The sequence below is a fragment of the Winogradskyella thalassocola genome (assembly GCF_900099995.1).
GTDB lineage: Bacteria > Bacteroidota > Bacteroidia > Flavobacteriales > Flavobacteriaceae > Winogradskyella > Winogradskyella thalassocola.
This window is the reverse complement of record NZ_FNCZ01000004.1, coordinates 230,687-315,767: the sequence shown is the minus strand read 5'-3', so window position 1 is coordinate 315,767 and position 85,081 is coordinate 230,687. Positions and strand designations below refer to the sequence as shown.

Sequence of the window (85,081 nt, the reverse complement as noted above, 5' to 3'; positions counted from 1 at the left end):
AACGTTTATGTATATGAAATGTTGCGTGTTTGTGTGCGAAGATTTTCCGAAGGAAAATCAGAAGCTAACAAATAAGCAACAAACTTTGGTTTAGGTAAAACTAGCAATTTTTTATATACTTTGTTGTACACAGTTTTTTAATATTCATCTTCCATAGTTTTTTCAATCCAATCTATGAAATTTTTCCATTTATAATTCGGGTCAGATTCAATTCCGTTCGAGTTATGGTCAAAAATCACTACGGGAAATTCACTTTCAGAACTTCGATTGTCAAAACAATAAAAATCGCCATTATCTTGTCTAAAAGGTGTTAGATATTCAGGGAATCCTAATTCCGCGTAATCTTTTAGAACCTCCTCCAAATTCATATAAGGTTCAAGTTCTTTATTCGCAAAACCAAATCCGTCAAAAGCGAAATCTCCAAGTGGAATTTCTTTACAATATTTAAGCTGAAATTCAACAAATGATTTGGGGAATTTACAATTATATTTTTCAATTAATTCGTTCAAGTCCTTTTCATTCGGTTCAGGACAATTCGCTGGGAACGCTGGTTCTCGATCAGAATATTTTGCTTTTATATCTTCAAATGTCATTTTTGGTCAAATTGTGTACAACCGGTCTCGGCTATGAGTAGTTGCTTGGGTTAGCACCAAACTTTGCAAGTACACACCAAGCTGAAAATCCGCGAGGATTTTCAGAAGTAGGCGAGAACAAGCAATTACTTATAGCCATTGTTGGCACCAGTTTTTATTCACACAATTTATTAAGTTTTTCAAAATCCTCATCAGCTTCAAAATGCTCATTCATTTCAAGGTCTAATTTAAGAGCTTTTCTAAAATCTTTGCAAGCATTTTTTTCAACACCGAGTTCCAAATAAATACCTGCTCTGTTGAATAAACCGATGTCATAATTCTTTTTTACCTTGAGAGCTTCATTAATTTTTTCAAGAGCTTCTTTAGGCTTCTTAATTTCTCTGTAAAGACTTGCCCAATTATTATAAAGAATATGAAGATTTGGTTGATTTGGGAATTCGGTTACTATCTTTTGATAATCAGCTAACGCTTCCTCAAATAATTCTAATTTCTTTTTTATGTTAATCAGATTTGCCAATGATTTAAAATCTTTTGGTGTGATTTCCAATTGAGATTCTAAATCAGCTTTTGCATTCTCATATTTCTCCAATCTTATATTGGCATAAGCTCTGTCAAAGTAAATATTCGAGAAAGATGGTTTTTTCTCAATGATTTTTGAATAGTCAGAAATTGCCATTTCAAAGTTGTTATTGTCCATATAAGTGTTTGCTCTTGCATAAAGGACACTTAAGTTGTCAGGATTTAATTCTATAGATTTAGAATAGTCAGATATAGCTAATTCATATTCTTTTCTCATTCGGTACACATTTCCTCTATTCGAATATGGTCCTGGCGCATCCGGATAAAGTTTAATTGCCTTTTCAAAAATTGAGAATGCTTTATCTATTTTTCCTTTTTTCGCAAGTTCAATTCCTTTAGAATTCAGTTCCAGCGCAGTTTGAGAAATTAAATTTTGAGTCGTTAATAATAGAATTGCTATTGCTAAAATTTTACTCATTTCGTTTTTTTTTTTAAATTGGTGCCAACGGTTACGTATAAGAATAGTGCGGTTTTGTGTGCGAGGATTTTCCGAAGGAAAATCAGACGTAACAAAAATGCACTAACCTTTGATTAAGCACTTACCACCGCATTATTTTTATACAATGTTGTAAGTAGTCTTTTTTAATTTTATTTCCTCAAATCTCTCACTCGGAACATCCTCAACACTGTTGAAATAATCTTCCGCTGTTTTTAGAGATTCAATTGCTTTTTCCTCTTTTCCAGCCAAAATATAAAAGTCAAATATTTTTGAAATAAATCCAAAACGTTGTCTTTCCATTAAACTGTCTGCTGCACCTTCCCAATCAGAAACTTTATCCAATATGGGTAATCCAATTGTTAAAATGTTTTTTGTCAAATCGTTCATTAGTTTGATATTATCAAATTCGGTTAAGTCATAATGTCCTGCATTCCAAAAATCGGTATTCCAAGTCTTTATATGGTTATCATACCAAGATTCAACAAATTCATTCATTGGTTTAAATCCGTATTTTTTTTCGTGCCATTTTACATAGTAGTTTGATTTAACAGACAAAATTGTCCAAAAGCAAACAATAGTATTTCCAAAATTTCGCTGATTTTTAGCAAAGTAGATTTCTTGAGTAAAATCGCCTATTTTTCTTTTAAAAGTCAGTTCCGATTTGAGAAGTTTAAATCCAAGCGAAGTAAGTTCAGGTTGAACGAATTCTTCGACTAATTTTCGAATTCTGTCTCCTGGTTTTAATTCCGCATATTTCATTTTTTTTCTCGTGAACATTGAGTTTCTCAGATTACTTACAACGTGTTTGTGTATAAATTAGTAAGGGCTAGGTATAAGCTAGTTTTTACACAAGCACGTAAATTGGGAAAGCAATAACTATTATTAACTAACACTAAGCCCTTATTATTTATACACGGTGTTGCAAATCCGTTTTTATTTTGTCAAATTTTAAATCTGCCAAGCATATATTACTAGCAACACTAAAGATATTAAAAAAAGAATTAGACAAGATACAAAAGTCCATTTTGTCATTCTATAAGGCAGTTTTCCAGTCCGAGTGGGGTTTTCAGCTTCGTGGCTATCCTCGCGGTTTTCTTTTTTTGCCTTCTCCAAAATCTTGTTGCCCAGATTGTAAAAGTCAATTGAAATTATGGAAGTACAGAGCACTCCGAACGCAATGGATAGTAGAAGAGTACAAAGTAAAAGGCGGTAAAGGTAAATGTTGTCAGGTGTTGGATCGCCTAAAGTCGCAAGGAGAACTACCAAAGTTGATTCTATGAGAATCGTATTGTTTATGACGCTTGGAATAAGAACGGTGACAGAATTATTAATCAGTCCAATTCCTTTTTTACGCAATTTTTTTCTATTTACTTTCTTACTCAAATTTTAAAACGTTTATTATGTCAGGCACCCCTAAAGATATTACAATTAAATATAAAGACAAATACGATAGAGTAACACCAAATACAGTTTCTAACCCCGACGAAATTGTTTTAATGTCAAAACAAGATGTTGAAGATTTAAAAGAGTTTCGGTCTAGTTTAAATGCTGAAAATGTTATCGTTTATAACAGTGATTTAGACCCAATGGTTACTATTAAAACTGGTGAAAGAAGAATCCGTATTTCTTTTACATCTTTAATTGACTCTATAGACAATACTTTTACTAAAACATTATGCGTTGCTAAGGAAATACCCTCTTAAATAATTCAATAATTTTATCACCTATTTCTTTAGGTATATTTCTTTCTTCTCTTATTTTTATTCTTGGGATAAAGTTATGAGTATCTAAAATGTAACATTCACTAACGTCGTTTATTTTGTTTTCTTTGTTTTTAAAAAAATCAGAATGGTATTTATTAATAGAGTTTAATCCATTTTTGAATTGTTTGCTTTTTTCTACAGTTCCAAAAATCAATTCTTCTTGATTTTCTAAAAATCCTTTTTGAGTATTATCCATATATTTTTATTTATTATCTAAATAAGCAAGAGAGGTGAAACAATACTAGGTTCATCGAGGAACTATCAGCACTGCTCGATAATCCGACCAAAACTACCTGTTTGCACGGTCATTGGTCATCACTTAACATCATTTCGGCTAACTCTCTTGCTATTTTTATTTCCATTTCTCTTTGTTTCGCTTTCCGTTCCTGCACATTTTTAAAAGCTTGCAGTCTTAATCTTTCTGGCCTACTCATTTTATTACTACCTCTCACTTTTTAAATGGTTTGCAACGTTTATGTATATGGAAAGTTGCGTGTTTGTGTGCGAGGATTTTCCGAAGGAAAATCAGAAGCTAGCAAACAAAGCAACTAACATTGGTTAAGCACAAAACAGCAATTTTTTATATACTTTGTTGTGCATAGTTTTTTATTCAGTTTTATAATCCGTTCTCAATTCAGCGTAATAATCATCTTTAGTATCGAGTAGGCTTTCTTCAAACTTGTATTTCAAATATTCCATATCCAATTCATTCAAAGAAACTGTCTTTTTTCCGTTCATAAAGTTGTCAATTGCTTTTTTATGATATCCGCAAAAAATCCCCCAAACCATTAATTTGATAAAATCAGATTCCTTTTTCGTTTTCAATTCCGCTTCGTTCCACGATTCCGATAACTTTTTAAATTTTCCGCCAACTTTTACAACATTTTTTCCGTCCGAAATATTAATTTCAGATGGATAATATTTAATTGTTAGATTATAAACTTCCTTAAATGTCAATCTTTTTCGGGTTTTGGTAAATTATGCACAACAATTGGATATAGACTATAGTCTATATCCACATTATAACTCTAAGATAGTAAATCTTTTATTTCCATGAAAGATCTATTTGCCACATGTGTGTATATTTCTGTTGTTTTGGTAGAATTATGTCCTAATAAAAGCTGAATGTGTCTAATGTCAGTCCCATTTTCTAATAAATGGGTTGCAAAACTATGTCTTAGCATATGAGGAGTAACTTTTTTAATTATACCTGCTTTTTTTGCAGCCGTGGAAATAATTTTTAAAACGCTAGTCGCACTATATTTATTTCCTTTTTTGCCTTCAAACAAATATGTTTTAGGTCTATATTCCTTATAGTATAGTTGAAGATCTTTTAAAATACTTGGGCTTAATATAGAAATGCGATCCTTATTACCTTTTGCATGGTTAATTTTTACTACCATTCTTTTGCTGTCTATATCAGTAATGTTAAGGTTTAATAATTCTCCTCTTCGAAGTCCAGATGAATACAGTAGTCCTACAATGCACTTATGTTTAATGTTATTTGTTGCATTTATAATTTTTATTATGTCTTCTTTAGATAAAACTACAGGTAGCTTTTTTTCTTTTCGTGGTCGTTCAATTGAATAGAATCTATTTGGCATTCCGTGCACAACTTCATAAAAGAATTTTATACTATTTATAGTTAAATTCACATAAGAGTTTGATTTGCCATCTTGTATCAACTTTTGTAAATATTTTCTAACATCAATTTCATTTAGTGCAATTGGGTCTTCCTTATAATAATGATTAATGAAGGACTCAAAACTAGACACATAATTACGAACCGTATTATCAGAATACCTTTTAAGTTCAAGTTTCAATAGATAGGATTCAGGGCATGTCTTAAAACCATTTTTCGGTTTTCTAGACCTAAAGTGCTCCAAGTTGAGCTGTGGGTTATCTTCATTTATAATTTTATCAGAAAAAAAATAATTTCCATTCACCCAAGCAACCCCATAAAAAGTTTTAAATATTAAATCCAAATTACTCTTAGTATTAGGTAAATAATACAATAATAATTCTTGACTCCAAACTATGTTTGGAATTGTATTAATAAGAGCTTCTATGATTTTACTTGAATTAAATTGAAGTCCGATACATTTTTTTTGATCTATAAGAAGATGTTTTAGTGTTATACTGTTTTGTAGTTGCATAAGTTTTTAATTACAAAATACTGTGTATAAATGAATTAGTCGTATCTTATTCGGATAGGATTCGTATAAAATACGTTTAATTACAAAATGAGGAGGCTTTTTATAACATGCTTGTATTGCAAAAAGGAATTATTTGGAAGAACCGATAAGAAGTTTTGTGATCCTCAGTGTAAAAGTGCCTATCAATACAAGAAATCTAAGGAGCTACCAGAACGATTTTATAATAAAGTAGACAATCAATTAAAACTTAACCGGAAAATTTTGAAGAAATATAATAAAGGAGGTATGGTAACTGTAAGAGCTAGCATGCTTACACAAGAAGGATTTGATCCTAACTTTTTTACTCATTATTGGAAAAACACAAAAGGAGACGTTTATCTATTTGCATATGAATATGGATTTTTTAGAAAAAAAGAAAGAAATTTAGATAAATATGTTCTTATAAAGTGGCAAAATTATATGGGTTTTTGATTTTTTTATTACTTTTATAAATATAATCGAAGTGAACACGAAACTGAGTACGTTTTGGAACACGATTTACATATTATATAGCGGAAAAGGTGCGTTTTTCGATGTTTTTGAGTCTTTTTAAGAACTCATAACCCGAAGGTCACTGGTTCGAGTCCAGTTCCCGCTACTAAGCGAAAGCTTTTTAAAACAACGGTTTAGTTCACTCTAAACCGTTTTTTTTATGCAAAGTATTTATGATTGATTTCCTTAGACTGTCTTGTCCTGAAATATGACTACTGGTTAAAATTGAACAAAGCAGAGGGAAATCCATGATTATTTCCATTTAGGAAATATAGCAGTAATAAATCATATGTATTGTGGCACATAATTTTTATAATACATTATTCCTTTAGAATAGAGAAACCAGAGATCTTTAATAATTACACTTTTAATTTACAACCTTTAGGAAGCCATGACTTAATCTTTGCGACCTCTGCGTCCGAAATATTAGTGTTTTTAATATTGAGCATCTTTAGGTTTTTTAGGTTTTTAATTGATTCTGGCAGTTTACTTATCTTGGTTTTACTTAAATTTAATCGCTTTAAATTGATTAATTGTCCTATTTCTTCAGGAATACTCGAAACATTACTTGCTGTAAGGTTAATCTGCTGAAGATTGGTCATATTACCAATTTCTGCAGGAATATGTTCAAAGGAATACCCTCCTGTAAAGACTAGGCCTTTTATATCAAGCTGTGTAACTTCTAAAGGAAACTCATTAAGATCGCCATCATAAACTGTCATCATCACTAAAGTTGGACCATACTGCCCTGGACTAATATTACTTTTGTATATACTTCCGCTAGCAGCAACAGATGCTTCTTTTTCTTTGTCTTTAGCGTAAAAAGAATAACTCCCACTAAGTTCATTAACCATAGACTCTCCCAGATCATCTATTTCTATCTCGATATTTGTAGGCATAACTAGTTTATTTAAAGCATCATAATCATAAGTTTGATTGGTATTTGCTGCTATTCCCTTTCGTTGCTCAACAATCAGTTTTGAAAGCTGTATTACTCCCTGATCTGTGCCTCTCAAAACAGGGTTGTTATAGGCATCCTCATAAAGCTCTAAATATTTAGACGCCTCATCAAAATTGCGAGCCTGAAAATATGCTGTTGCCAAATTCATATATAAGCCTTGTGCCACCTTTCTGTTAATCTTGGCCTTTTTATCATCTAAATTAACTTCTTTGATAAATGTTAACCACCTATTAACCGGTATCATTAATTGGTCAATGGTTTGTGCATTTACCTTGCCATCTTTGTACATGTTATCGTAAACTGTAATGGCCTGTCTTTGTGCTTCATCTAAGTCACTATAATCGTATCCTTTGCCTCCCTTTCCTGTAAATACATTTACCGAGTAGTCAACGTAGCCTCCTTGCATTTTAAACTTAGCACTTCTTTGAGCTTTTTCTATAAATCGGGCTTTAATACTTTGATGTTGTTCGTTCTTCCAGGCAACTTTATCTTTATTCCAGCTCTCTTCCAGAACTTGTGGGTGCCAATAGCACTTGTCTTCTCCATAAATAAACTCAATAGTTTCATTAGCTAAGCTGCCTGTTCTTTGATAACTATTAAATTCTTCGGCATATAAAATATTACCAGAGGGATTTTCTATAATAAGGTAGGCATCATTAATTTCTGCTGACACACTGTATTGATATACAGTAATTTTTTTAGCATCTTTTAATGCATTTTTACTTCCGGCAGCAACACATACTTCTTCGGCTTCAATAGATTTTGGCGTGTCAAAGCTTGTATTACCCATGGCAAATGAGTATTTGAGTAGGGAAGGGCTTGTGGTTATATCATAAGCTGGAATTGAAAAGAAAACTGATTTGATCGATTCAGATTTTGCATTTTGCGCAAAAATTGATGGACTTGTTAGTAGAATGAATAAAACGAGGAGAGGAAGATCTTTAACTGACATGAATTAATTGGATTAGTTGATCTAAAAATAACCTTTTTTTTATGAAATCATTTACAATGGTCTGATATAAAAATAGTTGAGGGTTTACGTGTAAGGATTTTTTAAAGGGAAATCAATAGCTAGCAAACAAGGCAATAAACTTTTTTAAGCTTAAAACAGTAATTATTTATATACTTGTTAGGCCTCGTGTTTTTATTAAAATGTATATGGGTCAAAAATTTTTCCTTCAGGATATTTTGGTAAAGTTCCAATGTTTTGCAAGCTTTCAATAAAATGATTTTTACACAATACGTCCTTTAGAATTGCTTTTCGTTCACAATTATCTCTCCTACAAAAATTTTCAGATGCAACTAGTTTATGTCTTTCAAAATACAAATTCATTGAAGCAGCAAACATTGTCATATCTGCTGGTGATACAAATGGATTTTTATTCCATTCTTTAATTTCAGTTTTTGGAATTTTAAACAGATAATCTTTTTCTCCCCAATTCCAAGCACTACTTAATTGCCACAATTGATTACAAAATTTACATTGATATAAATGATGACCTTTATTAGATTTACTTTTAATCTCTAGATGTTTCTTGATTTTTTTGCTTTCTTTAATTCGTTTCGAAATGACATCACGAGATAATTCCAAATCAGAATAGTTTTCGCAAGTACAAGTTTTATGCAATTGTTTTGTCATTTTTAGATGTGCGTTGTTATATGTTACCCTGTGATACGCTATTCTGAGGTCTTTTCTTGGCGGTTTATGATATATTGTGTTATGTGCTTTGTTCTATGTATTTAATGACGTCTATTGTTTTGTGAATTTTGTCAAACCTATCATATATTTCTAAATTATTCTCGTTCCATTTTGATTTTCTATAAGAATATGAACAATCATAAATTGACGTGTTATTTTCTAAAATCCATTCATCTATAATATCATTGGATTTATTCAAAATTCGACATATAATATGTTCGAAATTTAAACTTACGACCCGAATGATTTCAATTTTTATTTTCCTCGATTTATGAGTTTTAGAAATATTCATCTTTTTCTCGAATCCTAGATATGATTCTTTTATATGTTCAATTGTTTCGAAGAATATTTCTGTGTCGACTTTATGCTCAATTGATATTTCTGAAATCGATTTTTTTAGGAGGTCATTTAGTAATCCGATTTGATTAGCCGGTTGTGTTTTTAAGAATTCTGTTACAGTATTTTCAGTCACCTGATGAAAATAATCTATACATTGTCCATATGGTTTAATTTTTATAGAGCTTAAATCCGTTTGTAGTTTGTTGCTGAAAAAACCGAAACCTCCTAAGTTTACTTTTTTTGGTAAGTAATGATGAAGTAATTCTTCATGATAAGATGTTATTCTATTGAATTCTATACAGTCTTGTTCACTGTGTTTTCTTTTGTCTATTGAAAATGTGATTCTATTTATAAACATAATTTAATTTTCATTGTTCCAAGTAGCATAACGTGTGTTTGGTTAAACAACTAATTTACTAAATACGTCACAGATAGAATATCTGGTAGAAACCGTTATTAGTAGTTCGTTGAATGTGTACTGTCTTAATCTGTTGTTATTTTTTTAATTCAGATTCTAAAATTGCAAGTGTGTCTTCAATGTAATTCTTAATTTTATATTAGTAATCGAGTCTTGAGCCTTCGAGGACCGATTTATTTATCAGTAGTCCTAGATTAGCTTTGTTGTTTAATTAGCTGAATCACAACGTTCTTGGGGGTGCTTTATGTTGTCTTTTCGCTACGCTCAGCAATGAATTAGAAACGGTGTTGTGTGCCTTTTTTTTATATTCCATTTCTGTTTTTCCAAGTATGCATTGTTGTCGGATGTTCATTGTCAATAGGATAATTCCGATTTACAAAGTCTAATTGTTTTGGAGTTAGCAAAACAAACATTCCGTCATTTCCACAATTTATAGGATAAAACAGCTCGTTCGAATTTTGTTTCCTTAATTCTGTGTTTAGCATTTCTATGAAATTGACATAGGCAATTCCCCAATCAAGGTCAGAAAATCGTCCGTCAAACGCGGTGTATTCAATTCCGTTCAATTCTATGGTATGTTTCCAAGTGTTTTGGTCTTGTTCGCTTTGTTCGTTTGCGAACTCTAATTTTAGACCGAGTTTTTCAAAAGTGGGCTTAACTTGAGCCAAATATTCTGTGAGTCCTCCGGTCTCAAATAGTTCTTCGCAATCTATCCAATGATAACGACTGTCCATAAAATTCAGTGTTTCTCCTCGCACTGGACCTTGAAAGAAAGTCAAATTCGTGTATGCTTTTTCAAAACCTGCTTTAACAGTATCCAATTCAGATTGGTCAGTTAAATTGAAATATCCCAGTTTTTCTAATGCTACTACGATGTCTTTTCCGCTTAACTTTTTATGGATGTCTTTGTTAAGATTCTCATTCCGAATTTTCGAACTCGCATCTTCTTTTTTAGAATTACAAGCTAAAAACATAAATAAAAATAGGATAAAGAAAATATGTTTCATCGATTTGTCAAATTACACACAAGGTTGATATGTATTGAGGTTGCATGTTAAAGCACCTAAATTAGCAAATAAAAACGGAATAGACCCGAGCTAGCGAACTGACGAAGCGATTTTATAAAGTAGGCCAGAACTCGCAATAAATTATATGCGTCGTTGAGTAACGTTTTAATTCAGTTTAAATATAAAAATTATCACGCCTCTTTATCACAGCTTGTTACAATTAGTCAATTGATTCGTTTAGTTGATAAGACAATCAATCAGACTCGTATATGAATCAACTTATTGTAAACACAAACAACCTCAATTTTTCTTATAATAAATCAGAACAAGATATTGAGAATTTAGAACTAAAAGTTCCTAAAGGCAGTATTTATGGGTTTTTAGGACCCAATGGTTCTGGGAAAAGTACCACAATTCGGTTGCTACTAGGACTTCTAAAGAAAACATCGGGAACAGTTGTTCTTTTTGGAGAAACATTTAATAATAAAACTAGACTTAAAATTTTAGACCAAGTAGGCGCCTTAATAGAGAATCCTTCTTTATATGAGCATTTAGACGCTGTTGATAATCTAAGAATCGCAGCAAATTATCGCCAGAACATATCATTTACTAGAATACATGAAGTCTTAGAAATTGTAAAACTAACACATGCCAAAAACAAGAAAATAAAAGAATATTCTCTAGGCATGAAGCAGCGCTTAGGATTGGCAATGTCGTTATTAAGTAATCCTGAACTCATCATTTTAGACGAGCCAACAAATGGTTTAGATCCCAAAGGAATTATTGAAATGCGGACCTTAATAAAAGACTTAAATGAAACGTATGGTACTACCATCTTTATCTCTAGTCATCTGTTGAGTGAAATAGAAAGAACCTGTACTCATGTTGGTATTATTAGAAATGGTAAGATGATCTATCAAGATACTGTGGCGAGTTTAAAAGTGTCGAAAGGCTCAAATATAAAACTAGATATAGAAGTCGATTTGCCAAATGAAGCGCTGTCAGTTTTAAAAGATTTGAATATGGGAAATGTCGCTTTACTTGATGATTTTTTACAAATTGAGGTTTGTAGTAAAGAAGATATTACAAAAGTGATAGATGTTTTAAGAGCATCAAAAATTAATATTTATCAAGTGACTATTAAAAACAATTTAGAGGAACTTTTCTTATCGCTAACTGAAAACTAAAAATTATGACAGCAATCTCATTCTATATATCAAGTATCAAAAATGAATTTATTAAATTAAAAAGAACATTTGCTTTTTGGCTTACTATTATTAGTGCCATTCTTTTTCCCATATTATTTTTTATAGCCTATTTTTTAAAGCATGAAACCAATACACCAGAAGCTGGAATAAATCCATGGGAAAAATTCATGACGATCCAGATTGAAAATTCTATTCCTTTTTTTATACCCATGTTTATTGTATTAATTACAAGTTTAATTATGCAGATAGAGCATAAATCATTAGGTCTAAAACATTTGTTTGCTTTGCCAGTTCCTAAATGGAGTATCTATTTTGGGAAATTAAGCATTGTGATTTTCGCCATAATTACGACATATGTCTATTATTATTTAGCCATTTTATTGTCAGGATTTTTATTAGGATTAATACATCCAGATCTGGCTTTTTTGAATTTTCAGCCAGAGCATCTAAAATATATTAATATGCTAACAATTTCTTTTGTGGCCTCTTTAGGAATTATAGGTATTCAGTTTTGGTTAAGTTTTAGATATAAAAACTTTATTGTCCCTTTAGGACTTGGGATGTTCTTAGCGATTATTGGGATAATTGTTTCTCAAGCTCCACAATCTATTTATTTCCCTTACTCGTTTAGTGTATTATCTGTTTCTTTAGGTGATAAAATGCCTTTAATTTTGGGTGTCTCGTCTGTTACAGTCTTTAGTGTAATATGTTTTTTAGTAACTAGTGTTTTAGGGTATATTCATATAAAAAAGCTGAATATAAAATAAGTGCTTATATCTAATTATTAGGTGTTTAAATAAATTGAATTTATTAATTAATCGATTTTTAAATCTGGATTGTCCAAATTATTACACACCGGTTTTGTATAAGATTAGTTGCGTGATTTAAATCCTAAAGTTATCAAATAAACCACATGTAAAATGGCACCAGGGCTTTTACAAATAGACTTTTACCAGCAACTAATTTTAAACGGTATTGTGTAATGTATTTTGTTTTTTATGCTGTCAATCCTTTTTGTGTTCTTGTTCAGTATGATTTTGATTTCCATTTATCATGTTATCTTCGTCATATATGGCATTCGACATTCCAAGCATAGCGGCAGTAATTATTAATATAATTTTTCTTTTTATCCATATAAGGATGTGTTTGGATTTCTCCAAATAAGTTTTATTCTTTTGTTTATACATTTTAGTAATGATAAATGATGAGACATTCGTTTTATCATGTTATGCCGTAAAGCATAGTCGCATAGAAAGTAAAATTTGTTCTAGGCTATGTATAAATTTGTATATTGATTACTGGACACGAATTTTTTATGTAAAAAAACGTGTTGAGCTATTATTGAACTTATGGCTTGATACCGTTCAATTTGAAAATTTAAGATTCTTGTAATTTTAGCACTGTAAAAATCTTTCAGGTTGAGAAATGTAAGTAGCGCAACAAATAGTTTTTCTGATGGAAGCTGTTTACCGTAAACATATAATTCCGAATACTTAGGGCTAAATTCTTTTCGGGTATTAATGTATGAGACTTGATGATAGTTAGAAGATTTAACTTGAGAATATAGGGAACACTCATTAACCGTCAGACCGAAAATCAGAAGGAAGGAAATCAGATGTTTTATATATGTCATCAATTTATTGAGTTGAAACTAGCGATTCTAATCTTTGCATGTTAGCAACTAATTTAGTGAATAAATTCTAGATAGACCCGAGCGCAGCGAACTGGTGAAGCAATATCCCGTAGGAATGTTCGTAAGTCGGCTGTGACCTTGCAATTAATCATACACGGTGTTATATAGTTACTTCACTCAATTACTCTAAATTTCACTAAAACCCTTTATTTACAGTACTTTACAATTTTTTACTAAAGTAAAGTAATGCAATAAAATGCGCTAAAATGCTTGTTTTGTTGTACCTATTGTTGTACCTTAGTACTCGGTTGCATCGCTTTGCACACCTTTAAAACCAGTACTTTATGTCTTCAATAAAACTAATTTTAAGAAATAACAAAGTAGATAAAGCAGGAGAAGCACCTCTTTATTTAAGAGTTATCAAAGACCGTAAAACTAAATTCATTTCGTTAAGCCTAAAATTAAAACCAAATGAATGGGATGAAGATAAGCAAAAAGTAAAGAAGAATCACAGTAATTCTACACGACTAAACGCTTACATATCTCAAAAGGTTGCAGATGCAAAAGGCGAGATTGCAGACCTTGAAAGAAGAAACCAATCTACAACCGCAAGAAAACTAAAAGAGGCCATTAAGGGTAAACCCTTAACGAACTTTTTTGACTACTCTGATAATCTTTGCGAAAAGCGAAAAGATACTTTAGCTTATTCAACCTATAAGAATTACAAAACCTATTTAAAGAAATTTGAAAAGTTTGTAGGACATAGAGAATTGATGTTTGAGGATATTACAGTTACAACCTTAAAGGATTTCGCATCTTATTGCAGTTCTACATTAGGCAACAATAATACAACTATAAATTTCTCTTTAAAGATTATGAAAATAATGTTTAAAGAAGCACAAAAAGAAGATTTAATACCTTTGGATTTATTTCCCTTTAACAAGTTCACAGTAAAAAAAGAAAAGAGTACAAAACGCTATCTAACTGCGGAACAGTTTCAGGACTTTATGGATTTAGAAGTTTCTAATAAAGACAAAGCACAGATTATAAAAGATATGTTTATTTTTTCAGTCTTTGCGGGTGGTTTAAGATTTGGGGATATGCTAGAGCTAAAATGGAAGAATTACGATAAGAAAAACGGAAGAATAACAAAGATAATCAGAAAAACAAACAGACAGCACAGCGTTAGAATAGGGCAAAAAGCGGTTGAGATATTAGAGAAGTATCAGCAAAAAGACCAAAAGCAAGAAGATATAATTTTCCCTTTTGCAAATATTGATAAAACCTATTTTACAGATAAAGAGCATAGAAATTTAATAACAGGTAGAGCAATAGCATTAAGTAATATGTATTTGAGAAAAATGGGTACACGTTTAGAACTACCTTTTAATTTATCGTTTCACATAAGCAGACATACATTTGCTACCAGGGCATTAAATAATGGTATGCGTATAGAACACGTTTCTAAATTGATGGACCATTCAGATATTGGTATTACACAAGTGTATGCAAAAATTATTAGTAGTGAGTTAGATAATGCAGTAGATAAATATATCAATTAATATGGGTGCGTTTTCAGATATAGAAATTAAAATACTAGACCGTTTAACAGAGGTTGTAGATGGAGAGTTAGAATCAATTGGTTATGAGAATAGTGAAAAAGATAGAATGCTTTATTCTACCTGTATTAATGATGATGAAAAAGACGAATTAACTAAAAAGGAAATCAAAAAACTTCAGAAGAAAATATCAAAGTGCAATCCAAATATAGCAGGCTATATTTCAGTATTTTTAAATAAGTATGAGCTAGAACAACACGAAGGAGATTTTTATAGTTACAGAGAGCGTATAAGTAGGAATTTTTTAAGTAATTATTATGAAGGTATTGAGCAACTTGCGGAGGAATATACAACAACTGAAAAAGTAGATGCAGAAGATGAAATGTATTTTGAAGCTGTATTAAATGACGAACTATATAATTTTGATAAAAATGAAATAGATGATTTTATTAAATATATGGCTTACGCACAAAGGCTATCAACTTTCAAAAGTATTTTAGAATCTATAGAAGAAGAAAAAGCAAAAAAAGAAATTAGTAAAGAACCAGATCAACCAACGATGACAACCAACCAATTTCAATACGACAACTTCAAAGATTTATTATTAGTAGAAGAATTAGAAAAGCGTGTAGCAATTGAAGCAGTAGAGTACAAAAAGAATTGCGATGACTATTGGGAAACTTATACTTTCGACCCAACCTATTTTGATACGTTTATTTCTGGGGAGTTGTACACTATATTTTTAAACGCCATATATGAAAGAATAAAGCCTTTAAATGACTTTGAAATTAATAAATACCTAACACTATCAGTAAATCAATTTAAGACGCACACACCAGAAAAACGAGCAGAAGCCTTTAAAAGAATTTATCACGACACCTATTGGCATCCAAACTATATGGAGTACAATCCAAATCAGTACGAGAATAAATATCCTGTTCACGTTTGGAAGCATTATACAAATCATTTTCACTTATTTAAAGAAGCATCAGAAAATATCTTACAGGACTTTAAAAAGGGCTTAATTGGAAATGGTAAAAAACAAGAAGTAATTGAGAAACCAAAGACTAAAACAAAATCGAAATATCAATCATTTACCTACATTAATAATCTTACAGGTCAAACACAGTTAACCGATTTAATGAATACTTTAAAGCGTAAAAACCTTATTGATAATTCAACCGATTTAAAAGACTTTAGAAAAGCGTTTAGCGGAGAAGAAATCGAAAAACCTATTGTTTGGACAGGTAATATTAGCGAGCTTTCATATTTCATTAAGCAATTGCATAATGAATTAAAACTTGTTACAGATTTAAAGCAACAACAATGGGCAGTAACTATAAACTGTTTTATTCAAGAAAACGGAGAGCAATATAACCGCACTAAATTAAGAACTCAAAAAGTTCCTACTACATCAAAAAACATTGATATGGCATTAAAAACACTATAATAACACTCTACACTTCAAGTGCAGTATTAAAAAACTTTCTTCAAATAATACAGTTAATCTCTTTTAGGTTAGCTGTTTTTTTTTGCCACTCTACACTCTGCACCTTACTCTAAACCCTTGTTTCTAAAGTGTTTTGAACCTCTATTTCTGACAATCTTTGTTTTCATAATCATTAAAATTTCACACAATGGAAGCAATTATTTTAAGTGCACAACAGTACAAAGAATTAGTAAATCGTTTAGATGTTCTAAACAAAAAACTAGAAGAAAAACAGAAGTCACCAAACGACACATTTCTCGACAATCAAGAATTTCTTCAACTAATGAATATTAGCAAAAGAACAGCGCAATCCTGGAGAGATGAAGGAAAAGTGTCATTTTCTCAAATAGGTTCAAAAATCTATTACAGAATGAGCGATGTACAGAAGCTTTTAGACAAGAACTATAAACAAGCTTTTTCAAGTAAAAAACGCAATTACTAATCCGTAAATCTTAAAGTTATGCAAGCTGTCGTATCTGTCTTTAAAGACTTCGTAAACAAGGTTGAGGATAAGCCTTTAGAAAAAATCCTAAACGATATTAAATTAGGTACTTATAAAACTGAAATAAGCGATATAAGAAACTTATTATCTAATGATAACAAACAGGAAGCAGACCAACTTAAAAAGCAATTAATTGGTTTTACAGTATCAGGTACTTTCAATAATGGTAGAAGTATTGATAAGATAAATGCGTACAGTAAATATGTAATTTTAGATATAGATAAATTAGAATATTCACATTTACAATTAATAAAAAACAACACACGTTTAGCACCTTATACGTATGCATCATTTATTAGTCCTAGTGGTAAAGGCTTGAAAATTATTGTAAAAGTAAATGCAAGTAAAGAGCGTCATAAAGAAGCCTACAAACAAGTTGTAGACTATTACGAACAAGCATTAAATATTGATATTGATACCTCTGGAAGCGATATTTGTCGTTTATGTTTTGTGTCTTATGATGAAGATTGTTTTATCAATGCTAATGCAGATACTTTTGAAGTAATCATAAAACCAAAAGAAATAGCACCACTAATAAAACAGAACAATCAAATAAATAATGATATTGAAGCTTACATATCCGAAATAGAAAAAAAAGGAACCGATATTACAGGAAATTATGAAACGTGGCGAAATTTAGGATTTGCATTATCAGAGGAATATGGAGAAACAGGAAGAGAATACTATCATAGAATTAGTAGGTTTTACATCAAATACAATTACCAACAATGCGATAAACAATTTACCAATTGTTTAAAAGCAAAAGGAACAGGCGTAAATATTTCTACATTTTACTATATGGCACATCAAAATAATATAAAGCCATTTAAAGAAACTATTGAAGAAGAACTATTAATACAAAAAGAAGAAACCAATCTAGAAGATTATTCAGATAGTCCAACGTTCTCAACTTCCTTAATTCCTCAACTTCCGCAGTTCCTTCAACACGTAGTTAAATATACTAAAACAGACCAAGAAAAAGATATAATGATATTAGGTGCAATAACAGCTATAAGTGCTTGTTTGCCTAAAATATACGGTATCTATGATGGCGATAAAGTGTATTCTAATTTATATTTATTTATAACAGCGGCAGCAGCTTCAGGTAAAGGCAAACTAAAATTTTGTAAACGATTAGTATATAAAATTCACAAAACAATGCGTGAAGAAGCAAAACTAATGGAAGCAGAATATGATGCAGAATTAGCACAATACAATAAGAATAAAGCGAAAGATGAAAACCTAAAGAAACCACCAAAACCACCAATTAGAATGTTATTTATTCCTGCAAATAACAGTTCAACTGGTATGTTTCAATTATTACACGATAGTAAAGGTAGAGGACTAATATTTGAAACCGAAGCAGATACACTAGCTAAAAACTTCAAAACAGATTATGGTGATTATTCTGATGGTTTTAGAAATGCGTTTCATCACGAAACAATAAAATATTTTCGTAGAACAGATAGAGAGTATGTAGAGATTGAAGAGCCTTGTTTGTCTTGTGCATTAACAGGCACACCAAAACAAGTTTTGGCGTTAATGCCAAATGCTGAAAATGGTTTATTCAGTCGCTTTATGTTTTATCAAATGCCAACAAGTACCAATTGGAAAAATGTATTTGCTATTGATACTAAAAAAGGCTTAAATGAGTATTTTGATAATTTAGGCAGTGAATTTTATGAGTTATACAGGCAACTAATTACAAATACAGAAATACAGTTTTCGTATACCGAAGAACAACAAGAAGTATTTAATCAATTTTTTTCAAAAATTAATTTATACTATTTAAATGTAAATCCATTAGAGTACAATTCATCAATTAAAAGAATGGGTATTATAGCGTTTAGAATTAGTATGATTTTAACGGTTTTGCGAATACTAGAAACTGGTGATGTTTCAAATCCTTTGTATTGTTCGGATGAAGATTTTCAAACAACACTAACAATGGTAAAAGCATTAATTAAACACAGTAGTAAAGTGTATTCTAGTTTGCCAGAAGATAAAACAGCGATTAATTACAAAAACAAAAGAGAGCAATTTATTGAAAGTTTGCCATTACGTTTTACTACACAAGACTATATTAGTTTTGCAAGTAAATTAAATATTACCCAAAAAACAGCTGAACGCTACATAACCAGTCTTTGTAAGTCTAAATTTTTAGCAAGAGAATCTCAAGGTAATTATTACAATCCATCAAAAGAAGAAAGCGAGGAAAATGAGGAAAGTAAGGGTAATGAGTAGTCAGTTTCCTCAATTCCCTCAATTCCCTCAATTATCATTTTAGGGGTTTATTATAAATATAACGCAATACGTTATATAAATACAAAGTAAATACTATATATTTATAGTTTCAAATCATAAATTTTTATGAACAGAATAAAAGAGGTTTTAGAGGCAAAAGGCATTAAACAAGTCTGGTTAGCAGAAAAGTTAGGTAAAAGCTTCAATACAATTAATGGGTATGTTCAAAACAGAAATCAACCCACACTTGAAGTTCTTTACGATATTGCCAAAATATTAAATGTAGACATAAAAGATTTAATTCTTTCTAATAAAGAAAACAACAACTAATGCCAACAGAAAAAGAACTATTAAAAGAAATAGAAACTCTTAAAAAGAAATTGGAAGTTTCTAATAATCGTATAAAGACTTCTAAATATGGCGTAACGTGGTTAGATGTTCCTGAAGCATTTGAAGAAGAAACAGAAAACCAATTACCTATTCTTAAAGAAGTTAAAGAAAAAGCAATTAAAAATAAGGATAATAATCCAACCCACTTATTAATAGAAGGAGATAATTATCATTCACTAACTTGTTTAAATTATACTCACAAAAATAAAATAGACCTTATTTATATAGATCCACCTTATAATACAGGTAAGGATGGTTTTACTTATAAAGACAAGCGCATTATAAATAAATTTCCTGATGGTACTTTAGTTCCTAAAGATTCACCATTACGTCATAGTTATTGGCTTTCTTTTATGTATAAACGTCTTGATTTAGCAAAAGAGTTATTAAAGGATACAGGTAAAATTGTAATTAGTATTGATGATAATGAGATGGCGAATCTTGTTTTGTTATGTTCAAAAGTCTTTGGTAGTAATAATCAAGTAGCAATACTTCCGACGATAATGAATCTAAAGGGTAATCAAGATGAATTTGGTTTTGCTGGAACACACGAATACACAGTAGTTTTTGCTAAAAACATTAGCAAATGTTCCTTTAATCAATTTGAATTAGATGATTCTGAATTAGAAAAATGGAGTGAAGACGAAATAGGTTTCTTTAAAAAAGGTGCACCTATGAGAGCGACAGGAGAGGAAGATAAGCGTGAAAACCGTGCTGAAATGTTTTATCCAATATTAATAAAAGAAGATGAAGCTTTTGCTATAACTAAAGATGAGCACTTTGCACTTTATGATAAGCCTTCTAAAACTTTTGATGATAAACATTTATCAAATGTAATTAGTAAATACGAAAATTTAGGTTATGAAATTGTACTTCCATATTCAGGCAAGGAGTATGGTAGGTGGCGTTGGGGTTTTTCGGAAAAAAATAGAAAAAGGCTAAAAAATGATGTTATAGTTACAAGAACAAAAAATGGTATCTCTTTATATAAGAAACAAAGACCAGACTTGAACGATTTACCTACTAAAAAACCCAAAACATTATTTTATAAACCTGAATATTCTAGCGGTAATGGTACTTCTCAATTAAAAAATATATTAGGTTACAAAGCATTTAAAAATCCTAAACCAGTTGACTTAATAATAGATTTAATCCAGTTATCAACTAATAAAAAGTCGATAGTTTTAGATTTCTTTGCTGGTTCTGCAACTACTTTACAGGCTTGTTTGGAGTTGAATAATCAAGGATATAACATCCAAAATATTATTTGCACAAATGATGAAGGGAATATTTGTACAGAAGTTACCTATCCTAGAAGCAAAAAAGTAATAAAAGGTTATGTTGATTTAAAAGGTAATGCAATTAGCGGTCTTGGTAATTCGTTAAAATATTATAAAACAGATTTTGTAGGTTCTAATAATATTTTGTCAGCTACAGATGAAGATAAATCTAATTTAGCACAAAAAGCAGGTTATTTACTCTCAATAGCAGAAAACACTCTTGAAGAAATAGAATTAAGTAATTGCTATCAATTATTTGAAAATGAAAAGAAAATAACTGCAATATATTTTAAAGAAGAGTTAACCGAAATGGAAGCTTTTTTAGCTAAAGTAGAAAAAATAAAAAAACCTATTGTGTTGTATTTATTTAGTTGGGGTAACAGAAGTGAGTTTGAAAGTTTATTCGACCATTTAGAACACATTACTATTAAAACAATACCACAACCAATTTTAGAGATTTACAAAAAGATTTACAATATAGTTACTCTATGAGCAAATTTAGTCCACTAAACTTTCAGAAGAAAGCAATAGATAAATTAACATCAACTTTTATAAGACTTTGGGAAAACACGCAAACTCAAAGACATTTAGTTTTTAAATCACCAACAGGTAGTGGTAAAACTTTTATGGTGTCAAATTTTGTACACGGTTTAAACGCATTACCAAATTGGGATTATGATAAAGCTTTTATCTGGATTACTTTTTCAGATGATTTAGCAATGCAAAGTAAAGTTAAGTTTCAAGAGTATTTTGATTCAAATCTCGAAAATGGTTTACTAACAGTTAATGACTTCAAACAAGGTAAATTTCATAAAAACGATATTCTATTTATTAATTGGCAAAAGTTGGTTTCTACAAGTGCCGATAATAGAGTATTGAGACGACCTGATGATGAAATCTTATTAAAAGAACAAGGCTTTTATTTTGAAGATTTAATTGAAAATACACACAAAGAGAATAGAGAAATTATCCTAATTGTAGATGAAAGTCACATAAGTAGTAGGACAACTTTAGCGCAAAATATAATTGATATTATTAATCCTAAAGTGATTTTAAATGTATCTGCAACGCCAAGTTATATACCTAATAGAGATGAGGAAGATGAGGGTCTTGCAGGTTATGTTAGAGTAAATAGAGATGATGTAGTTGCTGAAGGTTTAATCAAAGAAAAGATTGCAGTACAAACAGAGGAAGACTTAAAAAAATATCCGAATAAAGACCAAGATGAATTATTACTTGAATTAGGTATTGAAAGACAGTTAGTACTAAAAGATGAATTTAAAATATTAGGTAAAGACATTAATCCTTTAGTTTTAATTCAATTACCAAATGATGACAATAAGTCAAGTGATAGAAATGAAAAAACGAAAGAAACGGTTGTATTAGATTATTTAGCTAAAAAAGGTATTGACACAGAACGTAAAGTAGCTTTATGGTTTGATGGAAAGCAAAAAAATATGGACTTCATTACTCATAACGAAAGTGATGTGGATTTTATGTTATTTAAACAAGCAGCAGGTACAGGTTGGGATTGTCCTAGAGCGCATATTTTGGTAATGTTTAGAGAGATAAATTCAGCTTCTTTTTACACACAAACTATTGGTAGAATTTTAAGAATGCCAGAGCCAAATTCAAAAGACGATTATAAAAATAATCCAAATTTAAGAACAGGTTATTTATTTACCAATTACAAGCGTAATGATATAGAAATACCAGATCAAACCACAAACAACAAACCTTTCATATATACTTCAAAAAGAAAGGATGATATTGAAAATATTGAAGGATTATATTCAGATTTTGTGTCTAGAGTAGATTATGGTGATTTAGGTCACGCAGTTAAGTTTCAAATGAGTTTTTTAAGTTCATTTAATAACTTTTTTGATGTTGAAGAAAAAGACCATCCCATCACAATAAGAGAAAAAATTGTATCAAAAGGGGTAGATATTAATCCTACTATAACTAATAAATTAATAGTTGATGCAGTATTTACAGATTATGATAAAATCAATTTAGATTATACTACAAAAGGTCACGAAGAAGAATATGATATTTCAAGAAATGATGTAGAAAAACTATTTAATTTTTATTGTTATCAATTACTAACTGAACAAACAGAAACAGAAGCAAAAGTATCAAACGTTTCACGTTCTTGGTCGCCTTTAAAATCAGCATTTAGAGTATGGTTTAAGAGTATATTCGACCAAGATAGTAACTTGTATTACAGAATATTAATTAACGACTTAAATAAAGAGCAATCAAGTGTTTTCAGAGAAGCTTTAACAAAAACACTAAAAACTTATTATCCAATAAAAAAAGCGTTTTTAGAAAAACGTAAAACAGAAATAGAAGAAAGAGAAGCACCTTTGTTTGTAATTAGAGAAGAGTACACATTTACAGATGATTATGCAGAATTAACCAAAGATGAGGGTACATCTTCATTAAGTATAGTTCAACCTTTCTATTTAAAGAAACAATACAATGGTAGGGTAAATGAATTAAAATTCCTCAACTATTTAGAACAACAAAAAGATAAAATAGATTGGTGGTTTAAAAATGGTGATGCAGGTAAAGAATACTATTGTTTAAAATACTTTAATACAGGCAAAAAAGAAGAAGCATTATTTTACCCAGATTGGATAATTAAATTCAAAGATGGCAGAGTAGGTATATTTGATACTAAAAGTGGTAATACAGCACAAAATCCAGAAGGTAGAGCTGTAGGTTTAGCAAATAAATTGATAGCTTTAAATAAAGAAGGAGGTAAATATATTGGTGGTTTAGTAGTGTTAGAAAATAATCAATGGTATTACTTCAATAATGAAAAATACCTCAAAGAACATACAGTAGATAATAAAGTAAATTTTGATTACGATTATACACCAGGCAAATTAACCCAACATTGGAAATTATTTTCTGAAATATTTTAAATTATATGGGTAAAAAAGCAACTACCATTGATGTGCAAATAGCAAAACTTCGCTCAAGAGGTATGATATTAGATCTTGATATAGAGAAAATCAAAGAACATTTATTAGATATTGGTTATTATCGTTTAGGTTTTTATTGGTATCCTTTTGAAGTCGATGCGAAACATAATTTTGAAATTGGCACTAAATTTTCTACAGTAATAGATTTATATTATTTAGATGTTGATTTAAGATACATATTAATTAAATATATAAATCGTTTAGAGTTAAATTTTAGAACAAACTTGATTTATTGGGTTTCAACAAACTATGATAACAATCCAATTTGGTACACAGATAACACAATAATGTCATTTGCCTACTTAAAAGATATTAAATCGCACTACAACAATAATTTTAAAAAAAAGAATTTATTAATTAATAAACATCACGTTAACAATCCTCTCGATAAATATGCACCTTGTTGGAAAACTTTTGAATACTACACTTTTGGTTCTATAGTAAAAGTATACGAAAATATTATCGATGATGAAGTTCGAAAATTAGTTTCTACACAATACAATATAAAGAAACCAGTAAAACTTCAAAACATACTTGACACACTTGTTTTTGTCAGAAATAGTTGCGCACATAGTGGTGTGATTTATGATTTACATATTGATGAAGGTGTAGTTGAAATGCCATCGTATAAGTTTAATAATGATTATAGTCATAGTTTAGATGCTGCAATAAAAGCTTTATTATATGTTATGGAATATATATCATTAGATAGAAAAAAAGAATTAGAGATAAAATTGGACAAATTGTTTAATAAATTTAAAGCGAATCAGACTATAAAAACAATTATAGAAGATAAATTAGGCTATGTATATAGCTGTTAATTTGTTTTTTATTTGTATATTTGCAAAAGATTAGTGTCCTATACTTCATCAGCATTTATGGTGCACTTAAAAAAAATAAACAACCCTAGATACTATCTGGGGTTTTTTTATTATCGAAAATAATTCCCCACAACCCAAAACCCAGTTTTTTGCCGAAAAAGGCAAAAATCCTCTGTCTTTTGTGTTGTTCCGCGCGCCACCGCATAGTTGGTTTTATGTCATAATACTTGTAACCAACGCTATAATGGCACATTGCTTGTTTTATTTAAAAGTATCTATTGTAATAAATTGGTACAATAAAAAAGCAAAGAGCCATTGCCAACGCTCAAAACAACTATTACGCCAAAAAACCAACCCAAAGCTAAGTTACATAATAGAAGTTATAGTAGCAAAAACCTTTTCAAAGGTTGCCTACGGCGTGTTCTTATGTTTTGGTAGCTATAACTGCTATTATGTAAAATATCCGCTCATCCACCGCTCACATCCGTACTTTTAACCACATTTTGAACAAGCATTAAACAGTAGAACATTTAAAAGATTACGTTATTTGATAATAATATTCGTTATCTCATTCAACTGCACAAAACCATCGTTAAGTCCAAGTATTCCTTACCTCAAGTCTTTGTTTGTTTCATTTCGCTAACAAATATTAAAGTCCACTTTTCCCCACCACCCAAGTCAGCGGTTATAAAAAAATAGGTTTATAATATTTTGTAGTACGCCATAGCACATTACTTTTTATCGTGCCTCAAAAAAGCAATAAGCTATTGTCTAAAAGTCCTGTATAAGTAGCTTATTTAAATGCTGTTTTATCAAACAACTATTTAAAACGCTACCCATACAAACGCTTCATCCACCGCTCGATACCGTACAAAAACCTATTTTTTTAAGTGTTAATTCCCCAGAAAAGTTATATTTAGGGTATGAAAAAAATGATTGAAGATTTATTTGATTTATTCTTTCCTCACGATATAGATGATAACGGTAATAAAATCGAAAATCCTGAAGGCGATGATTCTTATTCTACAAAAGTCTTCACAATTGTTATGATTGTTATTATAGTAATATTAACAGGTTTAGTATTAAAATAAAAAAAGGTAGCAAATATATGTGGCTACCTCTGCCAGCCGCACAAGGCAGTAAAGGTCAAGCCCTACGGGTTTTGAATAAAACTTTTTTTACAATATTTCTGCTATTTCATTAAACATTTTAACTCAAAAAACTTTTATCCAAAAACCTTGACAGCCTTACCCACGCCACAATAACTATGGCTATCTTTTTTTCTTTTCAAAAAAAATAATGGTGCGAAGCGTAGCGAAGCAATTTTAAATTGGATAGCTATGTCAACTTTTGAACTAAAAACACACAAATCTGGTCGCACTTACTCGAACCCTCATTTTTTTATTCTAAACAAAGGTCTAAACAGCGGAAAACCGCTCTCAAATCCTTGTCCTAATTGTTTTGTATTGCAAACTTCAACCGAAGAAGCAAAAAACACATTATTTCACTTATCGATGATGTTGCAAATAGGCGGATTTTACGCCTACTATTTAAAAGGTAGTGTTATTCCGTTTATCTCAATAGATGATTGTAGAAGCACGCTTAAAAAAGGTTTAAAATCAAGTGATAATATCGCTAATCAGATGCAAAAACATATTAATGCGGTTTCTGTTATCTGTAAAAAGGAAAAAGAGCTTCAAAATGTCATTGATAAAATGGCAGTTTTAAAGGTGGCATATATCCGTAATTGTTTCAAAATAATGCAAAGCAAAGAAGCCTAACGCAAAGGCATCTAAAGAGCCTGAAACCGTAACAATATGGCACAATATTAGTTATATTAGTAACGAAAATAAGGTTTAAAAGCAATGTTAAGTCCGTACCAAATCCGAACGAGTATTAATTTTAAATTTAAATAGTAATGGGTAAAATTGCACAGGGTATTTTAGGAGGGTTATCAGGAAAAGTAGGTAACATTATTGGAGGTAGTTGGAAAGGTATTGACTACATCAGAATTAAGCCATCGAGCGTGGCAAATCCTCGAACAGAGGGACAAGTGAATCAGCGTAATAAATTTACTATTACATTGGAGTATTTGCAAGCGACTAAAGATTTTATCAAAATCGGTTATAAGTCATTTGCGACCAAGAAAACAGAATTTAATGCAGCAATGTCTTATGTATTAAATAATGCGGTAGGAGGTATCGCACCTAACTTTACGATTGATTATTCTTTAGCTTTATTAAGTAGAGGTCCTTTATCTGGCGTATTAAATGGCACAACCGATTTAGCAACCGCAGGACAAGTAAGTTTTGATTGGGATGATAACTCGGCAGAAGGCAACGCAAGTGTAACAGACAAAGCGATGGTATTGGTTTACAATCCAAGTAAAAAAGAATCAATTTCTATTTTGGATGGTGCTGATAGAACTGTAGGTTCGCAAGTGGTTACAATACCAAATACCTATGCAGGAGACACAGTAGAGCTATTTATGGCGTTTGTTTCTGCTGATGGTACACAAGTATCAAATAGTGTGTATTTAGGCTCTGGTACGGCAGCTTAATAACTTTAAGTTTAAATACATATTGAAAACCGTTTCTATTGGTTTAGGAACGGTTTTTTTAATTCTTGTTTATTGATAAACTAAACGATTTGCAATTTTATTTAACTATCTCAATCTCAATAATTTTATTTATGGGTTTGTTTTTTCTAACTTTGCACCGAATTATTCTAAAATGGTAACGAAAAATTTAAAATCACTAGTTAAGTTTATAATACTTTATTGTCAAAATAAGGGTATGTCCATTAGTCCTTTAAAACTACAAAAGCTTTTATATTACGTACAAGTTTGGAATATAATAAAATTTGACAAGTATACTTTATTTGATGAATTACCTGAAGCTTGGGTAAATGGTCCAGTATATAGATCTGTATATAATACCTTTAAAGATAAATTTTTCAGAAATGATAATTTCAAATATAATTTTGATGAAGTAAAATTATCCGAAGAAATTTCTCAAAAACTTAAAGAATTAAGTTTATCAGAAGATCAACAAAAGTTGTTGTTTGCTGTTTTAGACAGTTATGGGGTTATGTCTGATGAGAAGCTCGTCTTCCTTACTCACAAGGAAAGTCCTTGGAATGAAGCTAGAGAGGGTTTGTCACCAATAGAGCGTTCTACAAATACAATAACAGTTGATAGTATTTATAACTATTATACAGCTCGTTTAAAAAAGAAAAATGCTTAATATACTTGATGAAATACAATATTTTATTGAGGATGAGGAAAGAGATTTAAAGTATCAATTAGGTGATAATTTTTCGATTCCTCTGACAACAACACCATCCATAGCATATGACTATTTGAATATAGATGATGTTCCAGAGTATTCCTTTCATAACCCTGAATTTTTAAAAACGGAAAGTGAGGAATTTCCAAACAAGTCTGATTACAATATATATTTTAATAAGATTAAGGATTTATGTAAACGTAGTTTAGATGATTCTCTTTATAATTTACCGTATACAGAACACTTAAAAACAATAAGACCAAACAAGAATCTCTTAAGCGTTGTAAAGAAAATATTTAAAAAAGATTATATACCAGATGAACAATTACCTCAATTCGGTGAGTTTGGTTTGTATACTAATAAAAATAATGATAGAGCGCCAAGAGTATTCTTCTTTATTGGTAATGTAGGTATGATTTACATACTTTTTTACGACCCTTTTCATAAGATTTTCCCTGGTAAATAATTAGAAATATTATAAAAGGTTGTTGTTATACCTATGTTGTACCTATTTTAATATTATTTATTTAAAGTCAATAAATACAATACTTTCAAGAGGTTATTAATATAACACGGTGTTACCAAAAGTTTTTAACCCTTATAAGTTTCTATAATTATCCTATTATCAACTAATTCAATAAGTTTACTTATAATCTCTTTATCATGATTTTTAGTTTCCGCTCCAAAAATCACTTTTTTAATTTTAATTTTTATGTAATCTTGTTTTTCAGTAATTATTCGATACTCTTCTTCGTATTTCCATTCATTAAGTTTATTTAAAAATACTGATTTAAGTTCATCAACTTTTAGAGGAAGATTTTCAAAGGAACCTAATCCATTATATTCAACTTTATCAATTTTATATTCCGATTTATCTATTTCAAATCCTATGGCTATTCCTCTATGACCATTTGCATAATGCGACCACATTAAATGACTTTTGTAATTCTCAGAAAAAGAGCATATACTTATATGTTTTTCTTTATTAGGATTTAAACGGACTCTTTTTGATTCCCCAAAATTATTAGAAAAGAATTGTCCTTCGAAATTGTCATTCAAATTTATAAAACTTGATGAAAATAAGCGTTGATTTAAAAAAATGTCCAAAATATATTTATAATTTTTTAAATCTCTAAACTTATAGTACATATTGGATATTTTTGGTAACGTTTATGTATAAGAATAGTTGCGGGTTTGTATGCGAGGATTTTCCGAAGGAAAATCAGACGTTACAAACACGCAACGACCTTTGATTAAGCACTAAACCGCAATTATTTTTATACGGTGTTGTAGCCAGTTATTTTTTCAGAAGTTCAGAAATATCAAATTTTCCATTTTTCCAATATTTAATTATTCCTCTATGAATTTCAGAATTCTTTTTTAATCGTAAAAGAACAGAATTCAAATGTTTTTCAAATTCATTATTTGTTTTTTCCATATCGTTCAGACTATCAAGAATAATTTCCATTAGCGTTACTTTTTCCGCTTGTGAAGAATTCCGATTATCATATTCCGTTATGAATTCAGCAATTCGATTTGAGTCAGATATTTCCCATTCCCAATCTTGCATATTTTCGTCAAATTCCAAATTCAGTTTTTCGGCTAACTTTTTCCGAGTTTTTTGATTTGGAATAAAAATTTCATTTTCAGTACTCATTTCTTTAATTGGCTACAACAATTGAATATACACTATAGTCTATATCCACATTATAACTCTAATATAGTAAATCTTTTATTTTCATGGACAATCAACCAAGTAATACCAAAAAAGTTTTAAATATTAAATCCCAGTTACTCTTGTTGTGAGGTCCTTAAGACAATAATAATTCTTGTCTTCAAAGTATGTTTAGAATTGTAATAATAATAGTCACTATAATTTTCTTTGAATTAAATTGAAAGCAATTCATTTATAAGATGTTTCAGTGTCATAGCTTTATTATAAGGTGATATTTAAATCACCGATAGCATCAATAATTAATTGTATTGCATTAATCAAGAATAGAGAATACTCATAATTTTACAGTAAGAAAGTTAGAAATACTTAAATCATTTGTTTTCGACACTTTCTTTAAAATAAATGTTTAATCAATAAATTTAAAATTATGAAAATTAGAAATTTTATAGTAACGATGGCATTGATGTTTGTAACCGTATTTGCATTTGCTCAAAATAAAGATGATAAACGTGTTATGAAAGATGCCGAAAAAGCAATCTCAACAATGAAGAGTTATGATGTTGGATTAGAGAAATTCTTTACTAATTCCTCGGGTTATGTTGTATTTCCAAATGTTGGAGAGGGAGCATTAATTATAGGCGCAGCGTCGGGTAATGGTGTTGTTTACGAAGACGGAATGCCTGTAGGAATGGCTGATATGAAGAAACTAGATATTGGCTTACAAGCAGGTGGAGAAGCCTATATGCAAGTTATTTTCTTTGAAACTGAAGATGCTTTAAACGAGTTTAAGCAAGGAAACTTTGAGTTTTCTGCTGAAGCAAAAGCTGTTATAGTAGATAAAGGAGCTAGTAAAAATGCCAATTATAATGATGGTGTTGTCATTTTTGCAAAATCTAAAGCTGGTGCAATGGCCGATGTTTCAATTGGTGGTCAAAAATTTAATTATTCAGAATTTTAGTTGAGAAATTAAATTTTTATCACAAGGAAAAGCCGATTATTACAATCGGCTTTTTTGCATTTTTAAAAATTTCAATGTATTAGAATCTTTATTTATTCTTTATATTTAATAATTCATAAAAATAACATGATGTAACATGCGAATTTTAATATTAAATTTGAATAGTTATTAAATCGTTCCACCTAAAGAACAAAACTACGAGATGAAATTATTGCTAAAATTCGATTTTACTAAAGTTTGCAACACTGTTTTAAAGCAGAAATTAGAAGCGCATCAATTTAATTATCAGCAAACAGCATTTGGTGAAATAGAATTAACGGCTAAAGTATCAGAAGAACAGTTAAAAAGGTTTCATGAGGATATTAATAGTTTTGGTATCGAGGTTGTAGAAGACCCTAAAAAGATTGTGATTCAAAAAATTAAAGATGTCATTGTAGATATGGTCTTTAATGAAAAGGATGTCAATGTGAAGACTTCAGTTTATTTGGCTGAGCAACTCGAGGAGAATTACAACTATTTATCTAATCTGTTTTCGGAAGTGACGTATACGTCCATCGAAAATTTTATTATCTTACAGAAAATAGAATATACTAAGATATTATTGACAAATGAAGAACTTTCGCTCACCGAGATAGCCTTTAAACTCAACTATTCTAGTGTGGCACATTTAAGTAAACAATTTAAAAATACAACGGGTATTACACCGTCAGCTTTTCAGCGTATTATTGCAAAAAGAAAACAAATAAATTAACCTAACCGTAAGTTTGTAAATATGAATAGCGATTATATTAATATAGCATTGGCTGATGATGATGAGGACGATAGGTTGTTTTTTACAGAGGCTTTTGAAGAGTTGAAAATTAAGAGTAAAGTGTTACTTTTTAAGGATGGTATAGAATTAATGGAGTATTTAAATGATTCCAATAATAAACTACCAAACTTATTGTTTCTAGATTTAAATATGCCAAAGAAATCAGGAATGGAATGTTTAAAAGACATTAAAGCAACCAAACGATTAAGCGATATGGTAATTGCCATATATTCTACATCAGCGTCTGAAGAAGATATCGAAAACACCTTTGTGAAAGGTGCTAATGTATATATTAAGAAACCTAATGATTTTGAAAAACTTAAAAAAGTACTTTCAGAAGTCGTAACTACCAATTGGCAATATCAAACCAGTGGTTTAAATAAAGACAATTTTTTATTAAGATTATAATTTATGCCTACACCTTCCAGCAGATATCTTAGAACCGCTTTTATAGTTGGCCTTTTCGTTATTTTATGTATTGGTGGTTTTACGTATAAACATATTAGTGAGTTATCTCAAACATCAAAAGTTGTTAAAGATAATTACTCTTTAAGAAGTGAGTTAGAACTTATAATTTCTAATTTAAAAGATGCCGAAATAGGGCATAGAGGTTTTTTGCTCACTTATGATTCTTTATTTCTTACTCCGTATAAAGAGAGTCTACAAAAAGTAAACCATAACCTATCTAAGTTAGATACATTAATTGTTCCTAATGGTGAGCAGGTGGAAAAACTAAAGGAGCTAAAAAATGATATAAAGAAGCGATTCAATAATTTCGATAAGTCGTTTAGTCTCGCTAATGATGATATGGTACTAACGCAAGATTTATTATTCTTGCTGCACGAAGGTGAAATTAGGATGGATAGAATCCGTAAAGATATCACCGAAATGTTAGATCTAGAACAGCGGCTGTTAACACATAATCAAGAAATTAATGAAGAAAAAATAGGCCTAACCCCCTTGTTGTTTTATGGTTTATTAATTGTAACGTTGGTTATCCTTCTATTGGCTTATTTTAAAATGACTAAGGATTTAAAAGCTCTAAAAGAGAATAATATTGAATTAGAAATTTTTGAAAAATTAACCAAGCAATCTGAGATTGTGAGTAATACGAGTACTTGGGTTTGGTATATTGAAGAGAATGAATTTGAATTTTCGGACAATTTGTATCGTCTAGTAGGTGAAGAACCACAAAGTTTTGAACCAACTTTAGAAAATTTTTATAAATACGTACACGAAGAGGATATTAATCATTTGGGGCAGCAAATTAATCTGATGATGCGGGAAGAGGAATTACCTTTTACAACGTATCGCGTAGTACATAAAGATGGAACCATTAGACACTTAAGAGCTTATTCTAAACTTCTAGATGATACTGATGGTGATAAAAAAATGTTTGGTGTCACCATTGATGTTACAAATGAAGTTGAAAACTACCGAATCATCGAGCAGCGTAACCAAGAGTTAGAACGGACTAATAAAGAACTATCGGCCTTTAACTATGTTGCCAGTCATGATTTACAAGAGCCTTTAAGAAAAATCCAGACCTTTATGTCGCGATTAGAAACTAAAGAAAAGGATCATATTTCTGAAAGTGGGCAACTCTACATTCAAAGAATGAAGTCGGCATCTGCGAGAATGCGTATGCTTATTGAAGATTTATTACAATATTCCCGAACTAACACCTCAGAAAAGGAATATTTAAAAACGAATATGAATATGCTATTGGAGCACGCTAAAATGGAGCTTTTAGATAGTATTGAAGAGAAACAAGCTAAAATTATTTGTGATGATTTACCGACCATGGAGGTTATTTCATTTCAAATTCAGCAGTTGTTTATCAACTTAATAAGTAATTCTTTAAAGTATAGTAAGGAGGGTGTTCCTCCCATAATCGAAATTACACACCAAGAGGTTCTCTCAAAGGATGTAGAAGAGATAAAGGAGTCCTTGTATAAGTTTCACCATAAAATCACCTTTAAGGATAATGGTATTGGGTTTGAGCAAGCCTATGCCGAAAAGATATTCTTACTTTTTAATAGATTACACGGTAAATCTGAATACTCTGGTACAGGTATCGGTTTAGCGATCTGTAAAAAGATTGTAGAAAACCATAAAGGAGTTATTATGGCAGAGGGCAAACCCAATGTTGGCGCCACATTTATAATTTACTTGCCGTTTTTAAAATAATCTGTATTCACTGATTTCTTAGAATAATATAAACATTTTCTGAAATTGTATAACATGTTCTATTTGTAATTAGGCATATTTGTTGTGAGTTTTACTCCACATTTTTAGTATTGCGTAAACGATTTTTTTATACCGTTTTAAAGCAAATTTCTAAAAAGAGTTGAAGCCCCTAATAAAATCGCTTTTCTACAATGAAGACTTTTCTTTACGTTTTTTTAGTGCTATTAGTTATCCTTTGGGCTATCGGATTTTTTGTTTATGCATTATCTGCGATGGTTCACATATTATTAATAGTGGCTGTTATATTACTTATAGTTGTTAATAGAAATTCTTCTAAAGATTAACACTAAGCTTATTTAAGGTCATTTCAATTCAAACGTTTCTATTTAATTACATTTTTTAATTCTTAGTATCAACTGGCTACGCTACTCTATTGTTGTAGCCTTTGTTTTATAGAGCGTTGATGTTTCCGCATGTAGAGCTCTAATTAGCGCTTTTTTATGTTTTGTTTAACACTTAATAGGAATGATGTAACAAAAGGAAGGAATTGTATAACATGGTAAGCCTAAAGAGGTCGTTACTTTGTCATAAGAAAATTAACCTAATCAATTATATCATGAAAATATCATCTAAACATTTACAAAAACAGTTTGCAAGAGTTGGAAGAATTTTTCCAAAACGCAAAATTGAAGTTGCTTATTCAGAACTAGGGTATTCAAAACTAAATGCCGTAGTAAGCACCAAAGAGACCTTTTAAACCTACACAATTTACAATCCTTATTAGCAAGTCTAATAGGATTTATAAAAATTACTGTCTAACCAAAAACAAACACATATGAAAACTATAGAGATTAAAGCAAATAATTTACAATTTATGTTTCACGCTTTAAATAATGAAGTTGGTGGAACTTTTACAACAAACCGCAAAGAGGTTGAGTTAAAAATTGATAATGAGTTAGGAGTAGGCTTAATTAGAGGTATAGAGCTAGAAAGACATACCGTATTTATTGAGTTTGATGTGAAATTTAAGGAAGACGTTAAGTTCGTAGTTGAAAGTTCAAAACGATCAGTAGTCAACTTTTTATATTGTTCAGAAGGAAAATTAAAACATTCTTTTAATAACAATGGGTCGTCAAATACCGTGGAAACATTTCAAACAGGAATCTCTGCTAATATTGAAACTAGCGAAAACCATATCACCTTTTTTAAAGATGTCTATGTTAACTCTACAATTATTTCAGTTAACACATCTGATAAAAGCTCAGCAAAGCACCATATAAATAGTATGGTTTCAGAACTTTTCATTTCTGGGAATACAACAGATTATAGTTATGTTGGTTCTTATAATTTAAAAATTGCAGAAAATATTAAGCAATTAAAGGTTATAAAACAAGATGGTGTGGTAAGAACATTACTAATTCAAGGTTTAGTGAATTTTATATTAGCAATGGAAATAGAACAACATTCAATGGATATAAAAAGCGCTCAAAACCCTACAGGATCACTGACCGGATTTGAATTAAAACAAATAAAAGAGTTGTCGGATTACATTAATAATTTTCCTGAGACAAACCTAAGCGTTACAGAACTCGCAGCTAAGATTTCAATAAGTCCAGCTAAAGTTCAAGAAGGATTTAAATTAATGCACGGTAAGACACTTAATAGCTTTATAAGATCAGTAAGAGTTAAAAAATCTGAAGAGCTTATTAAAAATACAGATTTAAATATTTCTGAAATTGTATACTCTCTTGGTTTCTCAAGTAGAAGTTATTTTTCTAAAATCTTTAAAGCGCAATACAATTGCTCGCCAATAGAGTATAAGCAAAACATTAAGTTAGCTGCAACAGCATAATATATACCAATAAAAATTGATTACCTGAAAGAGAAAGAAAAAAGAAATGTCAGATTGAGCGCAGTCGAAAACTTATAGGGATTTAATTCTTCGACTGCACTCAAGTTGACATTAGTTCAAATATGTTGTCTTAATTGGATATTGAATATCAGAAAGATTAAGTTAGCTGTAACAGCATAATATATATCAGATGGAGGTTGTATAAATATTAATTGAAATATTTATACAACCTTTTTTTTTTGGTTTTCGAATTAAAAAATAATTCAAATTTCTATTTTTGATTCATGAATGATAATTTTATAAACGAATTCTTCGGAATTGGAATTCAAAATGGAAAAACACCAGAAAATCTTGGTGTACTGTGGAGATCTGCTCAAAATCTTGGAGCGAGTTTTATTTTTACCATTGGTAATCGCTATGCTAAACAGGCTTGTGATACGCATAATGCCGTTAAGTCAATGCCTTATTTTCATTATGATACTTTTGAAGACTTCTTTAATAACATTCCTAAAGGAGCAAGGCTTGTTGGTGTAGAACTAACGGAAGAAGCTGTGCCTTTAGAAACTTTTAAACATCCTAGACGTTGTGTTTATTTATTAGGAGCAGAAGATCATGGCTTATCTAACCAGGCGATTGAAAAAAGTCATTTTTTAGTAAAGTTTCAATCTCAGTTAAGTCTTAATGTTTCTGTTGCTGGTAGTATTGTGATGTATGATAGAGGTATTGCTAAACCTAGAGTTTAATTTTAATTAAAAACAAAGCATAAAAAAACCTTGAAAGATAAATTCAAGGTTTTTTTTAGTTTTATATATTTAGACTATTAGCCATTCATAGAAATCAAAAACTCTTCATTGTTTCTGGTTTGCTTGAAACGGTCATTAATGAATTCCATAGCTTCAACCGGATTCATATCTGCCAAATACTTACGCATTACCCACATTCTTTGAATTGTAGTTGCATCTAATAAAATATCATCACGTCTTGTACTAGATGATGTTAAATCGATAGCTGGGAAAATACGACGGTTAGAAATTTTACGATCTAATTGTAATTCCATATTACCAGTTCCTTTAAATTCTTCGAAGATAACTTCGTCCATTTTAGAACCTGTTTCTGTTAATGCCGTAGCAATAATAGTTAAAGAACCACCATTTTCAATGTTACGAGCAGCACCAAAGAAACGTTTTGGTTTGTGTAAGGCATTCGCATCAACACCACCAGAAAGAATCTTACCAGATGCAGGTTGTACCGAGTTATAAGCTCTGGCCAAACGTGTAATTGAATCTAAAAGAATCACTACATCGTGTCCGCATTCTACCAAACGTTTTGCTTTCTCTAAAACAATGTTTGCAATTTTTACATGTTCGTGTGCTTCTTTATCGAATGTCGAAGCAATAACTTCACCACGTACATTACGTTGCATATCTGTAACTTCTTCAGGACGTTCATCAATTAATAAAATCATTTGATAAACTTCAGGATGGTTGGCCGCAATAGCATTCGCAACATCCTTAAGTAACATGGTTTTACCCGTTTTTGGCTGTGATACAATCATACCACGTTGTCCTTTACCTATTGGTGCAAACAAATCCATAATACGCGTAGAAATTGTAGCTTGCTTTTCAGCAATATTAAATTTCTCTTGTGGAAATAATGGAGTTAAATGTTCAAAAGCAACTCTGTCTCTTACCACATTTGGAAGTTGACCGTTAATTTTACTCACCTTTATTAATGGGAAATATTTTTCACCTTCTTTTGGTGGACGTACATTTCCTAAAACAGTATCACCAACTTTTAATCCAAATAATCTAATTTGAGATTGAGATACATAAATATCATCAGGCGACGATAGGTAATTATAATCTGAGGATCTTAAAAATCCATAACCATCTTGCATAACGTCTAAAACACCTTCACTTTCAATGATGGCATCGAATTCAAAATCGGGCTCACGGTAGCGATTTCTGCTATCTCTATTACCATTGTTTTTTGAATTACCATGTGTATTCCCATCTTTAGAACGTGGTTGTCTATCGTTCTGTGGACGACGTTTATCGTCTTTACGAGGGTTAGGTTTCTTTTGTTCTTGTGGTTTAGGGTGCGTCTTCTCTTTTACAGGTTTTTCTGTATTAGATTTTTCGTCTTTATTTTTGGTATCCTGCGTTTTGTTTTCCTGTGGCTTACGCTCTTGAGGTTTGCGAGGATTTGGTTTTTTTGGTGCTTGAGGTTTCGCTTTTATGTCTTCTGGCTTGTCCGTAAACTCTAAAGATTTTTGCTCTTTACTCTCTGTAGGTTTTTGTGGAACTCTAGCGCGTTTTGGTGCAGGTTTAGTTTCCTTTGCTACAGGTTCAGTAGATGTTTCAGTAGCTACCTTTGCTTTTACAGCGCTAGGATTAGCTGCTTGGTAATCTAGAATTTGATAAACCAAGTCTAGTTTTTTTTGTGTACGGTATTTAGGTACGTTTAGTTGTTTCGCTATCTCCTGTAATTCAGGAAGTTTTTTAGCTTTTAACTGAGAAATTTCAAACATTATGTATGTAGTATATGTATTATAATTTTGATATTATTAATTCAATGTTTTCTAAATGAAATAAAAAGAAAAAAAGTGAGATTAATTTGGAAGATTAGAAGGATGCAACTCAGTACGTTACTTCTTTCTATTGCAATAATACAATTTTATTTTAAAATAATTTCTATCTTTTTAAAAAATAAACTCCTAATTTTGCATTGCTTTTAGAGTAAAAGATATGATTCAACGCATTCAAACCTTATATTTATTTTTAGCTGCTGTAATTTCAGCGGGCTTAATATTTGTGTTTCATTTGTGGACAGACAATGAAGGAGTAAAAATATACGCACTAAATGATTATTTGTATTTAGGTATGTTTTTAGGCTCGGCTTTGTTATCTTTGATATCAATATTTAGATTTAATAACAGGAAATCTCAATTTGTTTTGGGACGACTCAATATAATATTAAACTTTATTTTACTAGGAATCTTTGTGTATCAGTCTCTAAACTTATCTGGAGAAATTAACGTTTCTGAGAAAGGTATTGGGATTCTTCTTCCTATTTTTTCTATTGTGTGTTTGGTCTTGGCTAACAAGGCTATTAAAAAGGATGAAGATCTCGTAAAATCTGTAGATCGATTACGATAGACCTAAAATCTTAGTAGTATTAGTGTGAAAAACCCAGACGCTGCCGTCTGGGTTTTTTTATGCTTTAATTCTAAATAATTACTTAGAAAAACAAGACGTTTTAATTTATTTTAGAATTTTTATATATTTAGATTATCATTTCGAGTAACGTTATGAAAATGAGAAAACAAGTTTTAATTCATTCAATAGCTGCTGTAATGTTTAGTATTATACTGTATAAATTGGCGTCTTTTACTTTAGAAACGTCAATATTCATTGCGCTAGGAACCGCTATTTTGGGATTATCATATAGTACAAAAGGTTCTAAAAAGTAATTTATTATCGCGTTATCTTGATTCAAATTCTATAACTTCTAAGTCTTTTATAATTTTGCCATCAATCTTAAATCGTAACATTGTTCGTACTTTATGAAAGCCATGTTTACCAGCCGCTCCAGGATTCATATGTATTAAATTTAGCTTTTTATCTGGCATCACTTTAAGGATGTGTGAATGTCCTGTGATAAATAATTTTGGTGGATTGGCAATTAAAGTATCGCGAACAGTGTTATTGTATTTTGGTGGATAACCACCAATATGGGTGATCCATACATCAACACCTTCACACATAAATCTATTATGTAGGGGAAATTCTGTTCGTGCCTTAGCATCGTCTATATTACCATAGACAGCTAGTAAGGGTTTTAAATTTTTAATTTGATCAGTAACGTCTAAATCACCAATATCGCCTGCATGCCAAACTTCATCAGCTTGCTTTACGTGTTTGAGAATAGCGTCGTCTATGTAACTATGAGTATCTGATAAAAGGAGTATTTTTTTCATTTAAACGCCTGTGAAACCAGGTATCTTTTTTTATTCCTTTAAAAAAGGGAATCTTATTATTCGTTTTCTAAAGAAACTGAATTGTTTTTTTAGTTTAAAATGTTTTAGCCTTCGGGAAAATTCTAGCTTATTTTCAACCTTAAATTTCCGTTAACAAGATTCCTACGTTCGTAGGAATAGGGTATCTTTGCAATTCAACAAAAGTAAGATTTCTATTGCGATTTTTCATTGAACTTTCATATAATGGTAAGGCCTATCATGGTTGGCAAAACCAACCAAACGCTATTTCTGTACAAGAAGTATTAGAAAAAGCGCTTTCTACCATTTTGAAAACCGAAATATCTATAATGGGAGCGGGCAGAACGGATACAGGTGTGCATGCCTCGCAAATGTTTGCGCATTTTGATTATGACGGAGATTTTAAGTCTATAGATATTGTATATAAACTGAATTCTTTTTTACCGAAAGATATAGCTATTACTAGCGTTTTTGAAGTGAAGCCAGAAATACATGCCAGGTTTTACGCGGAAAGTAGAACCTATAATTATAAAATATCGACGTCTAAAAATGTTTTTAATTACGATTTTGCATACCAAATACAATCAGCTTTAGATGTAGAAGCGATGAATGAAGCTTGTAAAATCTTATTTCAGTATAAAGATTTTCAATGCTTTTCAAAAACAAATACAGATGTAAAAACGTATAATTGTGATATAAAAGAAGCATTTTGGACAAAAAACAATGAGCAACTTATTTTTACAATTACTGCAGATCGGTTTTTACGAAACATGGTTAGAGCCATTGTTGGCACCATGGTAAATATTGGCTTAGGAAAAATGAAAGCTGAAGAATTACATGCTATTATTGCTTCAAAAAATAGGAGTGAAGCTGGATTTTCAGTTCCGGCACATGGCTTGTATTTAGTAAGAATAGTGTATCCTGAAACGATAAGAATAGACAATTAAATTGAAGAGGTTCCCATTTTTAGGGAAATAAGTATGACAGAAAAAAAGAAAAAAATATTTGATGTATCGTTATTTACACGATTATTAAAATACATAAAACCGTATCGTACGGTTTTTGTTATTTCACTATTTTGTGTTGTTGGCTTAGCCGTATTCGGTGCTTTTAGACCTTATGTTTTAAAAGAAGCCATTGACGTTAAAATTGCAAATAAGGAGTATAATGGCTTTGTGATTTACATGGTTATAATGCTCGCCTTGTTAATTTTTGAAGTCATATCTCAGTTGCTATTCATTTATTATGCAAGTTGGTTAGGGCAATCAGTTGTTAGAGATATTAGGGTTAAGTTATTTAAGCATATGCTTAAATTTAAAATGACCTATTTTGATAAATCTTCGGTTGGTGTGTTAATAACAAGAGCTGTCACAGATATGGAGCGTATTGCTGATATTTTTGGTGAAGGCTTATTTATGATTTTCAGTGACGTTTTAAAAATGATTGTAGTCGCTGGATTTATGTCATTTATAAATTTAAAATTGAGTCTCATTGTTTTTATAACAATGCCAATAGTTTTATTTGCTACCAAAATCTTTCAAAAGTACATGAAGCGCGCTTTTGAAGACGTGCGTACTGAAGTTTCAAACTTAAATTCTTTTGTTCAAGAGCGTGTGACGGGAATGAAAATTTTACAATTATTTACACGTGAAGATACCGAGTTTAAAAAGTTTAAAGCCATTAACGAGCGTCATAAAAAGGGCTGGTTAAAAACAGTTTGGTATAATTCTATTTTCTTTCCTATTGCAGAATTTTTGGCTTCATTAACCTTAGCAATGGTTATTTTGGTCGGTGGTTTTAATGCTGTTTCAGAAAATGGTACAACAACTTTAGGTGAGCTCATTTCCTTTGCCATGTTTATTCCGATGTTATTTAGACCTTTAAATCAAATTGCGAATAAGTTTAATACACTTCAAATGGGAATGGTCGCTGCAGACCGTGTATTTAAAGTTTTAGATACAACCGCTAATATTGATGATTCTGGTACTATTGAAGCGAATCATTTTAAAGGGCATATTACATTTGAAGATGTGCGATTTTCTTATATAAAAGATGAAGAAGTTTTAAAGGGAATTTCTTTTAACGTTAATGAAGGAGAAACCGTTGCTATAGTTGGTGCTACTGGAGCAGGGAAATCTACCATTATTAATTTGTTAAATCGTTTTTATGATATTAATTCAGGAACCATAAAAGTTGATGATATCGATATAAAGGATATGACTCTAAGCTCACTTAGAAGTCAGATTGCTGTTGTGCTTCAGGATGTATTTTTATTTGCCGATACAATTCTTAATAATATTACATTAAATAATGAAAATATTACAGAAGCCGATGTTGTAAATGCAGCAAAGGCTATTGGAATCCACGAATTTATTTCTAGTCTTCCTAACGGTTATCATTACAATGTAAAAGAGCGTGGGGTAATGTTATCTTCTGGACAGCGCCAATTAATTTCGTTTTTAAGAGCGTATGTCACCAATCCAAGTATTTTAATATTAGATGAAGCTACCTCTTCGGTAGATTCACATTCCGAACAACTCATACAAGATGCGACCGACAAAATAACAAAGGGAAGAACCTCAATTGTTATAGCACATAGATTAGCAACGATACAGCAAGCGGATAAAATTATTGTAATGGATAGTGGTCAAATTGTTGAAATAGGAACACATCAGTCACTTTTGGAAAAAGAGAGTGGTTACTATAAAAATCTTTATGAAGTTCAGTTTTTAAAGGTTGAGGTAGCTTAATTTACCTTAGAAGCTTCTTCTCCCATTTTTTTGCCAGCTTCAAAGGCTGGTCCAAATATTTCTTGCAAATCACCTGTAAAATACATGGTAACTAACATGATTATTGTTATAAAAACCATTGTTATTCCTAACACAATAAAAAATAATAATGTTCTTACTATGATATCAGAAGCGCTAAGGTCTAATAGGCGTTTAAGAACATAAGCTGAGTAGATAATCATTAAAGGTATCATTAGAATCCCAACAATACTTGAGCTTATACCCAATAATCCTAAAGAAATTACCACTATTGCACTTGCAATTGATAGTTGTGCCTGTATATACATAAAAACCACAAGCAACTCGGTATAATTGTATTTTTTAATATTGAAAAATGTAACACGAGCCATTAAAGCATATAAAGGCACATAAAGCATCATTAATAAGGATTGATACTCTTCAATAAATGACATGTTCTTTTTCTGAAACTCTTCTTGGCCAGGATAAGCTAATTGAGAAAAATCCATTGTTTCAGGAAAATATTTTTTAACTATTATAAGATAAAAGCCAGAAATGGTTATGGCTAATGCAAAATAGCTGATAACATTGACGTATTTTTTCCGTGTACCATTTATATAACCACCTATGACCTCTTCAGGTTGTTTAAAAAGTTGAATAAAAGTTTGTAATAACTTATTATCATAATTGAAAAACGTTTCACTAATGTGTTCAAAAAGATTTCCGAAAGTCAAACGATTCCTAATCACTTTGCCGCCGCAACATTTACAGTAATCATCTTTTGTTGATAGCTCTGTGTGGCAGTTTTTACAATTCATAATTTAAATTTTAAAATAACCACTAAAAAGTAACACTATAAATACTATGACAATTATGATAAAATAGATAACGACATAAAAGGCCATCACAATTAAAAATTTAGCAATTGTATTCCAAAAATCTTCTTTAAAGACATGTTTTAATACGTATGCTAAATAGATAAAAGTAGGTAAGCCAAGAATAGTTGATACGATTAGATAATTCATACCAGTGACTAAGAATAATATGCTAAATACAGCTGTTATTATGATGATTTGAGCCGAATAATAAAGATTTAGGACGAGGTGTTCTGTAAAATTAAAGCGCTTATTCGCGAAAATATAATAGACTAGCCAAGTGGCTAATGAAGAAACAGGAACACCTAAAATATAAATTAAACCTTGATACTTTGTGAAGAAATCGGGATTTAAACCTGCCATAGGATTTATATTTTTCTCTGGAATGTTTTCTATTGCTTTTGCAAACTCTGGAGTAAAATCTAAGGCATCTCTAAAAAATGTATTGATTAAAAATACCTGGATACCAGCTAAAGTCAAAGAAATTGCAAAATATTGAAGGACATCGATATACTTTTTTCGAGTACCATTAATATAGCCCACGATTACAGTTTCTGGTTGTCTAAAAAGATCAATGAATGTGCGAAGAAATTTATTGTCAATAGAAATAAATTGTTCGTTAATTTGCTGAGCTATCACTTTTGGTTTTAAGCGATTTTGAATAATTTTCGCGCCACATTCATCACAAAACTTCTGTGATGCTTTAAGCGTGTTATTACAATTTTTACAGTTCACTAACCTAAATCGTGTTTAATTTTATCTCTAAGTTCGTCCGTATTTTTAAACATTTCAAATTCACCATTTTTAATGTAAGAAATCTGACCTGTTTCTTCACTCACGCAAAGTGCAATAGCATCTGTTTTTTCTGTAATCCCAATGGCTGCTCTATGACGTAAACCAAAACGTTCCGGAATATTCTTCTCGTTATTAACGGGAAGAATAACACGTGTGGCTTTTACTACGTTTTTATCGATAATAATGGCGCCATCATGTAATGGGCTATTTTTGAAAAAGATACTTTCTATAATGGGCTGAGACACTAAAATATTCATCTCATCTCCTGTATTGGTTAGAAAATCTAAGTTGTTATTACGCTCAATAACGATTAAAGCTCCCGTATTTGAAGCTCCCATTTTATTACAAGCATTAATAATAGCATCAACATCTGTTGACGTTTGATCGTCGTTTTTAAGAAACTTAAAGTTTTTAAATAGATTTCGCTTTCCACTAATATTGGTAGAACCCACCATTAAAAGAAACTTTCTAATTTCGGGCTGAAACACGACGATTAAAGCGATAATACCAACTTTCATAAAACCATCAAAAATGCTGTAAAGCATGTGCATATTGAGGTAGTCTGTTAATCGCCAAGCAAAGTAAATGATGAGAATACCAATAAAAATATTGATGGCAACCGTACCTTTTACAAGCTTGTAGATGTAATAGAGTAGGATAGCCACAAGGAAGACATCCACAAAGTCTATAAATCTAAAATCCCAAAGTTGTAAGTTTTCCAAAAGGCTGGTGTTTCTGCTAATTTAGTAATTTATGTTTAGTACGTAAGTAAAAATAATAATTGTTACCTCATTTACTTTTTCGATATTAGAATATTTACACCCCTAAAGTCCCCTCAAGGGGACAATTCAAGAAAGTTTAATTTGTCCGTTGTCCCCTTGAGGGGACTTTAGGGGTGTTTTTTCAAAACGTATAAAATCTTTTTTTTATTTAATATATGAATTCGTTCAAATCCACCGAAATTAAATCTGATGTTAAAGAATTAACTCTTCTTTTAATCGTTATGTAATCTTGAAATGATAAATTATTATTGAAGTAGAGCTGTAAATGAATTCCAATAAAATTAATTTCCGTTAACTTGTCGAGTTCATTTTTTAATTTATTTATGTTTGACTCTTGCTCTCCAATTTCGAAGTGATTACTATCTTTAAAGATTAATGGAATTGTTGAGCTGGCATGGAAACCTGCAATTCTTTTCAAGTTTTCTTCGGTAGGCATGTTGTATTTATGATAGACCGTATCAATTTTGATATTTTCTTTATATAAGACATCCGTAAACTCCAAAAATCCCAAATTCCCAATACGCGTATCGTTACAGGTAAAATAATTTTTAGCATCTTCATTTTTATGCATTTCAGCATTGCGTTTTTTGTCTTGCAGGAATTTAATATGAGGAATGGCTTGTTCCAAGGTTAGCCGTTTATCTATATTAACCAACCAATTGGTGGTAATTATTAAATTCTTTCGATTTAGTAGCGTTGAATCAGGTTGTGTTTCATCATAAAAAATATATGCAGGTGACACATCTAAGACTTCAGTGATTTCGGCGTTTTCAATTTCTGGTAAGTATAAAACGCGTTCGTTGTTGCAGCTAAAACAGCATAAAATAATAAGTAAATAAATGTAACGCATAGGTTAATTAGATTTCAATTGATTATAAAGTATAACACATTCCATCGCTTCTTTAACGTCGTGTGCACGTAAAATTTTCGCGCCTTTTTGTAACGCCACCATATGTAACGCAGTGGTGCCGTTGAGGGCATTTTTAGAGGTTGAATTTAGCGTTTTGTAAATCATCGATTTTCGAGATATACCAGCTAAAATAGGTTTGTCGGTAAGTTGAAGTAATTCGAGTTGATTCAGTAATTCAAAATTTTGGTCTACTGTTTTTGCGAAACCAAATCCAGGATCAATAATAATATCATTAATTTTTTCCTGGTGTGCCGCTGCAATACGTTCGGCAAAATAAGCAATCATCTCTTTAGTTAAATCGGTATATGATGTTTGCTGTTGCATGGTTTTAGGATTCCCTTTCATGTGCATCATTATATAAGGCACGCCTAATTTTCCAACGGTAGAAAGCATGTTTTCATCGAGTTTTCCTGCTGAAATGTCATTAACTAGTGCAGCTCCTGCTTCAATACTTTGTTTAGCAACCTCACTTCTAAAGGTGTCAATAGAAATTAAAGTATCAGTAAAATGTTTCAAGATTAATTTAATGATAGGAATGACACGGTTTAGTTCTTCTTCTTCACTAATAGCATCAGCATTTGGTCTAGAACTATAACCTCCAATATCAATAAAAGTAGCTCCATGATTTAGCATGGTTTCAACTTGATTTAAAATAGCAGTTTCATCTTTATATTTTCCACCATCAAAAAACGAATCTGGCGTAACATTCAATATACCCATCACTTTTGGTGTGGATAAATTGATTAACTTCCCTTTGCAATTTATATTCATGTTTACTCTAAAAAAGGCGTTAAGAAAACTTTAAACCCCAAACTTTGAACTTCTAATTTATTTATGCGAAATTTACGGAAATTATAACGTAATAGATGCAAGATACTTCAAAACAATACGATGCTGTTATCGCTAAATGTAGAGCGCTTTTTGTAAATAAAATGAGTGATTATGGGAGTGCATGGCGCATTTTGAGATTACCATCTTTAACCGATCAAATTTTTATAAAAGCACAGCGCATTAGAGGATTGCAACAAAATGCGGTTAGAAAAGTAGATGAAGGTGAGGTAAGTGAATTTATCGGTATTATTAATTATTGTTTAATGGCTTTAATTCAGTTAGAAAAAGGTGTTGTTGAACAACCCGATTTAAACACTGAAGAAGCGGCTAAACTTTACGATGAAAAAATTGCACTCACCAAACAATTAATGCTCGATAAAAATCACGATTATGGTGAGGCTTGGAGAGATATGCGTGTAAGTTCGTTGACAGATTTAATCTTACAGAAATTATTACGTGTAAAGCAGATTGAAGACAACGCAGGAAAAACACTAGTAAGTGAAGGTATTGATGCTAATTATCAAGACATGATTAATTATGCGATTTTTGCTTTAATTCACTTAAAGGAAGCTGATTAATTATCATAAATAAATGGCTCGCTGAGCGCAGTAGAAGTAATAACCTAATAGAACAACTAACTAAAAATAGATTCTTGCTTTCGCAGGAATGACAAAAGCATATGAAGTATATAGTTCATCTTAGCAGAATTTTTACAGGAATATTATTTATTATTTCAGGATTTATAAAATTGAATGATCCGCTTGGTTTTTCGTATAAATTAGAAGAATACTTTAGTTCAGATGTTTTAAATATGGAATTCCTAATTCCGTATGCACTTGGTATTTCAGTTATTGTTGTGGTCTTTGAAGTCGTTTTAGGAGTCTTCTTATTAATTGGCTATAAACCTAAATTCACGGTTTGGAGTTTGTTATTAATGATTGTCTTTTTTACGTTCCTAACGTTTTATTCGGCATATTTCGATAAAGTAAAAGACTGTGGTTGCTTTGGTGATGCCTTAAAATTAACGCCATGGGAAAGCTTTACCAAAGATGTGGTGCTATTAGTGCTTACTTTAATTTTGTTTTTCGGCGTAAAACACATCAAGCCTTTGTTTTCAAAATTGCCAACAACAGTGATTGCGCTATTGAGTTTTATAGTGTCGCTTTGGTTTGGCTATCATGTATTAATGCATTTGCCATCTATAGATTTTAGAGCCTATGCGATTGATAAAAACTTATCTGAAGAAATGGCTATTCCAGAAGATGCTCAAAAACCAATTTTAGAGTACACATGGACGTTTAATGTTAATGGGGAAGAGCAAGAGTTTGTGACTAACGGAAGTTATCCTACTGTAGATGGTGAGTATGTTGGCGTAGAAACTAAGACTGTAGATGAAGGATATATTCCTGCAATTCAGGATTTCTCTATTGAATCTGATGAGGAAGATTTAACGGGTTATTTCTTAGAACAACAAAAACTAGTAATGATAACCATGTATAATGTCACCAAAGGCGAAGCTGAAGGTATGGCGAAGTTGAAATCATTTACAGATGAGGCTATTAAAAAAGGCTATACTGTAATTGGTTTATCGTCATCTGGTGCGGCGGATAAAGCGCAGGCAAAAGCAGAATATAATTTTAATTTCGATATTTATCTCTGTGACGAAAAAGTAGTTAAAACTATTGTGCGTGCAAATCCTGGAATTATCATATTAAATAAAGGAACAGTCGTAAACAAAGCACATTGGAATGATATTGAAGATATTGAGTTATAGTTTATAACGTAATATTTTAGTGTCAGTTTTTAATTAAACGATGTTTGAACGGAGTTTTATAACAACCCATTTTTTTGATAAGATATTTAATCAATAAAATCTTCTATGCCTTTATCACCTTACTAGGTGTGATAACCGTCATTTTCTTTTTATTTAATAAACTTGGTGACCCTGCAAAAATGATGCTCGGACAAAACCAATCAGAAGAACAAGTGGCTGCGGTAAATAAAAAATACGGATTTGATAAGCCTATAGGAACACAGTTTTTATATTACCTGAATGATTTGTCACCCATTTCGTTTCACTCTAAAACGGAAAATGATTATACCTATTTAGGACCAAATAAGTATACAGCAACCGAACTATTCAGCGTTGGGAATACCACTACGGTTATTAAAGCGCCGTATTTACGAGAGTCCTTTGCCAAACAAGGAAAGAAAGTAAGTCATATTATTGGTGAAACCATTCCAAATACGTTTGTTTTAGCAATTTCTGCTATTATTATCGCCATTGCCTTAGGTATTGTTTTCGGCATTATTTCAGCCTTATATAAGGACACTTGGATAGATAAAACGATTCAGATTTTAAGTACGTTTGGTATGAGTGTACCGTCCTTTTTTAGTGCCATTTTATTTGCGTGGTTATTTGGTTTTGTATTACATAAATACACCAATTTAGAAATGACAGGTAGTTTATACGAACTCGATGACTTTGGCGAAAAGATGCGTATCCAATGGAAAAACTTAATTCTACCAGCAATCGTTTTAGGAATTAGACCTTTGGCGGTTGTGATTCAACTTATGCGAAATTCGCTATTAGAAGTTTTAAACCAAGATTATATAAGAACGGCAAGAGCCAAAGGACTGAGCGAGTTTCAGGTGATTAAAAATCATGCGGTTAAAAATGCTTTAAATCCTGTCGTTACTGCCATTTCAGGTTGGTTTGCATCTATGTTAGCAGGAGCTGTTTTTGTAGAATATATTTTTGGTTGGAATGGCTTAGGGAAAGAAATTGTAAATGCACTTAATACTTTAGATTTACCAGTAATAATGGGAGCCGTTTTAGTAATCGCTATAATCTTTATTACGATTAATATTTTTGTAGATATCGTTTATGCTTGGTTAGATCCTAGAGTGAAGTTATCGTAATGAAATACTGATAATTGTCAATTTACTATTATCTTTATTGTATTATTTTTGTGTACTAAAATTAAAAATTCAATATACTTATATTATGAGAAAACATATCGTAGCCGGAAACTGGAAAATGAATAACGATTTACCTCAGACGGAACTTTTATTAACCGAATTATTAAAGCAAAATCAAACATCAGACGCTGAGGTTATGATTGCTCCAACATTTACAAATTTATGGCAAGCATTTGAATCTTTAAGACAAGAATCCATAGAGGTTATTGCTCAGAACATGCACTTTGCAGAAAATGGAGCATATACTGGTGAAATTAGCGCTAGTATGTTAAAAAGTATCGGAATTAAAACGGTTATTTTAGGACATAGTGAGCGTCGTGCGTATTATAATGAAACGGACGAATCTCTAGCTAAAAAAGTCGATGCCGCTTTAGCAAATGATATGAGAACAATTTTTTGCTTTGGAGAAGAATTACAAGATAGAAAATCTGAAAACCATGAAGCTGTTGTAGAAAGTCAGATTAAAAATGCATTATTTCATTTAGAAGCTGATGCTTTTAAAAATATTGTTTTAGCATACGAACCAGTTTGGGCCATCGGAACAGGTGAAACAGCTAGCCCTGAGCAAGCACAAGATATGCATGCCTTTATTAGAAAAACACTAGCGGATAAATATGGTAATGATGTCGCTGATTCTGTTTCTATTTTATACGGAGGAAGTGTAAAACCAGGAAATGCTAAAGAGATATTTGGAAAACCAGATGTAGACGGTGGATTAATTGGAGGAGCGTCACTTAACGCAGAAGATTTCTATGCGATTGTAAATGCATTCTAAAAAATCTTAACTTAGAAACTAAGTTTATAATAAATTAAAAAGTCCTTAAACTTTTGGAGATATCCAATAGGTTTAAGGACTTTTTTTTGCTTGAAGTCTAGATTGTTTTCTAGAGCTTAAAAAGTGTGAATTAGACTATATACCTATTTCAACCTGAAATCTTAAATACCAATTACTAGTACTGCTAGAATCTAAATAGTTTAATTCTGTATTTGTAACTTCGGCTTGTAATTTTAAAGCATGTTCCCAAATATATTTGGTAACACCAAGACTGTATTGATTGGTTTGTGGTGTTAATACTTCAATATCTTTATGAGGTTCTTGGTAAGAATAACGACCAATAACTTCATAGTTGTTTTTAAAAATATAACTCAATTGGGTATCAAATCCATTTCCTGTAAAAACGTATTGAGAATCTAAAGCATCATCCGGATTAAACGTTATAGGATCATCAGCAGTTCTTTGCATATAAGCTGTTTGAAATGCCCAACCATTATATTTTACAATAGCATCTAAGAATAAGGATTGAATGTCGCGTTGCGCAAACAACTCATCACCAATAGTACCACGTGTTCTTCGTGCATTATTATTGTAATGGTAAACACCAGAGAGCATTAATTTGGGGCTTTCTTCACGTTTTATATCTCCTTCAAACAATGTTCCGTTGCTTTTAAAAGCCCCAAAAGGAAAGAGTTCTAAACGCCCTGTAAACGCTAATCCGTTATCGGGTTCTTTAGTCCAATTTCGACCTTCACCAGTACTAATCGCTGTTTTTACATTATAAGAAAACTTGTCTTGTAATTCATTGAGATAATAAACTTGTAAACCAAAATCTCTGTCAATATTAAAACGCGCATTGTTTATAGAGCGATCTGTAAGTTGTAAAGCACCAGAGGAATTAATACGTTGTCTATTTCCAGGAAGTTTGGTTTGTCCGAAACCAATATTCCAATGCTCATCGGGTCTGTAAAATACAATCGCATCTCTAATAATGTTAAGATTGTCACCGTCCTCAATAGCACCAACATCATTTGGTGAAAACGATAATTGAATAACATAAATAATACTTGGGTCACCAACATAACCATCAAAACGTAAGCGCAAACGTCTAATCATGGCTTCATATCCATCTTCCTCATCTTCATTATATAGAGACGTAAATCGATTTTGCATTCTAAAACGAATGTTGAGTTTAAAAATACTATCAGGTGATGTAATTCCTAGACCTTTACCATAGCTATAATACGGTAATGCAGATAGTTTAATGTCGTTGTCATCTTGAGCAATGGTTACTTGAGATAGAACCAAAAATAGAATACCTACAATATATTTATTCATATCATTTTAATTTGAAGCAAAAATACTAGTAACTAAATTAATGATTAGTAAATTTGCAAAAAAAAAGATTAATGTCCGAAATATATATAGGTTACACGTTTAAAGTAAGTCCTTTACAGCCAGCAGTTGAGATTTTAATTGCAGAATTAGGTTATGCTGGTTTTGAAAGCTTTGTAGAAAATGAAGAAGGCGTCATAGCGTATATTCAAAAAGAGGAATGGAATGATAACATTCTCGATGGTATTTATATTTTGAGTTCAGATGAATTTAAGATTGATTATACATTTGAAGACATAGAACAGACCAACTGGAATGAAGAGTGGGAGAAAAACTTTAACCCTATCGTAGTAGATGATGTAGTATCTGTACGTGCGCCATTTCATGAGAAACGAGATGATGTAAAATATGATTTAATTATTGAGCCAAAAATGAGTTTTGGTACAGGGCATCATGAAACCACACATATGATGATTCAACATATATTACAAAACGATTTTAAAGATAAATCGGTTTTAGATATGGGTTGTGGAACTGGAGTTTTGGCCATATTAGCAGAAAAAGTAGGGGCTACAAAATTAGATGCTATTGATATAGATAACTGGTGTTATTTAAATAGTTTAGAAAACGTAGAACGAAACGATTGTAAAAATATTTCGGTTTATGAAGGTGATGTAATGTTATTAAATGGTAAAAAATACGACAGTATTATTGCGAACATCAATAGGAATATATTATTGGCTGATATATCAGAATATGCCAATTGTTTAAATGAAAACGGATCTTTATTTTTGAGTGGTTTTTACGAGCAAGATATTCCAATTATTGAAGCAGAGTGTAATAAGCAGATGTTAAAGTTGACTAAAACTCTGCAAAAAGGGCAATGGGTGTCGTTAAAATTTATAAATTAGTAGTAATTAAAAATAGAGTCTGTCACACTAAGCACTGTAGATGATGTGCTTAAAAAGATATCCACTATGACAAAAGAAAAATATTCAGAAGAACTACTTCTAGAAGAAGAAGTATTAAAACAAAACGAAATCGTATTATTTAATGACGAAGTCAATACGTTTGACCATGTTATTGATACGCTTATTTATGCTTGCGACCATATGCCAGAACAAGCAGAGCAATGTGCACTGTTAGTTCATTATAAAGGTAAGTGCACAGTGAAAACAGGTTCTTATGACGATTTAGAACCACGCTGTTCCAAGCTTTTGCAAGCAGGACTTAGCGCTGAAATAGTTTAAATAAAAAATCCCACATCATGTGGGATTTTTTTTGTTTATAGCTTTTTTTGGTAATGAATTTGCATCTCCAGCGATAGGATAACCTAATTGAGAAAGTTTCCTTTTACGTTTTCAAGCTCATTCTCAGCAATAGTGCTAAAACTCACTTCGTCAGTATCATTATTAATAATGACTTTAGAAACCTCTACTAATTTAGATAATTGTGTTGCTATAATGTTAGCACAATCATCGCATTTTAAATTTTTAAAGTGTTTCTCGTTAGTATGTATTTTAGAGACCTGTCAGGTTTTAAAAACCTGACAGGTTTAATCATTTCATTATAAAGTTGAAGGACAAACAAAATCAGTCGTCTTTAAATCGGTTTCTTTAATTGCGGCAAATCCACCATCAACGTCTATGAGTTTATCAAATCCCCTTGCTTTTAAGATTGATGCAGCAATTACAGAGCGATAACCACCTGCACAATGCACATAATACGTTTTATCTTTGCTGACTTCATTCATCTTTTCATTGATAAAGTCTAATGATAAATGTTGAGCATCTACAATATGAGAGGATTGGTATTCACCATCCTTGCGGACATCTAATATATTAAGTGAATCTGCTTTTGCTCTTTTTGCAAATTCTTCAACCGTAACAGAATCTAATGTTTCAACATCTTTTCCTGCTTTTTTCCATGCCTCTAATCCTCCTTCAAGATAACCCAAGGTATTATCATAACCAACTCGAGATAATCTTGTAACCGCTTCTTCAGATTTGCCTTCAGGAACGACTAAAACAATAGGTTGTTTTATATCCTTAATTAAGGCTCCAACCCAAGGTGCAAAGCCTCCATTCAGCCCAATAAAAATTGAATTTGGAATATGTCCTTTTATAAAATCAGATTGCGTTCTAACATCTAAAACTAATGCTGACTCATGATTGGCTAAAGCTTCAAATTCAACAGGGTTTAGAGCTACATTTCCAGTTTTTAAAACGGTTTCGAAAGTATCATAACCCATTTTGTTCATCATTGCATTCTTTGCAAAGTATTGTGGTGGTGGCGCAATGCCATCCAAAACTTCTTTTACAAATTCAGCTTTGGTCATATTTGCACGTAAAGCATAGTTTGTTTTTTTCTGTTCGCCTAAAACACCAACCGTTTCTTTGCTTAAGTTTTTTCCGCAAGCAGAACCTGCACCATGGGCAGGATAAACAATAACGTCATCAGCTAGTGTCATAATTTTATTTCGAAGAGAATCGAATAACATCGCTGCTAAATCTTCTTTTGTTAAATCAGATTTAATGGCTAAATCTGGTCTTCCAACATCACCTAAAAATAACGTGTCTCCAGAAAAAATGGCGTGATCTTTTCCGTTTTCATCTATTAATAAATAAGTCGCAGATTCTAAGGTGTGTCCTGGTGTATGTAACACTTTAATAGTCACTTTTCCAAGTTTTAGTTCTTCTCCATCTGTAGCAGAATGAATATCGTATTTCGTAGTCGCTCCAGGGCCAAATACGATAGTTGCTCCTGTTTCTTTTGCTAAATCGACATGACCAGAAACGAAATCGGCATGAAAATGCGTTTCTAAAATATATTTAATTTTAGCATTATTAGCGTTTGCTTTATCAACATATTGCTGTATTTCTCTAAGCGGATCAATTATTGCAACTTCACCTTCAGATTCAATATAATAAGCACCTTGTGCTAAACAGCCAGTATATAGTTGTTCTATTTTCATTCTTAATTTATTTGTATTGCAAATTTACGAAACTTCATTTTTTGAAATGTGATAATTATCACAAAGTGTGTTAAAACAGCTCTTTAAAAATGATATATATTGCCATGACTATAGTAAAATAACCAAATCCTTTTTTTAATTTTTTAGGACTAATTTTTTTTGATAAAGCTAATCCTATGAAAATCCCAACAATAGAGATAATAGTAAATGTGATTAGAAACTGCCAATCTATAGTTGTCGTTTTGTTTAAATCACCTAAAAATCCTATTAACGATTGTATAGAAATAATAAATAGCGATGTGCTAATGGCTTTTTTTATAGGAAGTTTTACCAATAAAACTAATGCAGGTACTATAAGGAATCCTCCTCCAGCACCGACTAAGCCGGCTAAAGCACCAATACCTATGGCTTGCGTACCAATGGCAAAGTAGTGGGTATTATCAAAGTTATTAATGACCTTATCGCTATTGATGACTTTAGATTTAACCATGGACCATCCGGCTAAAAGCATAATAATGGCAAATAGCAACATGATGAAAAGTGAGTTCGTAAGTGAAAAATCACCTATAGAAAATAGTACTTCTGGTAAATTAGGGATAACTATACGTCTTACCATAAATACAGTAAGTATTGAAGGAAGTGCAAATATGATAGCTGTTTTAAAATCTATCGTATTTTTTTTAATGTTACGTAAAGTACCCACTAAAGCGGTGCTACCTACGATAAAAAGGGAATACCCAGTAGCAACTATTGGACTAAAACCTAAAAAATATACTAAAATAGGAACCGTTAAAATAGAACCACCTCCTCCTATTAAACCTAGAACAAGTCCAACAATTAAAGCTCCTATATAACCTAAAATTTCAATGAGTTCCATTTTAATGTGGTAATTTATCTTTTAATAGTCCGTAAACAAAAGTACCTAATAAGGCTGCAGCAATGACGATTATGATTGAAAAAGCTCCTGTTCCAATTAAAATATACATAGGCCCAGGACAAGCACCAGATAGTGCCCAGCCTAAACCAAAGATTGTTCCTCCTAGTATGTAACGCGTAAAACCACGATCTTTTAGCGGAACTCTTAATGTTGTGCCTTCTGTTGTTTGGATCTTTTTCTGCTTTGAGATTAATAATAGAATTACACCCGTACCAACTGCGGTACCGATAATACCGTACATATGAAAGGATTGAAATTTAAACATTTCAAAAATGCGATACCAAGATACAGCTTCAGATTTTACTAAAACAATTCCGAAGAAAATACCGACGACAAAAAACTTTATATACTTACCCATAATTAAAAGAGTATTGGAAAAATAAGATGAATCATTATAAGGCCTCCTAAAAAGAAACCAATAACAGCAATTAATGATGGTAGTTGCAAACTACTTAGTCCTGTTATGGCATGTCCAGAAGTACAACCGCCAGCGTAACGTGTGCCAAAACCAACAAGGAATCCGCCAATTATTAAAATAGACAAACCTTTGATGCTAAGTACAGCGTCCCAACTAAATAACTCTGGTGGTAATAAACTTTGACCTGCATCTTTAAATCCGAGTGCAGTTAAGTCTTTAATAGTAGCTTCGCTAAGATCCATAGGAGTAGAATCAGATAAAACAAAATGCGCAATAAAGCCACCAACGATAGCACCTAGTACAACTATGAGGTTCCATTTATGGCTTTTCCAGTCATAATTGAAAAATGCAACACGTTTTCCGGCTCCTCCCATGGCACACATGGTTCTAAGGTTAGATGACATTCCGAAAGTTCTTCCAAAATAGAGTAGTAGAAACATGACGATTGCAATACATGGTCCGGAGACATACCAAGGCCACGGTTGTAAAATATATTCCATAATTTTTATTTGATGCAAAAATAGAGTTCTGTAATTAAGACTATATGTTAAAAATTACTAAAATTCTAAAACAAGAATCTTGTTTCTTCCCAATTCAATTTTTTTCTCTCGTTCTAATTGTTTCAATAAACGAGAAATAACAACGCGCGATGTGTTTAAATCTTCTGCGATTTCTTGGTGAGTGACCTCTAAACTTGTAGAAGCAGTAAGTTTTACATGATCTGTTAAGTACTTAAATAAACGCTCATCCATTTTCATAAAAGCAAGCGTGTCAATGGTTTCTAACATTTCGTCGAAACGAATTTGATAACTTTGTAGTATAAAACTTCTCCAACTTTCGTTAGAGTTAAACCAAAGTTTCATGTTTTCTATAGGAATCATTATTACGGTGGCGTCCTCATCAGCAATAGCACGAATTTTACTTACAGATTTCACCATACAGCAAGTTAAAGACATAGCGCAAGTGTCGCCAGACTCTAAAACATATAATAAAAGTTCGTCTCCATCATTGTCTTCTCTTAAAACTTTGATATTACCTTTAATTAAAAGTGGAATGAAATTTAAGTCTTGACCTATATCTATAATAATATCAGACTTTTGAAAGGTTTTTAGAAACGCAACATTGGCGATATTATCGATTATTTCGGAATCGAATAAATAGTGAAAAGGCTCGAGTAGTTCTTTAGAAATCATACTTCAAAAATAACAATTTAAAAATTTGAAATAAATAGTTTGGCTATCTTTTAATAAATGTATTATATTTGCACCCACTTAAAAAGGCCTCGTGGCGCAACTGAATAGCGCACTTGATTACGGCTCAAGAGGTTACTGGTTTGAATCCAGTCGAGGTCACTACTAAAACCAATACTTTCAAGCGATTTGAAAGTGTTGGTTTTTTTGATTTATAGAATATTTGCCTAAAAAAAGAAGAAAACCACATAAATCATAAAGACATATGTGGTTTAAATATTACTAATTAATAAAATATTTAAAGTCTTAAAACTTACTCGTCAATTAATAAATTTAAAGTAACTGTAATATTATCTCGTGTGGCTTTACTAAATGGACAAGCCTCATGTGCTTTTTCTACCAAGTCTTCTCCTGTTTTTAAATCCACACCAGGAATGTAACAATCTAGTGTTGCTTCTAAGAAAAAACCGTCTTCATCTTTACAAAATCCAATTATAGCAGTAACGCTTAATGCTTCTTCATCTATTTCAATGCCTTCGTTTTTAGCCACAGATTGCAATGCACCTCCAAAACATGCAGCGTATGCAGCTCCAAAAAGTTGTTCCGGATTTGTGCCATTTCCGCCATTGCCACCCATGGATTTAGGGACCGATAAATTATGCTCTAATGGACCGTCGTCTTCAGATTTGATGCTTCCAGTTCTTCCGCCTTCAGCTTTTGTGGTTGCTTCATATAATGTTTTCATCGTCTTTTATGGTTACAAGTTAATGTACTAAATATACTATGATACACTAGTATGATGAAATCTACAGTCTTAAATTTCTCATAAATTTAAGAATCTTTATACTATACTAGCGTAGTTCTAGTTAATTTTTTTGACAGAAGGATGTCTTGAAATGAATATAAAATAAGTGATTCGTAAAAGTTAGATAGGAATTAACCTGATGTTTTATTTTTCAGAATTAAAACAGTTATGTGCTATAAAGTCACATTACCCAAGCGCATTCTTAGTAACATAAACACGCCAGCCTATTATAGCAAGTTGTAGTTTAGAAGCTTTGCTAAGATCTAACTGTTTTTTAGTGTAAGATGGAAGTATGGCTTTGTTAAGTTTAGCCAGAAGTTTAAAGATTTTGTTTTTCATTTTATATTGAATAATAAATCTTTAACAAAAATAGTAAAACTTATTCTAGAACTAAGTTCTACATTTTTGGGTTGGTGGTTTGGTTGTAATTTAAATTATTGCTAAAATAAGTTCAATAATTAATTTTGCTAATGTCATCATGGTTTCTTGGTTTTTGAGGTTAATAAATTACGTCGTTTGTTTGATTGAGTTTTCAATATATAATCTATTCAATGTTCCTCCAAGTGATTTCCTTAAAATTGATGAATTTGAATTCTAATTTACAACTAAAAAGATGGTTTGTATTTTAGTATTTTGTGACTTGTCTATATTTAAGTTTCATTTTGTTATAATAATGTCTATTTATGGTTTTGTTTTGATACTTTTTAAGGGGTTTTTTGGAGTAGTATTCAAAATCGTAGGGGACTTTTGTCATAAAAAGTACTAAATTTTAATGTTTCATTCTTGTTAGAGTTTTTTTTCATGATAAATTTCATGTTTTATTAGGAGTGTTTTTCGTATTTAATTTTACCGTAACAGATAGACATAATAATAAAACTATCTTTGTGAAAAAATAACAAGATGAAGAAAATTACTATTGTAGTATTACTATTAATTTCAGGATTTAGTTGGTCTCAAGTTTTAGTGATTAATGAGTTAGAACCTGATAGTCCTAGTATAGATACCGATGAGTTTATTGAATTAAAATCAGCAACCCCTAATTTCTCAACAGATGGTTACATATTAGTATTCTTTAATGGATCGAGTAGTGGAGGTGACCGAAGCTATTTTACGTATGATTTAAATGGTTTGACAACAGATATTAATGGTTTGTTGGTAGTAGGTAGCGCCAATGTAACTCCTTTTCCACAATCTTTAATGTCCGAAAATGTAATTCAGAATGGGCCAGATGCTGTGGGTATTTACCAAGCTTCGGCAGAAGACTTTCCAGAAGAAACTTTAGCAACTCAAGTCAATTTAATTGATGCCATGGTGTACGGAACTAATGATTCTGATGCCACTGGTTTATTAGATAAGCTAGGTGAAACACTTCAGCATAATGATAGTGGTACTAATGCTAATCCAAAATCGATTCAACGTTTTGTTGATGGTATGGGAAATGAAACGTTTTCGTCTGCGACTCCAACACCAAGAAGAGAGAATGATGGCTCTGGTATTGCTATTACTGCTATAGCAATTTCAGTAACAGAAACACAAATCGGTGAAGGTGATGCTGTTGATATTCTGTTTACGTCAGATACAGAGGTCACTTCAGATTTAAACTTCAACATAAGTTTAGATAATTACGGGTTTAATACCTCGGATTATACTGGGAATACAAGTATTACGATTTTATCTGGTGAGACTACCGCAAGTGCAACAATTACGATAGTTGATGATGCGGATGATGAAGGTGATGAGGTTTTAAAAATTAGATTTTTAGATTTAATTGAACCTGTTATCGCTAATAATGGTGATATAGAAATACGAGTTGTAGATAATGACTTTACCGTTGCAGCTTGGGGAACACCTTTAGAGCCAACATATGGCATTGTAGAAAGTACACAGTCTGATGGTTACTATAATAGTTTAGATGGTTTAGCTGATGTAGAATTGAGACAAGCGTTACAAGATATTATAGCAGATCCAAATGTTGTAAGAGCGCAGACGTATGCTGATGTTATTGATATTTTAAAAGAGGCAGATCAAAACCCAGAACATAGTAATGAGGTTTGGTTGGTGTATTTAGAAGAAGGACGTGCTAAATTAGATATACAAACAAATTCTTTAAGTACAGGGAAGTGGAATAGAGAACATACGTTTCCTAGATCTCGTGGTGGCTTTGATAGTATAGAGGAAGATGAAATCGCAGATGGTATTGATGTGTATTGGACAACTAAAGCAGACTCGTTGCGTCATGGTAATTCTGATGCACATGCATTAAGAGCAGTAGACGGACCAGAAAATAGTAGTAGAAATAACCAGTTTTATGGTCAGTATAATGGTCCAAGTGGAACAGCCGGTAAATTTAAAGGAGATGTGGCAAGAGGAGTATTCTATATGGCTGTACGTTATAATGGATTGGAAATTGTAAATGGATTTCCTGAAGGGATCGCAGGTCAGTTTGGAGATTTAGCAACCTTATTGGAATGGCATAGAAATGATCCGCCAGACGATTTTGAAATGAATAGAAATAACGTCGTTTATAATTGGCAAAAGAATAGAAACCCGTTTATAGATCAGCCAGATATGATAGAATATATTTGGGGAAATAGAATTGGTGAAGATTGGGATCAAGTATTAAATATTACTGATAATACAAAACTTGAAGTAACTATATTTCCTAATCCTACAACAGGACGTGTTTATATTTCAGGATTAAATGCTATTATAGATGTTGAAGTTTATTCAATAGATGGGAAGCTTTTAAAGCAATCGCAATCTGTAGAGGAGTATATCGATTTAGATGTCGCTTCTGGCTTGTATCTATTAAAGTTGACAAGCGAGAATCGTTCTGTGATTAAGAAGGTTATTGTCGATTAACGTATAATATTACTTCAATAAAAAAGCCAAACTGAATTTAAACAGTTTGGCTTTTTTAGTATTTGAGATGATGTAAATTTTATTCTTGAGTTCTTGCAATTAAAGTGCCTTCTGATTTTCCGAATTCTATATTTGGAATACCATCAGTGACTTTCCAGGTGGCACTACTTTTAGATCCTTTTCCATCTTCAAGGCTGATTTTTATACTTGTAATTTCACCAGCTTTGTTGCGTTTTAATTTAGAATACTTAACCGTGATTCCTATTCTTTTAAGTTCATTTACGTGAGAATCTAAAATTTGATCTGGTGAAGATTTTGAAATATAAGCAATGGATCCATTTTTTGAAGTATCTTCATCGTCAATATAAGTCAAGCTAGTAATCTTTGGTTTGTCAACGACTTTCCATGGGTTGTCTTTTTTAATGGTTTTACTCTGGGTAAAATTGTTGCTGTTTTTAGAAATCACTTCAACAACTCCGTTGGTACCTTTGTCACCATATTTTTCTATGGCTTCTTTTCCCTTTAAAACTGCGATACTCGAAACTGTTTCTTTAGAGTACACTTTTACTAAATCTGGTTTAGATATTTCTTTACCGTCAAGAATATATAATATGTTGTCCTCATTAGGAAGTTCGATGTCTGTTTCAACGTTTTTATAACTTCCTTTTATAGTTTTATATGGTTTTGTTGTTAGAGTAATAACACCATTCTGTCCTTTTTTACCGTAAGCATCAAGTGCGTCTTCGCCTTTTAAAACAGTCATGCTTTCAATATCATTAGCATTGATAGTTTTTAAATATTCTGACGTGGCAGGTTTGCCATTTACAATTATTAATGGTTTTGGATTCTGAGAATCAAAACGTGAGTTGTAAATTGCCTTATTGGATGGGTTATGAATTATGACTTCATGACTGATAATTTTAGGTTTAGATCCGACTTCATAATAAAAATCAGATTCTTTGTTGATTTGACTCTTAATCTCTAAAGAATCCCTAGAGAAATAAATAGTGTCTTTTGAAGTTTCACTAGTAGTTACTTTTCTCATGTACATTTTATCTTTTGGTGTCCGAGTATTAATATAGATACTGTCTTCAACTATAACGTCTAAGCTGTCACGTAATTCTTCAATTATAAAGGTCGTCTTTTTATGATCATTAGGTTGAACGACCTCAACTCCAAAGCTGCCGTCATCATCCATTTTAAATTCGAAAGGAGCAATACCATCTTTGTCTTTAACATGGTAATTTGTAGTGCCATTTTCTGTTTTAAAATCAATATTTAGATTCGAAATTTCGTTGTTGCTGTTTCGCTTTATATGTTTTATGGTCATGGTGACATTCTTAGACTTTAACCATGTTTTCATTTTATCTAAACTTTCATCGCTCATGTTTTTTGTGAACTTAACCTTGATGCTTTCAGTTGAGAAGGAAATTTTAGTTGATATGATATCATCAATAAATTCAGTTGTATTAGTGTTTTTAAAGGTGTTATTTTGGGTTTCAATATAAACTGTTTCTGTATTCATGCTCATTAATAAGCCAGCTAAAAGTGGAAGAATTAGCAGGTACTTAAATTGATTTTTTTTGTTTGATCTCGATTTGTTTAACATAAGTATTCGTTTTTTGATTGATGAATTATAAAAATTATTGGATAATATAGTAGCGTGATTGGCAACGCTGGTTTTTAATAATAAATGTTGGTATTCTTTAGTGGTGTTGGTAAGGGATTGTGTTTTAGAATCTGCGATATATTCTAAGTTTTGGCGCACTTCTTTTTTGTACAACCAAATTAATGGATTAAACCAGAATAGAATACAAGCCAATTGTGTACAGATAATATCTATAGAATGCAATTGGTTAACATGAACTTTCTCGTGTGTTAGAATAAGTTGAAGTTCTTCTGTCTCATAAGATTTAGGATTATAAACAATCCATTTAAAAAATGAAAAAGGGGAAATTTTAGTATCTACAATAACATAAGTGAAACGCTGTTCTTTATGCTTTGGATTTTTTAGAAGGAGTAAAACTAACGAGCCAAACTGAAAAATAAACTGAATGGTAAATGCAATTAATCCGATACTATATGTAATAGGAATAAGTTTATACCAATCAAATGCGACTTCAGATGGAGTAGCGACAAAACTTAACGGTGTAGATGATATAAAGGTGGTTGCTTCGTTTACTATAGGGTCAATAGGAATATAAACGGGAATTATGATGAATGGGAAAATTAACGCAAGTACTAATCCAGTTAATAGAAACCATCGGTTATGCTCAAAAAACGTTTCCTTCTTCAGAAAAATGTAAAAACATAGATATATTATGGCAATTACAGCTGACGCTTTTAATAGATATTCCATAATTATTTTTTGTTTTCTATTAATTCAATAATTTCCTTTAACTCATCGACGCTAATTTTTTCTTCTTTGGCAAAAAATGAAACAACATTTTTGTACGAGCTATTAAAGTAATTTTCAATAGCCGTATTCATAAACTTGGTTTTATAGTCTTCTTTGGTTACAATAGGGAAGTACTGATGGGTTTTGCCATAGGCGTTATAACTAACATAGCCTTTTTCTTCAAGATTTCTTATAATGGTAGAAAGCGTATTATAATGTGGTTTGTCTACAGACATCTCAGCTAATACATTTTTTACAAAAGCCTTTTCTAACTTCCACAAAATGTGCATTATTTCTTCTTCTTTATTTGTGAGCTTTTGCATAGGAATAGAATCTAGTGTTAATCTTGAATTCAAATGTATAACTATTAATATAGTTATACAACTATAAAAACAGTTTTGTAACGTAAAATATAGTTTTAGTAGGTGTGAAAATGAAATATTATCTTTGCGCTTTTAATGTAAATAAGTAATTAAAACTTTAGATAGAGGATGAGTGTATTATTGGTGATTGCTGGATTGGCGTTGTTAGTTGTCGGTGGGGATTTTTTAGTAAGAGCAGCTGTTGGTTTGTCTTTTAAACTTAAGCTATCTAAGTTGGTTATAGGGATGACGGTTGTGTCTTTTGCAACTTCGGCTCCAGAATTATTAGTGAGTTTACAAGCAGCTTTAGATGGGGTTTCTGATATTGCTTTAGGTAATGTTATAGGGTCTAATATTGCAAACATAGGTTTGGTTTTAGGCATCACAGCTATTATTACTCCATTGGCGGTAGATAAAGATTTCTATAAGTTGAATTGGCCAATGATGATGATGATATCTTTTGTGTTGTATTATTTCTTGTTGAATGACAATATATTGACAGCCCTAGAAGGCGCTATTATGTTCATAGCATTAATTGTTTTTCTAGTTGTTTTAATTAAAAGTTCTCGGAAATCGACAAAAGCCAATATGGAGGAAGTCGATGATGCTTTAGCTGTAGTGTCTAACTTTAAAATCGGAATGTGGTTATTGATTGGTGCAGCCGGATTGTATTTTGGATCAGAATGGTTAGTTCAAGGTGCTAAAAAAATGGCGGAATCCGTAGGAATAAGCGATTATGCAATTTCGGTGACTGTAATTGCAATTGGGACGAGTGTTCCTGAGCTTGCAGCTTCAGTTATTGCCGCATTAAAAAAGGAAAAAGCAATGTCGTTAGGAAACCTTATAGGGTCTAATATTTTTAATATAGCGTCTGTTTTAGGTTTAACAGCGATTATAAAACCAATTGTGGTGAATCCAGATACTCCACAGATATTATCGACTAATATCTTTTGGATGATTGGTTTTGCAGCGATTTTAATTCCTTTCATCATCATACCTAAACGCTTTGAAATAGGTCGTGTTAAAGGGATGTTGTTATTTGGATCTTACATCTATTTTATATATTTAACACTTAAATAAAAGCATAAAAAAAAGCTTGTAGATAACTACAAGCTTTTTTATTTATAATGTCGCTAATTAAGAAATGTCAGCACTTTTTACAGTTTTAATAATTCTACCTGCAATTTTGTATGGATCACCATTAGAAGCTGGTCTTCTGTCTTCTAACCAACCTTTCCAACCTTTCTCAACTACAATAATAGGTATACGGATTGAAGCTCCTCTATCTGAAACTCCCCAAGAGAAATCATTAATAGATGCCGTTTCGTGTAGACCTGTTAAACGTTGGTCGTTAAACTCACCATAAACAGCAATATGTTCTTTTACTACAGGGCGGAAAGCTTCACAAATTTTTGCGTAAGTTTCTTTATTTCCACAAGTTCTTAATACCTCGTTAGAGAAGTTGGCGTGCATACCAGAACCATTCCAGTCCATATCTCTACCTAATGGTTTTGGATGATATTCAATATAGTAACCATATTTTTCAGTTAAACGGTCTAGTAAATATCGAGCAATCCAAATTTCGTCTCCAGCCTTTTTAGCACCTTTTGCAAACAATTGGAATTCCCATTGTCCAGAAGCAACTTCTTGGTTAATACCCTCAAAATTTAAACCTGCATCAATACATAAATTAGCATGCTCTTCTACTAAACCTCTTCCGTGAGTATGTAACCCACCTACAGAACAGTAATACATACCTTGTGGTGCAGGATATCCACCTATTGGAAATCCTAATGGCAATTGAGTTTTAGTATCCATAATGAAATACTCTTGTTCAAAACCAAACCAAAAATCATTATCATCATCATCAATGGTAGCTCTACCGTTAGAAACGTGAGGTGTTCCGTCAGCATTTAAAACTTCTGTCATTACTAAATATCCGTTGATTCTATCTGGATCTGGATAAATAGCGACTGGTTTTAATAAACAATCAGAAGATCCACCTTCAGCTTGTCTAGTAGATGATCCGTCAAAAGACCACATACCTAACTCTTCTAAAGTACCTTTAAAGTTTTCGTGCTCTTCTACTTTGGTTTTACTTCTCATATTTTGAGTTGGGAAGTAGCCATCTAACCAAATGTATTCTAATTTAATTTTTGCCATAATGATTGTTTTGTTTATCAGATAATAATGATACAAATATTGTTATTTTTTTTTACCCGTCAAAAAAAATGGGGTTATTTAGGTATAAAGTGTTTGATTATTGTAGACTACCCTAATTTTGTATAGGTAATTGTCTATTTTTTAAATATTTTGTATTTTTGACCTCAAAAACTAACAATATGTCAACACTTAGATTTCATGCCGTAAAAGCATCTTTAAAAAGAAAGCCGTTAAAGATTAAGGAAAAGAAACGTAGATCCGAAATATTTGGTTCAAATGTGTTTAACGAGGTAGCGATGCGTCAATATCTAACAAAGACCGCTTTAAATAGTGTTTTGGAAGCTATTGAAAAAGGAACTAAAATAAATCGTCTTGTAGCTGACCATATTTCTACAGGAATGAAAGAATGGGCTATCAGTAAAGGAGCAACACATTATACACATTGGTTTCAACCATTAACTGGAGCAACGGCAGAGAAACATGATGCGTTTTTTGAAACAATTGGAGATGGACTCGCTATTGAAAAATTTGGAGGCAACCAATTAGTACAGCAAGAACCAGATGCTTCTAGTTTTCCAAATGGGGGTATTAGAAACACGTTTGAAGCTAGAGGTTATACAGCATGGGATCCTACATCACCTGCTTTTATATATGATAAAACATTATGTATTCCAACTGTTTTTGTATCCTACACAGGTGAAGCATTAGATTTTAAAACTCCGCTTTTACGAGCTTTGCAAGTGGTAGATAACGCGGCAGTTGCGGTATGTAAATATTTTGATAAAAACGTAAAAAGCGTCAGAACCTCTTTAGGTTGGGAACAAGAATATTTTTTAATAGATACGGCCTTGGCATTATCTAGACCAGATATTTTATTGACCGGAAGAACGCTATTGGGGCATTCTCCTGCAAAAGGTCAACAACTAGATGATCATTATTTTGGAACTATTCCAGCAAGAGCAATGTCATATATGCGCGATTTAGAACACCAATGCATGCTATTAGGTATTCCTGTTAAAACAAGACATAATGAGGTGGCTCCAAACCAATTTGAATTGGCACCCATTTTCGAAGAAGCTAATTTAGCAGTGGACCATAATTCATTGTTAATGGATATTATGCAGAAAATTGCTAAACGACATAGTTTTACAGTACTTATGCATGAAAAACCATTTGCAGGTGTTAACGGTTCAGGTAAGCATAATAACTGGAGTTTATCAACAAATACAGGTGTCAACTTATTATCTCCAGGAAAAACACCGATGAGTAATCTTCAGTTCTTAACCTTCTTTATTAATACGATTAAAGCAGTACAGACGCACGAAGAATTATTAAGAGCAGCGATTGCTTCTGCTAGTAACGATCATCGTTTAGGGGCTAATGAAGCGCCTCCTGCGATTATTTCAATTTTTATTGGTGATCAGTTAACGAGAGTGCTAGGCGAACTTGAAACGGTGCCTAAAGGAAAGTTATCTCCAAAGGAAATTACGGACCTAAAACTTAATGTAGTTGGTAAAATACCAGAAGTGATATTAGATAATACAGACAGAAATAGGACGTCCTCATTTGCCTTTACTGGTAATAAGTTTGAATTTAGAGCAGTGGGTTCTACAGCTAATTGTGCTAACCCAATGACAGTTTTAAGTACTATAGTTGCAAAACAACTAATGGATTTTAAAATTGAAGTCGATGAATTAATCGATAAAAAATCAATGAAAAAGGATGATGCTATTTTTAATGTATTGAGAGAATACATTAAAACATCTAAAGCCATTCTTTTTGAAGGCAATGGTTATAGTGAAGCGTGGGAGAAAGAAGCTAAAAAACGAGGGTTGAGTAATAACAAAACCACACCTGAAGCTTTAAAGATTAAAAAAGCGAAGGCAACCATAGAGCTTTTTGACAGCTTAAAAGTTATGAATAAGGTTGAATCTGAAGCGCGCTACGAAATTGAAATGGAAGATTATATTCATCATGTTCAAATTGAAAGTAGAGTTATTGGAGATATTGCCAGAAATCATGTAGTGCCAACGGCTGTGAGATATCAAAATATTCTGATAGAAAATGTAACAGGTCTTAAATCTATCTATGGTGATCGATTTAAAGATTTTGCAAAAGCACAATTGGTTCTTATTGAAGAAATCTCTGAACATATTGAAACGATTAACTCCTCTGTAACGAAAATGACAGAGGCACGAAAGGTATGTAATAAAGAGACTAGTTTAGAAAAGAAAGCAGATGGATATTGTAATAAGGTGAAGCCATTGTTTCAAGATATTAGATATCACTGCGATAAGCTAGAGTTAATGATTGATGATGAGTTGTGGCCATTAACCAAATATAGAGAACTATTATTTACCAAATAGTATGTGTAACATAGCGTGAGTGCAGTTCGTCGGTAATTCCGTTCGATGAAATACGTATATATACGTACAGTGAATAGTGATAAATTTGCGTTTTGTGTAGTTTGTCGATGACATTAAACTAGTTGTCGAAAAGGTGGTGTAATCATGTTAAATATTTGAGGATAGTCAATTTAACAATACGTTTATTTCGTATTTTTGTAGGGCTATTAATCAATATTTGTAAAAATGAAAAAGTTACTACTTAGTGTAGCAATACTTGTTGGAGCGACGCTTATTTTATCTCAAGACAATTCAAATGAATTGAAAAATGTGAACAATGATGATGTTGCGATTGTACAAGTAAAGCTGCCAACAGATCTTAAAAATTAAGACGAAATTATTTAGGTAATATTCACCTATTAACATAAAAGATAAAATCGATGACTCGGTTTTGTCTTTTTTTTTGCTTTTTTGTTATTGGAAATCACTTTTAAAAATGAATATTTCTTTATATTGTGCACCTTCTAAATCTACAAATTAAAGGAATATGTTTTCCAAATTCAATTGTATTTTATTGAGTATTGTAATGACTGCTGTCAGTGTTAATTCCGCATTTTCTCAGGAAACCAATGATAAGAAAGACAAAGCCATTTCGAAGAGGTTTTCATTTTTTGAAAAGAGAGGATCGCATGCCATAGATTTAGCGGCAGGTTCTGCAATTGTAGATGGTGATTATTCAGATTCTGAGTTTGAGCTTTATTTTAGAGCAGGGTATAAGCATCATATAACAAGCCATTTAAATATAAATTTCACATACAATAAATATAATTTAGCTGTAAAGGATATTTATAATGAGGGTTTTATGTCCTTTGATTTGAATTTAGAATATCTACTTAGTCCTTTTAGAAATGTCTCTCCTTTTATATATGTAGGAGGTGGCTACAATGCCTCTAACTATTTTGAAACTACAGAAACAAAAGCACAAGGTGGTTTAGGTGTAGAATTTCTTATAATGGAAGGTATTGGTATAAAACTATTTGGCGAATACAATTATATGTTCGCCGATGATCATCTCGATGGTCTTGTTTTAGGTGAAACAGATGATATCTTAATAAGAGGTGGATTAGGTCTTAATATATACTTCGGAGGCAATAAGAAAAAAGAAGCTTTAAGAAAAAAAATGAAAACTGTCATTAATTCCAACTTAATCATTCCTTATAATTAAACGCAATCCTTACTTTTGCAACACCAATACTAATAAATTGTACAATGAGTAATTCGGTGAGTAAAAGATATGCGCAAAGAGGTGTTTCAGCGTCAAAAGAAGACGTCCATAATGCTATAAAGAATATAGATAAAGGTTTATTTCCTAAAGCGTTCTGCAAAATAGTTCCAGATTATTTAACTAATGATAGCGATTATTGTTTAATAATGCATGCCGATGGCGCAGGTACGAAATCGTCTTTAGCATACATGTATTGGAAAGAAACTGGAGATATTTCAGTTTGGAAAGGTATTGCTCAAGATGCGTTAATTATGAATATTGACGACTTACTATGTGTTGGTGCTACAGATAATATCATGTTGTCTTCTACAATTGGAAGAAATAAGAATCTAATTCCAGGTGAAGTTATTTCAGCAATTATCAACGGAACAGAAGACTTAATTGAAGATTTAAAGTCTTTTGGTGTGACGATTCATTCAACTGGTGGTGAAACTGCAGATGTTGGAGATTTGGTGCGAACTATTATTGTAGATTCTACAGTTACAGCGCGTATAAAGCGCTCAGACGTTATTGATAATGCGAATATTGTTGCAGGTGATGTTATTGTTGGCTTAGAGTCTTTTGGGCAAGCATCTTACGAAACCGAATATAATGGCGGTATGGGAAGTAATGGCTTAACTTCTGCAAGACATGATGTGTTTTCAAAATATTTAGCCGAAAAATATCCAGAAAGCTTCGATGCCGCTGTGCCCGAAGATTTAGTGTATTCCGGACAAACTAAATTAACAGATGCTGTTGAGGGTTCACCAATAGATGCTGGGAAGTTAGTGTTGTCTCCAACACGTACGTATGCTCCAATTATAAAAGCAATTCTTAAAGATTTTAATAGTGATGCCGTTCATGGTATGGTACACTGTAGTGGAGGTGCGCAAACAAAAATTCTACATTTTTTAGATGAACTTCATATTGTAAAAGATAATATGTTCGAAGTTCCGCCGTTATTTAAACTAATTCAAGAGCAATCTAAAACGGATTGGAAAGAAATGTATCAAGTGTTTAATTGTGGCCATCGTATGGAATTGTATGTAAAACCAGAGGTTGCAAACGCTATTATTGAGATTTCGAAATCTTTTAATGTAGAAGCCAAAATTATTGGTCGCGTAGAAGCTTCCGATAAAAAACAACTTACCATTAATAGCGAGTACGGCACATTTACATATTAATTTTTTTTAAGCATGAAAAACTATTCTTGGTTTATATTTAGTGTATTTGTTTTATGTTCTAGTGTGCTTTTTGCTCAACCAGATTCTTTGTACTTTCAAAAGAAAAAGAATGAACCAATTCAATTGGGGTGGAGAACTAAAAAGGAAGTTGGTTTAAATCTTAATCAAGTCTCTTTTACCAACTGGAATTCTGGGGGTACCAATTCAATTTCTGGTATAGTAACAGGAAAAGCGGAAGCAAAATATAAACAAGAAAAATGGTACTGGAATTCTAATTTTAATATTCGTTATGGTTTAAACAAACAGGAAGAATTAAATATTAGAAAAACAGAAGATGTTATAGAGGTGATTTCTAATGTTGGATTAGAAAAAGATCCGAAAAGTAATTGGTTTTATTCTGCAAAATTCAGCTTTAATTCACAGTTAGCTAACGGGTATAATTATCCCGACAGAGATGAACCTATTTCGCAATTCTTAGCTCCTGGTTATATGTTTTTTGGTGTTGGTATGGAATATGGACGATTCATTGAGCGGTTATCATTTTATGCGTCACCATTTACCTTAAAAACAACCTTTGTTTTAGATAGTGATTTGGCAAATAGAGGTGCTTTTGGTGTGGATCCGGCAATTTATGATTTGGAAGGTAATATTCTAAGGGATGGAAAAAAAGTAAGACAAGAATTGGGGATTTTATTAACCAACCAATATGAAGAAGAAGTATTCGAGAATATTAAAATCACGAGTCTTTTACGTTTGTATACCGATTACATCAATAGCTTTGGAAACATAGATATAGAATGGGAACTTAACTTAGATATGAAAGTTAATAAATTTGTTAAAGCAACTTTAGGGTCGCACATTAGATATGATGACGATATTAAGGTTGAAGTTGAAACTAACGACTTAACCAACGAAGAAAATGTTATTGTGGGTCCAAAGTTACAATGGAAACAAATTTTAGGGGTTGGTGTGGTTGTAGATTTAGATAATATTATAAAAGGTAATTCCTAAACTTAATTCTTTTATAAAGTACCTTCACTTAAATATTTATAATCCTCAAGTTCTGTAAGGTTATCAATCTTCTTTGTAGTGCCATTGTTTAATAAATAAATGTGATCTGACGCCTCGATAATGTGTTGATACATGTGATCTGATATAATAATAACCTTCTCTTTTTTTTTCGTCTTCAATGAGTTGTTTTACAGTGTCGATATGTAAAGGTGATAAATGTGAAAACGGCTCGTCTAAAAATACGATTTGGCTTTTGGTTTTTAGAATAATATAGGTTTCAATAATACGTCTTTCCCCACCTGATAAGGCATTAAATCTAGAATGTTTATAGATAGAAAACGCTTCAAAACTTTCAATAAAAATAGGCCAATCAATAGCATACAATTTAAATACAAAAGACAAGGTCATTTCACCAGGGATAAAATTATACTGTGGCAGATATATAGCAATTCCTGTAGAATATAAGGGTTTTAAAAGCGGTTTTCCATCTAGCCTAACCAGCATGTATTTCGGTTTCAGATTCCCAAAAGCAATATTGAGCAAGCAACTTTTTCCACAGCCATTTCTACCTAAGATAGCTGTAACTTCTCCCGTTTCAGCTTTAAGGTAAATACCGTTTAAAATGCGTTTGTTTTTAAAGTAAAGTTCTACATTATCTAATTCAAATATCATTTTGTTATCAAGTGAATTCCTTAAGTATTGTAATAAAAATAATGGTTAAAATGCAGTCTAAAATAAATATAACGGAAAAAAGCTTTAAAGTAGAAATGCCTAAATTTTTATAAAAGGTTAATTTCCGTCTATTATTAGTTTCACTCACATAATACCATGCAAAAACCGTAAGAAATAATTTGGTAACTAAGGCTGGTACTATTAGTGGATTGAAAAATCCGATAATAGCATTTGCCGTAAAAGACCAAACCACAAACGGTCTGTAAAATGTAAGTATAGCTAGGAATCGATACATACTATATAGGTAACGTTTGTTTTGTGTGTTTTATTTTTTAAATAAGTTTTCGCCTATAACTTTTTTGATTTATATGCTTATCGGTTTTAATAATGTTTACTAAAAGAGCGAATTTCCATCATTTAAAACTTACAAGTCTTTGTTCTTTATTCTAAAAGTGAAGCGGTTTTATATCTTAAAAAAATTGTATTTTTGAACTTCAATTTTTGAAGAGAGATGTTAGAGAAAATACAGATTATAAAACAACGTTTTGATGAGGTAAACGACCTTATCATTCAACCAGATATTATATCAGATCAGCAACGCTACACCAAGCTGATGAAAGAATACAAGGATCTTAAGCTAATCGTAGATAAAGGTGAGATTTATAAAGAAGCTTTAGATAATGTTTCTGAAGCCGAAGAAATTATAGCAGATGGTTCGGATGCCGAAATGGTAGATATGGCTAAAATGCAACTCGAAGAAGCTAACGACACCATCGAAAAGCTCGAAGAAGAGATTCGTTTTATGTTGATTCCTAAAGATCCAGACGATGCTAAGAATGTTGTCGTTGAGGTAAGAGCAGGTACAGGTGGAGATGAAGCGAGTATATTTGCTGGTGATTTATACAGAATGTATTCAAAATATTGTAGTGATAAAGGCTGGAGAGTCGACGTTGTAAGTCAGAGTGACGGAACATCTGGTGGTTTTAAAGAAATTATTTTTGAAGTATCAGGTGAAGATGTTTATGGGACTTTAAAGTTTGAAGCGGGTGTACACCGTGTACAACGTGTGCCACAGACAGAAACTCAAGGTCGTGTGCATACAAGTGCAGCAACGGTTATGGTATTGCCAGAAGCGGAAGAGTTTGATTACGAATTAGACATGACAGAAGTTCGTATAGAGCGTACCACATCAACTGGTCCTGGGGGTCAGTCGGTAAACACAACGTATTCTGCTATTAAGTTACATCACGAACCAACAGGAATGATTGTAAGTTGTCAAGATCAGAAATCATCTCATAAAAACTTAGAAAAAGCCTTAAAGGTATTACGTTCGCGTTTATACGATTTAGAATTAGCGAAGCAACAAGCAGCCGATTCTGAAAAACGTAAAAGTATGGTAAGTTCTGGTGATAGATCGGCTAAGATTAGAACCTACAATTATCCACAAGGACGCGTAACAGATCATAGAGTGCCAGGTTTAACACTTTACGATTTGCAAAATATCATTAATGGTGATATTCAAAAAATAATAGACGAATTGATGTTAGCGGAAAACACGGAGTTGTTGAAGGCTAGTGATGATGTAATTTAATAAATTCCTGCTAAAATTACTGAACTTACTTCAGGTAAGGTAGGCAAGATTCATATTTTCCTTACTAAATAAATATTAGGCCTCTTTTTGAGGCTTTTTTTTATGTTTAACATTAAGCAACAATTAATACCAAATCTTATGAAAAAATTAATTTTACTAATACTTATTTTATCATTATTAAGTACAACAAGTTGCAATAACGATGATGATAATGGCTCAAATGACCCAATAGACCAATTGCCTGATGCGACTCAAACTGGTGAAAATACGTTTGGTTGTTTGGTTAATGGTGAGTCTTTTGTGGTCACAAATTCAAATGACCAAGTGGCAATATATCAGCAAGGTCAACTTCAGTTTGGAGGTGGAGGTATTTCAATGATTATAAATGAACCTTTTTCAACAAATGTTGAAGCCGTTATAGTTGGTAGGGCAAGGTATATTGTTGACCCAAATCCTCAGGTAGGTTGTCATTATGAATTTGAAGACAGTTATGAAGGTTTCGTTATTTTCACTAAAATTGACCAAATAAATTATATAGTTTCAGGAACTTTTGAATTTTCTACTATCAATGATGATTGTGAAAACATCAACATAACAAACGGTCGTTTTGACTTACAATACATACCATAACAATATTTAATAGTGTAGCACTTTTACTTTGTTTATTTTTGTAATGGTAAATTATAGATGACTTCCTAAAAAATGACAATACAACAACTAACAGCCCAGATCCATAAAAAGAAATCCTTCCTTTGCATAGGATTAGACGTCGATTTAAATAAAATTCCAAAGCATTTATTAAAAGAAGAAGATCCCATCTTCGCTTTTAATAAGGCTATTATTGATGCGACACATCATCTTTGTGTTGCCTATAAACCCAACACAGCATTTTACGAAGCTTACGGTATAAAAGGCTGGCAAGCTTTAGAAAAAACAATCAACTATCTCAACGACAATCATCCTGAAATTTATACGATTGCAGATGCGAAACGTGGAGATATTGGGAATACAAGTACGATGTACGCTAAAGCATTTTTTGAAGATTTAGGTTTTGATAGTGTTACTGTTGCACCTTATATGGGAAAAGATTCAGTAGAGCCTTTTTTAGCTTTTAAGGACAAGCACACCATACTTTTAGCTTTAACTTCAAACGAAGGAGCTTTTGATTTTCAAACAAGGTCGGTTGATGGAGTAGAGTTGTATAAGCAGGTTTTAGAAACGTCTAAATCTTGGACCAATTCTGAAAACTTAATGTATGTCGTTGGTGCTACTAAAGCTGAGTTTTTAGCTGATATTAGAAAAATTATCCCAGATAGCTTTTTGTTAGTACCTGGTGTTGGTGCGCAAGGCGGAAATCTTCAAGAGGTTTGTAAATATGGTATGAATAGTTCTGTTGGCTTATTAATTAATTCATCTCGAGGCATAATTTATGCATCTCAAGATGAGGATTTTGCAGAAGCTGCAGCTCAAAAAGCTAAAGAATTACAACTACAGATGGCTGATGAATTGTGAACTGTCATTCTGAGGACGTAGGACGTGGGAATCTCTTGAAACAGAATTATAATTAAACAGATTGCTGTACTCAGCTTTTACTGAGCAAAGCCAAAGTATTCATAATGACATATATCGACCAACTTAAACGAGAAATTCAACTCAAAAAAACACCCAAACGCATCATATCTTTGGTGCCTTCTCAAACCGAATTATTGGTAGATTTAGGTTTAGAATCTTCAATTGTTGGTGTCACTAAGTTTTGTGTACATCCGAAGCATCTTAGAATGTCTAAAGCTGTTGTTGGTGGTACAAAACAAATCAATATTGAAAAAATAAAAGCGCTTCGTCCTGATATTATTCTTTGTAATAAAGAAGAAAATACTAAAGAGATTATTGAAAGTTTAGAAGCTATTGCTCCAATTCATGTAAGTGATATTTATAATCTCGATGATTGTTTTGAGCTCATTAACATGTATGGGGAGATTTTTAATGTTCAAAGGACAACGTCAACTTTAGTAGCCAATCTTCAATTAGACCGCGAAGCATTTCAACTTCAATTTCAAAATACAGATAAGTTAGAAGTGGCTTATTTCATATGGAAAAAACCTTGGATGGTTGCGGCATCAGAGAATTTTATAGATGCTATGATTACAGAAGCTGGTTTTGTAAATGTATTTAAAGATGATAAACGTTATCCGGAAGTCGACTTAAGTAATCCAAAATTAAAAGAAGCGGACCTCATTTTTCTCTCTAGCGAACCTTTTCCGTTTAAAGAAGAACATGTTTTAGAATTGAAAGCTCAATTTCCAGAGAAGACTATAAAAATAGTTGATGGTGAATTGTTTTCTTGGTATGGTAGTCGCTTACAGAAGTCTTATAGCTATTTTCAAACACTTCATAATTAAACACAAAAAAGTCGATACCTAACTACAATATCGACTTCTAACTAATTTAAGATCTAACTAACTCAATCTTTTGCTCTGCAAAGATGGTGAGTTTATTTAGTTTAGAAGTTAAGAGAACGTTAGGGTATAATTAAGTGTAATTAAATAAGTTAGGATTTAATTGGCTTGAGCTTCTGAGTTATGCACAACAAACCCTAACTTATTAATTTTATAAAGTACTTTAGTAGCTTTATATTCAGAGAAGTCACTTAATGCGTGATCTGTCTGTCTTAAATTATAGGCATCTTCTATAAGTTGCGTATACTTTTTCCTAAGCTTTGTTCTTTTCTTTAATATTTTTTCTGAATTACTCACTGCTAAATTTTAATAAATACCTTAGTAAATTACTAAAATTTAGCTAGAATAAATGTTTTTTTTATTAAAAAATAACAAAACCTTTAGAGTAATGTTGATTTAGTCTTGTAAAGCAAAGACCTTTTTTAATAAATCACTACCACGAGAAGATACTTTTGTTCTTATCTCTTTTTCTTCAACAGCAATCATAGTGTAAACACCTTTTAAAGCTTCTTGTGTTACGTAGTCCGTTAAATCAGGGTTCACATTATTGGTCAAAGGAATATTGTTGTATTTAGTGATAAGGTTAGACCAGATTTGATCAGCACCCACTTTGCTAAACGAATTATTAATAACAGGCTTAAACTTGCTATATAATTCCGTTTGCGTTTTTGATGTTAAATATGATGTTGCAGCGTCATCTTCTCCTAAAAGAATGTTCTTGGCATCATCAAAAGTGATGTCTTTTACTGCATTTACAAAAATTGGAGTCGCTTCAGCTACAGCATCTTCAGCAGCTCTGTTAAGTACTTTTAAACCTTCATCAGCTAAACTGCTTAATCCTATTTTACGAAGTGCGCTATCTACTTTCTGTAATTCTTCTGGTAAAACGATTTTTACCAATTCATTTTTAAAGAAACCATCTTCTGCGGTCAATTTAGTTACTTGTTTTTCAATACCTGTGTCTAAGGCTTCTCGTAATCCGGCTGCAATATCAGCATTACCTAAAACACCACCAGTTCCTTGTGGTAAAGAATCGACAACTTGCTGTAATTCAGCACAAGCTGTTAAATTGAAAATAATTAGTAGGGCAAAAAGTCTTTTAATCATCATTTAAGTTTTTAGTGTTGGCAAAGATAATTTATATAGGTAAAAAAACTTCAAGTTTTAGCCCTAAAATAGATATCTCAACTTATTATATAGACACCATTACGTGGTAATAGTCACTTAATAGTTGTTTTTAAGTTGAATTCGTATTTGTAAATTAGTATTTAAGAGAAGATGATGGTCTTATTATTATAGACCATAACCTTTCTATTGGCGTGAAGTTTAATAGCATTAGATAAAACGATTTTTTCTAAATCGCGTCCTTTTGCTATTAAATCTTTAATCGAAAAGGTATGAGACACATGTGCCACATCTTGTTCTATAATTGGTCCGGCATCTAATTCTTCAGTGATATAATGGCTTGTAGAGCCAATAATTTTTACACCGCGTTTGTATGCTGAATGATAAGGTTTTGCTCCGACAAAAGCAGGTAGAAACGAATGATGAATATTGATAATCCTATTAGGGTATTTATCAATTAATGTTTCAGAAACAATTTGCATATAGCGCGCTAATACTATAAAATCTATATTATGAGATTCTAGGAGTTCTAATTGTTTTTGTTCCGCTTCATGCTTTGTCGCTTTTGTAACAGGCACATGATAAAACGGAATATTGAAACTATCGGCAATTGGTTTTAAATCGAGATGATTACTCAGAATGAATGGGATTTCAAGAAATAATTCACCCGAATTATAGCGGCCTAAAATATCATACAAACAATGATCGTATTTAGAGACAAATAGTGCCATTTTTGGTTTCCTTTCAGCAGAATATATTTTCCACTTCAATTGAAATTTCTCGGCTAATTCAGAATTGAATAGGTGTTTGAATTTTTCAAGTGAAAACAAGCTTGATGCAAATTCACATTCCAATCGCATAAAAAAGATATTTTGCTCTCTGTCGACATGCTGATCGATATAAACAATGTTTCCATCGTTTGAAGCCATAAAAGTAGTCACCGAAGCAATAATATTCGGTTGATCTGCGCAATGAATAAGTAATGTGATTTTATGCATAAAACTAATCTTGAATGAGTTGATAAAAGTAATTAAAATTGTGTGCCATTGCCACTTTCTCTGCGTTTTAGATAATTGATGATTATTGCCTTAGATTTTTGAATATTCCTTAAATTTGCGACTCAAATAAGCAAGATTTTTAAGAATGGAACAAGTTGCACCTTATAAACCAAAATATAAAGTACGTATAGTCACAGCCGCATCACTTTTTGATGGACACGATGCTGCTATAAATATAATGCGTCGTATCATTCAATCGACTGGAGTTGAAGTTATTCACTTAGGTCATGATAGAAGTGTAGAAGAAGTTGTGAATACCGCGATCCAAGAAGATGCTAATGCCATTGCATTAACCTCTTACCAAGGGGGGCACAATGAGTATTTTAAATACATGTATGATTTGCTGAAAGAAAAAGGAGCTGGTCATATTAAAATCTTCGGTGGTGGAGGTGGAGTTATTCTTCCCGAAGAAATCAAAGAATTAATGGATTATGGGATTACCAGAATCTATTCTCCAGACGATGGAAGAGCACTTGGCTTACAAGGCATGATTAACGATTTGGTTCAACAATCAGATTATGCTATTGGAGATTCATTAAGTAACGAAGTAGATATACTTCCTACTAAAAATCCAAAAGCAATTGCTAGAGTGATATCTTCTGCAGAAAACTTTCCAGAAGTTGCAAAAGCGACATTAGACAAAATTCATATAAAAAATAAAACATCTAAAACACCAGTTTTAGGAATAACAGGAACAGGAGGAGCTGGTAAATCGAGTTTAGTCGATGAACTGGTTCGTCGTTTTTTAATTGATTTCCCGGAAAAAACTATTGGTTTAATATCTGTGGATCCTTCTAAGCGTAAAACAGGAGGTGCACTTTTAGGAGATCGTATTCGTATGAATGCGATTAACAATTCACGAGTGTATATGCGTAGTTTGGCAACACGTCAGTCTAACTTAGCCTTATCAAAATATGTAAACGAAGCTATTGAAGTTTTAAAAGCAGCAGAATACGATATAATCATCTTAGAAACTTCTGGTATCGGTCAATCGGATACTGAGATTATGGAACATTCGGACGTGGCCTTATACGTTATGACTCCAGAATTTGGTGCAGCAACACAATTAGAAAAAATCGACATGCTAGATTTCGCCGATTTAGTAGCGATTAACAAATTTGATAAACGTGGTTCTTTAGATGCGTTACGCGATGTGAAAAAGCAATACATGCGTAACAATAATCTTTGGGATGTGCATCAAGACGATTTACCGGTTTACGGAACGATAGCGTCTCAATTCAACGATCCAGGAATGAATACGCTTTATAAAGCGATTATGGATAAATTGGTTGAAAAAGCAAATTCAGAATTAAAATCGACTTTCGAAATTTCTAAAGAAATGAGCGAGAAGATTTTTGTGATTCCACCATCAAGAACACGCTATTTATCTGAAATTGCTGAGAATAATCGTGCTTATGATAAAACCGCAGATGCGCAAGTTGAAGTGGCTCAGCGATTATACGGCATTTATAAAACATTAGAATCTGTTTTAGAGGCAACTCCAGAATTAGATAAAGCAGGAATAGCTTCAGAATCCATAGCGCCTAATGAAGAGAATAAAGATTTTGTAAAACTATTAGTTAGTGAATTCGACCGTGTAAAATTAAACTTAGATCCTTACAATTGGGAAGTCATTACTGGTTGGGATGAGAAAGTTAATAAATACAAAAATCCAATTTATAGCTTTAAAGTAAGAGATAAAGAGATTAAAATCGAAACACATTCGGAGTCGTTATCGCATTTACAAATTCCAAGAATAGCGTTGCCAAAGTATCAAGCTTGGGGAGATTTATTACGTTGGACGTTACAAGAAAACGTCCCAGGAGAATTTCCATACACCTCAGGCTTATATCCTTTTAAACGTACAGGCGAAGATCCTGCACGTATGTTTGCAGGAGAAGGTGGGCCAGAACGTACTAACAGACGTTTTCACTATGTAAGTGCAGGTTTACCAGCAAAACGTTTATCTACTGCTTTCGATAGTGTAACACTTTACGGAAACGATCCAGATTTAAGACCAGATATTTATGGTAAAATTGGTAATGCAGGGGTTAGTATTTGTTGTTTAGACGATGCTAAAAAACTGTATTCTGGTTTTGATTTAGCCAATGTAATGACCTCGGTAAGTATGACTATTAATGGTCCTGCGCCAATGTTATTAGGGTTCTTTATGAATGCGGCCATTGACCAACAATGTGAGTTTTACATTAAAGAAAACGGACTAGAAAAAGAAGTAGAAGCTAAAATTGCTAAAATTTATAAAGGCAAAGAGCGTCCGTCTTATAATGGAGAGCTACCAGAAGGAAATAATGGTTTAGGGTTGATGTTATTAGGTGTTACAGGAGATAAAGTATTACCAGCAGATGTGTATGCCCAAATAAAAACCAATACCATTGCTCAAGTTAGAGGAACGGTTCAAGCAGATATTTTAAAAGAAGATCAAGCGCAAAACACCTGTATTTTCTCTACAGAATTTGCATTGCGTTTAATGGGAGATGTTCAAGAGTATTTTATTGAGAATAATGTCCGTAACTTCTATTCAGTATCAATTTCTGGATATCATATTGCTGAAGCAGGAGCCAATCCAGTTACGCAATTAGCGTTGACTTTATCCAATGGTTTCACATACGTGGAATATTATTTAAGTCGTGGTATGGACATCAATAAATTTGGTCCAAACCTATCGTTCTTTTTCTCAAACGGAATCGATCCGGAATATGCTGTAATTGGTCGTGTAGCACGTAAAATTTGGGCAAAAGCCATGAAGCACAAATATGGCGCCAATGCAAGAGCACAAATGTTGAAGTATCATATTCAAACCTCTGGGCGTAGTTTACATGCGCAAGAAATTGACTTTAATGATATTCGTACAACGCTTCAAGCTTTATACGCAATTTATGATAACTGTAACTCACTACATACTAATGCGTATGATGAGGCTATTACAACTCCAACTGAAGAATCAGTTAGACGTGCCATGGCAATTCAGTTGATTATTAATAAAGAATTAGGATTAAATAAAAACGAAAACCCAATACAAGGGTCTTTTATTATTGAAGAGTTAACAGATTTAGTAGAAGAAGCTGTACTTTTAGAATTCGACAGAATTACAGAAAGAGGTGGTGTTTTAGGTGCTATGGAAACGATGTACCAGCGTAGTAAAATACAAGAAGAAAGCTTGTATTATGAAACCTTAAAACACAACGGGAAATTCCCAATTATTGGAGTAAATACGTTCCTAAGTAGTAAGGGGTCTCCAACAGTTGTGCCGGCGGAAGTGATTAGAGCAACAGAAGAAGAGAAGCAATTCCAGATTAAAACCTTAGCGAATCTTCATGAAGCAAATGATACAACAGCATTGTTGAAAGATTTACAACAACGTGCCATAAACAACGAAAACATTTTTGAAGCTTTAATGGAAGTGTGTAAAGTATGTAGTTTAGGTGAAATTACGTCATCTTTATTTGAAGTAGGGGGACAGTATAGACGAAACATGTAAGCAGAGAGCCACTTTTTACTTTTCGTAAAAAGTGTGCGAATCGCTTATCCCAAACTGGTTTTTGAGTCTCAATAAATAATAATAAGATAAATAAGCGTTTCAGCCTGAAACGCTTTTTTATATTCAATAAAAACAATATGTCTATCAAACACACTTTTAAAGCCACTGTAAATTGGAACATAAATGAAGGTCAAAGCACGCTAAACCCTAGAACCTTCAGTCGGAATCATGAGGTGTTAATAGATAGCAAAGCAACACCATTACAAGTGTCAGCAGCGAAACCCTTTAGAGGTGACGATGCCTTATACAATCCGGAAGATTTATTGTTATCCGCTTTAACATCGTGTCATATGATGTCTTACTTATACGTTTGTGCTCAAAATAATATTGAAGTCTTAAGCTATACAGATCATGCAGAAGGTGATTTAGAAGTTAATGCTTCTGGAAGCGGAAGTTTTAAAACGGTGAGATTAAAACCTGTTGTGACTATAAAGGATGTTAATCAAAGAGAATTAGCGCTAAGGTTACATATAGAAGCAAACAGCTTATGCTTTATAGCCAATTCTTGCAACTTTCCAATTGCTCACAAAGCACTGATATTGGTTAAATAGTTCAACTTCAATAAATATTCTCATCTTTTTTGCATCTTTTTTGAAACTTTCTCTTCTATTATATGAACATAAAAAATAGATATCATGAAAAATAAAGAATGCATATGTGACTGTGATGGTTGCGCAAAAGGAAATTGTTTTGACTGTACTTGTAATAGCTGTACATGTACAAATTGCAATTGTTAAATTAGTGTTAGTTCGGATTCAAAGTTTTGTGTCCGAACTAATTTTAATTAATTTAGAGTATGACTACAAAAGATGTTTGGGGACTATATGCAGAAGACATAAGACGCTTTATTCTGAGTAAAGTAAAGAATCCTGTAGTTACAGAAGACATTCTTCAGGAAACCTTTATGAAAGTTCATACAAAGCTTCACACGCTAAAAGATGAAGACAAACTGAAATCATGGTTGTTTTCAATCGCTAGATATACAGTTTTAGATTACTTTAGAGAAAATAAAAAAGAGTTTCCTGTGGACGATTTAGAAATAGAATCAGAGCCAGAACCTAGTGAACATTCTGAGCAAGATTGTCTTAGAGGTATTATAAAAAGCTTACCTAAAAAATATAGAGACCCTTTGTTTCTATCTGATATTAAAGGCTTAAAACAACAAGAGGTCGCTAATCAATTACACCTTTCATTACCAACGGTAAAATCTCAAATTCAGCGTGCAAGAAAACAGATTGCACAAGGATTTATGGATTGCTGTGGCTTTAAAATGAATGAAGAAGGTCATTTAGTTGGAGAAATACAAGACAAAGCAGACTGTAAAGTCTGTCATTAATGGTATCTTTGCAGCCATTAGTAAATTTTTAATTTACTATTAAAAAATGCACACATGTCTTTCAAAAAATTACATCCTTTATTAAAAGAGTCTTTAGAAAATGCCGGTTATGAAACTTCAAATCCGTTTCAGAAAAAAGTACTTCCAGTATTAAAAGGTGGTTCTGATGCTTATGTAATTGCTCCTAAAGGAAGTGGTAAAACTACAGCACTAATAATTGCAACCATTCATAAATTAAAAGCAGAGGCGTTTGAAGATTCACCAAGAGCTATCATCACAGTAAAAGACAAAGCTGATGCTTTAGCCTTAAAGGATGAATTTGAGCGTTTTACTAAAAACACAGATTTAAGAGTTTATGCGCTTTATGATGAATATGATATTGAAAAGCAAAAAACAGAAGTATATTACGGACAAGATATAGTGATTGCTACTCCTGCTAGATTGAGTAAATTGTATTTCTTAAATGGCATTCATTTAGGGGAAACTCAATTATTTGTTATTGAAGATGCCGATTATTTAGGTAGAAACAATATCTATAATCTTCTTTTACGCTTATCAGAAAGTGTTGGTAAATGCCAATTTGTAATTATTGCAGATGCCATGAGTTCTAAAATTAAGAATTATCAAAACTCCTTTATGAGTAATGCGCAACTGGTTGAGAAAAAATAAGGACTTAAAGCGTCAACATCCAAGTACGTTGTAATTTTCTAAACTTTTTTAATTCACCACGAAGAATAGGTAAATAATCTCTGCCATTACTGTTCGATTTTTCTAACCTTCTACAATTGCTGTATAGACGTGTGGTTAGGCGATCTAAACTTTCTAAATGCTTGCTTTTTTTGTCTGAACAGCTTTCGCGTTCTACGCTAATAATTTGAGGAGCAAGATTTGTAGATTGTTGAACAATATCTCCTGAAAAATAAATGTGATTATCTTCAGTACCATCAGCATTTAAATACGCCAAATCTTGGTTAAGATAAGTCGATATACTTCGAGATAGTACAATTATATCCATCGCCTTTTGGTAAATAGGCAAATCAGATAAATGAGATGGTAGGTGATAACTCATAATTTCAATAGCAATTAAGACGAAATTAAGCACTAAAATTCAAAGTCAACTTTAATAATTAAAGCAATTTCGTATATTTACTTTAGATTTTATGTTTTTTTAGTTAATTTTCTTTAGATGAGTATTGATAATTTAAATTGGAAGATTTTAAAGTGCTTGCAGCAAAATGCACGCATGTCTAATGCAGAAATAGGGAGACGTGTTGGTATAACTTCTCCTGCCGTTTCCGAACGTATAAAAAAAATGGAGGATGCCGAAATTATTCAAGGTTATACAACATTTGTGTCTCCGTTTGAAGCGGGTTATCAACTCAAGGCTTTAATTACGCTTAGAGCGTTTATGGGCATGTTAAAACCTTTTTTAGAGAAGGTTAAAACATATGATGAGGTGGTAAATTGCTATCGTATTACAGGTAACGAAAATATAGTCATGGAAGTGGTGCTCAAAAATCAGAAGCATTTAGAGGTCTTTATAGATCAATTAATAAGCTATGGTGAAACTAAGACCCAAATTGTACTATCTCATGTAATAAAATACAGTGAAGTTAAACCTGTAAAGTGATGATATCTTAGTTAGCCTAGATTTATCAATGTGCTTTTATAGAGTTTGCTCTATGTGGTTCCCAATTATTTTAGCATGTACTCTAGAGTTTTCAATAAACCATTTGTGCGTTTCCTTTCCTCCACAAATGACTCCAGCCAAATAAAGACCTTTAACGTTAGATTCCATCGTTTCTGAATTGTAATTAGGAATGGATTTGCCGTCAGCTGAAAATTGAACACCAGCTTTTTCTAAAAACTTAAAATTTGGTCTGTAGCCTGTTAATGCTATAACATAATCATTAGCTAACGTTTTTTCACCATTCGGTGTGTTTATAATTATTTCAGAGGGTCTAATTT

89 protein-coding genes and 1 tRNA gene (1 of these 90 only partly in view) are annotated in these 85,081 nt (G+C 31.8%); 52 read left to right on the top strand and 38 right to left on the bottom strand.

Annotated elements, in window-relative coordinates; genetic code table 11:
* Positions 1-137: 137 nt before the first annotated feature.
* The 4 genes from BLT80_RS12545 to BLT80_RS19895 all read right to left on the bottom strand — a co-directional run bounded on the left by BLT80_RS12545 (position 138) and on the right by BLT80_RS19895 (position 2,994).
* Entirely contained in the window at positions 138-593 is a 456-nt protein-coding gene (locus tag BLT80_RS12545; RefSeq protein WP_092468490.1) for an SMI1/KNR4 family protein, read from the bottom strand.
* Positions 594-747: 154 nt separating this feature from the next.
* On the bottom strand, positions 748-1,590 hold the full coding sequence (locus BLT80_RS12540; RefSeq protein WP_092468488.1) for a tetratricopeptide repeat protein: 843 nt from the start codon (positions 1,588-1,590) through the stop codon (positions 748-750).
* Between the two features lie 138 nt (positions 1,591-1,728).
* Complete coding sequence (locus tag BLT80_RS12535; RefSeq protein ID WP_139181065.1) at positions 1,729-2,370, bottom strand: hypothetical protein; 642 nt, start codon at positions 2,368-2,370, stop codon at positions 1,729-1,731.
* Positions 2,371-2,559: 189 nt separating this feature from the next.
* The gene (locus BLT80_RS19895; RefSeq protein WP_139181064.1) at positions 2,560-2,994 is read right to left on the bottom strand and encodes a hypothetical protein; all 435 of its coding nucleotides are present in this window, start codon (positions 2,992-2,994) and stop codon (positions 2,560-2,562) included.
* Between the two features lie 17 nt (positions 2,995-3,011).
* On the opposite strand from BLT80_RS19895, the gene BLT80_RS12525 reads away from it, so the two are divergent.
* Complete coding sequence (locus BLT80_RS12525; protein WP_092468482.1) at positions 3,012-3,314, top strand: hypothetical protein; 303 nt, start codon at positions 3,012-3,014, stop codon at positions 3,312-3,314.
* On the opposite strand, the gene BLT80_RS12520 is transcribed toward BLT80_RS12525, so the two are convergent.
* The 4 genes from BLT80_RS12520 to xerA form a co-directional block, all read right to left on the bottom strand.
* Positions 3,295-3,570 (bottom strand): hypothetical protein, encoded by a 276-nt coding sequence (locus BLT80_RS12520; protein ID WP_092468480.1) that lies wholly within the window; start codon positions 3,568-3,570, stop codon positions 3,295-3,297. The two genes, BLT80_RS12525 and BLT80_RS12520, sit on opposite strands and share 20 nt — an antisense overlap.
* 109 nt (positions 3,571-3,679) lie before the next feature.
* Positions 3,680-3,808: a hypothetical protein gene (locus BLT80_RS20410; protein ID WP_262508035.1), complete on the bottom strand. Its 129-nt coding sequence runs from the start codon at positions 3,806-3,808 to the stop codon at positions 3,680-3,682.
* Positions 3,809-3,980: 172 nt separating this feature from the next.
* Positions 3,981-4,331 (bottom strand): hypothetical protein, encoded by a 351-nt coding sequence (locus BLT80_RS12515; RefSeq protein WP_092468478.1) that lies wholly within the window; start codon positions 4,329-4,331, stop codon positions 3,981-3,983.
* A gap of 71 nt (positions 4,332-4,402) precedes the next feature.
* A complete protein-coding gene (xerA, locus tag BLT80_RS12510) occupies positions 4,403-5,530 on the bottom strand; it encodes a site-specific tyrosine recombinase/integron integrase (RefSeq protein ID WP_092468474.1) in 1,128 nt (375 codons plus the stop codon).
* An 87-nt stretch (positions 5,531-5,617) separates the two neighbouring features.
* On the opposite strand from xerA, the gene BLT80_RS12505 reads away from it, so the two are divergent.
* Entirely contained in the window at positions 5,618-6,001 is a 384-nt protein-coding gene (locus tag BLT80_RS12505; RefSeq protein WP_092468471.1) for a hypothetical protein, read from the top strand.
* 419 nt (positions 6,002-6,420) lie between these two features.
* Here the strand turns inward: BLT80_RS12505 and BLT80_RS12500 are convergent, their stop codons facing one another.
* The 4 genes from BLT80_RS12500 to BLT80_RS12485 all read right to left on the bottom strand — a co-directional run bounded on the left by BLT80_RS12500 (position 6,421) and on the right by BLT80_RS12485 (position 10,485).
* Positions 6,421-7,974, bottom strand: coding sequence for a leucine-rich repeat domain-containing protein (locus BLT80_RS12500; RefSeq protein WP_092468468.1), 1,554 nt, complete (start codon positions 7,972-7,974; stop codon positions 6,421-6,423).
* A 195-nt stretch (positions 7,975-8,169) separates the two neighbouring features.
* Complete coding sequence (locus tag BLT80_RS12495) at positions 8,170-8,661, bottom strand: hypothetical protein (protein WP_139181063.1); 492 nt, start codon at positions 8,659-8,661, stop codon at positions 8,170-8,172.
* A 79-nt stretch (positions 8,662-8,740) separates the two neighbouring features.
* On the bottom strand, positions 8,741-9,418 hold the full coding sequence (locus tag BLT80_RS12490) for a hypothetical protein (RefSeq protein ID WP_092468464.1): 678 nt from the start codon (positions 9,416-9,418) through the stop codon (positions 8,741-8,743).
* Between the two features lie 362 nt (positions 9,419-9,780).
* Positions 9,781-10,485 carry a hypothetical protein gene (locus BLT80_RS12485; RefSeq protein ID WP_092468462.1) on the bottom strand — a complete coding sequence of 235 codons (705 nt, stop codon included), beginning with the start codon at positions 10,483-10,485 and terminating at the stop codon, positions 9,781-9,783.
* A 269-nt stretch (positions 10,486-10,754) separates the two neighbouring features.
* Between BLT80_RS12485 and BLT80_RS12480 the strand changes: the two genes are divergently transcribed.
* The 15 genes from BLT80_RS12480 (at position 10,755) to BLT80_RS12410 (ending at position 28,354) form a co-directional block, all read left to right on the top strand.
* Positions 10,755-11,672: an ABC transporter ATP-binding protein gene (locus BLT80_RS12480; RefSeq protein ID WP_092468459.1), complete on the top strand. Its 918-nt coding sequence runs from the start codon at positions 10,755-10,757 to the stop codon at positions 11,670-11,672.
* 5 nt (positions 11,673-11,677) lie between these two features.
* Positions 11,678-12,460: an ABC transporter permease gene (locus BLT80_RS12475; RefSeq protein ID WP_092468457.1), complete on the top strand. Its 783-nt coding sequence runs from the start codon at positions 11,678-11,680 to the stop codon at positions 12,458-12,460.
* Positions 12,461-13,670: 1,210 nt separating this feature from the next.
* The gene (locus BLT80_RS12465; RefSeq protein ID WP_092468453.1) at positions 13,671-14,888 is read left to right on the top strand and encodes a site-specific integrase; all 1,218 of its coding nucleotides are present in this window, start codon (positions 13,671-13,673) and stop codon (positions 14,886-14,888) included.
* Between the two features lies 1 nt (position 14,889).
* Positions 14,890-16,335: a hypothetical protein gene (locus BLT80_RS12460; protein ID WP_092468451.1), complete on the top strand. Its 1,446-nt coding sequence runs from the start codon at positions 14,890-14,892 to the stop codon at positions 16,333-16,335.
* Positions 16,336-16,522: 187 nt separating this feature from the next.
* Positions 16,523-16,816, top strand: a complete 294-nt coding sequence (locus BLT80_RS12455) for a helix-turn-helix domain-containing protein (RefSeq protein WP_092468449.1) — start codon at positions 16,523-16,525, stop codon at positions 16,814-16,816.
* Positions 16,817-16,834: 18 nt separating this feature from the next.
* Positions 16,835-19,120, top strand: a complete 2,286-nt coding sequence (locus BLT80_RS12450) for a DUF3987 domain-containing protein (RefSeq protein ID WP_092468447.1) — start codon at positions 16,835-16,837, stop codon at positions 19,118-19,120.
* A gap of 126 nt (positions 19,121-19,246) precedes the next feature.
* Positions 19,247-19,450: a helix-turn-helix domain-containing protein gene (locus BLT80_RS12445; protein ID WP_092468446.1), complete on the top strand. Its 204-nt coding sequence runs from the start codon at positions 19,247-19,249 to the stop codon at positions 19,448-19,450.
* Positions 19,450-21,282 carry a site-specific DNA-methyltransferase gene (locus tag BLT80_RS12440; protein WP_092468445.1) on the top strand — a complete coding sequence of 611 codons (1,833 nt, stop codon included), beginning with the start codon at positions 19,450-19,452 and terminating at the stop codon, positions 21,280-21,282. Before BLT80_RS12445 ends, BLT80_RS12440 begins: the two co-directional genes overlap by 1 nt.
* The gene (locus tag BLT80_RS12435; protein WP_092468444.1) at positions 21,279-23,720 is read left to right on the top strand and encodes a DEAD/DEAH box helicase; all 2,442 of its coding nucleotides are present in this window, start codon (positions 21,279-21,281) and stop codon (positions 23,718-23,720) included. The genes BLT80_RS12440 and BLT80_RS12435 overlap by 4 nt, the downstream gene beginning before the upstream one ends.
* A 5-nt stretch (positions 23,721-23,725) precedes the next feature.
* Positions 23,726-24,601 (top strand): Abi family protein, encoded by an 876-nt coding sequence (locus BLT80_RS12430; protein WP_092468443.1) that lies wholly within the window; start codon positions 23,726-23,728, stop codon positions 24,599-24,601.
* Positions 24,602-25,524: 923 nt separating this feature from the next.
* On the top strand, positions 25,525-25,692 hold the full coding sequence (locus tag BLT80_RS20125; RefSeq protein WP_175455606.1) for a hypothetical protein: 168 nt from the start codon (positions 25,525-25,527) through the stop codon (positions 25,690-25,692).
* 249 nt (positions 25,693-25,941) lie between these two features.
* The gene (locus tag BLT80_RS12425; protein WP_092468441.1) at positions 25,942-26,382 is read left to right on the top strand and encodes a DUF6943 family protein; all 441 of its coding nucleotides are present in this window, start codon (positions 25,942-25,944) and stop codon (positions 26,380-26,382) included.
* A 137-nt stretch (positions 26,383-26,519) separates the two neighbouring features.
* Entirely contained in the window at positions 26,520-27,161 is a 642-nt protein-coding gene (locus tag BLT80_RS12420; protein WP_092468439.1) for a DUF6266 family protein, read from the top strand.
* Positions 27,162-27,396: 235 nt separating this feature from the next.
* Positions 27,397-27,846, top strand: coding sequence for a Panacea domain-containing protein (locus BLT80_RS12415; protein WP_175455605.1), 450 nt, complete (start codon positions 27,397-27,399; stop codon positions 27,844-27,846).
* Complete coding sequence (locus BLT80_RS12410) at positions 27,839-28,354, top strand: hypothetical protein (RefSeq protein WP_087490843.1); 516 nt, start codon at positions 27,839-27,841, stop codon at positions 28,352-28,354. The genes BLT80_RS12415 and BLT80_RS12410 overlap by 8 nt, the downstream gene beginning before the upstream one ends.
* Positions 28,355-28,479: 125 nt before the next feature.
* Here the strand turns inward: BLT80_RS12410 and BLT80_RS12405 are convergent, their stop codons facing one another.
* Both BLT80_RS12405 and BLT80_RS12400 read right to left on the bottom strand, forming a co-directional pair.
* A complete protein-coding gene (locus tag BLT80_RS12405) occupies positions 28,480-29,037 on the bottom strand; it encodes a DUF2971 domain-containing protein (RefSeq protein ID WP_092468435.1) in 558 nt (185 codons plus the stop codon).
* Positions 29,038-29,185: 148 nt separating this feature from the next.
* Positions 29,186-29,545, bottom strand: a complete 360-nt coding sequence (locus BLT80_RS12400; RefSeq protein ID WP_092468433.1) for a hypothetical protein — start codon at positions 29,543-29,545, stop codon at positions 29,186-29,188.
* A gap of 445 nt (positions 29,546-29,990) precedes the next feature.
* Here BLT80_RS12400 and BLT80_RS12395 point away from each other — a divergent pair, with 445 nt between their 5' ends.
* From BLT80_RS12395 to BLT80_RS12370, 8 genes are all read left to right on the top strand, one after another.
* Positions 29,991-30,521: a lipid-binding SYLF domain-containing protein gene (locus tag BLT80_RS12395; RefSeq protein WP_092468431.1), complete on the top strand. Its 531-nt coding sequence runs from the start codon at positions 29,991-29,993 to the stop codon at positions 30,519-30,521.
* Positions 30,522-30,723: 202 nt separating this feature from the next.
* The gene (locus BLT80_RS12390; RefSeq protein ID WP_092468429.1) at positions 30,724-31,272 is read left to right on the top strand and encodes a helix-turn-helix domain-containing protein; all 549 of its coding nucleotides are present in this window, start codon (positions 30,724-30,726) and stop codon (positions 31,270-31,272) included.
* 21 nt (positions 31,273-31,293) lie between these two features.
* Positions 31,294-31,740, top strand: a complete 447-nt coding sequence (locus BLT80_RS12385; RefSeq protein WP_092468427.1) for a response regulator — start codon at positions 31,294-31,296, stop codon at positions 31,738-31,740.
* Between the two features lie 3 nt (positions 31,741-31,743).
* Positions 31,744-33,522: a CHASE3 domain-containing protein gene (locus BLT80_RS12380; protein WP_092468425.1), complete on the top strand. Its 1,779-nt coding sequence runs from the start codon at positions 31,744-31,746 to the stop codon at positions 33,520-33,522.
* A gap of 191 nt (positions 33,523-33,713) precedes the next feature.
* Positions 33,714-33,866, top strand: coding sequence for a lmo0937 family membrane protein (locus tag BLT80_RS19890; protein WP_139181062.1), 153 nt, complete (start codon positions 33,714-33,716; stop codon positions 33,864-33,866).
* 272 nt (positions 33,867-34,138) lie between these two features.
* The gene (locus tag BLT80_RS20120; RefSeq protein ID WP_175455604.1) at positions 34,139-34,279 is read left to right on the top strand and encodes a hypothetical protein; all 141 of its coding nucleotides are present in this window, start codon (positions 34,139-34,141) and stop codon (positions 34,277-34,279) included.
* Positions 34,280-34,357: 78 nt separating this feature from the next.
* Positions 34,358-35,374 carry a helix-turn-helix domain-containing protein gene (locus BLT80_RS12375; RefSeq protein ID WP_092468423.1) on the top strand — a complete coding sequence of 339 codons (1,017 nt, stop codon included), beginning with the start codon at positions 34,358-34,360 and terminating at the stop codon, positions 35,372-35,374.
* Between the two features lie 284 nt (positions 35,375-35,658).
* Entirely contained in the window at positions 35,659-36,117 is a 459-nt protein-coding gene (locus BLT80_RS12370; RefSeq protein WP_092468421.1) for an RNA methyltransferase, read from the top strand.
* A 77-nt stretch (positions 36,118-36,194) separates the two neighbouring features.
* Here BLT80_RS12370 and rho read toward each other — a convergent pair whose 3' ends face one another.
* Positions 36,195-37,904, bottom strand: a complete 1,710-nt coding sequence (gene rho / locus BLT80_RS12365) for a transcription termination factor Rho (RefSeq protein WP_092468419.1) — start codon at positions 37,902-37,904, stop codon at positions 36,195-36,197.
* A 217-nt stretch (positions 37,905-38,121) separates the two neighbouring features.
* Here rho and BLT80_RS12360 point away from each other — a divergent pair, with 217 nt between their 5' ends.
* Together BLT80_RS12360 and BLT80_RS20115 are read left to right on the top strand one after the other, a co-directional pair.
* Positions 38,122-38,532 carry a DUF4293 domain-containing protein gene (locus tag BLT80_RS12360; protein WP_092468417.1) on the top strand — a complete coding sequence of 137 codons (411 nt, stop codon included), beginning with the start codon at positions 38,122-38,124 and terminating at the stop codon, positions 38,530-38,532.
* Positions 38,533-38,690: 158 nt separating this feature from the next.
* Positions 38,691-38,846 carry a hypothetical protein gene (locus BLT80_RS20115; RefSeq protein ID WP_175455603.1) on the top strand — a complete coding sequence of 52 codons (156 nt, stop codon included), beginning with the start codon at positions 38,691-38,693 and terminating at the stop codon, positions 38,844-38,846.
* Positions 38,847-38,858: 12 nt separating this feature from the next.
* On the opposite strand, the gene BLT80_RS12355 is transcribed toward BLT80_RS20115, so the two are convergent.
* Positions 38,859-39,353 (bottom strand): metallophosphoesterase family protein, encoded by a 495-nt coding sequence (locus BLT80_RS12355; RefSeq protein ID WP_092468415.1) that lies wholly within the window; start codon positions 39,351-39,353, stop codon positions 38,859-38,861.
* A 215-nt stretch (positions 39,354-39,568) separates the two neighbouring features.
* On the opposite strand from BLT80_RS12355, the gene truA reads away from it, so the two are divergent.
* Together truA and BLT80_RS12345 are read left to right on the top strand one after the other, a co-directional pair.
* Positions 39,569-40,318, top strand: a complete 750-nt coding sequence (truA, locus tag BLT80_RS12350) for a tRNA pseudouridine(38-40) synthase TruA (RefSeq protein ID WP_092468413.1) — start codon at positions 39,569-39,571, stop codon at positions 40,316-40,318.
* Positions 40,319-40,351: 33 nt separating this feature from the next.
* Positions 40,352-42,121: an ABC transporter ATP-binding protein gene (locus tag BLT80_RS12345; RefSeq protein ID WP_092468411.1), complete on the top strand. Its 1,770-nt coding sequence runs from the start codon at positions 40,352-40,354 to the stop codon at positions 42,119-42,121.
* Here the strand turns inward: BLT80_RS12345 and BLT80_RS12340 are convergent.
* The 5 genes from BLT80_RS12340 to folP form a co-directional block, all read right to left on the bottom strand.
* Positions 42,118-42,936 (bottom strand): DUF3667 domain-containing protein, encoded by an 819-nt coding sequence (locus BLT80_RS12340; RefSeq protein ID WP_092468409.1) that lies wholly within the window; start codon positions 42,934-42,936, stop codon positions 42,118-42,120. The two genes, BLT80_RS12345 and BLT80_RS12340, sit on opposite strands and share 4 nt — an antisense overlap.
* 3 nt (positions 42,937-42,939) lie before the next feature.
* Positions 42,940-43,728, bottom strand: a complete 789-nt coding sequence (locus tag BLT80_RS12335; RefSeq protein WP_092468407.1) for a DUF3667 domain-containing protein — start codon at positions 43,726-43,728, stop codon at positions 42,940-42,942.
* Positions 43,728-44,510: a diadenylate cyclase CdaA gene (gene cdaA, locus BLT80_RS12330; protein ID WP_092468405.1), complete on the bottom strand. Its 783-nt coding sequence runs from the start codon at positions 44,508-44,510 to the stop codon at positions 43,728-43,730. The genes BLT80_RS12335 and cdaA overlap by 1 nt, the downstream gene beginning before the upstream one ends.
* Positions 44,511-44,718: 208 nt before the next feature.
* Positions 44,719-45,420 (bottom strand): hypothetical protein, encoded by a 702-nt coding sequence (locus BLT80_RS12325; RefSeq protein ID WP_092468403.1) that lies wholly within the window; start codon positions 45,418-45,420, stop codon positions 44,719-44,721.
* Between the two features lie 3 nt (positions 45,421-45,423).
* Positions 45,424-46,251 (bottom strand): dihydropteroate synthase, encoded by an 828-nt coding sequence (folP, locus tag BLT80_RS12320; RefSeq protein ID WP_092468401.1) that lies wholly within the window; start codon positions 46,249-46,251, stop codon positions 45,424-45,426.
* A 95-nt stretch (positions 46,252-46,346) separates the two neighbouring features.
* Between folP and BLT80_RS12315 the strand changes: the two genes are divergently transcribed.
* The 4 genes from BLT80_RS12315 (at position 46,347) to tpiA (ending at position 50,068) form a co-directional block, all read left to right on the top strand.
* Positions 46,347-46,889: a DUF1599 domain-containing protein gene (locus BLT80_RS12315; protein ID WP_092468399.1), complete on the top strand. Its 543-nt coding sequence runs from the start codon at positions 46,347-46,349 to the stop codon at positions 46,887-46,889.
* 101 nt (positions 46,890-46,990) lie between these two features.
* Complete coding sequence (locus tag BLT80_RS12310) at positions 46,991-48,085, top strand: BT_3928 family protein (protein WP_092468397.1); 1,095 nt, start codon at positions 46,991-46,993, stop codon at positions 48,083-48,085.
* A gap of 74 nt (positions 48,086-48,159) precedes the next feature.
* Complete coding sequence (locus tag BLT80_RS12305) at positions 48,160-49,233, top strand: ABC transporter permease (protein ID WP_092468395.1); 1,074 nt, start codon at positions 48,160-48,162, stop codon at positions 49,231-49,233.
* An 85-nt stretch (positions 49,234-49,318) separates the two neighbouring features.
* Positions 49,319-50,068, top strand: a complete 750-nt coding sequence (gene tpiA, locus BLT80_RS12300) for a triose-phosphate isomerase (protein WP_092468393.1) — start codon at positions 49,319-49,321, stop codon at positions 50,066-50,068.
* 135 nt (positions 50,069-50,203) lie between these two features.
* On the opposite strand, the gene BLT80_RS12295 is transcribed toward tpiA, so the two are convergent.
* Entirely contained in the window at positions 50,204-51,406 is a 1,203-nt protein-coding gene (locus tag BLT80_RS12295; protein WP_092468391.1) for a porin, read from the bottom strand.
* A 71-nt stretch (positions 51,407-51,477) separates the two neighbouring features.
* Here BLT80_RS12295 and prmA point away from each other — a divergent pair, with 71 nt between their 5' ends.
* Together prmA and BLT80_RS12285 are read left to right on the top strand one after the other, a co-directional pair.
* Complete coding sequence (prmA, locus tag BLT80_RS12290) at positions 51,478-52,314, top strand: 50S ribosomal protein L11 methyltransferase (RefSeq protein ID WP_092468389.1); 837 nt, start codon at positions 51,478-51,480, stop codon at positions 52,312-52,314.
* 66 nt (positions 52,315-52,380) lie between these two features.
* Positions 52,381-52,653: an ATP-dependent Clp protease adaptor ClpS gene (locus tag BLT80_RS12285; protein ID WP_092468387.1), complete on the top strand. Its 273-nt coding sequence runs from the start codon at positions 52,381-52,383 to the stop codon at positions 52,651-52,653.
* A gap of 317 nt (positions 52,654-52,970) precedes the next feature.
* On the opposite strand, the gene BLT80_RS12280 is transcribed toward BLT80_RS12285, so the two are convergent.
* From BLT80_RS12280 to BLT80_RS12260, 5 genes are all read right to left on the bottom strand, one after another.
* Positions 52,971-54,377: an MBL fold metallo-hydrolase gene (locus BLT80_RS12280; RefSeq protein ID WP_092468385.1), complete on the bottom strand. Its 1,407-nt coding sequence runs from the start codon at positions 54,375-54,377 to the stop codon at positions 52,971-52,973.
* Between the two features lie 70 nt (positions 54,378-54,447).
* Complete coding sequence (locus BLT80_RS12275; RefSeq protein ID WP_092468383.1) at positions 54,448-55,254, bottom strand: sulfite exporter TauE/SafE family protein; 807 nt, start codon at positions 55,252-55,254, stop codon at positions 54,448-54,450.
* Position 55,255: 1 nt separating this feature from the next.
* On the bottom strand, positions 55,256-55,672 hold the full coding sequence (locus tag BLT80_RS12270) for a DUF6691 family protein (protein WP_092468381.1): 417 nt from the start codon (positions 55,670-55,672) through the stop codon (positions 55,256-55,258).
* Between the two features lie 2 nt (positions 55,673-55,674).
* Positions 55,675-56,232, bottom strand: coding sequence for a YeeE/YedE family protein (locus tag BLT80_RS12265; RefSeq protein ID WP_092468379.1), 558 nt, complete (start codon positions 56,230-56,232; stop codon positions 55,675-55,677).
* A 57-nt stretch (positions 56,233-56,289) separates the two neighbouring features.
* Positions 56,290-56,925 carry a Crp/Fnr family transcriptional regulator gene (locus BLT80_RS12260; RefSeq protein ID WP_092468377.1) on the bottom strand — a complete coding sequence of 212 codons (636 nt, stop codon included), beginning with the start codon at positions 56,923-56,925 and terminating at the stop codon, positions 56,290-56,292.
* Positions 56,926-57,010: 85 nt separating this feature from the next.
* Here BLT80_RS12260 and BLT80_RS12255 point away from each other — a divergent pair.
* Positions 57,011-57,084, top strand: a tRNA-Arg gene (locus BLT80_RS12255).
* 151 nt (positions 57,085-57,235) lie between these two features.
* Here the strand turns inward: BLT80_RS12255 and BLT80_RS12250 are convergent.
* Together BLT80_RS12250 and BLT80_RS12245 are read right to left on the bottom strand one after the other, a co-directional pair.
* The gene (locus tag BLT80_RS12250) at positions 57,236-57,667 is read right to left on the bottom strand and encodes an Ohr family peroxiredoxin (protein ID WP_092468375.1); all 432 of its coding nucleotides are present in this window, start codon (positions 57,665-57,667) and stop codon (positions 57,236-57,238) included.
* Between the two features lie 246 nt (positions 57,668-57,913).
* Positions 57,914-58,066, bottom strand: coding sequence for an SsrA-binding protein (locus tag BLT80_RS12245; protein WP_092468373.1), 153 nt, complete (start codon positions 58,064-58,066; stop codon positions 57,914-57,916).
* A 561-nt stretch (positions 58,067-58,627) separates the two neighbouring features.
* On the opposite strand from BLT80_RS12245, the gene BLT80_RS12240 reads away from it, so the two are divergent.
* Entirely contained in the window at positions 58,628-60,589 is a 1,962-nt protein-coding gene (locus BLT80_RS12240) for an endonuclease (RefSeq protein WP_092468371.1), read from the top strand.
* Between the two features lie 79 nt (positions 60,590-60,668).
* Here the strand turns inward: BLT80_RS12240 and BLT80_RS12235 are convergent, their stop codons facing one another.
* Both BLT80_RS12235 and BLT80_RS12230 read right to left on the bottom strand, forming a co-directional pair.
* Complete coding sequence (locus tag BLT80_RS12235; RefSeq protein ID WP_092468369.1) at positions 60,669-62,948, bottom strand: M56 family metallopeptidase; 2,280 nt, start codon at positions 62,946-62,948, stop codon at positions 60,669-60,671.
* A 2-nt stretch (positions 62,949-62,950) separates the two neighbouring features.
* Positions 62,951-63,310, bottom strand: a complete 360-nt coding sequence (locus tag BLT80_RS12230) for a BlaI/MecI/CopY family transcriptional regulator (protein ID WP_092468367.1) — start codon at positions 63,308-63,310, stop codon at positions 62,951-62,953.
* A gap of 168 nt (positions 63,311-63,478) precedes the next feature.
* Between BLT80_RS12230 and BLT80_RS12225 the strand changes: the two genes are divergently transcribed.
* Positions 63,479-64,429, top strand: a complete 951-nt coding sequence (locus tag BLT80_RS12225; RefSeq protein ID WP_092468365.1) for a calcium/sodium antiporter — start codon at positions 63,479-63,481, stop codon at positions 64,427-64,429.
* 57 nt (positions 64,430-64,486) lie between these two features.
* Here BLT80_RS12225 and BLT80_RS12220 read toward each other — a convergent pair whose 3' ends face one another.
* Positions 64,487-65,512, bottom strand: coding sequence for a glutamine synthetase beta-grasp domain-containing protein (locus BLT80_RS12220; protein WP_092468363.1), 1,026 nt, complete (start codon positions 65,510-65,512; stop codon positions 64,487-64,489).
* 179 nt (positions 65,513-65,691) lie between these two features.
* Between BLT80_RS12220 and BLT80_RS12215 the strand changes: the two genes are divergently transcribed.
* The 5 genes from BLT80_RS12215 (at position 65,692) to BLT80_RS12200 (ending at position 71,316) form a co-directional block, all read left to right on the top strand.
* On the top strand, positions 65,692-67,878 hold the full coding sequence (locus BLT80_RS12215; RefSeq protein ID WP_092468361.1) for a glutamine synthetase III family protein: 2,187 nt from the start codon (positions 65,692-65,694) through the stop codon (positions 67,876-67,878).
* 225 nt (positions 67,879-68,103) lie between these two features.
* Positions 68,104-68,247, top strand: coding sequence for a hypothetical protein (locus BLT80_RS20110; RefSeq protein WP_175455602.1), 144 nt, complete (start codon positions 68,104-68,106; stop codon positions 68,245-68,247).
* A gap of 157 nt (positions 68,248-68,404) precedes the next feature.
* The gene (locus tag BLT80_RS12210; RefSeq protein ID WP_245710247.1) at positions 68,405-69,082 is read left to right on the top strand and encodes a porin family protein; all 678 of its coding nucleotides are present in this window, start codon (positions 68,405-68,407) and stop codon (positions 69,080-69,082) included.
* Positions 69,083-69,126: 44 nt separating this feature from the next.
* On the top strand, positions 69,127-70,305 hold the full coding sequence (locus BLT80_RS12205; protein ID WP_092468357.1) for an AIR synthase related protein: 1,179 nt from the start codon (positions 69,127-69,129) through the stop codon (positions 70,303-70,305).
* Positions 70,306-70,317: 12 nt separating this feature from the next.
* Complete coding sequence (locus BLT80_RS12200; RefSeq protein WP_092468356.1) at positions 70,318-71,316, top strand: DUF3078 domain-containing protein; 999 nt, start codon at positions 70,318-70,320, stop codon at positions 71,314-71,316.
* Positions 71,317-71,379: 63 nt separating this feature from the next.
* On the opposite strand, the gene BLT80_RS12195 is transcribed toward BLT80_RS12200, so the two are convergent.
* A complete protein-coding gene (locus BLT80_RS12195; RefSeq protein WP_245710245.1) occupies positions 71,380-71,988 on the bottom strand; it encodes an ATP-binding cassette domain-containing protein in 609 nt (202 codons plus the stop codon).
* 511 nt (positions 71,989-72,499) lie between these two features.
* Here BLT80_RS12195 and prfA point away from each other — a divergent pair.
* The 4 genes from prfA (at position 72,500) to BLT80_RS12170 (ending at position 75,978) form a co-directional block, all read left to right on the top strand.
* On the top strand, positions 72,500-73,579 hold the full coding sequence (prfA, locus tag BLT80_RS12185) for a peptide chain release factor 1 (protein ID WP_092468354.1): 1,080 nt from the start codon (positions 72,500-72,502) through the stop codon (positions 73,577-73,579).
* 138 nt (positions 73,580-73,717) lie between these two features.
* A complete protein-coding gene (locus BLT80_RS12180) occupies positions 73,718-74,209 on the top strand; it encodes a Riean_0653 family protein (protein ID WP_139181061.1) in 492 nt (163 codons plus the stop codon).
* A 72-nt stretch (positions 74,210-74,281) separates the two neighbouring features.
* Entirely contained in the window at positions 74,282-75,091 is an 810-nt protein-coding gene (gene pyrF / locus BLT80_RS12175; RefSeq protein WP_092468350.1) for an orotidine-5'-phosphate decarboxylase, read from the top strand.
* 104 nt (positions 75,092-75,195) lie between these two features.
* Positions 75,196-75,978, top strand: coding sequence for an ABC transporter substrate-binding protein (locus tag BLT80_RS12170; protein WP_092468348.1), 783 nt, complete (start codon positions 75,196-75,198; stop codon positions 75,976-75,978).
* Positions 75,979-76,134: 156 nt separating this feature from the next.
* On the opposite strand, the gene BLT80_RS12165 is transcribed toward BLT80_RS12170, so the two are convergent.
* The 3 genes from BLT80_RS12165 to purU form a co-directional block, all read right to left on the bottom strand.
* Positions 76,135-76,332 (bottom strand): Lacal_2735 family protein, encoded by a 198-nt coding sequence (locus tag BLT80_RS12165; RefSeq protein ID WP_092468346.1) that lies wholly within the window; start codon positions 76,330-76,332, stop codon positions 76,135-76,137.
* Between the two features lie 99 nt (positions 76,333-76,431).
* The gene (locus BLT80_RS12160) at positions 76,432-77,142 is read right to left on the bottom strand and encodes a DUF4197 domain-containing protein (protein ID WP_092468344.1); all 711 of its coding nucleotides are present in this window, start codon (positions 77,140-77,142) and stop codon (positions 76,432-76,434) included.
* Positions 77,143-77,303: 161 nt separating this feature from the next.
* A complete protein-coding gene (gene purU / locus BLT80_RS12155; RefSeq protein ID WP_092468342.1) occupies positions 77,304-78,158 on the bottom strand; it encodes a formyltetrahydrofolate deformylase in 855 nt (284 codons plus the stop codon).
* A gap of 145 nt (positions 78,159-78,303) precedes the next feature.
* Between purU and BLT80_RS12150 the strand changes: the two genes are divergently transcribed.
* From BLT80_RS12150 to BLT80_RS12135, 4 genes are all read left to right on the top strand, one after another.
* Positions 78,304-81,717, top strand: coding sequence for a methylmalonyl-CoA mutase family protein (locus BLT80_RS12150; RefSeq protein WP_092468340.1), 3,414 nt, complete (start codon positions 78,304-78,306; stop codon positions 81,715-81,717).
* 137 nt (positions 81,718-81,854) lie between these two features.
* On the top strand, positions 81,855-82,328 hold the full coding sequence (locus BLT80_RS12145) for an OsmC family protein (RefSeq protein WP_092468338.1): 474 nt from the start codon (positions 81,855-81,857) through the stop codon (positions 82,326-82,328).
* A 245-nt stretch (positions 82,329-82,573) separates the two neighbouring features.
* On the top strand, positions 82,574-83,113 hold the full coding sequence (locus BLT80_RS12140) for a sigma-70 family RNA polymerase sigma factor (protein WP_092468336.1): 540 nt from the start codon (positions 82,574-82,576) through the stop codon (positions 83,111-83,113).
* 54 nt (positions 83,114-83,167) lie between these two features.
* Positions 83,168-83,782 carry a DEAD/DEAH box helicase gene (locus tag BLT80_RS12135; RefSeq protein WP_092468334.1) on the top strand — a complete coding sequence of 205 codons (615 nt, stop codon included), beginning with the start codon at positions 83,168-83,170 and terminating at the stop codon, positions 83,780-83,782.
* A gap of 4 nt (positions 83,783-83,786) precedes the next feature.
* Here the strand turns inward: BLT80_RS12135 and BLT80_RS12130 are convergent, their stop codons facing one another.
* Positions 83,787-84,182 carry a hypothetical protein gene (locus BLT80_RS12130; RefSeq protein WP_092468518.1) on the bottom strand — a complete coding sequence of 132 codons (396 nt, stop codon included), beginning with the start codon at positions 84,180-84,182 and terminating at the stop codon, positions 83,787-83,789.
* Positions 84,183-84,299: 117 nt separating this feature from the next.
* Here BLT80_RS12130 and BLT80_RS12125 point away from each other — a divergent pair, with 117 nt between their 5' ends.
* Positions 84,300-84,743, top strand: a complete 444-nt coding sequence (locus BLT80_RS12125) for an Lrp/AsnC family transcriptional regulator (protein ID WP_092468332.1) — start codon at positions 84,300-84,302, stop codon at positions 84,741-84,743.
* A 36-nt stretch (positions 84,744-84,779) separates the two neighbouring features.
* Here the strand turns inward: BLT80_RS12125 and BLT80_RS12120 are convergent, their stop codons facing one another.
* A protein-coding gene (locus BLT80_RS12120; protein ID WP_092468329.1) for a YpdA family putative bacillithiol disulfide reductase crosses the window boundary here: on the bottom strand, positions 84,780-85,081 show its final stretch. 670 nt of this gene lie beyond the right edge of the window; 302 of the gene's 972 nt are visible here — the last part of the coding sequence; the start codon falls outside the window, past its right edge; its stop codon occupies positions 84,780-84,782.

Coding starts and splice junctions, on each gene's coding strand:
- BLT80_RS12230 (WP_092468367.1), bottom strand. CDS start 63,310: ATGCAAAAGCTCACAAATAAAGAAGAAGAAATAATGCACATTTTGTGG.
- BLT80_RS12210 (WP_245710247.1), top strand. CDS start 68,405: ATGTTTTCCAAATTCAATTGTATTTTATTGAGTATTGTAATGACTGCT.
- BLT80_RS12130 (WP_092468518.1), bottom strand. CDS start 84,182: ATGAGTTATCACCTACCATCTCATTTATCTGATTTGCCTATTTACCAA.
- BLT80_RS12310 (WP_092468397.1), top strand. CDS start 46,991: ATGAAGTATATAGTTCATCTTAGCAGAATTTTTACAGGAATATTATTT.
- BLT80_RS12450 (WP_092468447.1), top strand. CDS start 16,835: ATGCAAGCTGTCGTATCTGTCTTTAAAGACTTCGTAAACAAGGTTGAG.
- BLT80_RS12480 (WP_092468459.1), top strand. CDS start 10,755: ATGAATCAACTTATTGTAAACACAAACAACCTCAATTTTTCTTATAAT.
- xerA (WP_092468474.1), bottom strand. CDS start 5,530: ATGCAACTACAAAACAGTATAACACTAAAACATCTTCTTATAGATCAA.
- BLT80_RS12385 (WP_092468427.1), top strand. CDS start 31,294: ATGAATAGCGATTATATTAATATAGCATTGGCTGATGATGATGAGGAC.
- BLT80_RS12315 (WP_092468399.1), top strand. CDS start 46,347: ATGCAAGATACTTCAAAACAATACGATGCTGTTATCGCTAAATGTAGA.
- BLT80_RS12340 (WP_092468409.1), bottom strand. CDS start 42,936: ATGAATTGTAAAAACTGCCACACAGAGCTATCAACAAAAGATGATTAC.
- BLT80_RS12205 (WP_092468357.1), top strand. CDS start 69,127: ATGAGTAATTCGGTGAGTAAAAGATATGCGCAAAGAGGTGTTTCAGCG.
- BLT80_RS12360 (WP_092468417.1), top strand. CDS start 38,122: ATGATTCAACGCATTCAAACCTTATATTTATTTTTAGCTGCTGTAATT.
- BLT80_RS12150 (WP_092468340.1), top strand. CDS start 78,304: ATGGAACAAGTTGCACCTTATAAACCAAAATATAAAGTACGTATAGTC.
- BLT80_RS12445 (WP_092468446.1), top strand. CDS start 19,247: ATGAACAGAATAAAAGAGGTTTTAGAGGCAAAAGGCATTAAACAAGTC.
- BLT80_RS12415 (WP_175455605.1), top strand. CDS start 27,397: ATGTCCATTAGTCCTTTAAAACTACAAAAGCTTTTATATTACGTACAA.
- rho (WP_092468419.1), bottom strand. CDS start 37,904: ATGTTTGAAATTTCTCAGTTAAAAGCTAAAAAACTTCCTGAATTACAG.
- BLT80_RS12265 (WP_092468379.1), bottom strand. CDS start 56,232: ATGGAATATATTTTACAACCGTGGCCTTGGTATGTCTCCGGACCATGT.
- BLT80_RS12455 (WP_092468449.1), top strand. CDS start 16,523: ATGGAAGCAATTATTTTAAGTGCACAACAGTACAAAGAATTAGTAAAT.
- BLT80_RS12355 (WP_092468415.1), bottom strand. CDS start 39,353: ATGAAAAAAATACTCCTTTTATCAGATACTCATAGTTACATAGACGAC.
- BLT80_RS12500 (WP_092468468.1), bottom strand. CDS start 7,974: ATGTCAGTTAAAGATCTTCCTCTCCTCGTTTTATTCATTCTACTAACA.
- BLT80_RS12475 (WP_092468457.1), top strand. CDS start 11,678: ATGACAGCAATCTCATTCTATATATCAAGTATCAAAAATGAATTTATT.
- BLT80_RS12435 (WP_092468444.1), top strand. CDS start 21,279: ATGAGCAAATTTAGTCCACTAAACTTTCAGAAGAAAGCAATAGATAAA.
- BLT80_RS12245 (WP_092468373.1), bottom strand. CDS start 58,066: ATGAAAAACAAAATCTTTAAACTTCTGGCTAAACTTAACAAAGCCATA.
- BLT80_RS12215 (WP_092468361.1), top strand. CDS start 65,692: ATGTCAACACTTAGATTTCATGCCGTAAAAGCATCTTTAAAAAGAAAG.
- BLT80_RS12275 (WP_092468383.1), bottom strand. CDS start 55,254: ATGGAACTCATTGAAATTTTAGGTTATATAGGAGCTTTAATTGTTGGA.
- BLT80_RS12270 (WP_092468381.1), bottom strand. CDS start 55,672: ATGGGTAAGTATATAAAGTTTTTTGTCGTCGGTATTTTCTTCGGAATT.
- tpiA (WP_092468393.1), top strand. CDS start 49,319: ATGAGAAAACATATCGTAGCCGGAAACTGGAAAATGAATAACGATTTA.
- BLT80_RS12325 (WP_092468403.1), bottom strand. CDS start 45,420: ATGCGTTACATTTATTTACTTATTATTTTATGCTGTTTTAGCTGCAAC.
- BLT80_RS12525 (WP_092468482.1), top strand. CDS start 3,012: ATGTCAGGCACCCCTAAAGATATTACAATTAAATATAAAGACAAATAC.
- BLT80_RS12135 (WP_092468334.1), top strand. CDS start 83,168: ATGTCTTTCAAAAAATTACATCCTTTATTAAAAGAGTCTTTAGAAAAT.
- BLT80_RS12250 (WP_092468375.1), bottom strand. CDS start 57,667: ATGAAAACATTATATGAAGCAACCACAAAAGCTGAAGGCGGAAGAACT.
- BLT80_RS12420 (WP_092468439.1), top strand. CDS start 26,520: ATGGGTAAAATTGCACAGGGTATTTTAGGAGGGTTATCAGGAAAAGTA.
- BLT80_RS12220 (WP_092468363.1), bottom strand. CDS start 65,512: ATGGCAAAAATTAAATTAGAATACATTTGGTTAGATGGCTACTTCCCA.
- BLT80_RS12225 (WP_092468365.1), top strand. CDS start 63,479: ATGAGTGTATTATTGGTGATTGCTGGATTGGCGTTGTTAGTTGTCGGT.
- BLT80_RS12410 (WP_087490843.1), top strand. CDS start 27,839: ATGCTTAATATACTTGATGAAATACAATATTTTATTGAGGATGAGGAA.
- BLT80_RS20115 (WP_175455603.1), top strand. CDS start 38,691: ATGAGAAAACAAGTTTTAATTCATTCAATAGCTGCTGTAATGTTTAGT.
- prmA (WP_092468389.1), top strand. CDS start 51,478: ATGTCCGAAATATATATAGGTTACACGTTTAAAGTAAGTCCTTTACAG.
- folP (WP_092468401.1), bottom strand. CDS start 46,251: ATGAATATAAATTGCAAAGGGAAGTTAATCAATTTATCCACACCAAAA.
- BLT80_RS12535 (WP_139181065.1), bottom strand. CDS start 2,370: ATGAAATATGCGGAATTAAAACCAGGAGACAGAATTCGAAAATTAGTC.
- BLT80_RS12295 (WP_092468391.1), bottom strand. CDS start 51,406: ATGAATAAATATATTGTAGGTATTCTATTTTTGGTTCTATCTCAAGTA.
- BLT80_RS12390 (WP_092468429.1), top strand. CDS start 30,724: ATGAAATTATTGCTAAAATTCGATTTTACTAAAGTTTGCAACACTGTT.
- BLT80_RS12490 (WP_092468464.1), bottom strand. CDS start 9,418: ATGTTTATAAATAGAATCACATTTTCAATAGACAAAAGAAAACACAGT.
- BLT80_RS12145 (WP_092468338.1), top strand. CDS start 81,855: ATGTCTATCAAACACACTTTTAAAGCCACTGTAAATTGGAACATAAAT.
- BLT80_RS12440 (WP_092468445.1), top strand. CDS start 19,450: ATGCCAACAGAAAAAGAACTATTAAAAGAAATAGAAACTCTTAAAAAG.
- BLT80_RS12520 (WP_092468480.1), bottom strand. CDS start 3,570: ATGGATAATACTCAAAAAGGATTTTTAGAAAATCAAGAAGAATTGATT.
- BLT80_RS12395 (WP_092468431.1), top strand. CDS start 29,991: ATGAAAATTAGAAATTTTATAGTAACGATGGCATTGATGTTTGTAACC.
- BLT80_RS12505 (WP_092468471.1), top strand. CDS start 5,618: ATGAGGAGGCTTTTTATAACATGCTTGTATTGCAAAAAGGAATTATTT.
- BLT80_RS12280 (WP_092468385.1), bottom strand. CDS start 54,377: ATGAAAATAGAACAACTATATACTGGCTGTTTAGCACAAGGTGCTTAT.
- BLT80_RS12125 (WP_092468332.1), top strand. CDS start 84,300: ATGAGTATTGATAATTTAAATTGGAAGATTTTAAAGTGCTTGCAGCAA.
- BLT80_RS12485 (WP_092468462.1), bottom strand. CDS start 10,485: ATGAAACATATTTTCTTTATCCTATTTTTATTTATGTTTTTAGCTTGT.
- BLT80_RS12375 (WP_092468423.1), top strand. CDS start 34,358: ATGAAAACTATAGAGATTAAAGCAAATAATTTACAATTTATGTTTCAC.
- BLT80_RS12425 (WP_092468441.1), top strand. CDS start 25,942: ATGTCAACTTTTGAACTAAAAACACACAAATCTGGTCGCACTTACTCG.
- BLT80_RS12180 (WP_139181061.1), top strand. CDS start 73,718: ATGAAAAAATTAATTTTACTAATACTTATTTTATCATTATTAAGTACA.
- BLT80_RS12285 (WP_092468387.1), top strand. CDS start 52,381: ATGACAAAAGAAAAATATTCAGAAGAACTACTTCTAGAAGAAGAAGTA.
- BLT80_RS12465 (WP_092468453.1), top strand. CDS start 13,671: ATGTCTTCAATAAAACTAATTTTAAGAAATAACAAAGTAGATAAAGCA.
- BLT80_RS20125 (WP_175455606.1), top strand. CDS start 25,525: ATGAAAAAAATGATTGAAGATTTATTTGATTTATTCTTTCCTCACGAT.
- BLT80_RS12370 (WP_092468421.1), top strand. CDS start 35,659: ATGAATGATAATTTTATAAACGAATTCTTCGGAATTGGAATTCAAAAT.
- BLT80_RS12345 (WP_092468411.1), top strand. CDS start 40,352: ATGACAGAAAAAAAGAAAAAAATATTTGATGTATCGTTATTTACACGA.
- BLT80_RS12170 (WP_092468348.1), top strand. CDS start 75,196: ATGACATATATCGACCAACTTAAACGAGAAATTCAACTCAAAAAAACA.
- pyrF (WP_092468350.1), top strand. CDS start 74,282: ATGACAATACAACAACTAACAGCCCAGATCCATAAAAAGAAATCCTTC.
- BLT80_RS12495 (WP_139181063.1), bottom strand. CDS start 8,661: ATGACAAAACAATTGCATAAAACTTGTACTTGCGAAAACTATTCTGAT.
- BLT80_RS20110 (WP_175455602.1), top strand. CDS start 68,104: ATGAAAAAGTTACTACTTAGTGTAGCAATACTTGTTGGAGCGACGCTT.
- BLT80_RS12160 (WP_092468344.1), bottom strand. CDS start 77,142: ATGATTAAAAGACTTTTTGCCCTACTAATTATTTTCAATTTAACAGCT.
- BLT80_RS20410 (WP_262508035.1), bottom strand. CDS start 3,808: ATGAGTAGGCCAGAAAGATTAAGACTGCAAGCTTTTAAAAATGTGCAG.
- BLT80_RS12140 (WP_092468336.1), top strand. CDS start 82,574: ATGACTACAAAAGATGTTTGGGGACTATATGCAGAAGACATAAGACGC.
- purU (WP_092468342.1), bottom strand. CDS start 78,158: ATGCATAAAATCACATTACTTATTCATTGCGCAGATCAACCGAATATT.
- prfA (WP_092468354.1), top strand. CDS start 72,500: ATGTTAGAGAAAATACAGATTATAAAACAACGTTTTGATGAGGTAAAC.
- BLT80_RS12460 (WP_092468451.1), top strand. CDS start 14,890: ATGGGTGCGTTTTCAGATATAGAAATTAAAATACTAGACCGTTTAACA.
- BLT80_RS12240 (WP_092468371.1), top strand. CDS start 58,628: ATGAAGAAAATTACTATTGTAGTATTACTATTAATTTCAGGATTTAGT.
- BLT80_RS20120 (WP_175455604.1), top strand. CDS start 34,139: ATGAAAATATCATCTAAACATTTACAAAAACAGTTTGCAAGAGTTGGA.
- BLT80_RS12400 (WP_092468433.1), bottom strand. CDS start 29,545: ATGAGTACTGAAAATGAAATTTTTATTCCAAATCAAAAAACTCGGAAA.
- BLT80_RS12235 (WP_092468369.1), bottom strand. CDS start 62,948: ATGGAATATCTATTAAAAGCGTCAGCTGTAATTGCCATAATATATCTA.
- BLT80_RS12260 (WP_092468377.1), bottom strand. CDS start 56,925: ATGATTTCTAAAGAACTACTCGAGCCTTTTCACTATTTATTCGATTCC.
- BLT80_RS19890 (WP_139181062.1), top strand. CDS start 33,714: ATGAAGACTTTTCTTTACGTTTTTTTAGTGCTATTAGTTATCCTTTGG.
- BLT80_RS12545 (WP_092468490.1), bottom strand. CDS start 593: ATGACATTTGAAGATATAAAAGCAAAATATTCTGATCGAGAACCAGCG.
- BLT80_RS12430 (WP_092468443.1), top strand. CDS start 23,726: ATGGGTAAAAAAGCAACTACCATTGATGTGCAAATAGCAAAACTTCGC.
- BLT80_RS12195 (WP_245710245.1), bottom strand. CDS start 71,988: ATGATATTTGAATTAGATAATGTAGAACTTTACTTTAAAAACAAACGC.
- BLT80_RS12405 (WP_092468435.1), bottom strand. CDS start 29,037: ATGTACTATAAGTTTAGAGATTTAAAAAATTATAAATATATTTTGGAC.
- BLT80_RS12380 (WP_092468425.1), top strand. CDS start 31,744: ATGCCTACACCTTCCAGCAGATATCTTAGAACCGCTTTTATAGTTGGC.
- BLT80_RS12200 (WP_092468356.1), top strand. CDS start 70,318: ATGAAAAACTATTCTTGGTTTATATTTAGTGTATTTGTTTTATGTTCT.
- BLT80_RS12540 (WP_092468488.1), bottom strand. CDS start 1,590: ATGAGTAAAATTTTAGCAATAGCAATTCTATTATTAACGACTCAAAAT.